109 protein-coding genes (1 of these 109 cut by a window edge) are annotated in these 115,343 nt (G+C 46.1%); 75 read left to right on the forward strand and 34 right to left on the reverse strand.

The features are described 5' to 3' along the window. The 5 genes from QL234_RS01805 to QL234_RS01825 form a co-directional block, all read left to right on the forward strand. Positions 1-730, forward strand: partial view of a methyl-accepting chemotaxis protein gene (locus QL234_RS01805; RefSeq protein ID WP_281556154.1) — the 3' portion only. It extends 1,607 nt beyond the left edge of the window; only the last 730 of its 2,337 coding nucleotides appear in the window; its start codon lies off the left edge, out of view; it ends in the stop codon at positions 728-730. A gap of 11 nt (positions 731-741) precedes the next feature. Further along, positions 742-1,314 (forward strand): chemotaxis protein CheW, encoded by a 573-nt coding sequence (locus QL234_RS01810; RefSeq protein ID WP_281556155.1) that lies wholly within the window; start codon positions 742-744, stop codon positions 1,312-1,314. Further along, positions 1,307-2,128, forward strand: coding sequence for a CheR family methyltransferase (locus tag QL234_RS01815; RefSeq protein WP_281556156.1), 822 nt, complete (start codon positions 1,307-1,309; stop codon positions 2,126-2,128). Before QL234_RS01810 ends, QL234_RS01815 begins: the two co-directional genes overlap by 8 nt. Then, positions 2,128-2,640, forward strand: coding sequence for a chemotaxis protein CheD (locus QL234_RS01820; RefSeq protein ID WP_281556157.1), 513 nt, complete (start codon positions 2,128-2,130; stop codon positions 2,638-2,640). Before QL234_RS01815 ends, QL234_RS01820 begins: the two co-directional genes overlap by 1 nt. Before the next feature lie 132 nt (positions 2,641-2,772). Continuing rightward, positions 2,773-3,855, forward strand: coding sequence for a chemotaxis response regulator protein-glutamate methylesterase (locus tag QL234_RS01825; RefSeq protein WP_281556158.1), 1,083 nt, complete (start codon positions 2,773-2,775; stop codon positions 3,853-3,855). Positions 3,856-3,876: 21 nt separating this feature from the next. Here QL234_RS01825 and QL234_RS01830 read toward each other — a convergent pair whose 3' ends face one another. Together QL234_RS01830 and QL234_RS01835 are read right to left on the reverse strand one after the other, a co-directional pair. Next, positions 3,877-5,595 (reverse strand): methyl-accepting chemotaxis protein, encoded by a 1,719-nt coding sequence (locus QL234_RS01830; RefSeq protein WP_281556159.1) that lies wholly within the window; start codon positions 5,593-5,595, stop codon positions 3,877-3,879. A gap of 20 nt (positions 5,596-5,615) precedes the next feature. Next, positions 5,616-6,350: a DUF3365 domain-containing protein gene (locus QL234_RS01835; protein WP_281556160.1), complete on the reverse strand. Its 735-nt coding sequence runs from the start codon at positions 6,348-6,350 to the stop codon at positions 5,616-5,618. A 315-nt stretch (positions 6,351-6,665) separates the two neighbouring features. Here QL234_RS01835 and QL234_RS01840 point away from each other — a divergent pair, with 315 nt between their 5' ends. Beyond that, entirely contained in the window at positions 6,666-8,042 is a 1,377-nt protein-coding gene (locus QL234_RS01840) for a DEAD/DEAH box helicase (protein ID WP_281556161.1), read from the forward strand. A 108-nt stretch (positions 8,043-8,150) separates the two neighbouring features. On the opposite strand, the gene cobA is transcribed toward QL234_RS01840, so the two are convergent. From cobA to QL234_RS01855, 3 genes are all read right to left on the reverse strand, one after another. Then, the gene (gene cobA, locus QL234_RS01845) at positions 8,151-8,948 is read right to left on the reverse strand and encodes a uroporphyrinogen-III C-methyltransferase (protein ID WP_281556162.1); all 798 of its coding nucleotides are present in this window, start codon (positions 8,946-8,948) and stop codon (positions 8,151-8,153) included. Positions 8,949-9,212: 264 nt separating this feature from the next. Further along, a complete protein-coding gene (locus QL234_RS01850) occupies positions 9,213-12,260 on the reverse strand; it encodes an efflux RND transporter permease subunit (RefSeq protein ID WP_281556163.1) in 3,048 nt (1,015 codons plus the stop codon). A gap of 11 nt (positions 12,261-12,271) precedes the next feature. Next, the gene (locus QL234_RS01855) at positions 12,272-13,345 is read right to left on the reverse strand and encodes an efflux RND transporter periplasmic adaptor subunit (RefSeq protein WP_281556164.1); all 1,074 of its coding nucleotides are present in this window, start codon (positions 13,343-13,345) and stop codon (positions 12,272-12,274) included. 365 nt (positions 13,346-13,710) lie between these two features. Between QL234_RS01855 and bfr (QL234_RS01860) the strand changes: the two genes are divergently transcribed. Beyond that, entirely contained in the window at positions 13,711-14,193 is a 483-nt protein-coding gene (bfr, locus tag QL234_RS01860) for a bacterioferritin (RefSeq protein WP_281556165.1), read from the forward strand. Positions 14,194-14,202: 9 nt separating this feature from the next. Then, entirely contained in the window at positions 14,203-14,676 is a 474-nt protein-coding gene (bfr, locus tag QL234_RS01865) for a bacterioferritin (protein ID WP_281556166.1), read from the forward strand. 101 nt (positions 14,677-14,777) lie between these two features. On the opposite strand, the gene QL234_RS01870 is transcribed toward bfr (QL234_RS01865), so the two are convergent. The 4 genes from QL234_RS01870 to QL234_RS01885 all read right to left on the reverse strand — a co-directional run bounded on the left by QL234_RS01870 (position 14,778) and on the right by QL234_RS01885 (position 19,055). Next, a complete protein-coding gene (locus QL234_RS01870) occupies positions 14,778-14,972 on the reverse strand; it encodes a (2Fe-2S)-binding protein (RefSeq protein WP_281556167.1) in 195 nt (64 codons plus the stop codon). A gap of 104 nt (positions 14,973-15,076) precedes the next feature. Next, positions 15,077-16,324, reverse strand: coding sequence for an NAD-binding protein (locus QL234_RS01875; protein WP_281556168.1), 1,248 nt, complete (start codon positions 16,322-16,324; stop codon positions 15,077-15,079). Positions 16,325-16,413: 89 nt separating this feature from the next. Then, positions 16,414-17,361, reverse strand: a complete 948-nt coding sequence (locus QL234_RS01880; RefSeq protein ID WP_281556169.1) for a hypothetical protein — start codon at positions 17,359-17,361, stop codon at positions 16,414-16,416. 155 nt (positions 17,362-17,516) lie between these two features. Next, complete coding sequence (locus tag QL234_RS01885; RefSeq protein WP_281556170.1) at positions 17,517-19,055, reverse strand: PAS domain-containing methyl-accepting chemotaxis protein; 1,539 nt, start codon at positions 19,053-19,055, stop codon at positions 17,517-17,519. Positions 19,056-19,328: 273 nt separating this feature from the next. Here QL234_RS01885 and QL234_RS01890 point away from each other — a divergent pair, with 273 nt between their 5' ends. Further along, a complete protein-coding gene (locus tag QL234_RS01890; protein WP_281556171.1) occupies positions 19,329-20,786 on the forward strand; it encodes an NAD-dependent succinate-semialdehyde dehydrogenase in 1,458 nt (485 codons plus the stop codon). A 231-nt stretch (positions 20,787-21,017) separates the two neighbouring features. Continuing rightward, positions 21,018-21,830, forward strand: a complete 813-nt coding sequence (locus QL234_RS01895) for a hypothetical protein (RefSeq protein ID WP_281556172.1) — start codon at positions 21,018-21,020, stop codon at positions 21,828-21,830. A 150-nt stretch (positions 21,831-21,980) separates the two neighbouring features. Here the strand turns inward: QL234_RS01895 and QL234_RS01900 are convergent, their stop codons facing one another. Further along, positions 21,981-22,400 carry a hypothetical protein gene (locus QL234_RS01900; RefSeq protein ID WP_281556173.1) on the reverse strand — a complete coding sequence of 140 codons (420 nt, stop codon included), beginning with the start codon at positions 22,398-22,400 and terminating at the stop codon, positions 21,981-21,983. 83 nt (positions 22,401-22,483) lie between these two features. Between QL234_RS01900 and norR the strand changes: the two genes are divergently transcribed. Then, complete coding sequence (norR, locus tag QL234_RS01905; RefSeq protein WP_281556174.1) at positions 22,484-24,097, forward strand: nitric oxide reductase transcriptional regulator NorR; 1,614 nt, start codon at positions 22,484-22,486, stop codon at positions 24,095-24,097. A gap of 158 nt (positions 24,098-24,255) precedes the next feature. Here norR and QL234_RS01910 read toward each other — a convergent pair whose 3' ends face one another. Then, positions 24,256-24,474: an EF-hand domain-containing protein gene (locus QL234_RS01910; protein ID WP_044833633.1), complete on the reverse strand. Its 219-nt coding sequence runs from the start codon at positions 24,472-24,474 to the stop codon at positions 24,256-24,258. Positions 24,475-24,876: 402 nt separating this feature from the next. Here QL234_RS01910 and QL234_RS01915 point away from each other — a divergent pair, with 402 nt between their 5' ends. The 25 genes from QL234_RS01915 (at position 24,877) to QL234_RS02035 (ending at position 46,947) form a co-directional block, all read left to right on the forward strand. Next, on the forward strand, positions 24,877-25,671 hold the full coding sequence (locus tag QL234_RS01915) for a sugar-binding protein (protein WP_281556175.1): 795 nt from the start codon (positions 24,877-24,879) through the stop codon (positions 25,669-25,671). A 138-nt stretch (positions 25,672-25,809) separates the two neighbouring features. Then, positions 25,810-27,246 carry an alpha/beta hydrolase gene (locus QL234_RS01920; protein ID WP_281556176.1) on the forward strand — a complete coding sequence of 479 codons (1,437 nt, stop codon included), beginning with the start codon at positions 25,810-25,812 and terminating at the stop codon, positions 27,244-27,246. A gap of 33 nt (positions 27,247-27,279) precedes the next feature. Beyond that, the gene (locus tag QL234_RS01925) at positions 27,280-28,014 is read left to right on the forward strand and encodes an ATP-binding cassette domain-containing protein (RefSeq protein WP_281556177.1); all 735 of its coding nucleotides are present in this window, start codon (positions 27,280-27,282) and stop codon (positions 28,012-28,014) included. Then, positions 28,011-29,174, forward strand: coding sequence for an ABC transporter permease (locus QL234_RS01930; protein WP_281556178.1), 1,164 nt, complete (start codon positions 28,011-28,013; stop codon positions 29,172-29,174). The genes QL234_RS01925 and QL234_RS01930 overlap by 4 nt, the downstream gene beginning before the upstream one ends. Before the next feature lie 66 nt (positions 29,175-29,240). Further along, positions 29,241-29,828 carry a sigma-70 family RNA polymerase sigma factor gene (locus tag QL234_RS01935; protein ID WP_281556179.1) on the forward strand — a complete coding sequence of 196 codons (588 nt, stop codon included), beginning with the start codon at positions 29,241-29,243 and terminating at the stop codon, positions 29,826-29,828. A gap of 2 nt (positions 29,829-29,830) precedes the next feature. Next, positions 29,831-30,427 carry a hypothetical protein gene (locus tag QL234_RS01940; RefSeq protein WP_281556180.1) on the forward strand — a complete coding sequence of 199 codons (597 nt, stop codon included), beginning with the start codon at positions 29,831-29,833 and terminating at the stop codon, positions 30,425-30,427. Positions 30,428-30,762: 335 nt separating this feature from the next. Beyond that, a complete protein-coding gene (gene glyA / locus QL234_RS01945) occupies positions 30,763-32,019 on the forward strand; it encodes a serine hydroxymethyltransferase (RefSeq protein ID WP_281556181.1) in 1,257 nt (418 codons plus the stop codon). A gap of 251 nt (positions 32,020-32,270) precedes the next feature. Then, positions 32,271-32,723, forward strand: a complete 453-nt coding sequence (nrdR, locus tag QL234_RS01950; RefSeq protein WP_044833639.1) for a transcriptional regulator NrdR — start codon at positions 32,271-32,273, stop codon at positions 32,721-32,723. A 144-nt stretch (positions 32,724-32,867) separates the two neighbouring features. Continuing rightward, the gene (gene ribD, locus QL234_RS01955) at positions 32,868-33,992 is read left to right on the forward strand and encodes a bifunctional diaminohydroxyphosphoribosylaminopyrimidine deaminase/5-amino-6-(5-phosphoribosylamino)uracil reductase RibD (RefSeq protein WP_281556943.1); all 1,125 of its coding nucleotides are present in this window, start codon (positions 32,868-32,870) and stop codon (positions 33,990-33,992) included. Continuing rightward, positions 33,977-34,651: a riboflavin synthase gene (locus QL234_RS01960; RefSeq protein WP_044833640.1), complete on the forward strand. Its 675-nt coding sequence runs from the start codon at positions 33,977-33,979 to the stop codon at positions 34,649-34,651. Before ribD ends, QL234_RS01960 begins: the two co-directional genes overlap by 16 nt. 88 nt (positions 34,652-34,739) lie before the next feature. Then, complete coding sequence (gene ribBA, locus QL234_RS01965; protein ID WP_044833641.1) at positions 34,740-35,849, forward strand: bifunctional 3,4-dihydroxy-2-butanone-4-phosphate synthase/GTP cyclohydrolase II; 1,110 nt, start codon at positions 34,740-34,742, stop codon at positions 35,847-35,849. 155 nt (positions 35,850-36,004) lie between these two features. Continuing rightward, positions 36,005-36,667: a hypothetical protein gene (locus QL234_RS01970; protein WP_281556182.1), complete on the forward strand. Its 663-nt coding sequence runs from the start codon at positions 36,005-36,007 to the stop codon at positions 36,665-36,667. Between the two features lie 389 nt (positions 36,668-37,056). Beyond that, positions 37,057-37,395 (forward strand): SymE family type I addiction module toxin, encoded by a 339-nt coding sequence (locus QL234_RS01975; protein WP_281556183.1) that lies wholly within the window; start codon positions 37,057-37,059, stop codon positions 37,393-37,395. A 397-nt stretch (positions 37,396-37,792) separates the two neighbouring features. Next, a complete protein-coding gene (locus tag QL234_RS01980; protein ID WP_281556184.1) occupies positions 37,793-37,993 on the forward strand; it encodes a hypothetical protein in 201 nt (66 codons plus the stop codon). A 371-nt stretch (positions 37,994-38,364) separates the two neighbouring features. Then, positions 38,365-39,078 carry an FRG domain-containing protein gene (locus QL234_RS01985; RefSeq protein WP_281556185.1) on the forward strand — a complete coding sequence of 238 codons (714 nt, stop codon included), beginning with the start codon at positions 38,365-38,367 and terminating at the stop codon, positions 39,076-39,078. An 87-nt stretch (positions 39,079-39,165) separates the two neighbouring features. Beyond that, entirely contained in the window at positions 39,166-39,522 is a 357-nt protein-coding gene (locus QL234_RS01990; protein ID WP_281556186.1) for a hypothetical protein, read from the forward strand. 77 nt (positions 39,523-39,599) lie between these two features. Continuing rightward, the gene (locus QL234_RS01995; RefSeq protein WP_281556187.1) at positions 39,600-40,175 is read left to right on the forward strand and encodes a hypothetical protein; all 576 of its coding nucleotides are present in this window, start codon (positions 39,600-39,602) and stop codon (positions 40,173-40,175) included. A gap of 142 nt (positions 40,176-40,317) precedes the next feature. Further along, on the forward strand, positions 40,318-40,761 hold the full coding sequence (locus tag QL234_RS02000) for an SRPBCC domain-containing protein (RefSeq protein ID WP_281556188.1): 444 nt from the start codon (positions 40,318-40,320) through the stop codon (positions 40,759-40,761). Between the two features lie 257 nt (positions 40,762-41,018). After that, positions 41,019-42,545, forward strand: coding sequence for a hemopexin repeat-containing protein (locus tag QL234_RS02005; protein WP_281556189.1), 1,527 nt, complete (start codon positions 41,019-41,021; stop codon positions 42,543-42,545). Between the two features lie 13 nt (positions 42,546-42,558). Then, positions 42,559-43,044: a DUF697 domain-containing protein gene (locus QL234_RS02010; protein ID WP_281556190.1), complete on the forward strand. Its 486-nt coding sequence runs from the start codon at positions 42,559-42,561 to the stop codon at positions 43,042-43,044. 499 nt (positions 43,045-43,543) lie between these two features. Beyond that, positions 43,544-43,852 carry a hypothetical protein gene (locus QL234_RS02015; protein ID WP_281556191.1) on the forward strand — a complete coding sequence of 103 codons (309 nt, stop codon included), beginning with the start codon at positions 43,544-43,546 and terminating at the stop codon, positions 43,850-43,852. Positions 43,853-44,048: 196 nt separating this feature from the next. Continuing rightward, positions 44,049-44,432 carry a nuclear transport factor 2 family protein gene (locus QL234_RS02020; RefSeq protein WP_281556944.1) on the forward strand — a complete coding sequence of 128 codons (384 nt, stop codon included), beginning with the start codon at positions 44,049-44,051 and terminating at the stop codon, positions 44,430-44,432. Between the two features lie 18 nt (positions 44,433-44,450). After that, the gene (locus tag QL234_RS02025; RefSeq protein WP_281556192.1) at positions 44,451-44,717 is read left to right on the forward strand and encodes a hypothetical protein; all 267 of its coding nucleotides are present in this window, start codon (positions 44,451-44,453) and stop codon (positions 44,715-44,717) included. Between the two features lie 92 nt (positions 44,718-44,809). Continuing rightward, positions 44,810-45,967, forward strand: a complete 1,158-nt coding sequence (locus QL234_RS02030) for a helix-turn-helix transcriptional regulator (protein WP_281556193.1) — start codon at positions 44,810-44,812, stop codon at positions 45,965-45,967. Positions 45,968-46,053: 86 nt separating this feature from the next. Then, entirely contained in the window at positions 46,054-46,947 is an 894-nt protein-coding gene (locus tag QL234_RS02035; protein WP_281556194.1) for a DUF2306 domain-containing protein, read from the forward strand. Between the two features lie 386 nt (positions 46,948-47,333). Here the strand turns inward: QL234_RS02035 and QL234_RS02040 are convergent, their stop codons facing one another. Then, the gene (locus QL234_RS02040; RefSeq protein WP_281556195.1) at positions 47,334-48,491 is read right to left on the reverse strand and encodes an MBL fold metallo-hydrolase; all 1,158 of its coding nucleotides are present in this window, start codon (positions 48,489-48,491) and stop codon (positions 47,334-47,336) included. 245 nt (positions 48,492-48,736) lie between these two features. Between QL234_RS02040 and QL234_RS02045 the strand changes: the two genes are divergently transcribed. Then, positions 48,737-48,967: a hypothetical protein gene (locus QL234_RS02045; protein WP_281556196.1), complete on the forward strand. Its 231-nt coding sequence runs from the start codon at positions 48,737-48,739 to the stop codon at positions 48,965-48,967. 169 nt (positions 48,968-49,136) lie between these two features. On the opposite strand, the gene dxs is transcribed toward QL234_RS02045, so the two are convergent. Genes dxs through QL234_RS02060 form a run of 3 tightly spaced genes read right to left on the reverse strand, consistent with a single transcriptional unit; the run spans position 49,137 to position 52,165 of the window. Beyond that, entirely contained in the window at positions 49,137-50,999 is a 1,863-nt protein-coding gene (dxs, locus tag QL234_RS02050; RefSeq protein ID WP_281556197.1) for a 1-deoxy-D-xylulose-5-phosphate synthase, read from the reverse strand. 18 nt (positions 51,000-51,017) lie between these two features. Then, the gene (gene ispA / locus QL234_RS02055; protein WP_281556198.1) at positions 51,018-51,917 is read right to left on the reverse strand and encodes a (2E,6E)-farnesyl diphosphate synthase; all 900 of its coding nucleotides are present in this window, start codon (positions 51,915-51,917) and stop codon (positions 51,018-51,020) included. Continuing rightward, positions 51,914-52,165 (reverse strand): exodeoxyribonuclease VII small subunit, encoded by a 252-nt coding sequence (locus QL234_RS02060; RefSeq protein WP_044835877.1) that lies wholly within the window; start codon positions 52,163-52,165, stop codon positions 51,914-51,916. Before QL234_RS02060 ends, ispA begins: the two co-directional genes overlap by 4 nt. 226 nt (positions 52,166-52,391) lie before the next feature. Between QL234_RS02060 and pomA the strand changes: the two genes are divergently transcribed. The 3 genes from pomA to thiI all read left to right on the forward strand — a co-directional run bounded on the left by pomA (position 52,392) and on the right by thiI (position 55,763). Beyond that, entirely contained in the window at positions 52,392-53,156 is a 765-nt protein-coding gene (gene pomA / locus QL234_RS02065) for a flagellar motor protein PomA (RefSeq protein WP_281556199.1), read from the forward strand. A 27-nt stretch (positions 53,157-53,183) separates the two neighbouring features. After that, positions 53,184-54,146 (forward strand): flagellar motor protein MotB, encoded by a 963-nt coding sequence (locus QL234_RS02070; protein ID WP_281556200.1) that lies wholly within the window; start codon positions 53,184-53,186, stop codon positions 54,144-54,146. A 162-nt stretch (positions 54,147-54,308) separates the two neighbouring features. Further along, on the forward strand, positions 54,309-55,763 hold the full coding sequence (gene thiI, locus QL234_RS02075; RefSeq protein ID WP_281556201.1) for a tRNA uracil 4-sulfurtransferase ThiI: 1,455 nt from the start codon (positions 54,309-54,311) through the stop codon (positions 55,761-55,763). 97 nt (positions 55,764-55,860) lie between these two features. Here thiI and QL234_RS02080 read toward each other — a convergent pair whose 3' ends face one another. Together QL234_RS02080 and QL234_RS02085 are read right to left on the reverse strand one after the other, a co-directional pair. Further along, positions 55,861-56,766, reverse strand: a complete 906-nt coding sequence (locus QL234_RS02080; RefSeq protein WP_281556202.1) for a 2-dehydropantoate 2-reductase — start codon at positions 56,764-56,766, stop codon at positions 55,861-55,863. Next, on the reverse strand, positions 56,763-57,050 hold the full coding sequence (locus QL234_RS02085) for a VanZ family protein (protein WP_281556203.1): 288 nt from the start codon (positions 57,048-57,050) through the stop codon (positions 56,763-56,765). The genes QL234_RS02080 and QL234_RS02085 overlap by 4 nt, the downstream gene beginning before the upstream one ends. A gap of 285 nt (positions 57,051-57,335) precedes the next feature. Here QL234_RS02085 and QL234_RS02090 point away from each other — a divergent pair, with 285 nt between their 5' ends. From QL234_RS02090 to QL234_RS02105, 4 genes are all read left to right on the forward strand, one after another. Continuing rightward, positions 57,336-57,818 carry a YajQ family cyclic di-GMP-binding protein gene (locus QL234_RS02090; RefSeq protein ID WP_044835871.1) on the forward strand — a complete coding sequence of 161 codons (483 nt, stop codon included), beginning with the start codon at positions 57,336-57,338 and terminating at the stop codon, positions 57,816-57,818. Positions 57,819-58,179: 361 nt separating this feature from the next. Next, positions 58,180-59,115, forward strand: a complete 936-nt coding sequence (locus tag QL234_RS02095) for a PEP-CTERM sorting domain-containing protein (RefSeq protein WP_281556204.1) — start codon at positions 58,180-58,182, stop codon at positions 59,113-59,115. A gap of 266 nt (positions 59,116-59,381) precedes the next feature. Next, positions 59,382-60,263 carry a PEP-CTERM sorting domain-containing protein gene (locus QL234_RS02100; protein ID WP_281556205.1) on the forward strand — a complete coding sequence of 294 codons (882 nt, stop codon included), beginning with the start codon at positions 59,382-59,384 and terminating at the stop codon, positions 60,261-60,263. Between the two features lie 309 nt (positions 60,264-60,572). Then, positions 60,573-61,919: a sodium-dependent transporter gene (locus QL234_RS02105; protein ID WP_281556206.1), complete on the forward strand. Its 1,347-nt coding sequence runs from the start codon at positions 60,573-60,575 to the stop codon at positions 61,917-61,919. A 106-nt stretch (positions 61,920-62,025) separates the two neighbouring features. Here the strand turns inward: QL234_RS02105 and trxA are convergent, their stop codons facing one another. Beyond that, entirely contained in the window at positions 62,026-62,361 is a 336-nt protein-coding gene (trxA, locus tag QL234_RS02110; RefSeq protein ID WP_281556207.1) for a thioredoxin, read from the reverse strand. Between the two features lie 138 nt (positions 62,362-62,499). Here trxA and QL234_RS02115 point away from each other — a divergent pair, with 138 nt between their 5' ends. Continuing rightward, positions 62,500-63,384: a LysR family transcriptional regulator gene (locus QL234_RS02115; protein ID WP_281556208.1), complete on the forward strand. Its 885-nt coding sequence runs from the start codon at positions 62,500-62,502 to the stop codon at positions 63,382-63,384. Between the two features lie 21 nt (positions 63,385-63,405). On the opposite strand, the gene QL234_RS02120 is transcribed toward QL234_RS02115, so the two are convergent. Both QL234_RS02120 and QL234_RS02125 read right to left on the reverse strand, forming a co-directional pair. Continuing rightward, positions 63,406-64,095: a TIGR01621 family pseudouridine synthase gene (locus QL234_RS02120; RefSeq protein WP_281556209.1), complete on the reverse strand. Its 690-nt coding sequence runs from the start codon at positions 64,093-64,095 to the stop codon at positions 63,406-63,408. A gap of 1 nt (position 64,096) precedes the next feature. After that, entirely contained in the window at positions 64,097-65,455 is a 1,359-nt protein-coding gene (locus QL234_RS02125; RefSeq protein WP_281556210.1) for a Na+/H+ antiporter NhaC family protein, read from the reverse strand. 365 nt (positions 65,456-65,820) lie between these two features. Here QL234_RS02125 and gshA point away from each other — a divergent pair, with 365 nt between their 5' ends. Together gshA and QL234_RS02135 are read left to right on the forward strand one after the other, a co-directional pair. Next, positions 65,821-67,386, forward strand: coding sequence for a glutamate--cysteine ligase (gene gshA, locus QL234_RS02130; RefSeq protein ID WP_281556211.1), 1,566 nt, complete (start codon positions 65,821-65,823; stop codon positions 67,384-67,386). An 830-nt stretch (positions 67,387-68,216) separates the two neighbouring features. Next, positions 68,217-68,837: a lipoprotein gene (locus QL234_RS02135; RefSeq protein ID WP_044835863.1), complete on the forward strand. Its 621-nt coding sequence runs from the start codon at positions 68,217-68,219 to the stop codon at positions 68,835-68,837. A 675-nt stretch (positions 68,838-69,512) separates the two neighbouring features. On the opposite strand, the gene QL234_RS02140 is transcribed toward QL234_RS02135, so the two are convergent. The 3 genes from QL234_RS02140 to QL234_RS02150 all read right to left on the reverse strand — a co-directional run bounded on the left by QL234_RS02140 (position 69,513) and on the right by QL234_RS02150 (position 73,108). Then, the gene (locus tag QL234_RS02140) at positions 69,513-70,796 is read right to left on the reverse strand and encodes a CNNM domain-containing protein (protein ID WP_281556212.1); all 1,284 of its coding nucleotides are present in this window, start codon (positions 70,794-70,796) and stop codon (positions 69,513-69,515) included. 74 nt (positions 70,797-70,870) lie between these two features. Beyond that, positions 70,871-71,671, reverse strand: coding sequence for a cytochrome c biogenesis protein CcsA (gene ccsA, locus QL234_RS02145; protein WP_281556213.1), 801 nt, complete (start codon positions 71,669-71,671; stop codon positions 70,871-70,873). Between the two features lie 156 nt (positions 71,672-71,827). Beyond that, positions 71,828-73,108: an SO_0444 family Cu/Zn efflux transporter gene (locus QL234_RS02150; RefSeq protein ID WP_281556214.1), complete on the reverse strand. Its 1,281-nt coding sequence runs from the start codon at positions 73,106-73,108 to the stop codon at positions 71,828-71,830. Positions 73,109-73,341: 233 nt separating this feature from the next. On the opposite strand from QL234_RS02150, the gene ffh reads away from it, so the two are divergent. The 9 genes from ffh (at position 73,342) to acs (ending at position 82,446) form a co-directional block, all read left to right on the forward strand. Continuing rightward, a complete protein-coding gene (gene ffh / locus QL234_RS02155) occupies positions 73,342-74,721 on the forward strand; it encodes a signal recognition particle protein (protein ID WP_044835861.1) in 1,380 nt (459 codons plus the stop codon). A gap of 114 nt (positions 74,722-74,835) precedes the next feature. Next, the gene (locus QL234_RS02160) at positions 74,836-75,651 is read left to right on the forward strand and encodes a transporter substrate-binding domain-containing protein (protein ID WP_281556215.1); all 816 of its coding nucleotides are present in this window, start codon (positions 74,836-74,838) and stop codon (positions 75,649-75,651) included. Positions 75,652-75,786: 135 nt separating this feature from the next. Then, a complete protein-coding gene (locus QL234_RS02165; protein ID WP_281556216.1) occupies positions 75,787-76,614 on the forward strand; it encodes an ABC transporter substrate-binding protein in 828 nt (275 codons plus the stop codon). 199 nt (positions 76,615-76,813) lie between these two features. Further along, positions 76,814-77,062, forward strand: coding sequence for a 30S ribosomal protein S16 (gene rpsP / locus QL234_RS02170; RefSeq protein ID WP_118960885.1), 249 nt, complete (start codon positions 76,814-76,816; stop codon positions 77,060-77,062). A gap of 35 nt (positions 77,063-77,097) precedes the next feature. Then, positions 77,098-77,619 (forward strand): ribosome maturation factor RimM, encoded by a 522-nt coding sequence (gene rimM, locus QL234_RS02175; RefSeq protein ID WP_281556217.1) that lies wholly within the window; start codon positions 77,098-77,100, stop codon positions 77,617-77,619. 3 nt (positions 77,620-77,622) lie between these two features. Beyond that, positions 77,623-78,429, forward strand: coding sequence for a tRNA (guanosine(37)-N1)-methyltransferase TrmD (gene trmD, locus QL234_RS02180; protein WP_281556218.1), 807 nt, complete (start codon positions 77,623-77,625; stop codon positions 78,427-78,429). A 12-nt stretch (positions 78,430-78,441) separates the two neighbouring features. Next, positions 78,442-78,795, forward strand: coding sequence for a 50S ribosomal protein L19 (rplS, locus tag QL234_RS02185; RefSeq protein WP_044835856.1), 354 nt, complete (start codon positions 78,442-78,444; stop codon positions 78,793-78,795). Between the two features lie 745 nt (positions 78,796-79,540). Further along, the gene (locus QL234_RS02190) at positions 79,541-80,164 is read left to right on the forward strand and encodes a hypothetical protein (RefSeq protein ID WP_281556219.1); all 624 of its coding nucleotides are present in this window, start codon (positions 79,541-79,543) and stop codon (positions 80,162-80,164) included. A 341-nt stretch (positions 80,165-80,505) separates the two neighbouring features. After that, on the forward strand, positions 80,506-82,446 hold the full coding sequence (gene acs, locus QL234_RS02195; protein WP_281556220.1) for an acetate--CoA ligase: 1,941 nt from the start codon (positions 80,506-80,508) through the stop codon (positions 82,444-82,446). Positions 82,447-82,612: 166 nt separating this feature from the next. Here acs and QL234_RS02200 read toward each other — a convergent pair whose 3' ends face one another. Next, positions 82,613-83,425 (reverse strand): ABC transporter permease, encoded by an 813-nt coding sequence (locus QL234_RS02200; protein ID WP_281556221.1) that lies wholly within the window; start codon positions 83,423-83,425, stop codon positions 82,613-82,615. 705 nt (positions 83,426-84,130) lie between these two features. On the opposite strand from QL234_RS02200, the gene QL234_RS02205 reads away from it, so the two are divergent. Continuing rightward, on the forward strand, positions 84,131-84,970 hold the full coding sequence (locus QL234_RS02205; RefSeq protein WP_281556222.1) for a hypothetical protein: 840 nt from the start codon (positions 84,131-84,133) through the stop codon (positions 84,968-84,970). Between the two features lie 88 nt (positions 84,971-85,058). Here the strand turns inward: QL234_RS02205 and QL234_RS02210 are convergent, their stop codons facing one another. Then, a complete protein-coding gene (locus tag QL234_RS02210) occupies positions 85,059-86,495 on the reverse strand; it encodes a GGDEF domain-containing protein (RefSeq protein WP_281556223.1) in 1,437 nt (478 codons plus the stop codon). Between the two features lie 406 nt (positions 86,496-86,901). Between QL234_RS02210 and QL234_RS02215 the strand changes: the two genes are divergently transcribed. From QL234_RS02215 to QL234_RS02240, 6 genes are all read left to right on the forward strand, one after another. Continuing rightward, positions 86,902-87,987 carry a 3-deoxy-7-phosphoheptulonate synthase gene (locus QL234_RS02215; protein ID WP_281556224.1) on the forward strand — a complete coding sequence of 362 codons (1,086 nt, stop codon included), beginning with the start codon at positions 86,902-86,904 and terminating at the stop codon, positions 87,985-87,987. Between the two features lie 42 nt (positions 87,988-88,029). After that, complete coding sequence (gene tyrA / locus QL234_RS02220) at positions 88,030-89,163, forward strand: bifunctional chorismate mutase/prephenate dehydrogenase (RefSeq protein WP_281556225.1); 1,134 nt, start codon at positions 88,030-88,032, stop codon at positions 89,161-89,163. A gap of 77 nt (positions 89,164-89,240) precedes the next feature. After that, positions 89,241-89,711: a thioredoxin family protein gene (locus QL234_RS02225; RefSeq protein WP_281556226.1), complete on the forward strand. Its 471-nt coding sequence runs from the start codon at positions 89,241-89,243 to the stop codon at positions 89,709-89,711. A gap of 472 nt (positions 89,712-90,183) precedes the next feature. Further along, positions 90,184-92,778 carry a PEP/pyruvate-binding domain-containing protein gene (locus tag QL234_RS02230; RefSeq protein ID WP_281556227.1) on the forward strand — a complete coding sequence of 865 codons (2,595 nt, stop codon included), beginning with the start codon at positions 90,184-90,186 and terminating at the stop codon, positions 92,776-92,778. Between the two features lie 226 nt (positions 92,779-93,004). Continuing rightward, the gene (locus QL234_RS02235; protein ID WP_281556228.1) at positions 93,005-93,556 is read left to right on the forward strand and encodes a phosphoglycerate mutase family protein; all 552 of its coding nucleotides are present in this window, start codon (positions 93,005-93,007) and stop codon (positions 93,554-93,556) included. Between the two features lie 195 nt (positions 93,557-93,751). Continuing rightward, the gene (locus tag QL234_RS02240) at positions 93,752-94,309 is read left to right on the forward strand and encodes a hypothetical protein (RefSeq protein WP_281556229.1); all 558 of its coding nucleotides are present in this window, start codon (positions 93,752-93,754) and stop codon (positions 94,307-94,309) included. A 70-nt stretch (positions 94,310-94,379) separates the two neighbouring features. On the opposite strand, the gene QL234_RS02245 is transcribed toward QL234_RS02240, so the two are convergent. From QL234_RS02245 to QL234_RS02255, 3 genes are all read right to left on the reverse strand, one after another. Beyond that, positions 94,380-95,900: a methyl-accepting chemotaxis protein gene (locus tag QL234_RS02245; RefSeq protein WP_281556230.1), complete on the reverse strand. Its 1,521-nt coding sequence runs from the start codon at positions 95,898-95,900 to the stop codon at positions 94,380-94,382. A gap of 216 nt (positions 95,901-96,116) precedes the next feature. Continuing rightward, a complete protein-coding gene (locus QL234_RS02250) occupies positions 96,117-96,731 on the reverse strand; it encodes a hypothetical protein (protein WP_281556231.1) in 615 nt (204 codons plus the stop codon). Positions 96,732-96,943: 212 nt separating this feature from the next. Continuing rightward, the gene (locus QL234_RS02255; protein ID WP_281556232.1) at positions 96,944-97,405 is read right to left on the reverse strand and encodes a hypothetical protein; all 462 of its coding nucleotides are present in this window, start codon (positions 97,403-97,405) and stop codon (positions 96,944-96,946) included. Between the two features lie 391 nt (positions 97,406-97,796). On the opposite strand from QL234_RS02255, the gene QL234_RS02260 reads away from it, so the two are divergent. The 9 genes from QL234_RS02260 to QL234_RS02300 all read left to right on the forward strand — a co-directional run bounded on the left by QL234_RS02260 (position 97,797) and on the right by QL234_RS02300 (position 109,528). Beyond that, positions 97,797-98,519, forward strand: coding sequence for a transporter substrate-binding domain-containing protein (locus QL234_RS02260; RefSeq protein WP_281556233.1), 723 nt, complete (start codon positions 97,797-97,799; stop codon positions 98,517-98,519). Positions 98,520-98,944: 425 nt separating this feature from the next. Continuing rightward, on the forward strand, positions 98,945-100,984 hold the full coding sequence (locus QL234_RS02265; RefSeq protein WP_281556234.1) for a hypothetical protein: 2,040 nt from the start codon (positions 98,945-98,947) through the stop codon (positions 100,982-100,984). A 132-nt stretch (positions 100,985-101,116) separates the two neighbouring features. Beyond that, the gene (locus tag QL234_RS02270) at positions 101,117-102,061 is read left to right on the forward strand and encodes a hypothetical protein (RefSeq protein WP_281556235.1); all 945 of its coding nucleotides are present in this window, start codon (positions 101,117-101,119) and stop codon (positions 102,059-102,061) included. A gap of 89 nt (positions 102,062-102,150) precedes the next feature. After that, on the forward strand, positions 102,151-103,221 hold the full coding sequence (locus QL234_RS02275; protein ID WP_281556236.1) for a Fic family protein: 1,071 nt from the start codon (positions 102,151-102,153) through the stop codon (positions 103,219-103,221). A 1-nt stretch (position 103,222) separates the two neighbouring features. After that, positions 103,223-107,515 carry an RHS repeat-associated core domain-containing protein gene (locus tag QL234_RS02280; protein ID WP_281556237.1) on the forward strand — a complete coding sequence of 1,431 codons (4,293 nt, stop codon included), beginning with the start codon at positions 103,223-103,225 and terminating at the stop codon, positions 107,513-107,515. 29 nt (positions 107,516-107,544) lie between these two features. Continuing rightward, a complete protein-coding gene (locus QL234_RS02285; RefSeq protein WP_281556238.1) occupies positions 107,545-107,871 on the forward strand; it encodes a hypothetical protein in 327 nt (108 codons plus the stop codon). A 248-nt stretch (positions 107,872-108,119) separates the two neighbouring features. Continuing rightward, positions 108,120-108,506, forward strand: a complete 387-nt coding sequence (locus QL234_RS02290; RefSeq protein WP_281556239.1) for a Mobile element protein — start codon at positions 108,120-108,122, stop codon at positions 108,504-108,506. Positions 108,507-108,593: 87 nt separating this feature from the next. Next, a complete protein-coding gene (locus QL234_RS02295) occupies positions 108,594-109,058 on the forward strand; it encodes a hypothetical protein (protein WP_281556240.1) in 465 nt (154 codons plus the stop codon). Positions 109,059-109,243: 185 nt separating this feature from the next. Then, entirely contained in the window at positions 109,244-109,528 is a 285-nt protein-coding gene (locus QL234_RS02300; protein WP_281556241.1) for a SymE family type I addiction module toxin, read from the forward strand. A gap of 235 nt (positions 109,529-109,763) precedes the next feature. Here the strand turns inward: QL234_RS02300 and QL234_RS02305 are convergent, their stop codons facing one another. Then, a complete protein-coding gene (locus tag QL234_RS02305; RefSeq protein ID WP_044832230.1) occupies positions 109,764-110,108 on the reverse strand; it encodes a YajD family HNH nuclease in 345 nt (114 codons plus the stop codon). A 99-nt stretch (positions 110,109-110,207) separates the two neighbouring features. Then, positions 110,208-110,345: a hypothetical protein gene (locus QL234_RS02310; RefSeq protein WP_281556242.1), complete on the reverse strand. Its 138-nt coding sequence runs from the start codon at positions 110,343-110,345 to the stop codon at positions 110,208-110,210. A 250-nt stretch (positions 110,346-110,595) separates the two neighbouring features. On the opposite strand from QL234_RS02310, the gene QL234_RS02315 reads away from it, so the two are divergent. Beyond that, positions 110,596-111,354: a transporter substrate-binding domain-containing protein gene (locus tag QL234_RS02315; RefSeq protein ID WP_281556243.1), complete on the forward strand. Its 759-nt coding sequence runs from the start codon at positions 110,596-110,598 to the stop codon at positions 111,352-111,354. A 78-nt stretch (positions 111,355-111,432) separates the two neighbouring features. Here the strand turns inward: QL234_RS02315 and QL234_RS02320 are convergent, their stop codons facing one another. Beyond that, positions 111,433-112,281 carry a PEP-CTERM sorting domain-containing protein gene (locus tag QL234_RS02320; RefSeq protein ID WP_281556244.1) on the reverse strand — a complete coding sequence of 283 codons (849 nt, stop codon included), beginning with the start codon at positions 112,279-112,281 and terminating at the stop codon, positions 111,433-111,435. A 163-nt stretch (positions 112,282-112,444) separates the two neighbouring features. After that, entirely contained in the window at positions 112,445-112,984 is a 540-nt protein-coding gene (locus QL234_RS02325; protein ID WP_281556245.1) for a class I SAM-dependent methyltransferase, read from the reverse strand. Positions 112,985-113,114: 130 nt separating this feature from the next. Between QL234_RS02325 and QL234_RS02330 the strand changes: the two genes are divergently transcribed. Together QL234_RS02330 and QL234_RS02335 are read left to right on the forward strand one after the other, a co-directional pair. Further along, entirely contained in the window at positions 113,115-113,438 is a 324-nt protein-coding gene (locus tag QL234_RS02330; RefSeq protein WP_281556246.1) for a DUF2956 domain-containing protein, read from the forward strand. Between the two features lie 166 nt (positions 113,439-113,604). Next, entirely contained in the window at positions 113,605-113,784 is a 180-nt protein-coding gene (locus QL234_RS02335; protein ID WP_274053288.1) for a hypothetical protein, read from the forward strand. Positions 113,785-113,899: 115 nt separating this feature from the next. Here the strand turns inward: QL234_RS02335 and QL234_RS02340 are convergent, their stop codons facing one another. Next, complete coding sequence (locus QL234_RS02340; protein WP_281556247.1) at positions 113,900-114,616, reverse strand: SGNH/GDSL hydrolase family protein; 717 nt, start codon at positions 114,614-114,616, stop codon at positions 113,900-113,902. Between the two features lie 238 nt (positions 114,617-114,854). Next, entirely contained in the window at positions 114,855-115,319 is a 465-nt protein-coding gene (locus tag QL234_RS02345; protein ID WP_281556248.1) for a hypothetical protein, read from the reverse strand. Positions 115,320-115,343: the final 24 nt, after the last annotated feature.

Here is a 115,343-nt window from a genome sequence, read left to right on the forward strand (position 1 = left end):
TGCCGCCCTGGAGCAGATGACGGCATCAATCGCTCAGAATGCGGAAAGCTCTAAAATTACCGATAATATCGCTTCCAAGGCTGCTACCGACGCCCGCGGGGGCGGCAAGGCGGTGGAGCAAACTGTGTCTGCCATGAAAGAAATTGTTGAGAAAATCAGTATTATTGATGATATTGCTTATAAGACCAATTTATTATCGTTAAATGCCGCCATTGAAGCGGCACGTGCCGGGGAGCATGGTAAAGGTTTTGCGGTGGTTGCCGCTGAGGTCAGTAAACTGGCGGAGCGCAGTCAGATTGCCGCCAAAGAAATCGGCGAGCTGGCGAAAAAAAGTACCGCGACGGCGGAAGGTGCGGGAGAGCTGCTCGATGCCATAGTACCGGGCATAGAACAAACCGCCGATCTGGTGCAGGAAATTGCCAATGCTTCTGACGAACAGGCTGGCGGAGTCAGTCAGATCAGTGAAGCCATGAACCTGGTGGATCAAACCACGCAAAAAAATGCCGCTGCCGCCGAAGAGCTGGCCGCGACCTCGGAAGAAATGAGTAATCGTATTATCCAGGTTAGCCGCTTGGCCTCCTATTTCAAAGTCAGTGAACAGGGACAATCTCCTGCTCCGTCCGTATCTGCTGAAAATGTGTTTAGTCCAGTATCGGGGGATATCGGCAAAGAGGTGTCAAAAGCCCCTCAGGCGAACATCAATAAGCAAGACTTTGAACCCTTTGAATAAGGAGTAAACCTATGTCTGAGCATGAAAGTCATCAAGGAGAAGAAGCTGTGGTCAGTTGCGATCAGTTTCTTACTTTTACCCTGGGAGATGATGAATATGGACTGGATATACTCTCCATCAAAGAAATCATTGAATATGTTGACTTGACCAAGATCCCCCTGATGCCTGACTTTATTCGCGGCGTGCTTAATTTGCGTGGTTTGGTGGTGCCTATTATTGATTTGCTGGCCAGGTTCGGCCATGAACCGGCACAAATTACCCGGCGTTCCTGTTTTGTTATTGTGGAACTGGAAACCGAGGAGGGGCCGCTGGAAGTTGGTATGCTGGTAGACGGGGTTAATGATGTGGTAGAGATCAGCGGTGATAATATCGAGCCGCCGCCTTCATTTGGCAATCAGATCCGGGCCGACTTTATTTTTGGTATGGGAAAAATAGCCGGGCATTTCATTGTATTACTGCAAATAGGTAAAGTATTGTCTATTGATGAGCTTTCGATGCTGAGTGAGATAAACGAGAGCGTTGATCAAGCCTGTAAAGCCAGTCTGAGTGAGCAGGTACAGCAGCAAGACAGTGAAAATGAGTAACATGCTTGATACCAATAAGCTCACCTTAAGCGAACATGTCTTTAATCAATTTAAAAGCCTGATGTTTAAAGAGTCCGGGGTGACGCTTAGCGATGAAAAGCAAGTCATGGTGAAAGCAAGGTTAGCGAAACGTTTGCGTCAATTGCAGCTGAGTAGCTTTGAACAATATTTAAAATTGGTGAAATCCCCGGATAACCGCCAGGAAATACAGCATTTAATTGATGCCCTTACCACCAATGAGACCAGTTTTTTCAGGGAAGCGCAGCACTTTGAATTTTTAGACCACCAGCTGACATCCTTTTCTGTTACTGTGCCGCTTAGGATCTGGAGTGCCGCCTGCTCTACCGGTGAAGAAGCGTATAGCCTGGCGATGACGGTTGCCGAAAACCGCTGCCATCCTGACTGGCAAATACTGGCGAGTGATATCAATACCCAGGTTTTGGCCAGCGCCGGGCTGGGCATGTATGACATGAGCCGGGCTTCCTCCATTCCCCGCAACTATCTGATCAAATATTGCCTTAAAGGCGTACGCAGCCAGGCCGGGCAATTATTGCTCAGTGAGCAGTTAAAACAGCATATACGTTTTATTTTATTGAATTTAGACGGTGAACTGCCGGAAATCGGCCAGTTCCATTTTATTTTTCTGCGTAATGTTTTGATTTATTTCAACGAAACCAAGAGAAAACAAATTATTGACAAAATTGTCGCTAAGTTAAGGCCGGGAGGGTATTTGTTTATCGGGCATTCGGAAAGCCTCAGGGGGATCACCGACCTTTTACGGCCGGTACAGGCAACCATTTATCAAAAATGTTAATGATGCTTTACTTCGGTAATAAAGTGGTGCTCTTACCCGGTGATTTTTATTTTGGCGCACCGGATGAATATCAATATATACAAACCTTGCTTGGCAGTTGCGTTGCCTTAACTTTTTGGCATCCGGTAAAAAAAAACGGCGGTATGTGTCATTTTGTTATTCCAACGGATGTGAACCGGGAGCAGCAGGGAAAGGGGGCTTTGTTAAACGGACGTTATGGCGATCAGGCGATTAAGTTGTTTCAGCAGCATATTGCCTATGAGCAAGGTGACATACAGGAATACCGCCTGGGATTATACGGAGGCATGCAGGCGATAAAGGTGACTGAGGAAAGGGGCATGCAACAAATTGGGAAAATGAACCTGGATTTTGCCCTGGCGCAGATACGGGCGAATAACTGGTTGATTGCCCACAGCTATACCGCAGGTAAGGGAGCTTTAAAAATTCGGATGGATTTGGCGGATGGCCGGGTAGAGGTTGCGACGGTGGCACAACCAGAGGACCCGGCATAAAGCCGGTATAGTTCAAGGGGAGCAAAAGCTGGCAAATGGGTTAGCTGCCTGGCCGGAGCCTGGGCTTCCGGGAAAAATAAAGTGCCTGTTGATATTAGCGGAAAAGGTGATTAGGGGTTATATGAGGTCAAAGTGTCGAAAATTAAGGTACTAATCGTTGATGATTCGGCCACGGTGAGAACTGTGATTGCCAATATTTTGTCTCAGGACCCTGACATCGAAATCCTGGGGGCGGCAGCGAATCCTATTTTTGCCCAGCGTAAAATGGAAAAAAGCTGGCCCGATGTGATTATTCTCGATCTTGAAATGCCGGAAATGGATGGTTTAACGTTTTTAAAACACATCATGTCTACCCGGCCTACCCCGGTGATTATTTGCTCGGCCCATGTGGAGTCAGGCGCCCGGGATGCTATCAAGGCCTTGTCTTTAGGTGCGGTGGAAGTGATCACTAAACCGGCGCTGGGAATCCAATCTTTTTTAACCGAAAATGCCCGGGGTTTTATCCGTTCGGTGAAAGCGGCCGCCTGTGCCAATACCAGCAAGTTAACCGCCAGTGTTGCCGTGGCCGGTGAGCAGGCGGCGGTCAAAAAACAGAGCGTCGGGGCCATTTTACCTTTAGCTAAACCATCGACAAAAGATATCGCCGGTTCCGGTATTAAACTGGTTGCCATTGGCAGTTCAACCGGCGGCACCATAGCTATTGAAAATATACTCAGTCAGCTAAACGATAATATCCCGGCAATACTGATTGTCCAGCATATGCCGGGGAAATTTACCCAGGCCTTTGCCAACCGGTTAAACAATATCTGCCGGCTGACGATCAAAGAAGCGCAAGACGGAGACAGGCTTAATAGCGGTTGTGTTTATATCTCTCCCGGTGACAGGCATATGTTATTAAAATATAAAGATAATCAGTATTATATTCAGTTAAAGGACGGTCCTTTGGTCAGCCGCCACAAGCCGTCTGTGGATGTGTTATTTCGCTCGGTTGCTTCTTGTGCCGGGAAAAATGCCCTGGGGATCATCCTCACGGGCATGGGCAATGACGGCGCACAAGGCATGCTGGAAATGCGCAGGGCCGGGGCCTCGACTCTGGCACAGGATGAAGGTAGCAGTATTATTTTTGGCATGCCAAAAGTCGCGTTGAAAAATGGCGGTGCGATGCGCGCCGTGAGCCTAGCGGATATTCCCGGTGTGATAAGTCAGTTTAAATAATCGGCGTCTCCAACTTCGGCCTTAGACCTTAAACTGGCTTACCAGCTGTTCCAGCTGCCGGGATAATTGCAGTAAGTTTTCCCCGCATTTTACCGTGGCTTTTACCGCTTCCGTGGTGGTGGTGGAGGTATCGCTGATATCCACGACATTCTGGTTGATCTCATCGGCGACTATGCGTTGCTGCTCTGCGGAGGTGGCGATGATGTTGTTTAAATCGTTGATCTCTCCGACCTGGTGGGCGATTTGCTGCAAGGAGCTTTCGGCATTTTCTGCCTGGTTGGCGACACTTTTTACCTCTTCATTGCCTTTACCCATTAAGTTCACTGCCTGGGCGGTACGGGCCTGAAGGCTGGAGATCATAGTATCTATTTCTTCCGTCGATTCCTGGGTTCTTTGCGCCAGGGTCCTGACTTCATCGGCGACCACTGCAAATCCCCGTCCTGCTTCACCGGCCCGGGCGGCCTCAATGGCGGCGTTTAATGCCAGCAGGTTGGTTTGCTCGGAAATACCGCGGATCACGTCTAATACCCCGCCGATTTCCTTGCTGTATTTTTCCACCAGGGTGATGGAGTCGTTGGTATCATTAAACAGCGTGGCTAACCCTTGGGTGGCGGCCACTGAGCTTTGTACCACTTCACGGCTTTCTTCGGCGGTGAGTTTGGCTGAGGCGGTGGACTTGCTGGCGGTTTCGGTATGTCCGGCCACTTCCTGCACCGTAGTCGCCATCTGGTTGATCGCTGCGGCAACCTGGTCGGTGGCTCTTTCCTGGGAGACCACGCCTTCCTGGGTTTCCTGCATTAAATCAACCAGGTAGTTGGTGGCATTTTCCATTTCATCACAGGCGGTTTTCACCTGCAAAATGATATCGGAAAACTGGGTCATCATTTCATTAAACGAACTGCCGGTGACCCCTATTTCATCCATGCTGACGATTTTAAACCTTTCCCTGAGATCTGAATTCAGCTGGATCCGCTCTACCGTGGTACGTAATCTCTGGATGGGATTACAGATCTCCCGCCTCAGTACGATACTAAAGGCGATACTGAGCAGGGTCGATAATATCAGGATCACTATGGTGATGTCCCACATGCTGGTATTTTCCGAGACTATGATATCGGAGGCCAGTTTGACCTTGTTGGCGGAATCGGCAACGGACTGCCCCGCCAGGGTGACTTGCTGGTTGGCTCTACTTAAAGTTTCATCAACATTGGCGGTAAACTCCCGGACCAGGTAATCGACTTCCGAGGCGATAAGACGGGCGTCAGCCGTTAATGAATTACCCCGTACCCGGTTTTCATCAACATAGGCATCAACGGCGTCGAGCATGGTTTGATAAAATAGCTCGGATTTTTCTTTGATTGTCTGGCTAAGGTTTTGGTCTATGCCTGCGAGTTTTTCTAACTGGTTGTTGAGTTTTTGCTGGGAGAGCTCGGCATTTTCTTCCGCTTCATTTAGCCAGCTGACGGTCAGATCTAGCAGCCATACCCGCATATCGGTAAAATGGCGGTCTACGGCAAGAATGACCATTTGTTCATTGACTGCCTGGCGCTGGTTTTGCAGTTGATTGCCCTGGTTGGTGACCGCCGTTATTTGCTGGCTCACTAATCCCTGTTGCTCTTCTATGATGCCCGAAGTTGAATTGACAGTGATCAGGATATAGACAAAAGCTATGGTCACTAAAGCCGAAAAACCGCCACTGGAAAGATTGAGTTTAGTGGCGATAGTCATGTACTTAAACATTTGAGCTCTCCGTTAATCCGTTAATGAAATATGGTCAGACTAATGGCTCCGCCCAATTCATTTAATACCCCGCCTTCTTTTTTGCCGCCGGTGATATCCCGCTCCCCTTTAGGGGTGCCGTGACAGCCCAGGCAGGAAGGCCCGTAATATTCGGGTAAAATAAAACGGAAAGCACTTTTTCCTTTTACCTTAGTATCTTCAAAAAAGGACTTGCCTTTTTCATAATCCGGACTTTTAAAAATGGTTTCTACAACATTATGCTCCCATTTATCCGGGCGGTTGGCCCGGTTTCTGACGTATTTTTTCGGGGCGGTGAGCTTGATGTTCATTTTACCTTTCATGTCCAGACTAAACGTTGTGGCGACCTGGCGGGCAAAGATGGCGGGCAAGAAGCCTTTTAAGCCGGTGCCTTTTTCATTGATCAGATCCTGATTGTCATCCATCACTTTTTTCACGGCATTAAGCATTGCCGCCTGTGCCTGGGTCATTTTGGCTTTAGTGATGGTTTTTCCGGTCGCCTTTTGATAATTTTCCAGGGTTTTATCTGCTACTACCTCTCCGGATAAACCTTTATCACCGATGGCGGCATTGTTGATATGACCCTGATTATCGGAGATCACCTTTCTGGCAGCCCGATATAGTGTGGTCAGTTCTTCACTTATTTCGACATTGGTGGCGGCATATAGCGGCCCGGGGGTAACAAAGATTAGCAGGGGTAGACATAGCAGGATCCTGGCAATAAGGGCATTCATCATCTCTCTCCATAAGATAAGTTAAAGAGTAAAAGCTATTATAAAATGAGTGGTTTTTGTTACTTAGGCATCCGAATTTTTCTGTACTCATAAATGTGGTAAACAATGCACTTTCTGTCAAATTTTGCATGAAAAAATAAATGGCTTGTGCCTGTCTTTTAAAACGCAGGCGGCTAATATTAATGCCAGATGTATCAGTGCTGGATGGTGAGAAAAATACCCTGCTTGCTTCCATTGCCCTGACCGGTTAAATCCGGTATGCTGCACCGCCGCTGATCCGGCACTAATAACAGAGCCAACGCAACAAGAGACATATCTATGAGTTTTTCCTCACTGGGCTTATCAGACCCTATCCTTAAAGCAGTCACGGAACAAGGTTATGAGACGCCGTCTCCGATACAGCAACAGGCGATCCCTGCGGTTATCCAGGGCAAGGATGTTATGGCCGCAGCACAAACCGGTACCGGCAAAACGGCGGGGTTCACCTTGCCTTTGCTGCAAAGATTAGCTCAAGGGCAGCAAGTTAAGGCCAATAATGTCCGTGCCCTGGTGTTAACCCCGACCCGGGAGTTGGCGGCCCAGGTCAGTGACAGCATCAGTACTTATGGCAAATACCTGCCGCTGCGCTCAACCGTGGTTTTTGGCGGGGTGAAAATCAACCCGCAAATGATGCGCCTGCGCCAGGGGGTTGATATCCTGGTGGCCACCCCGGGGCGCTTACTGGATTTGTATAACCAAAATGCCGTCCGTTTCAGCCAGCTTGAAGTGTTGATTTTAGACGAAGCCGACCGCATGCTGGATATGGGCTTTATCCGCGATATTAAAAAAATACTGGCCCTGTTACCCAAACAAAGACAGAACCTGCTGTTTTCTGCGACTTTTTCCGATGAAATTCGTGAGCTGGCCAAGGGGTTGGTGCATAGCCCGGTAGAAATTTCCGTTACCCCGCGCAATACCACGGCAGAAAAAATTACCCAGTGGATCTCTGCGGTAGATAAAAAGCGCAAGCCGGCCCTGCTGACCCATTTAATTAAAGAAAATCAATGGCAACAGGTACTGGTATTTACCAAAACCAAACACGGCGCCAATAAGTTAACCCGACATTTGGAAGCCGAAGGCATTAAGGCGGCGGCGATCCATGGTAACAAGAGCCAGGGCGCGAGAACAAAGGCCTTGGCGGCTTTTAAGGATAAGAGTATTGAGGTGCTGGTAGCAACAGATATTGCCGCCCGTGGCATAGATATCGATTTACTGCCCCAGGTGGTTAATTTTGAGTTACCCAATGTGCCTGAAGATTATGTTCACCGCATTGGCCGCACCGGGCGGGCGGGCGGCAGCGGGCAGGCGGTTTCCCTGGTGTGCGCCGACGAGCATAAGTTATTATGCGATATCGAACGTTTGATCCAGCAAATCATTCCCCGTAAGGAAATTGACGGTTATGTGCCGGTTAATGAACTGCCGGAGTCCCGGCCGCTGCGTCCCAATAAACCGAAAAAGCCGAAAAAACCGAAAAAACCTAAGGTTGAACATAAAGACGGGCAAAGATCCGGTGAAAATGCCCGGGGGCATAAACCTGCAGGCAGGCATGGCGATAAAAACTCTGCGAATCGCAGGTCTTCCACTAACCGGAACAGGCGCCCGGCAAATAGTGGCAATGGCAATAAGTCGGGTGGTAACCAGCGCAAACCGGCTTAACGGCTGATAAACAGGCGTTAAGCGCAGGCAGTGCCGGTCCGGCGGGGATGGCTATACCAGCTTGTCTGGCTGTTGCTGCCTGATGTCGCTGATTAAGGCAAGTTTGCTTTAACTTGCCGATAAATAACCTAAATTTTTCAGGTAATCTTCATTAAAAGTATCAACAACATCCCCGATCACGATTAAGGTCGGGGGCTTGATGTTATGGGCGGCAACCAGCTTGCTCAATTGGCTGAGCTGCCCCCGGATCACTTGTTGATCCGCCTGGGTGCCTTTTCTGATCAGGGCGGCTGGGGTTGATGGCACCCGGCCGGCATCAATCAGCTTATCGGCAATAATATCCAGGCTTTTTACTCCCATATAAAATACCAGGGTTTGTTTGGCATCATTAAGGATCTGCCAGGGCAGGTCGAGTTCGCCGCTTTGTTGTAAATGCCCGGTAATAAAGGTACAGCTTTGGGCAACCTGGCGATGGGTGAGGGGAATGCCGACATAGCTGGTACAGGCTGAAGCCGCCGTGAGCCCGGGAACGACATGAACCGCGACCTGGTGTTCAAGCAGGTATAGGGCTTCTTCGCCGCCACGGCCAAAGACAAAGGGATCGCCTCCTTTGAGGCGGACAACTTTTTTCCCCCGGCGGGCATGTTGCACCAGCAAATCATTGATGCCTTCCTGCGGTACCCTGTGGTCCGCCTGCTTTTTACCGACATAGACCTTCTCGCATTGGCGGGGCAGCAGGGCCATAATCGCTTCGCTGACCAGGCGATCATAAATAACCACTTCCGCCTGCTGGATAAAACGGTAAGCCTGCAGGGTAAGCAGATCCGGATCTCCCGGACCAGCGCCCACTAAGGCAACTTCACCGGCTAAAAAGGGCTGTTTATCGGGATTTAAGCTGTTGATCATGAGTGCTCCAGCGCAGGTCATGCATTTTTAAGGGGGAAAAATGCTACTTCAGCGGCTATTTTAGCGTGTTTTATGTATAACATACTAGTTCACTATTTTGATTTGTTATTCTAAATGGTTATATGTGGTGATGGCTATAGTGCGTTAGCTGCTATTGGGCGAAAGTCCGCTCTGGCGGATGAACAGGGGAAGTAAATCGTTTTTTACCGGCGAGCCGTGCAGTTTCTTAATCCGGCTTATTGCCAGGCGGCAGGGAGGCTGTAGCTATGCTAGCGGCCGGCTATGCCTGCCCAATTGCAATAAACTGGGCAAAAACAGCAGGGTAAACAGGGTACTGATACTCATACCGCCGACGATAACGGCGGCAATACCGCGATAAAGCTCTGCGCCGGCGCCGGGGATCAATAATAACGGCAGCATGCCGCAAATACTGGTTAAGGTACTCATTAATATCGGGCGCAGCCGCAAACGCACCGCCTGCTCTACCGCCTTGCGGCGGCTCAGGCCCTCTTCTTCGCCGCTGCGGGTCTGATAGACCAGTAAAATGGCATTATTGACCACCAGGCCCAGCAAGATCACGAAACCTATCATGGTTAATAAATCCAGTGGCTGAAAGATCACCAGATTCGTTAGCTGTAACAACCCCAGGCCGCCGACGGTGGCCAGCGGTATGGTCAGCACCACTAGCAAGCTGTCTTTGAAGGATTTAAATAATGCGGACATTAACAAATAAAGAATAAGTAATGCCAGGAGAAAACTCTGGCTCATATTCGCCAGGGCCTCGGTGAGGGCTTCGGCGCTGCCGCGAAAAGCGATAGCGCCATTGTTACTCAGGCGGGCCAGTATTGTCGGCTCTGCCCGGCTTTTGAGTTTGGCAATGGTTTCTTCCAGGCTTAAATTAGCCGGGGGGGTAACCTGCAGGGTAATGGTGCGCTTGCGGTCGATACGGCGGATAGAGCTCGGGCCGGCGGTACGCTCGAGTTCAACCAGTTCCGCCACAGGTTGTATGCCTGCCTCTGGTGTAAATAAAGGGAGCGCGGCCAATTCTTCCGGTGTTTGCCATTGCTCTGCGCGTAAAAAGACATTTAAGCGTTTTTGACCGTTAAAAAAGTCCCCGACATACAGGCCTGTGCCCAGGGCACGTGAAATTGCCGATACCTGTTGTCGGGTCCAGCCGGCTTCTGCCACCCTGCGTTCATCGGGGATCAGGCGAAGTTCAGGCTCCGCCAGGGTTAACCCCGGCACCGGCCTGATTTGCGCCCCGGGTAAAGTTTCATTAATAACGCGATAACCAATACGTGCCGCCTGTAATAATTCATCCACCTGGTTGCCCTGAATATCGATATCTATGCGCCGGCCACCGCCGAGATTGCGAAATAACTGGGCTTGCGTGGCAAAAGCCAGGGTATCGGGAAAACCGGCGAGCAATTCGCTATTGACGATTTGTACGATTTTCTGAATGTCGTCGGCATTTTCCCCACGCCCGCCCATAAAGCCGAAGCTGCCGAAAAAACCCATCCAGGTATGGGCAATTTTTGGCTGCTTCTCTCCTTTAAGGTAGGGCATCAGCCTCTGGTTTACTTTATCGCTAAGCTCGATACGGGCTGCCGGGTAACTCAGACCCGGCGGTGGCATGATAAAGGCCTGAAACTGGTTTTGGTTGCCTTTGGGCAGGTAATCAACTTTCGGGAAGATCAGGTAGCTGCCGGCGACGGAAAAAAGTAATAACCCGAAAATCCAGCCATAACGCCTGGCCGGGGTGGCGGTGAGTAACATTATGCTCTGGGTGATATGATGCCACCAGTGACTATGGGGATCTGATGTTGATACCCGGGTCAGTAATTTTCGTGCGGCGCTCGGTAAAACCGTGACGGCAATTATCAGGGAAGCAGAGATAGCCACGGCTATGGTAATGGCCAGATCGGCAAACAGCTGGCCCGAGACTTCCTCGAGAAAGGCGATTGGCAGGAAAATGGCTATTGTGGTTGCAGTGGAGGCAAGCAAGGCGCCCCAGACCTGGCTAGCCCCTTGCAATGAGGCTTTTTCAGGGGGCAGTCCCTGCTCCCGTAAACGCACGATATTTTCCAGCACCACGATGGCGGCATCGAGGACCATGCCGACGGCAAAAGCCAGCCCCGCCATGGAAATAATATTCAGGCTGCGGCCGCTGGCATACATGACGATAACCGTAATGATGATGGAGATGGGAATTGCGACAGCGACGATCAAGGTGGCGCGAAATTTACGCAAAAACCACCACAGGACGCTGATGGCGAGCAGGATCCCCAGCAGCAGGTTATTCTGTACTAAGGTCATAGAGCGGCCGATATAGATACTTTCATCATACATCTGAATAAGTTCCAGGCCTGCTTGTTTCAGGGGCCCCCGGTTGAGCTCCGTTTTTGCCGCTTTAAGGCCATGCATGACTTTAATGACATTAACCCCTTGTTCCACCTGGGCATTCATGGCTATTGCCGGTTCGCCGTTCAGGGTCAATATCCCGGTCCTGTCGGCGAAAGTCATCTCAACCCTGGCGACATCCCTGAGCAGCACCGGGCGGCCGTCACGCCATTCCAGTACCATTTCTTCCAGCTGTTTAATGCCGTACTTTCCGGAAAACCTCAGGGTGTATTTTCGCCTGCCGACGTCATTAAAGCCGCCTGAGCTGTCGGTATTACCGGCTAACTTTTGTGCCAGCTCTGGTATGTTTAACCCTAAAGCCGCTGTTTTATAGGGATTAAAAGAGATTCTTAATTCGCTGGACAGGCCGCCGAAGGCATTGGTTTGCGAAATGCCGGCAACCCGCTCCAGTCGTGTCTGGATCACTTCTTCGACATAATCCTGGTAAAAAGAGATATCCCGGTTATTGCCGGGCAGGGGCTTGAGGGCAAACCAGGCAATAGCGGTAAAAGTACTGCTGCCGCCGACGGCAATGATAGGCTCATCGGCATCCGGGGGATAGCTGGGGACCTGGTTTAAGGCATTCATCACATCGATTAATGCCCGCTCCAGGTTGACGCCGGTACGATAGCGCAAGGTGATACTGCCCCGGCCCTGGCCGGAGTCGGATTCAAGGGAAACCAGGCTTTGCAGGCCTTTTAATACATCTTCCTGGCGCTCGATGATCTCTGCTTCCATTTCTTCCGGCGCGGCGCTGCGCCAGTTGGTGGAGATGGTGATCATGGGCTGGCTGATATCCGGGGTCAGCTGTACCGGCAGCTTGAACAGGCTGATCCCGCCGAATAAGGCGGCGAGCAGGATGCCGACCACGACTGCGGTGGGATTTTTCAGGGAGAGGGCGGTTAGTTTCATGACACTAAGTCCTACTGTCCCGAAATTAACTCTTGATTGTTTTGCTTTATTTGTACTGCCTGTCCGGGTTTGAGGCGTTCGGCCCCGCGGATCACTATATTATCTCCTTCCTTGACATCTCCTGTCACTTGCACCAAATTACCGGCCCCGATGCCGACCTCTATCGGGATTTGTTCTGCCTGGTTTTCCCGGTTGATCCTGAAGATGCTCGCCCCCTCGCGCCTGAGCACCAGGGCATCCCGGGGCACGGCAAGTACCGCTTTGCTCTCGCCATAGGCAATGGCGACTTTTATATCCAGGCCAATCGGCCAGTCAAAGCCGGACATATCCAGGCGGACTTCCATTAAGTGGGAACGCTGATCTGCTACCGGGATCAGGTTTTTTATGCCGGCTATGCCCCTGCCGAGCGGCGATTCAACGGCCAGATCTTCGGCTTTTTGTAAATAACGGTAGGCGGTGAGGGGAGCAAATACCGAGGCTTCGATGTTTTCGGTTTCAACCAGGCGGATAATGGCGGTGCCATCTTTGACATATTCCCCCAGGTTGCTGAGCCGCTCTACTACTAAACCGTTAAAGGGGGCTTTTAAGCGGGTAAATGCCAGGTTTTGTTGGGTTTGGGCGAGCTTGGACTCGGCAATGGTCAGTTCACCCCGGGCAATGTCTCGCTGGGAAATATTTTCGTCCAGATCTGTGATCGCCGACAGGTTAATTTTTGCCAGGGTTTGCTTGCGTTTGACTTCCGATTGTAAAAAGGCCAGTTTGGCTTTGGCATTTTCTATGATGGCAAAATCCTGCTGCTGTTGAATGAGCAATTGGCTATCGTCTATCTTGGCCAAAATATCCCCTTTCCGTACCCGAGTGCCGGGCTGGGCCAGGGTCACCAGGCGGCCGGAGACTTCGGCGGCTATTTGTGAATTGTTCGGGCTGACAACAGTACCGGATACCCAGGAAACCGGAGATAAAGAAGTTATTTTTGCCGGTACGACATTGACGCTGGCGGGAGGAAATCCCTGAGGGGATGCCGCTAATGGCATAAGCAGCATAGCAGCAAAAGCGAGTGTGTTTACATACGAGGTTTTTCCCATATCTGCTTCCGCCAGCCTTATGCCATAAACCCTGAGCGTGATTGCTTTCCCGTAAACTTTTTATGCCAGAACCTTTATTGATAAAAATAATTGACGGTAGCTGCTGTCGCGGGCTTGTGATTTATTGATATTTACAGCCAAGGAAAGCTCTTGTTGAAGAACTGACAACTGCAAGCTGCTGGTTATATTAAACTTGTTTTTGCTTCTTTATCGATTTTATTTCCTCTGCCTTTATCATAATGAGACACATTCGTAAAAACTTCAAATTTAAGGACTTTTTTCTTGATTACTGCCTTCCCTTGCCTGAAAAATACCGGGTTATCATCTAGGATTACTAGTGACGTAAACTGAACAGGAGATAACAAATGAAAGGTAATGATAAAGTAATCGCCAGCCTCAACGGTTTATTGCATAACGAACTGGCTGCCATCGATCAGTATTTCACCCATTCAAGAATGTACGATGATTGGGGGCTAAAAAGGTTGTACCACCAGTTGGATCATGAAATGCAGGAGGAGATCACCCATGCGGATGCCCTAATCAAACGGATTTTATTTTTAGAAGGTACGCCTAACTTAAAGGATCGCCGGGATTTGCTGATCGGCAATGATGTGCCCAGCATGCTGAAAAATGATCTGGTGCTGGAAATGGAAGTCGTGGCGGCATTAAAAGCCAGCATTGAACTATGCGAGCAGGAAAGTGACTTTCAAAGCCGGGAAATGTTAGAGAAACTGCTCGAGGATACCGAAGAAGATCATGTCTATTGGCTGGAAAAACAGCTGGGGTTAATCGATAAAGTCGGATTGCAGAATTACATTCAATCCCAAATGTCAGGCGAAAGTGAATAAGGCGAAATTATGAAAGGTGATAGCAAGGCAATAGCCTTATTGAATAAAGCGTTAGGTATTAAATTGGTAGCGATTAACCAATACTTTCTTCATGCCCGTATGTATAAAAACTGGGGTATAGATGAATTGAATGAGGCGGATTACGATCAATCTATTTTAAAAATGAAACATGCCGATAAACTTATCGAGCGGATTTTATTTTTGGAAGGTTTACCTAATTTACAGGATCTGGGGCGGTTATTTATCGGTGAGAATACCCCGGAAATGTTAAAGTCTAATCTTGAGCTGGAGCATAACTGCCGGGAAATTCTTCAGGAATTGATCCGTGAATGTGAGTTGATGAAGGATTATATCAGCCGGGATTTAGGGGAAGATCTGCTTGAAGATGTCGAAGAGCAAATTGACTGGCTTGAAAGTCAAGAGTACCTGATTGCTCATGCCGGGCTGGAAAATTATATCCAGTCAAAAATGGGAGATGATTAACGATTTGTTTTAATTTTTCACCTAAAAACGGCTGAATAAAAGGCGCCGGAATTAAGACTGTTGGCTGCCAAGCATAACAACCGGGCATTTGCTTAAGCGTGTCAGGCTACGTCTGCCTGCGCTTCTGCTATTTGCATCAGTTTAGTGTTGAGGATCTTTTTCGTGCACTGGCAGCACTTTCCGCATTGTGAGCCGACTTTAAGCTCAGCAGTAAGCTCTTTCATGGTATGTGCACCATCGTCTATGGTCTCTGCTATTTTACTGTCGGTTACACCGTGACAAATACATACGTACATAAATTTTCTTTGTCAGTTTAATTAATCTTGAACACATCATAATCTAAGTGAGAATGATTATCAACTTTGTTAACCTGATTTAAAACAAAGTTTTTGTTTCTTTATTACTCACGGGTCCAGCTGTCGGGGATATTTTCTTTGACCAGCTGGGTGATACTGACATTGGTAATATTATGCTCCTTGCCCACTTCTTGTGCGAATTCAGAGGGTTGATGGCTTCGGGCAATGATCAGTGCCTTGGGATACTTGCCCCTGAGCCATAAGGCGGTACGCAAATTATCTTCTGCCGATCCCGTGCCTAAAATAATGACCGGCTCCACCTGGGTTAAATCGACTTGAGTACTGAGCTTTTGCCAGACTTCCGGATGGGAGATATTGCCTTCAAAGACTTCGCGCCGTTCAAAATTAGACAGGTGTAACTGTTCATCCACCACCAGCACCCGACGGTTGGCATCGACATCGATAATGGCCAAAGTATCAATTTCCTGTTTCGCATGTTGCTGCAACTCTTCCAATACGGTCTGGCCGAATAAGCCGAACCCGGCAAGCACCACCACATCTTTGGGTTTGGTTTGCTGGAAGTGCTGGATTAATTTGTGTTTGACCAGGCCGGCGGCGGCAAGCTGGTAGGAGTTAAAATTGATGCATTGCTGGGCGACATGGGAATTGGCCATGGAACGCATAAAGCGGATACTGGAGCAGTGAATAACGATTTTTTGTGCCAGTTTGGGCTCGAGCTTGAGAATTTTATTGGCTGTTTCATAGCTTTGAAAGTTATCTGCCCCCAGCAGCAAGACCCTGGCGGCCTGGTTTAAGCGCAGGCGTTTGAGAAAAAAGCTGTGGTTGATATCGCCTAAAATCACTTTAGCATTAAATTGCTGGCGCAGTTCATCCCTTCTCAGGGGCTCCATGGCACTGTCTATGATCAGCACAGGGACTTTAGGGGAGTGTTCGCGCAGGGCTTTGAGGTAACTGATAGTCAGATCATCTGAGCCGATAATCACCAGATGATTTTTAATACGTTTAAGGCGCCACCTGTGGGGCTCCAGGGTTTTGATCAGGGCCTCAATCAAGGTCGAAGCGGTTAAGATCGGTGCGCCGAAATAGCCTACCCAAAGCAGAAAACGGCCGACCACATGTCCCCCTTGAGGTAAGCCGACATCCAGTCCTCCCATCACAAAAAAGCCCAGGCTGTAATAAGCCTTGGTCAGTATATCGGCATCCACCGCACCGGGGCGCTCGCTCAAGGAAACCCCGAGATGTAAACCCACTAAAGGACACAGGAAAAAAAACAGTGCCGCCGGCCAGCGCCAGCCGATAGTTAACGGGGAAAAACCTGTGAAATGCTGCAAAAATTCACTCCAGTAATATTAATAACCACTTGCCGCCAGTTTTTGAAAAAGCAGGGAAGCAGCAGAATAAAGGGGATTTACCGCAGCTGTTAATCCTGCAGCCTGATATCCGGGCTTGGTGTTGGCGTCGCTTGCTGAATTTGCTTGTTGGTGCCGTATACCTGGTTGTAATAGCGGGCCATATCCTGCCTGGCGGATTCACTGACCCAGTTGATATGGCTGTTAAAATAATCATCTCCCCGGCTGATTTTTTCAATGATTTTATCTATTTTATTTACCAGAATAAGCCCCTGTGGTGTTTTTGAGCAAAGAATATATCCGAGCACATAGGGTGGGGACTCTGCGATGGCGAAACTGGTGATTAAGGGGTTTTTGCCGCCATCCGGGCGGTAGCGGTCGAAGATGCTCGGATATTCAAAAATAAAGTCTACCCGATCGGCAAACAACATATCTATGATACCACTTGCCATGTCTTCACCGGCGCGGCTCCAAAAGTGTTTCTTCCAGGCAGGAGCTGAGATTAAATTATCCAGTTGCCCGGTATAAGACCTGCCGTTGACGACCCCGAATTTGGCCGCTTTGATTTGTGTTAATATCTGCTCCACCGATATTGCCTGGCGCTCATCCAGCAGCTCTTTTATTTCATTGAAGTAAATGGAGTTCTTTTTCAGATAAAGGCGCAAGCCGGGATAAATGGACTGGGGATATTTGCTGGCGTAGCTGAAATTGAGCCTTTGCTCGGAAACGGTTTTATTGCCGGTACAGGCATGGTTTTTACTCTTAAGCAGGTTAAAAGCGCTGTTGGTGTTGGCGTAGAGCACCCGGGTTTGGTATTCCTCCAGGCCGTCTAATATCATGGTCATGGTTTCCCCCATGATATCCATGTTTTGTGAGTGTTTCTCTGTCGGGTTAAAAAAACTGGAATGGGTCAGCCAAAGCAGCTCCTGGGCACCGGCATTAAAGCTGACACCGGAAAATAGCGCGAGCACCAGCGAGCAGAAAATACCTTTTGGCATTAATGAAGTGAAAAAAGACATAAAAAATGGTTATCCCGGATCACGGCTTTAATCGGCCTGGCATGCCAGGGCACAGCTAAAATACTTATCGGCGGATAAGTTTATCATTATCCTGCCCTAACTAAAAAGTTATAAAAAGCAGGATAATGACATCAAGATCATAACAGCGCAAGACGCTATTTAAAGGTGGTACTTAAGGCATCTATTTCTGCGGCGCTATGATGAACCCCTAAGCCATGCTCATTGACTTGTTGTGCCCTCTGGGTGTTCTCGCGTGAGATATCGTCAATGGTATGGATACTTTGGGTGATCTGGGCGGCAACCAGGTTTTGTTGCTCGGTGGCGGTGGCAATTTGTGCGGTAATATCGCCAACACCATTCATCATTTCGGTGATATCCGCCATGGTTTGCTTGATTTGGGTAGATTCCTGGCTACATTCCTCGGCATTGTCTTTGCTGCTCAGCATGGCGACACTCCACTGTTTTAAAGTGCTCTGCAGCTCAACCACGGAATCCTGAATTTGTACCGCGGCATCCTGGGTTCTGCTGGCTAAGGTTCTGACTTCATCGGCGACCACAGCAAAACCGCGTCCCTGCTCCCCGGCTCGGGCAGCTTCAATGGCGGCATTAAGGGCCAGCAGGTTGGTTTGATCGGCAATCCCCTGGATTTCCGCCATCAGGGTGGAAATTTTATCTGCGTCCGCCACTAAGCCATTGGCGCTTACCGAGGCATTGCCAACCTCAGAGCTTAACGTGGAAATTTTATCCTGGCTGGCATTGATCACTGCAATGGCCTGCTGACATTCCGTTTGTACTTCCTGGACCTTGTCATGGGCATAAGTGGTATTTTTACTGACATCTTCGATAGTGGCGCTCATTTCTGTGATAGCGGTGGCCAGCTGCTCCAAATGATTATTCTCATCAAGCAAACCTTCGAGGGACTTGGAGGAGTTTTGGGTTAATGTGGTTGATAAATCGAATATTTTCTTTCCGGTATCATGGCTGCGTCCTAAGATGGTCCTGACCTTGGCCTGCATTAATTTCAGGGAGTAATCGGCAATGCCGCTGGCCCCTTTCCCCGAATAGATATAGCGGGACGGGCTGTCAAAAGAATCTTGTAATTCTTTGATATATTTGGGCAGTCGAAACAGCTCATCAAAGTAGATGGCAAACAGGCCGGCAATCAATACCAGTTGCAGTAATGCTGTGGTTGTATTTTCCCCATATAACCAGGTCAGTAAAAAGGTGAATAAAAACAACAGAATTGCCAAGGTTCTTTTTAAAGAAAAATTGGCGCCAAAATCAGAAACCTGTTTGCCCTGATTGATTTGGCTATAAAGTTCTTGCGCCTTATTTTTTTGCTCTTGCGTCGGGCAACAGCGTACCGACTGATAACCTATGATTTTATTATTTTCATATAAAGGCGTGACATAGGCATCAACCCAGTAATAGCTGCCGTTTTTACAACGGTTTTTTACCATGCCGCGCCAGGAATCTCCGCGCTTGAGTTTTTGCCATAAATCATAAAAGGCGGCCTTGGGCATATCCGGGTGGCGTACTATATTATGGTCCTGGCCGAGCAATTCCTGATAGCTGTAGCCGGCAACCCGGCAGAAGCTTTCATTGGCGTAGGTGATTTTTCCTTGGGTATCTGTGGTAGAAACGAGCTGTTCGGATTCTGGAAAGGTGACTTCACTGTCAACGGATTGATTCATAATGTGTTAAATAGCAAAGAGCGGAATAATAAAGATAGCGCATTTTTACTATTTTTGATTTAAATACAAGAAGTTTAAATTAATTATGCAGCCTTATTGATTTAGATCAAGGTTTTTATTTTTAGTTGTGGCATGGGGATGAGCAATTAGTAAATACCACTTAGTTTTTTTGTTAATTTCATCAAATATGCGGAGTATTTAATATAATAGTCCTTTTTCTGTATTTCACTGTATGATAAGCGATTATTTTAAAATGAATAACATGGAGGGTCTATGGAGCTGTTAAAGGATACTGCCTTATTTAAGCAGGCTTCTTTTGTAAATGGTGCCTGGTTAAGTGCAGAAAGTTTTTTTTCCGTGACCAACCCGGCAACCGGTAAGGTGATCGCTGAGATCGCGGATGCAGGAGTTGTTGAAGCCGAACTGGCGATACAGGCGGCAAAAAATGCTTTTAATACCTGGTCGTCGTTATCGGCGAATGAAAGGGGAAGTATCCTGCGTCGCTGGTTTGAGCTGATTATCCTGCACCAGGAAGATTTGGCGCGGCTCCTGACCCTGGAGCAGGGGAAACCCCTGGCCGAAGCGAAAGGAGAGATAAGTTACGGCGCCTCCTTTATTGACTGGTTTGCCGAGGAAGGTAAGCGGGCTTACGGGGATGTTATTCCGATGCCGTCCGCCGATAAGCGCCTGGTGACCATTAAGCAGGCGGTGGGCGTGGTGGCTGCTATTACGCCGTGGAACTTTCCCCATGCCATGATTGCCCGTAAGGCGGCTGCAGCGTTGGCAGCCGGCTGTACCTTTGTGGTTCGGCCCGCCAGCCAGACCCCGTTATCGGCACTGGCCATGGCTGAACTGGCCCAAAGAGCGGGGGTACCTGACGGGGTTTTTAATGTCGTAGTGGGAACTGCTGCCCGGGCGATCGGCAAGGTACTGACCGAGCACCCGGATGTGGCCAAATTTACCTTTACCGGCTCGACCGCGGTGGGGAAAGCGCTTATCAGTCAATGTGCGGGTACGGTCAAAAAAGTCTCAATGGAATTAGGGGGCAATGCGCCTTTTATCATCTTTGATGATGCCGATCTCGATGCCGCAGTGCAGGGAGCGATTGTCTCCAAATACCGTAATGCCGGGCAAACTTGTGTCTGTGCTAACCGTATTTTTGTCCAGGAAAAAGTTGCCCGGGCTTTTACCGATAAGTTCGTTAAAGCGGTGGCTGCGCTTAAAGTCGGGGATGGCCTGGCGCAGGATACACAAATAGGTCCTTTGATTTCCCCGCAAGCAGTGACTGACGTTGATAGCCTGGTAAATAGCAGTTTGCAAGGGGGAGCTGAACTCTTGCTTGGCGGAGAGCGCCACGCGGCAGGAGAGTATTTTTATCAGCCAACGGTTGTTGCTAAGGTGACCCAGGACATGCCATTGGCACAAGAAGAGATTTTTGGCCCTGTCTCGCCTGTGATCACCTTTAAAGACGAAGCCGAGGTACTGGCTATGGCTAACGATACCGACTACGGGCTGGCGGCTTATTTTTATGCCCGGGATATCGGCCGTATCTGGCGTGTGGCAGAAGGGCTGGAATTTGGCATGGTGGGGATCAACGAAGGTATCATCTCTAATGCGGCGGCGCCTTTTGGCGGCATTAAGCAATCGGGCAACGGCCGGGAAGGTTCGCGTTATGGCCTGGAAGATTATATGGAAATAAAATATTTATGTTTTGGCGGGCTGGATAAATAACTGTTGCAGTTTAGGTATTGATTGTTGCTAATGCTTTTGTGCTGACGAGTGATGTTTGTATAAGCAAATCACAGTAACAAGACAACGGACGTTCAGATGTTAACCCTATGAAGAGTGAATTTAGGGGGGTAAAGCAGTGCAGGGGAATAAAGGGTATAACCTCCCTGTGAAGCTGGTTGATTTTTGCCTATGCTAATGAGTACACACGAGCAAGTAAGGAGTCAGCCTCCTTTGTTACGCATCACTTTATTTCTGTTAGCTTTTGTTTTCACTGCTTTTTCTTCGTTGGCGCAGAAGCATATTATTGCCGGCGCCGAGCTTACCTCTTTATTTGAGAAAAATGGCGTTGAAGATGTCGATGGCAGTATCAATCATGGCGTTTATTACGACATTATTAATCTGCTCTTGCGCGCTACCGGGCTGGATAAAGACTACCAGCTGATGGTTTTCCCCATGGCAAGGGCGAAAAGGGGTTTTGTTAATGAGAAGTTTGCCTGCTATAGCCCGGGGATCGAAACTTTTGATAACCCGCAAAACGAATTATCCGGGTTAAGAATTTTAAGCGGTGAACCGATAAACCAGGCCATTGTCCGTGTGGTTTCCCGTTTTAATGAGCCACTTGTTGATAGCGTTAATGATATTGATGAAAAGGATGCCCTTAGCCTGGTCAGGGGGGTACCGATCAGCGGTAAAATGGAAGTGATGCTAAACCGGGCCGGGAAAGTGTACGAGGTGGCCACCGAGTATGAAAATATCATGATGCTTAAATTGAACCGGGTGTCCAGAATTATACTTTTTTATCCCGATGCCATAGATGCCTATGAAAAACTTAATTTAAAACAGCACTACCCTTACCAACTGGCATTTACCCCGCTGATTCTCAATGACAATATTATTTGTCATCAAGAACATGAACAAGCTTTTCGCTTGATGGAAGCTGAGTTGAAGACGTTAAAGTCGTCAGGCAAGCTGAAGGCGATGATGGGGAACAAGTATATGATTGGCTCTGAATATGTTCAGCTGGAGCCAGGCCAGGAATACTAGGTGCCGCAATCATGTGGTGCCGGGGACTGTTGCCAGACCGTAAAGTGTTCAAATGACATTATGGTAACCATGCAAAATGTCATGTCGGGCAAATCAGTTTTGTGTTTGCCCGGCGGCGAGCATGAGCATAAAGGGGGTGACAGGCATCATTTACTCTTTAACCTTTGTCGCCAGCAAGGTGAGCCAGACTAATAAACAGACTTTAGTCAGTTCGGCGCCCAGATAAAGCCAGTGATGGTTGCCGCCCAGATGTATGCCCTGTTCAATATAAATGGCGGCCTGGTGGTTTAGCTGGGGCAGCAGGTAGTATGACTGGTAACTGAATAATACCAGCAGGGACAGGGAGAGTATCCATAAGTCCCTGGTTTTGCAGTACAGGACTGTGATTAACAGCGCCAGCATCAACAGCCACTGGAAGGTATCAAAGGCGTTAAATACGGTGCGGCCAACATCCAGGCCGATCCGCAGATCCACCAGGGAAGCATTGAATTTAACCTTGGCTTCCATGGTGATGGCGCAAATGGCGCCAAGCCAGAAGCAGCTGAGTAAAGCAAGAAGTCTTTTTGACATTAAAACGGTTCCGATTTAAGCTAGATATTCCCTATACAGCAAGTAGCAGGCCATCGCGGTCAGACGCTGATCAGAAGTATTCTATGAGCAAAAAATTATCCCTGGAAATTAACACCGAACGCTTATGTATGGATCTGCTTGCGGTGCTGGAGCTGGAAGACAGCCTCAACGCCCTGGCCAAGGTCATCGCCAAATATTTTCATGCCGATGCGGTGTCTATTTTGGAATTTAATGAGCCGTTATTGCACCCGGTGGCCTTATACGGGTTTTCCAAAGATACTTATGGCCGGCGTTTTGATCTCGCCAATAACCCGAGACTGATGAAAATTGTCAGTGATGAACAGCCGACGATTTTTGCCGACGATATCGGTTTGCCGGATCCTTTTGACGGTTTGATCCTGGATAAACAGGAGCGCCTGGAAGTACATTCCTGCAGCGGTTTGCCTATCCGGCAAAATGGCAACCTGCGCGGTATTATTACCCTGGACTCCCTGGACTTGCAGGTGTTTAACCGCTTCCCGTCAGAAAATTTCCAGACGGCGGCGTTGCTTGCCACAAAAATCGTGTTAACGGCGATCGATAATCAAAACCTGAAAGAGCAGCTTTCCAAGAAAACCATTTTAAATCAGACCCTGATTGAAGCCTCCATCGGGGTGAAAACCGAGCTGGTGGGCAAGTCGGAGCAAATTGAGCATTTACGACGGGAGATCAATATTGTTGCCCCTTCGGATCTGTCGGTGTTGGTGACCGGGGAAACCGGGGTCGGTAAGGAGATCGTCGCCAAGTCTATCCATGGCCAGTCCAAGCGCTTTGATAAACCGCTGATTTATGTCAACTGTGCGGCTTTGCCCGAGTCTATCGCCGAGTCTGAACTGTTCGGCCATGTCAAAGGCGCCTTTACCGGCGCCACCACTAACCGCAGCGGCAAGTTTGAGCTGGCCAACGGCGGCACCTTGTTTTTAGATGAGGTCGGCGAGTTGCCGCTGGCGATACAGGCCAAGATATTGCGCGCTATCCAATATGGTGATGTCCAGCGTGTCGGCAGCGACCGCCATGTTAATGTTGATGTCCGCCTGGTGGCGGCCACTAACCGTAATTTAATGGATGAAGTCAAAGAGGGCAATTTCCGTGAAGACTTGTACCACAGGTTAAGTGTCTACCCGATACATATTCCGCCGCTGAGAGATCGTTTGACGGATATTGAATTGCTGGTGGGCTTTTTTATGGAAAAAAACCGCATCAAGTTGGGCCTGCAAAGTGTGCGTCTGGATAAACAGGTGTTGCCTGAACTGCTCAGTTATAACTGGCCAGGCAATGTCCGTGAGCTTGAGCATGTGATGAGCCGGGCCATGCTCAGGGCCGCTTCAGCCCGACATGGCAAAATAGTTACCTTATTACCCGATGATATCGACAGCTCGGTCAGATCAAGTGGCGCAGTGAAAGCACCTGCTGCCATGACGATGGCAACGCTTAGCGAAGATAACCAGGAGGTGGGTAATGAAACGCCGGCTGTTTTGTCTGCCCCTGAGGCGCCTGAATTAAATCAAAGCCTCAATACCATGATGGATAACTACCAGCGGACGTTATTGCAGCAAGCCTTAAAACAGTCCGGCGGTAAATGGAACAAAGCGGCGGAACTGTTGGCCATAGATAAGGGAAATATTCACCGTCTGGGAAAACGCCTGGGGTTAAAATAGCGCACTCGCTTCGGGATGAACCTGGTATAAGTAAGTTTGGTAATAGCCGACAGGGCGGCAAAAGAAATGGTCAAATAACTGCTTGCGGCTAATTCATAACATTAGCCGTAACCCAAATCACGGCAGGCGGGCGCCGTGAAGTTTTGCAGCCGGCAAACTTATAGTGCCAGCTCTATTACCATTTCTTTTAATTCTTCTTTTGAGATCGAATTACTATGGTTGGTATCGAAGCGGTTGAAAATGGTTTCACACATGCGAATACCTTTGTCTTGCAATAAGACATCGATTAATTCAACAAACTCGCTGCGGTTGATCACACCATCTTTATCTTCATCGAATACTTCAAATAATTCGTCTACCCACTGATTAAGTTCCATTAGACTTCCTTTGATGCCAGGTAAAAACTATACCTAAACTTTATCTGTTATTTTGATGATTTGGAATGACTATTTTCGATAATTCTTTCGTTAATTGATATTTTTCAGCTTATTGCTGAATATTAGCGCAAATTGATTTGTTTTGCTCCGGGCTAAGTGTCGGGAAATCCTTCTGCGGCGTGATAACCGTTTAAATTTCTTCGTTATAAAAGTGCTCTGACCTTCTTTATTTATTCCGGGATGATAATCATTAGTTTTACGAGTGAATATGCAAGCAAGCATCAAGATAAAGAGAGTATCGCTGTAAGCGCTTTCATTTTGTGTGTTGTTTTTATAAGATGGTTTGTATATAAAAAGCACTCTATGGTGCCTTGAAGTTAAATGACTGGAGTGGAAAAAGTTATGGCGAGAAGTATTATGCCAGATTGGCGGCAAGTTAAATCTTTTGGTATTGGCGGTTTATTGCTGGCTATTGGCTTAGCCGCGAATAGCTCAGCTTTTGCCCTGGAAAAAACTGCAGGAACTAGGGCTGCTGACGGTTTTCAGGCGTTATTTACCCCGGAAAAGCCGGAAATAGACGGCAACTTAAATGAAGCGCTCTGGCAACAAGCCACCTGGTACCCGATAGATTTTTTGATGCTGGGAAAAACACCCGACAGCCGTGATTTTCAAGGCAGCTTTGCCCTGGCCTGGGATAAAAACCGCCTTTATCTGAGCGCGAAAATTACCGACGATGTCCTGATCGACCAATATGCCGATCCCCTGGTGTCTTATTGGGATGACGATACCCTGGAAATTTTTATCGACGAAGACTTTTCCGGCGGGGATCATCAATATAACCACAATGCCTTTGCCTATCATGTCGCCCTGGACAACCAGGTGGTGGACATCGGTAGCAACCGTCAAGCCCGGCTTTATAATGACCATATCACCAGTCGCTGGCGCCGGCAGGGAGAGCAGATTATCTGGGAAGCAGAGATCGCCATTTACAGCGATAGCTATCGGGATGATAAAGGGGATAACCTGCCGGTGAAGCTGAAAAAGAATAAGCAACTGGGCTTTATGCTGGCCTATTGTGACAATGACGGCAGCATTGAGCGTGAACATTTTATCGGCTCACACCCGATCTCCGGGCAGGATAAAAACCTCGGCTGGAAAACCGCCGATGTCTTTGCGCCCTTGTTATTGGTGCGCTAACGAAGGATTAAAGCAATCAGTTTTGGGCTAAGTAAAGCTGCCGGATAAACTTTTGGTAAAATAAAATTTAATTTTTTGTAATAAATATCGATTTAAACAGACTAGTGTCTACAGGTATTAAAAACAAAGGATAAATAAATGTTTTACAGAGGTTTATTTGCAACGCTTTTTTTCGGGCTTTGCTGTTGTGCGGTGGCCAGTGCTGCCCCGCTTGAGCTTAAAGATTGCCACCTCGACGGCATCAAGGAAAAAGTCAAATGCGGCCAACTGCAGGTGCCGGAAAATTATGCCGAGCCCGAAGGCAAAAGCATCAGTCTTAATTTTGCCGTCTTGCCTGCGATAGATCAGAGCCAGCAAAAAACACCGCTGATGTTTCTGGCGGGTGGTCCGGGACAGGCGGCGGTTGAATTGGCTGCAGGTTTAAGAAAGGTCTTTAACGAGAGCCGCAAAACCCGGGATTTGATTTTGGTGGACCAGCGCGGTACCGGCGAGTCGAAACCTTTCCAGTGTGATTTGGATGAACAAAGCAATATTTACCAATTGTTGCCGGAAGAGTTTTCCGCCAAGGATGTCAGGGAATGCCTGTCGGGATTTGACGGCGAGCTGAGCCAATACAGCTCAGAAAATGCCATCCGTGATTTTGAGGCGCTGCGTAAGGCGTTAGGTTATCAGCAGCTAAACCTTTACGGCGGCTCCTACGGCACCCGGGCGGCGCTGGTGTATATGCGCTTATTCCCCGAAGCTATCCGCAGTGTGGTCCTCGACAGTGTCGGCCCGGTAGAAGTGCCTATCGGTTTGTTTGGTCAAAGCACGGCCCATTCTTTTGATTTGTTGCTGGCTAACTGTCACCAGGATAAAAGCTGCCGGCAGGCGTACCCTGATCTGAAAGCCGAATTTCACCAGGTGTTAGCAGCGCTGGAGCAAAAACCTGTCTCGGTGACTATTCCCCATCCCCGGCTGGGAGAGGCAACCACTTTTGTTATCAGTAAAAGCAAGTTTATCAGCACGCTAACGCACCAGCTCTATAGTACCGACAGCCGGGCATTTGTGCCTTTAGTGATCCATCAGGCGGCCAAAGGCAATTATTTACCTTTAGCCGGGCTTATCGCCCCAAGTGATGGTAAGCAGGCACTATACCTGGGCTTGCATCTTAATATTATCTGTAATGAAGACTTCCCGAAGATCACATCTGAGGCATTAACGGCTGATGCCGATAATAACTTCGGCGGCGATATTACTCATCATGCGATGTTAACGGCGTGCCCGTTATGGCCGCAATATCGGCCAGAACAAGCATTCTACCAGCCGGTCACCGCCGATATTCCGACCTTAATTTTATCCGGTGAGCTTGATCCGGTAACACCGCCAAGCAATGGTGAATTTTCAGATCAAACCCTGGCCAACAGCCATCATATCGTGGTTAAGCACACCGGGCATACCGTGGCCATGTCCACCTGTGCCTCCGATATTATCAATGAATTTATGAATGTATTAACCCCGGCGAAACTTGATGAATCCTGTCTTGAGGATATCCCGGGCGAGTCTTTTATGACCGGTTTGAACGGCAGCTTTTAAGGGCTTTCTGGTAAAGAATTTTTAGGAAAAAAAATGATCGAAGTAAATAATTTGCATAAGAATTTCGGGCAAGTCAAAGCCCTGGACGGTTTATCTTTTAGTGCCCGGGACGGAGAAATTACCGGTATTTTAGGCCCGAACGGCGCCGGAAAAACTACCTGTTTGCGCACCCTTTACGGCTTATTAAAAGCCGATCAGGGCAGCGCGAAAATAGACGATATCGATGTCAGCCAGCAGCCGCTGTTGGCGCGCGGGCGTTTAGGCATCTTCCCGGATAAGTTTGGTCTTTATGAGCGTTTAACTGCTTATGAGCAAATTGACTATTTTGCCAGTATCCATGGTTTGCAGGGACAGGCAAAAAAACAGGCGATTGAAGAAGTGATCGCCGATCTGGATATGCAGGATCTGGCCTACCGCAAAACCGCGGGTTTCTCCCAGGGGCAAAGGATGAAAGTCACTCTGGCCCAAGCCCTGGTGCATAAGCCGAAAAACTTTGTCCTGGATGAACCCACCCGGGGACTGGATGTGATGAGTACCCGGATCTTACGCAATTACCTGGCCCGCTTTAAGGCCAAGGGGCATTGTATTTTATTTTCTTCCCATGTGATGCAGGAAGTCGCCGCCTTGTGCGATCGGGTGATCATCGTTGCCAACGGCAAACTTGCCGCCGTCGGCACCCCGGATGAACTATGTACCCTGGCGGATAAAACCAATTTGGAAGAAGCGTTTGTGAAAATTATCGGCAGTGACGAGGGCATAGCGGCATGATCCAGTTTAATGCATTATTGAAAAAAGAGCTTAAAGAAGCCTTTCGGGATAAGCGGGCGCTGATGTATGCCCTGATGATGGCTTTTATGGCGCCGGTGATGATTTATGCGGTGTCGAATTCTATGATCAAAGATCTGACCGATACCCCGGCGATCTATGTCAATATTCAGGGAGGGGAAGCGGCGCCGAAGTTAATGGCTTTGCTTGAGGATGAAAAAATCCTGCCGTTGGCCGAGGTAACTGCTGATGAGAAACGTCTGTGGCAAGAGCGCAATATTGAATTGATATTACCGGAAAGTTTTGCCGAAGATATGCGCGAAGGCAGAATGGTTGATGTGATTTTACGTGCCGATTATCAGGATAAATCGCTGTTTTCACCCTTAAGACGTATCAAAGAAGTGATCCGCAGCTACTCTGCCACTATCGGCAGCCAGCGTTTGTTAGTGCGGGGCATCGATGTTCGCTTGATGCAGCCGGTAAAACTGCAGGAGCAGGATACCGCCGAGCCGACCAGTGGTCCTATGCTGATTATTCTGAGTTTGGGCATGTATTTAATGATGGCGGCCTTTGTTTCCGGTTTGTCTGTGGCGATAGACTCCAGCGCCGGCGAGCGTGAGCGCAATGTCCTGGAAATGCTGTTATGCCAGCCGGTGGACACCATGAAAATTGTGTTGGCAAAACTGTCCTGTGCCAGCTTTATTGCCGTGATCGGCGTCATTTTAACCCTGGTATTAACTTACTTTGCCATAGGTTTTGTTGATTTAAGCAAGATAGGGGCAACCTTCAATCTCGATTTTATCAGCGTCAGTGCTTTATTATTGCTGCTGTTGCCGTTATGCTTTTTCGCCTCGGCGCTGCAGTTGTTTTTCGCCTTCGGGGCGAAAAGCTTTAAAGAAGCCCAGTCTACCGTGACTATGGTGGTGATGCTGCCGGCGTTTGTGCCTTTTGTTTTATCCTTTATTAACAACAAGCCTCAGTGGCTGGACTGGGCGCCGATTTCGGGGCAATCCATGCTGATTGAAGATATCTTCAAAGGCTTGCCGGTTAACTGGTCTCAGGTGGGCTTTACCACTTTAGTGACCGTGGTGCTCACGGTTGTGCTGGTAAAAGTGATGGCAGAAAAACTTAAGTCAGAGAAAGTCGTCCTTGCATTAAGTTAACAGAGTTCAGGTAATGTTAAAGAAATGCAGCTAATAGAGAATAATAAAAACAGGCGTAGTTATTAGATGTTTACTTCTTTAAAACTCAGGTCCAAATCACCGGCGGCAGTTGCTGCCGGTGATTCAAAAACCAGAGAAGGCCAGGGTGTCAGTCAGGCCTTATTCAAACAATGGATGGCGGAGCATGAAAAAATGCTGCGCCACCTTATTTGCGGTTTTGAAGCCAAACCTGCGTTGCAGGAAGAGTTGTTTCAGGATATCGCCCTCAATATCTGGCAGGCGATGCCTAAGTTTCGACAAGATGCCGGTGTGAAAACCTTTGTCGCCCGTATTGCCCACAACATTTTGGTGACCCATGTCGCCAAATCGGTGCGCACGGTGAAAACCGAGCAGGGCGAGCAAGCTTATCATCAGCAGGCAGCAACCGATGTCACCCCTTATCAGGCGTTAGATCAAAAACAGCGCCAGCAGCGCTTGTCTTGTGCCATCCGGCAATTAAAGCTGGAGCAAAGGCAAGTGATCACTTTGGCGCTTGAAGGCATGAGTTACCAGGAAATGGCCGATATTCTCTGCCTTTCCGTCAATCTGGTCGGGGTGCGCCTGCAACGCGCCAAAACCGCGTTAAATCAATTACTAAAAGTACAGGAGGGCTGAAGATGACACAGCAATCTCCCTTAAACGAACAATCTCCCCTAGACGATAGCTGGCTGGCAATTAGTCAGGACTGGCAAGAGCAGCCCTATGAAAAAGCCAACCTCGATACCCTGCTCAGGAAAACTCGGCGGCGTACCTGGTGGGCCAAGGTCTCTCTGGTGGCAAATATTCTGGCGACTGCCGGGATGTTGCTGGCCTTGCTGGTCGGCTTATACCGGGGGGACAGGGAAATGCCGCACCTGGTCGCTTTGGCTGTGCTGTTTGTCGCTTCCGTGGTGTATGTCTATATAGAAGTTAAAATTCGTCGAACCGCCTGGCAGCTGAACGATGCCGGTCCGGATCATGCCCTTAAGGCGGCGATCAGCGGCGGCGAATCTTCCCTGCAATATGCCCGCTTGATGAAATGGAGTAGTTATTTTTTGGTGATCCCGCTGAACTGGTATGGCTATGCCATGATGGAGTACAGGGAAAATATCACCTGGAAAACCTTCGTCTTTATCAATGGCATGTTGCTGGTGATGTATGTCGGCACCCATATCTATCAGAAAAAGCGCGAGCGGGAGCTAAGCTCGCTCCGTCAGTTTTCTGAAAATAATTAAAGCTCCTCTGTTATTTTTGAAATAAAATTCAGGTATTTTATATATATCTGAATTTTATTTGTTGTTTTCTGGTTTTTAGTTATTTATAGTGTTTAGCCATCAGCGTCAGAACTGTGCTCGTTTTCTGTGTCATTTTTTCTGATGGCGGCGCTAAAAACTTTTACCGAATAAAACATTGCCAATAGTGCTAAAACTAAGCGTTTTAATCATGTACAACCCGGCCCGGTTCAGGCAGAATATGCCGCATTTCTACACCGGGTTTAAAACCTCTGGTTTGAAGGGGCGTGATCTAAACCTGCTGCTGTAGCTACCGGCTTACTAATTGAGGAGAAAACATGCTTACTCGTGATATGAATATTGCTGATTTTGATGCTGAACTTCATCAGGCGATAACCGATGAGGTTGTACGTCAGGAAGAACACATAGAGTTAATTGCTTCTGAAAATTACTGTAGTCCCCGTGTGCTTGAAGCACAAGGCTCTCAGCTGACCAACAAATACGCCGAAGGTTACCCGGGCAAGCGTTACTACGGTGGTTGTGAGTATGTCGATAAAGCCGAGCACTTAGCGATTGAGCGTGCTAAAGAACTCTTTGGCGCCACTTATGCCAATGTTCAGCCTCACGCCGGTTCCCAGGCCAATGCCGCAGTATTTCAGGCGCTGGTAACACCGGGCGCTAAAGTCTTAGGTATGAGCCTGGCCCATGGCGGTCACTTAACGCACGGCTCTCACGTGAATTTCTCCGGTAAGCTATATGACGCCATTCAATACGGTTTAGACCCTGAAACCGGCGAAATCGATTACGCCGAAGTTGAGCGTTTAGCCTTAGAGCACAAGCCGGAAATGATCATCGGCGGTTTCTCTGCCTATTCCGGTATCGTTGACTGGGCCCGCATGCGTGAAATCGCTGATAAAATCGGTGCTTACTTCATGGTTGATATGGCTCACGTTGCCGGTTTAGTGGCGGCTGGTTTATATCCGAACCCGGTTCCTCATGCCCATGTTGTGACAACCACTACCCATAAGACCTTAGCCGGTCCTCGCGGCGGTTTGATCATTTCAGGTTGTGATGACGAAGACATCTATAAAAAGCTTAACAGTGCTGTATTCCCTGGTGGCCAGGGCGGTCCTTTGATGCACGTGATTGCTGCTAAAGCGGTTGCCTTTAAAGAAGCGTTAGCGCCTGAATTTAAAGAGTACCAGCAAAAGGTATTGGATAATGCCAAAGCCATGGTGGCGGTATTACAGGAGCGTGGTTACAAGGTTGTTTCTAACGGTACAGAAAACCACTTATTGCTACTTGATCTGATCGACAAAGACATCACAGGTAAAGATGCCGATGCCGCTTTAGGCCGTGCCCATATCACGGTAAACAAAAACTCGGTACCTAACGATCCGCGTTCACCGTTTGTGACTTCTGGTTTACGTTTAGGTACGCCGGCGATTACCCGTCGTGGTTTCGGCATTGAAGAAACCAAAGCGCTGACCGGCTGGATTTGCGATATCTTAGACGATATCAGCAACGAAGACACTATTAACCGCGTGAAAGAGCAGGTTAAAGAGATTTGTGCCAAGTACCCTGTTTATGCATAACTTAGCTATAAGTAACTAACGCGCAAGCAAGTACAATGGATACCTGAGTAAAGGCCGCATCATCATGCGGCCTTTTCTTTATCGCTTTTGCTTTCTCGTAAACTGGGCTGGTTTTATGAATCTGTGCCCCCATATAGTGATAGTGTTCACGGCTCTTGATATAATAGCCGGGATTAATAACCGGGTTTGTGAGAATTGGGATACAAACTTAAAAAATGAACCTTATCCCAATGAGTTTTTGGAGTATATAAATGCATTGTCCATTCTGTTCGGCAAATGATACCAAGGTGATCGATTCCCGCCTGGTTTCCGATGGTCACCAGGTGCGCAGGCGCCGGGAATGCCTGGCTTGCCATGAAAGATTTACCACCTTTGAATCAGCAGAACTGGTGATGCCGCGTATTATCAAACGCGACGGCTCCCGCGAACCCTTTAATGAAGATAAACTGCGCAACGGTCTGTTAAGATCGTTGGAGAAAAGACCGGTCAGCGTCGAGCAGATGGAGCTGGCGATCAATAAACTTAAATCCCAGCTGCGGGCGACCGGCGAACGTGAACTGTCCAGTGAAATGCTTGGCAATATTATTATGGAGCAGCTTAAGCAACTGGATAAGGTGGCTTATGTGCGTTTTGCTTCCGTGTACCGCTCTTTTGAAGATATCCGCGAATTCGGTGAAGAAATTGCGAAATTAGGTGATGAGTAACTCATGTCTGCCTCCACGTTAAAAAAGGCCGGATTAAAAGCTGAAACTACCGGGAAACCCAGGCCGCTAGCGGCAAAGCAGGTTAAAGCCGTGAGTCCGATTGATAATGCCGGGGATAGCTTTTCCGCGGATGATTATACCTATATGCAACGGGCTATTACTCTGGCGAAAAAAGGTCATTACACCACCTCACCCAACCCCAGGGTCGGTTGTGTCATTGTTAAAGACCGGAAAATAGTCGGTGAAGGCTATCATATTAAAGCCGGTACCGGCCACGCCGAAGTGCATGCCCTGGCTATGGCCAAAGAGCAGGCCAAAGGCGCCATCGCTTATGTGACCTTAGAGCCGTGCAGTCATTTTGGCCGCACCCCTCCCTGCGCCCAGGCTTTAATCAACTCTGGTGTTGAACAGGTAGTGGTTGCCATGGTCGATCCCAATCCCCAGGTATCTGGCAGCGGTATCAGTTTGCTGGAACAGGCGGGCATAAAAACCAAAGTGGGTTTGCTGACAGAGCAGGCGCAGGCGTTGAATCCGGGATTTATCAAAATGATGTCTACCGGTTTGCCCTATGTCAGGTGTAAGCTGGCATCGAGTTTAGACGGCAAAACCGCCATGGCCAACGGTGAAAGTAAATGGATCACCTCTCCCCAGGCCCGCTCTGATGTGCAGCGCTTAAGGGCGCAAAGCTGCGCCATTATCACCGGCGCCGATTCGGTATTGATGGATCAGGCGAAAATGACGGTGCGCTGGCAAGAGCTGGGGCAGCTAAAAGAAAATTATCCGCAAAATGACATCCGCCAGCCGCTGCGGGTGATCATCGACTCGCAAAACCGCATCACACCTGACTTGCCCTTATTTGATACCCCAAGTGAAGTGCTGCTGGTACGCGCTGCTATCGAAAATAACCATCAATGGCCTTCTTTTGTGCAGCAGATACAGTTACCATTAGCCGCCACGGTTTCGGGCAGCGAAAAAATAGATCTGAAACATTTGTTGCACGCCCTGGCGCAGCGCGGCCTGAACGATGTCTTACTCGAATCCGGCGCCCGCCTTGCCGGTGCTTTTATCGAGCAGGACTTGGTAGACGAGCTGGTATTGTATCAGGCGCCTAAATTAATGGGCGGCGATGGCAAAAGCCTGGTGGCCATGCCTGGGATAGAAAATTTATCTGCGGCCAAGACATTAGCGATTAAAGACATAGCTATGGTGGGACCGGATATCCGCATCACCGCCAAATTAGAAGAGAATAAAACATGTTTACCGGAATAATTGAAGCGACCGGCCGACTGTCGGCAATAAACGTCAATAGCCAGGGCGCCCGTGTGGTTGTACAAAGCGGCGATTTGGATATGAGCGATGTCCGCCTGGGCGATTCAATTGCCACCAATGGCGTGTGTTTAACGGTTGTTGCCTTTGACAGCAGCAGCTTTAGCGCCGATGTTTCAACCGAAACCCTAAAACGTACCGGTTTTGTTGATTACAAAGTAGGCACTGAAGTGAACCTGGAAAAAGCCATGCTCGCCAGCACCCGTTTTGGCGGCCATATGGTGTCTGGGCATGTTGATGCCCTGAGCCAGGTAATATCGATAGAGCACAAGGGCAACAGCATAGATTACTGGCTGGCGATGCCGGCGGACTTAGCTCCTTATATTGCCGAGAAAGGCTCGGTAACCATTGATGGCGTCAGCCTGACGGTAAACGGCTTAACGGCGGACAGTTTCCGCATTACCATAGTGCCCCATACCCAGCAGGAAACCATTATCAAATCTTATCAGGCCGGCACCCGGGTGAACCTGGAAGTAGACTTGATCGCCCGTTACCTTGAACGTTTATTGCTGGCCAGAAGCGGTGAATTAACCCCTGAAGCGACAAGCAAACCGTCCGGGGTGACCGAAGAATTACTAAAAAAATCCGGGTTTCTTTCTTAACCAGGAAAGCAATACCGGGAAAATAGAATATAGCAAAACAACAACAAGCACTTAAATTATCTTATAGCTTAAAAATTAAGAGGTTGGCATGCAATTAAATACCCCGCAGGAGATTATCGACGATATTGCTCAGGGTAAAATGGTTATTTTAATGGATGATGAAGATCGCGAAAATGAAGGCGATTTCATCATGGCCGCAGAAAAAGTCACCCCGGAAGCCATTAACTTTATGGCAACCCATGGCCGTGGTTTGATTTGCATGCCGATGACACTGGAAAAATGCCGCAAGTTGAAATTGCCCCTGATGGTAGACAACAACAACGCCCAGTTCAGCACCAACTTTACCGTGTCGATTGAAGCGGCGGAAGGGGTGACCACAGGAATTTCTGCCTCAGACCGGGCGAAAACGGTACTGGCGGCCGCGGCTAAAGATGCCGATCATATGTCGATAGTGCAGCCGGGGCATATCTTCCCGCTGATGGCACAAGACGGCGGCGTACTTAACCGCGCCGGTCATACCGAAGCAGGTGTTGATCTGGCTCGTATGGCAGGGCTTGAGCCAAGTGCGGTAATTGTTGAGATCTTAAATGAAGACGGCACCATGGCCCGTCGTCCCGATCTGGAACTGATTGCCCAGAAACACGGTTTAAAAATGGGCACCATTGCCGATTTGATCGAACACCGTAATGCCACCGAAACCACAATAGAAAAAGTTTCAACCTGTAAATTGCCAACGGCTTACGGTGACTTTGACTTGACCGTTTTTCAGGACACCATAGACGGCCAGGCCCATTTTGCCCTGACCAAAGGAGAAATTAAGGCGGATGAGCCGACCTTGGTACGTGTTCACCTGGAAAATACCTTCCGCGATTTGCTCTTTAGCCAGCGCGAAAGCGTTGCCAAGTGGCCTATCGCTCATGCCATGGAAAAAATTGGTAAAGAGGGCGGGGTGCTGGTGCTGTTAGGCAAGCATGAATCGCCGCTGGAGCTGATTGCCCAGACCCAGAAATATGCCAAGCAGGATGCCGGAGAGGTGGTTAAAGAAGTACAGCGCCATGTTGGCTCCCGTAATGTCGGGGTTGGCTCGCAAATTCTCTCTAGCTTAGGGGTCAGTAAAATGCGCCTGCTGAGCTCGCAAACCAAATATCACTCCCTGTCTGGTTTTGGCCTGGAAGTGGTGGAATATATTCCGGAATAAACTTATCTGTCACGCATAGTTTATTCGATATTACGTCGTTTATACGCTCTTAAAGAAGAGTCTGTAAACGACGTTTTTATTTCTTTGCTGCAAACCTCTTGCTGATTACATTTTACTTTTACCTTCCTTTTGACCCTCAGATAATGGAAAAATTAATGAAACAGATCCTATCTATATTGGTAATACTTGTGCTTTCCGGCTGTGTTTCTACCGCTGAAAAGATGGAGAGCATAGTTGAAAATATTCCGGAACAAGAACGAGCCTATGTTTTAGGTAAATTTAGTATTCAATGCAGGCCGTCGGGGAATGACTGTGACCAGGTCTTCAATTCATTGTCTTTATTTTATCGGGACACTAAGGGGAAGGACTTCCCCGGCACACTAAACTCAACATCCGGTGCTATGTTTGGCAAAGACACCACCTTTGATTTTATCAGCCCTGAAAATCAGGAAAAGGGCTTTTATTTTTGTCAGGCTGTACCGGCAAGTGAATACGCTTTTTATACTTACCGCTATTATAACTTTGCCAATGGTGGAAGTGGTTATTCGTTAAATAAAGAAGGTTTTTTTGATTTGCCTTTTACTGCAAACTCAAAACAGCTAACGCTGCTCGGCGAACTTAAATTAACAACCAATAAGGGAGAAAACTTATTCGGGATGGATATTTACGGGCCGGGGCAAGTCATAATGAAAAAAATCTCGGATAAGGAAATTGCATTGGCTGTTAAAAAGTGCCCTTCATCTGTAAGGGATTTCAAGCTGATTGTTACTGATTTTAAAGCTAATGATCACCCACTTATTACCAGGCATACCGATTAAGCGGCATATATTGCCACAATTTACCTGGATACAGCGCTATTAGCTGCCGGATTGTAAATAAAGCGTCGTTAATATACTCTCATGCCGGGAGTTTGTTGCGGCGTTTTTCTTTTTCTGCGCTTAAAACTTACCTTTGAAAATCTGTTCTTTTTGTGGGCAACAACACCATAAATCCTGCCTTAATTTAATGGCAAAAAAGTCTGTTCTACTGTCGATTTAACCAGCTTTTTAAGCTTTAATTAAAGGTGCAACCCACCCCAAAAGGAGGTCGCCTATCTCAGTATTTCTCATGTCTTTATGGTTATAAACCAGCTGTAATTTAAGTCGCAACCCCTGAGTGCAAGCACACCCAGAGGTCGCTAACCACAACGAACTTAGCGGAGTACGTCATGGCTGAATATCATCATACGTCAGAGTTTTGCCTGGCAAAAGTAAAATATCCCATTTATCGACAACTTACCGTGCTGGAAACTGTTTGTGAAACGGCAGTGAAAGTACGCGGTATCGGTATTAACTATCAACCTGTTAATCTTGAACCTTGCCTTGTGCTTCGGGGAAAGTGGCTACGGGTGGCTGGTTTTCAAGTGGGGCAAAAGGTACAGCTTGTGGTCAACCCGGGGGAGGTGTTCATCACCCCTAAACATATCACTTCTGAACAAGTCATTGCTAAGCAAACTGACTTGACACCGTCTGATGAAAGGGATGAAGCAGGACAGGCGAAAGGCTAGTTTTTAAGGCAATTAAAAGCTTTGAAACAAGGGGATTAAGCTACTGTCTCTAAAGCAGATGCAGTAGCTTTTTTATGTTTTCACGATATGCCCGGGGTGTCAAAAATAGTGATGACATATTATCGTTTTATCTTTAAAGAGGGGTTGTCTTTTTATACCGGCTGTTCGGGAGTTCAAAAAACTTTGTTTGACGTCATTGCTGGATATTGTCATGAATATAAAGTTTATTGGCAGAACATTTCCATTCTAAGTTTACTTGATGTTTGTTTGATTATTGTTTGTTTTTTGTTTAAAGTATGTTGTTTTAATGTTTAGGGTTACTGTATGATATTTGAACTTGCCTATATTGGTGCAAGTCATTATTAGAACTTAAACTACTGAATAAAAGGAACTTTATATGAGCTTAAAAGTAAAAGCATTCTTAACCGTATCTTTAATTTCTCTTTTAAATATTTCTCTGCCTGCGTCTGCTGAAACTATTAGCTGTACATTCGATGACGGCAGTGGCCACTTTGAGGCGGTTACTGATGACTATGATCAAGGAACTCGACTAGCAGAACTTTGTATAGGTCTTGGGGGAACTCCAACCTTTAGCTAGTGTATTTATTAAGCTGCTACAGTTATTGCAATCTTATTTTGTTGCGAGATAAATTCAGGTAGCTGCTCTGTCATCAGCAGGTTCATGGCTTTTAATGCATGTATTCCCTGCTGTATGGCTGTTTTAATGTCGCAGTGTACACGGCGGACACCTGTAAACTTCCTTCACCGTCAGAAGTACCCCTATATTTTTTGATTCATCTTAATCATGCAAAGTGAATGCAAGATACCCCAAAATTAAATAATTGATTTTTACCTGAGCTTAATAAGTTCTTGGTTGTCCAATGTTATCGAGGAAAATAATAGCTAGCCGCTATGCGTCTAAAAAGCTATTATTCACCTATTATCAAAGTGTTAGGTGTTTAGACGTAAATGGATATTCACGAGAATAAAATAGAAAGTGTTTCTCAGTACATTGCAATGATGGAGAGAGGTCCTTCAGAATTTTATAGAGGGCAATCCCAAGATTGGCCTTTACTTCCTTCCCTATCTCGAATTTCGCATGGTCATATCCCTGATTTATCAGTTTTGGAACTTGATATTTTAAGGGAATTCAAAAGGCTTTCGCTGCCATATTTTGAAAATGTACCTAAAGGAAATGCGGAATGGGTGATACATGCACAACATTATGGATTACCAACCAGGTTATTAGACTGGACATCAAACCCTTTAAAGGCCTTATACTTTGCCGTGGAGAACTTAGATGAAGATAATGATGGTGTCGTATGGAGTATTGATCCATTTAACATTGAGTACGAAATAAATGAGCCTAACTTGAGTACATCGCAGCATTATTTTTTTCGCCCCTCGCATTTGAATTTAAGAATAACTTCGCAAGAGAGTTATTTCTTAGTATTTCCTCTAGAAGAGGGAGAAACTATGTTAAAGCCTTTAAATGAGTTGTTTTTGGAGCAATCTCAGAGGGGAGAATATGGGATGGTTGAAAAAATGACTATACCCAAGGAGCTAAAATCTGATTTCAAAGCAACTCTCGATGGCCTGGGTATAAATAAGTTGAGCATATATCCTGGTTTAGAGGGGGTTGTTGAGTCTGTGAAAGACTATTTCGCAATTAAAAATGCCTGACAAAACCATCAACGAACGCACACTTTGTGTGCTGGACCTCACTACGCTCGGCCCATTATGGCAGCGTTATACATCAAGGAGAGGATAGTGAATAAATCTGAAATTAAGGAGTTTTTGAATGATTTAAACCAACAATTTGAAGCTGCGTTTAAGTTATTTGATGAACCTATGGAAGGCTTGTCACCGAAGGAGAATCTAAAATTAATTTCAGATAAATATTCTATTTTGAAAGAACAAGTTGGAACATACAACCTTAAACTTCAAAAACTTCACCGTAATCAGAAGCTAAGTAATGATGAAGTTCACTTTTTATTGCCAGCTATCAATACTATAGCACTGCACTGTACTGCCAGAAAAGGGGCTATGGATAAAGTTGCGTTGAGCTCTTCACTCTATGATGCCCAAGATTATTGCACTTACTACATAGGTGAAATTGATGTATAACAAGCACAATCACGCGGAGCAATTTTCCGCTATAGCTCCAAGCTGCCCGGTGTTGCGGGCGTTATATGTAATGCTTAATGAATGAGAAGGATTCTATGTTTCATAAAATGATTATAGCCATCGCATTATTCGGTAGTGCTCAGGCTCTATCTCAGCCGACATCTCCGCAATATCTTCAATTAAAAGACCGCTTGGATCGCCCTAGTGATGGTTACTGTTTAGATGTGGTAGGCAGTGGAAAACATATCCGACTGGATATGCCGCTTACTGCACACAATTGCAAAGGGCCTCAAGTGTACGCAGACGAAGTTGTCCAACACAGAAGTGATCAAAGCTTGTATTTCCCTGCCTATGATGGCTGTGTCACGGCTATGGGAATAAACGATAAGGCTTTATCCGGTAGCGCACTGATGCTTAAGCCTTGTGGTGTCGAACAACCGTTTTTGAATGCAAAGAAATTTCAAAAATTTGAATTTAATACTAAGGGACAAGTTAAGCTTGTTGGCAGTCAACTTTGTTTAGTGTCAGGAGCTGAATCACACACAACATATAGCCTTGCTCATAGGTGGAGAAGTCTATTTTTACTACCTTGTGCAGAGGCTAAAATTGAACATAGTGTCTGGAGTCTTGTGCCTGCTGGGTATAACAAGTAATACATATGCTCACTATAGATGGAGCATATAACAAGGCGCTGTAATCGACTGCCAAAAGTGGCTGAGCGCGGGGTTAGGGGGCAGAGTTACCCATATTTAGTGGACACCTTCTCTATAGGGTTAAGTTTGGAGGGGAAATATCGTGGCAAAAGTTAAACACCAGGTAGGCATCGACGGCACTATCGAGCAGGTTTTTTCAACGCTAACAACGAATGAAGGCTTTGCTGGTTGGTGGGCATCTTCTGCAACAATTAGCCCAGAGATTGGCGGGAAGATAGCTTTAACATTCGACAACTTAACGACCTTGTACTTCGAATATCAAGATATTCTAGAAAATGAAAAAGTAGCCATTCTCTGTACAGGCGGGACTGGTGCCTGGCAAGATTCTGAACTTCTATTTGAATTGGTTCAAGCCAGCGATCAAGTATATCTGACATTAACACATACGAATGAAGCATCTAGTGAAGATGAATTTTTGTACTTTAGTACAAAGTGGACTTGCTACTTACTTAGCCTTAGAGACTTTGTGGAAACAGGCAGAGGCAGGCCCTATCCCAATGATATTAAGATCCATGTCGGGGATTAGCGCGCAGAATAACAAGAGAACATAGCTGAATACCCATAAACTGGTGATAGCAAAAACTTGCTAGCTTGAATGAGTTTATGAATGTTCAAGTCTGGCGTCTATGAAGGCACTTTTGTTGCTGATAATACGCTTTTGGTGAATAGGTTTACAGCCTGATTTTTCTCCAATATAAAGCAGTAGCTGCAGCCAGATCGAACTTGCTTTTTTCGATACTTGAACCACACTTGTGCGATAAATGTGCATAGATGAGAATAATAATGAGTCAAACTGCTCCTGTAACGGTTCCCATTCCAGGACTTGATGTTGTTGGCCGTGGTATTTTCCTTAAATCCCGCCAGCCTTATGAGTTGAAAAAGCGCCTGTTTAGCTATCAACAGCAAACCGAGTATTATGCCTGCGAAACCGGGCAAAGTTATTTATTGCCGCACGGGTATCATGTTAACGATTCACCGCCTATGCCCAGCGGGATAGCGTTAAACCGGGTGGTGATAGAAGAGTCGATGGAGCGGCTGGATAAAAAACTCAATGTCGACAGTCAAGTCAGCTGCTCATACACTGTCTTTAGTGTGGATGCCAGTGCAGGGCATAACTCTATGATGCAATGTAATGATAATGCTTATTATGCCAGCCGCACCTCTTTTATCCCCTTTTGGACCCTGTATGTGGGGGACAGCAAAGATCTGCCTGGGGATGTGTTTGATCTTGAGGTTCCGGTGCCGTTTAAACATGAGCACCGCCGGCAATACGAGCAGTTTTTTAACCGCTTCGGCAGCCATTATGTTAAACGGGCATGGGTTGGTGGCCGGGCCAATTTAACCTTCAGCGTGCTCAAGTCAACCAATATCAGTGAGCAGCAAATACGTTCAGGCATTAAGGCCAGTTTTGGCGGTATGGGCAGTACGGGGCACAACAGCGAAATGATGGCTGATAAGGAAAATTTGCTCAATAATTCAGAATGTTCGGTGTCGGGTAAAGGCGGTGATACCATCAAGCTGGCCGAGCTTAATACCCTTGATGAAAGTGTTTACAACCAGTGGATGTCCACCGTTAAAGACAACCCCCAAGCCATTGAGTTGGAGGTGGCGGGTATTTGGACATTGCTGGCAGACCAGGCCCAAGCCACGGCACTCCAGGCGGCCTACCAGGAAGCCACTGCCTTTGCAGCGATATCATCAATGTTCTGTATCGACAACGAGGTTTATTTCATCCGTGACCGTGATTACTTTACTTATAACTGCCAAAGCCGCAAAAGCCATAAGCCCCGACCGCTTGAGCAAAATTGGCCGCAATTGGGTCAGATGGGTTTTCATCGAATCAATGCTGCGCTAAGCAGCGACTATGTTGGTTTTAAACAACAAAGCCGGTTCACCAACAAGGTCTTTTTATTCTATCGCAGCCATTATGTTACCTTAAACCTGGCGGACAATAGTTTTAGTGAGCCGCTTGATATCAAACGCGGCTGGCCCGGGGTGCCTTTTGAGCACATAGATGCGGCACTGCATTTTGAACCGGATTACGTCTATTTTTTCAATGGTCAGCATTATGTGCGTTTTAATATCAATGAAAATAAGGTGGATGACGATTACCCGGCGCTTATTAGTGAACGTTGGGTTGGGGTAAACTTTGATTATATTGATGCTGCGATCTACTGGGGGAATGGCAAAGTGTACTTTTTCCGTGAAGACCAGTATATCCGGTATGACGTGGTTAACTACTGCGCTGATCCCGGTTATCCCAAGTTTATTTTGGGCAATTATGTCGAAGACTGGCAACTTTTTGTTTAACAGGAACCAAGCAATGTCACAACAGTCTCAACAAGCACAGCAAATTGTCAACGGTTACACCAAAGGCGCGGCTGCAGTAGGGTTAGTGCCGGTGCCGGTTGCCGATGCCCTGCTGATCTCTGGCATACAATTAAAAATGCTGCAACAAATTGCCCACCTCTACGGCGAAAAGCTGGCTGACAGCAAACGCAAAGCGGTGTTTGGCTCTATATTGGCAGCCTTAGCGCCCTTAACCTTACGCAATCAACTGGTGAGTTGGTTAAAAGTGGTGCCTGTCGCCGGTCAAGTGGTTGGCCTGTTGGGGATGTCTACCTTTTCAGCGGCATCTACCTGGGCAATTGGCCGGGTATTTATTCAACATTATGAAGCGGGGGGAACCTTACTGGATTTTGACCCGGATAAAATGAAAAATCATTATCTTGAGCAATTTGAACTGGGCCAAAAGGTGGCTAAAAGCCAAACCACCCATTCAGCTGATTATGTGGGGGTAAAACCTTAGCGTGCCGGTGAGCTTTTGGCTGAATCATCTCGCTTTGTGGTCCATACGGATAAAAATGGATTGATGGACAACAACAGCAAGCCAATATATTTCACTAAAGTTTAATCCTTACTTATCGCTGCTCACTGTTTATCGGTGGTGCTATTCTTTGTCTTAATTTCACTGATTTTTATTATGTTTTACCCAAATAGGGCAATTCAGTCATAAATTAATTTTTTATCGTTGTTTTTTATAAACTGTGTGATATTTTTCGTGGCATGAAAACCTTTGGCTCCACAAGTCTGGCGCCGATAAAACCTGCAAATTAAGGCGTTAGCCATATAAAAGGGGTATGCAGTTGCTTCAAGCCGTATTTATAAGTTTAGTTTTATTCTTGATATCCAAATCAGCACTTTCATGTGAAAACCAAGAACCATGCAAAATGAATTCGATGGAGATTTTTTTACCTGACTCTAAGAGATATCCGGCACCAAATGTGCGATTAGAAAGGTTTAATTTCATGTCTGAATCAGGAGACGTCAATACTAAAGTCGCGCTTGAAGAGCTTAATAGCATACAGGAGTCATTAGATAAAATAAGCGCGCGGATATTTAAAACAAGTGAGACAAGTTTTGAAGTATTGGCTCAATTTAAACTGACATCAGAGTCTGTTGTAGAGTTCAGAATGCAAACTACCGCAGGTGAAAGAGAAAATGAACTTCTAACTTCATTTTATGATGCTGCCTCAAAGCTAACTGAGTACAAATCAATAAAAGATGAAGTTTATGTTGTTTTCCATTATACAATATCCCCCTCGGTTAATAAGTAAGGCTAAGTGGCATCACTCATCAAAATGAGTCGCTATGCGGCAAACTTTCTGGCGTGCTAAGCGTTATGTGTCACGGTGAATCAGGAGAATATTTATCAACTCTATAGTAAAAATAGTTGCAGTAGCTTGTATAGCAACTTGGTTAACTGGCTGTAGTAATGAAAATATAGAACTAACAGAAGCAAGTAAAAATAAAATAACACAAGAGGTTCAAGAATCATTCGACCTGCTGGTTAATGCTGCAAATGCTTTGGACACTGAGAAATACTTCAGTTACATCGATTCGGATAAGTTTGTAGGCCTGGGGGCTGATGGCTCAAACTGGAATTCTGTTGAAGAATTGAGAGCCATGATAGTTCCGGGCTTTAACATGGTGAAAGAAATAAAATCATTGGAATTTACCAATGTTAAGATTTCAGTCATTGATAAAAATACAGCTGTTTTGGTAAATGAGTATCAGCAAAGTATGATACTTGCCAATGGCGAATTAGCTGAAGGTGCCGGAGGCGGTACTCAGGTTTGGTCTAAAGCAAGCGGAAACTGGTTGCTTGTTAGCATTTCTGCAAGTGCAAAGCGCTAAATAAACAAATCATTGAATATGGAAAAAGCTAAAGAGTATTGCAAATTTTCGGCTAAATTTGCTTGGTTTTTTACCAAAGTCATTGTTATTTTAATTACTATCGGTGCATTTACAAAAGCTGGCTCCGCTACTGCGGATGTGGCAACAGAAGTCTTGCTAGAGCGGGCTTTGGTTTTTTATTCAATATTAATTCCCGGTACATATATAGTTTTCTTTTTCATCGGCTTAGTTAAATTTCACTTGGAATACGATTTTAAAAATAAAACCTGGGATGATGGCTTTTAAGTTAGTTAAGGTTTACGTCACTTCAATCGGTTAGTATAACATGATGAAGGTAATGTCAGTGAAGGCGCTGGATACGGTAAGAGGTTTTATTAATGGGTGTTGATGTAGTCCCAACAGTTATTTATTCCAGCATGATGGGTATGACAGTTTTTGCCTTGGTTGATGTGGCGAGCAGGCCCAGGCAGAGGCAGTCTGTCTACCTTGGCGGATTACTGGCTCTGCTACTGGTTCACATTCTCGGTGAATTGTTTATCTATTCCGGCGCCTATCAATATGCGCCTGCTTTAGCCGGGGCACAGTTTCCAATTCGCATGTTGCTAGGACCCGCATTGTACTTTTATGCCTTCGCAACTATGTCTTGCGAGAAAACCTTGCCGAAGAAAGCTTATCTCCTTGCCCTGCTTGGCCCTGTCATTGTTATTTTAGGCATGCTGCCCTTCATTTTTGGCATCAGTGCCGAAGAAAAGCTGGCACTGGCCGACCCTGCCACCCGGGATGCGGGCTTGTTTCAAATAGCGCTGTTTACCTGTTTATTTTCCTTGTTGGCTTTTATTTTTGTTACCGGCGCGTATTTGGCTGCCACGTTCAGGCTGCAAAGCCAGCATCGTTTGCAATTAATGGAGCGGTTTTCCTCCATTGAAAAGCGCTCCATGGACTGGTTGAAAGTGATCTTGGTGCTTTGGGGTTGTGTCTGGCTTTTGTTTGCCCTGGAGTATGCTATTGGCTTTTTAGGCTGGCGCTGGTTTGGAGCAGGCAGTGTTTTACCGGTATTAGAAGCCTTGGTTTTAATGATCTTTGCACATTTTGCCCTTAAACAGCCGGTGCTTGAGGAGGCTGACAAAGGAGAGCCACAAACCAGGCAGGTGCGAACCACGACCTTAGCGTTGACTCAAATGGAGCAGATAGCCGACAAGCTAAAAACTGTGATGAGTAAAGAGGCGCTTTTTCTGGAGGATGAATTATCGCTAAAACGACTTTCAGAGGCCGTTTCGGTTAGCGAAAACTATATTTCAGAAACCTTATCTCAATTTTTAAATACTAACTTTTTCCAATTTGTGAACAGCTATCGGATTGAGCAGGCAAAGTCTTTGCTCGTTAGCACAGACAAAACCGTCTCTACTATTGTCTTTGAAGTAGGCTTTAATTCCAAATCTACTTTTAATGCTGCGTTTAAAAAAGCAGCAGGTGTAACCCCCTCGGCTTACAGAAAACAAGAAAAATTGTTAGTTATTGAAAAAACAGTGAATTAAAGTGTACGAATAGGCCCATTCGGACGACACAAACGGGTCAATTCCTCAAACTTAAGCGGTATTTCCGTAGGTATGAGGATTTGATAATGGAAAAAACATCAGTCGCTGTTGCTGACTTGGCAGTAACAAAATATGACCAAACAAAACCACAGTCACAAACAACTTCATCTGCTAAGTTCGCTGACCGATCATTAAAATATTCGGCGACGTTCTGGTTTGTCTCGGTTATGGCCGGTCAGTGGTTTTTCTTTTATTACATCATGGCATTTTATGGCTTTTCTGTGATTAACGATAATATGGAGATCTGGAATCGCTGGGAAGCCATGGGGTCTAAGCCTTATCATGCCGGTGACTTTGCCGGTAATTTCGCTTTTGCAGCACATGCCATTGGTGCCGGTATTGTGGCATTTGGCGGAGCACTGCAATTAATACCACAGGTACGTAGTTATTTTCCGAAATTCCATAAAATAAATGGTTATGTTTACCTGAGCACCGTATTTTGTCTGGCAATCTCAGGCTTTTATTTAGTGTGGGTCAGAGATCCCGAGCCGATCACTCTTTCGGGCATAGGCACCAGTATCAACGGTCTTCTGATCTTTGCTTTTGCTTATCTTGCCTTGCGCCGTGCTGTAAACAGAGACATCGTCAGCCACAAAAAATGGGCGTTACGGTTATTTCTGGTATCAAATGCGCAATGGACTTTAAGAGTTGGTGTATTCAGCTATCTGGTAACGGGATCTATGCTTGGGCTTAAGCCCAGTTTCAGTGATGTGTTTTTTCCGATGTGGACCTTTGGTTGTTTTGTTCTGCCGCTTGCTACGCTGCAGTTATATTTTTATGCCAAAGAAAAAGGGGGAAACAGGGTTAAATATATAACGAGCGGTGCTTTGTGTGTACTGACGGTGCTGATGTTGATAGGAGCAGTGGGTTTTACACCTTTTCTACTGACAGTGATGTCTGGGGGAGAGATTGCTTTGTAATTTTAGTTCACGGTAAATAGCTCATCAATTGATAGTACGGTGAGTACGCCGTGCTATTTTATATGAGAAGCGTTTGTGAGTTTTGCTTTGATATTTACTTTATTATTTTTTAAATGCTTTATTAGGCGGCATACTCTCCTTTTTTAATATTTAGCACATGAGCAAATAAGTTGATTTAATAGGGGAACCGGTTTAGTTGACCATCATCACAATAATACCTTACACGCTGCCTTGCTACTTTATCGGTTGCCAAGGCAGCTATAAGGATAATCTAATGCAATACCTAATGACGCTTATCGAGATTACATCAGATAAAATGCATCGAAATATTGGTAAAATACACGCCAAGATGAACGAACTAAACTTGGCTATTTTTCACCAAACTATTAATTGAGCTGGTTAATTTTGTTGACCTTCGAGCTTAGCCGTAATGGTTGAGCAGAGCTCAGCAGTTGATGATAATTTAAACTCTCACCCATTTTTAGTGCTTTAACAACAAAGTTTGGCTGTGATTGTCTAATGGCCAAGTCTAATCGCCTTAATGGTTCGTGAACATGCTCACAGCCTAAGGTCCAGGTGCCATAACCCCAAGGGACGAAAACTTTACACCCTAAATCATTCGCGGCTTGCAGAGCATCTTCCGGTGACATGTGTACAGCTCGCATGCTAGCATGATAAGCAACGATAGGCATCAAACACACATCCATCGCACCCACTTTTTTGCGTATGTCTTTAAATACATCGCTATAACCTGTGTCTCCGGCAAAATATACCTTGTATTGGCCGTCGTCTATCATCCAGCCGCCCCATAAACTTTTTTTGCTATCAAATATTCCCCTTGCCGAGGTATGGTTCGCAGGTAAAAAATGGACTTTTGTGTTGTTATGCTGGCTTTGGGTATACCAGTCCATTTCTGTAATTGGCCCTGATGAGTAATCGACGTCACTACCGCTGTCTAGTGGTAAATACAATTGAGTATTTGGGTTAAAATTATTTAGCGTTTTGCTGTTCAGGTGATCAAAGTGGTCATGAGATATGAGCACCCCTGAGACAAAGGGTAATTGCTTAGCTTTAATTGGCGCTTCTCCCAGACGAATCCAGGAAGGACTAAGTTGTTGTCCTAACCAGCCAGCCATGCCATCAAACTCATCAAATACAGGGTCAGTGACAAAAGCGTCGTGATTCATCTGTTGGATCAAAAAGCTTGCATGGCCGAGCCAGGTTATTTGCCCGCGCTTATGCTCATTAATATTGATCTCTTGATGTACTAAATCATTGTATGAATAACCATGGGCTTTATCGTATTTATGTGCAGGTACCGGATCTAAAAACGAGGCTTCATGTGATTTCTTTTCTTCCGGCTTAAGCAGATCTAATTCATCATTAATATGATGTGGCCCTTCACCGACGAAGTGACTGTCAAATAAGTTTTGGTATTTACCTTCATTCCCTACTCGCTCTGGGTTTTCCACACGAGTAATTTGTGCACCACAGCCAGTTAACAAAATGATTGAGATGAGTTGCGAACATAGGTTAAGTTTCATTAAAAATATACTCCAATAGTTTTTTAAAGAAATTAACAAGGACAAAGTAATTAAGTCTTATTGAAAACTTATTTTCATAGCGATAGAAAATGGATAGGATTATTGGTGTTAAAAAACAAATGGTTATGTTGTGGTGGTGTTGGGCCTCATAAATTAACGAAAGCAAAAAATTGACCGCGTTCAGTCTGGTTTATTTGGATGTTCAAGCCGGATTATAAGCTAGACCAACATGAAGGATAGTATTGATGACCAAGTATGATATTAAAAGCTCTATTCAAAAGCACAGTGTTAAACCCGTTATTGCTATAGCTGTATTGCTGATCTTTATAAAAGTGTTAAATACCTATGTCTTTGCAAATGACCCACTTTCACCGGTTCTGTTAATCATAGCTAGTTTATGGGCCAGCATTCATATCTTTAAAAATGTGCTTTGTGATTTGTTTGTGGCAAAAGAGAATACAGTTAACGGCAGCTAGCTTATAACAAGGCAAAATACCGGATGCATTAGCTGCTCTGGTATTTGCAGCGCTACACTAACGCTATAAGCCAATATCACTTATTTTTATCACTCCAGATCAAAAACGCCGAGACTGCTTTAAGACAATCCCGGCGTTTTCAGTTAATAAAGTTAACGTATAAAAAAGTTTAATTTAAGAAGGCATTAACCTTGTCAATGATGCCTTCGCAGTCCAGGCCTAGCTCTTCATGAATTTCTGCCTGGGTGCCGTGTTTGACAAAGATATCCGGCAGACCGATATTCAGCACTTTTACGGCTAAGCCCTGACTTAGGATATATTCGTTTACGCCAGAGCCTGCGCCACCGGCAATCACGTTGTCTTCTAATGTCACTAGAGTGTGGTGGCTTTGTGCCAGTTCGGTGATTAAGGCTTCGTCTAAAGGTTTAACGAAACGCATATCCACTAAGGTGGCATTAAGGGCTTTAGCGGCTTTCTCCGCTTCACCAAGCAGGGTACCAAAACTTAACAGGGCAATTTTCTCACCTGACTGGATCACCCGTCCTTTACCGACTTCAATGATTTCATCCATGCCTGGCAAGGTTTCGCCGGTACCTGTGCCTCTGGGGTAGCGCACGGCTGCCGGTTTATCGAGTTTATGGCCGGTAGTGAGCATTAACTGACATTCGCGTTCGTTGGCAGGCGCCATAATCACCATGTTGGGGATACAGCGCAGGAAGCTTAAATCAAAGGCGCCCTGGTGGGTAGGACCGTCGGCGCCGACAATACCGGCCCGGTCGATGGCAAACAGCACCGGCAGGTTCTGGATGGCAACATCGTGAATCAGTTGATCATAGCCGCGCTGTAAAAAGCTTGAGTAAATGGCGACAATGGCATTTTGTCCGCCGATGGCTAAACCTGCGGCATAGGTGACTGCGTGCTGCTCGGCGATAGCGACATCATAATATTGATCCGGGAAACGCTGGCTGAATTCCACCATGCCCGAACCTTCACGCATGGCCGGGGTAATTGCTGCCAGCTTAGGATCGAGCTCTGCGGTTTTGCATAACCAGTCGCCGAAAACCTGCGAATAAGTTGGCAGGCTGGGTTTGCTTGCCGGTAAGCTGGTATCGTCCGGGTTGAATTTAGGTACCGCATGGTATTTGATCGGATCCTGCTCGGCGGCGTGGTAACCTTTACCCTTGGTGGTGGCAATATGTAAGATCTGCGGCCCCTTGAGGTTGCGCATATTGCGGATGGTATCCACCAGGCCGTTGACATCATGGCCGTCGATGGGGCCTATGTAGTTGAAACCAAGCTCTTCGAAGAAGGTGCTGGGTACTACCATGCCTTTTAAATGTTCTTCGGCGCGACTTGCCAGTTCCTTGATCGGCGGAATGTTTTTCAGGATACGTTTACTGCCTTCGCGCAAGCCGGTGTAGAGGCTGCCGGAAAGCATTTTTGCCAGGTGATTGTTTAACGCGCCGACATTCTCTGAAATCGACATTTCATTATCGTTGAGGATCACCAGCATATCTTTGTGGATATCGCCGCCGTGGTTCAGCGCTTCAAAGGCCATACCTGCGGTCATGGCGCCGTCACCGATCACCGCGACGACTTTACGGCCTATGCCTTCTTTTTCGGCGGCCACGGCTAAACCTAAGGCGGCTGAAATAGAGGTGCTGGAGTGGCCGACACTAAGTACGTCATATTCACTCTCTTCCCGCCAGGGGAAAGGGTGCAAACCGTCTTTTTGCCTAATGGTGTGCAACTGATCGCGGCGGCCGGTCAGAATTTTATGGGGGTAGGCCTGGTGGCCGACATCCCAGATCAGGTGATCTAACGGGGTATCGTAAACATAATGCAAGGCAACCGTTAACTCTATGGTACCCAGGCCTGAGGCGAAGTGGCCGCTGCTTTTACTGACCGAATTAAGCAGGTAGCTGCGCAATTCGTTGCTGACGGCGGTTAACTGGTCTTGGCTGAGCTGACGCAGTTGCGCGGGCGCATCGATTTGTGACAATAAAGGATAGTCGGCTAGGTTTGTAGTCATAGTGTAATAGATCGGTTGTTAATTCGTGCGTTTTACGATAAAAGTCGCAAATTCAGATAAATTCTGCGTATTGTAGGGCAAAGTGGCCAAAGCTTGAAGTGCTTGTTGATATAAGTGGTCAGCTTTTTCCTGCGCCCCTTGTAAACCCAGCAGTGCCGGGTAGGTACTTTTGTTGGCTGCAAGGTCGGATCCCGCCGGTTTGCCCAGCTCTTCCGCCGAGGAGGTGATGTCGATAATGTCATCACGTACCTGATAGGCCAGGCCAACGTGCTTGGCATAATCGGCCAATGCCTGCTTTTCTTCATCGGTGATACTGGGCGCGCAATTGGCGGCCATTAATACCGAGGCCTGTAACAGGGCGCCGGTTTTTAATTTATGGATTTGCTCCAGTTGCGCCAAGTCGGCGCTTTTGCCCGTGGCCGCCAGATCCAATGCCTGGCCGCCGCACATGCCCTGGTAGCCGCTGGCGTTGACCAGCTGGCGGATCAGGGTCAGGCGCATCGGCTCAACCGCTTGGGAAAAATCATGATTGGCCAGAATATCAAAGGCCAAAGTTTGCAAGCTGTCACCGGCCAGAATGGCGGTGGCTTCATCAAAAGCCTTGTGGCAGGTGGGTTGGCCGCGGCGTAAATCGTCGTCGTCCATGGCGGGCAGGTCGTCGTGTACCAGGGAATAGGCATGGATGCATTCCAGGGCGCTGGCGATACCGTCGATGTCCTCTTCGCTGGCGCCTAAGGCTTCGCCGGTAATATAAGCGAGATAAGGGCGCATGCGTTTGCCCCCCAGCAACAGGCTATAGCGCATGGCTTCGAGCAATTTCTCATCATTTACGGCCAAGTCGGCCAGTTTTTGCGATAAAAAGTTGTTAATGCGGGTTTGGTAATGCGCTAGACGGGCGAGTTTCTCTGGTGTGTTCACGAATTTTCCTGGTCTTGGAGCACAAACGGCTCTAATTGCTGCTCACCGTTTTTTTCCAGTAAGATTTTTATTTTTTGCTCTGCATCCTGCAGTTTTACCTGACTTTGCCGGCTTAAGCCCAGGCCGCGTTCAAACAGGGCCATGGAGGCTTCTAAACTCTGGTCTCCCTGCTCAAGACTTTGTACGATATTTTCTAATTCTGTCAGTGATTCTTCGAAGCTTAAATTCTCGATTTTTTTCTTGGCCATCGTCTTGTTTTAAGTCAGTTCGGATTTCTAGCGGCAAAGGTACCTCAGCTGGGCCTTGGGGTCAATCTAAGCGGGTAAAATAACCCCACTCCCGGGAGAAAAACTTTCGATTAAGTGTCTGACAAAATAGGCGATAACACGGGGATTACTATTAGCGTATAACGTATAGTTAAGGTATTATCATGGACATATGCCCAATAAATAAGTGCTTGATTAGGAGGCTTTTGTGGATTTAGCAACGCTACTTGGAATTTTAGGTGCCATAGGCTTTATTGTGATGGCTATGATATTAGGTGGCGATATCGGTATGTTTGTTGACACCCAGTCAATTCTTATTGTTTTTTGTGGTTCCTTCTTTATCGTCTTGTCAAATTACAACCTGGGACAGTTTTTTACTATCGGTAAGATTGCTGCCAAGGCCTTTTTATTTAAGCTGGAAAAGCCGGACGAGCTGATTGAAAAGTCGGTGGAAATGGCTGATGCGGCGCGCAAAGGGGGCTTTCTGGCGCTGGAAGAAGCCGAAATTTCCAATTCTTTTATGCAAAAGGGCGTTGATATGCTGGTAGACGGCCACGACGCCGATGTGGTGCGCGGCACCTTGCAAAAAGATATCAGCCTGACCAGTGAGCGCCATGAAACCGGTATCGGCATGATGCAGTCACTGGCTGACATTGCCCCGGCCATGGGTATGATAGGTACTCTTATCGGCCTGGTGGCCATGCTCTCCAATATGGATGACCCTAAAGCGATAGGACCGGCGATGGCGGTGGCGCTGTTAACTACTTTGTACGGCGCTTTTTTGGCGAACGTTATTGCCCTGCCCATTGCCAATAAATTAAAACTGCGCCTGGCGGAAGAAAAAATGAACCAGCAGCTGATCCTCGATGCCGTATTGGGCATACAAGACGGTCAGAACCCGCGGGTGATTGAAGGTTTGCTGAAAAACTACCTGGCGGAAGGTAAACGTACCATAAGTACCACCGACGAGTAGTCTGGCAGAATTAAGCGGGAATAAATTATGAGTGATGAAGAAGAGTGCAAATGCCCGCCCCCCGGCTTGCCGGCCTGGATGGGGACGTTTGCCGATTTGATGTCGCTGCTGATGTGCTTTTTTGTACTGCTGTTGTCTTTTTCCGAAATGGATGTACTGAAATTTAAGCAAATTGCCGGTTCGATGAAATTTGCTTTCGGGGTACAAAATAAAATCGAGGTAAAAGATATTCCTAAAGGCACCAGTATTATTGCCCAGGAGTTTCGCCCCGGTAAGCCCGAACCGACGCCGATTGAAGTGATCCAGCAGCAAACCATGGAAATGACCCAGCAGATGCTGGAATTCCAGGCGGGTGATGAAACCTCTGCCGGTGGCCGTCAGGAGCAGCGCGGCACCGAACGTGGCGGTCAGTCGCAAAGTACCGCCGATGAGCTCTCGGCCCAGGCGCGGCAGTTAGCCAAAGAAGAGCTGGAGCAGGCCTCGCAAGAGCAGGCCTCGCAAGAGCAGGTTAACGAGCTGGTGAAAAAAATTGCCGAGCAGTTAGAGCAGCAAATTCAGGACGGCGCCATTGAGCTTGAATCTTTGGGCCAGCAGGTGGTGATCCGCATCCGGGAAAATGGCTCCTTTCCTTCCGGTTCGGCGTTTTTACAGCCTAAGTTTAAACCGATCATCCAGGAAATAGGCGCTTTGCTGAATACAATTCCCGGTGAAATTTCGGTGTCCGGTAATACCGATAATCAGGGGGTGAGTTCTGAACTGTTCAGCTCCAACTGGGATCTTTCCAGCAAACGTGCGGTGGCGATAGCCCATGAGTTGATCAAGGTACCTGGGTTTGATGCCACCCGTTTACTGGTGGTGGGCCATGCCGATACCCGGCCGCTGGTGCCCAATACCAATGCCCTGAACCGGCGTCGTAACCGCCGGGTGGAAATTGCTATTAACCAGGGTAAGGCCAAAGAAACCGATCCCGTGTCCTTGTATAAGGAGTAGTTAATAAGTAAGTTCTTACTTAAGCTTTACGGCTTGTCTTTTGGCAAGCCGTTTGTTTCGCTGACTGTTTGTCTATATCTTCTTTAAAGCCTCTGCCTGGTTTTCACACCGCCGTTAGATAGTGTATAATGCGCGCCACTTTGAATACATGTGGTTTTGTTGATGAAATTTATTGTTAAGTTACAAGCTGAAATTACCATTAAAAGTCGCCCTGTGCGCAAGCGTTTTAGTAAAATATTAGAGTCGAACGTTAAGAATGTACTGCGTCGTGTTGACGAGCAGGTAACGACACGCTTGAACTGGGACAATATTGAAGTTAACAGTAAAAATGAATCGCCTGAAAACCGCCAGTTGTTGGTTGATACCCTAAAATGTATCCCGGGGATCCCTACCTTTATCGAAGTGCAAAAAAGCACCTTTACCGATGTGCATGATATTTTTGAACAAACTTTAAAAGTGCATGCCAAAACCATTGAAAACAAGAGTTTTTGTGTACGGGTTAAGCGCAGCGGCAACCATGACTTCAACTCGTTAAAAGTTGAACAATATGTTGGCGGCGGTTTAAACCAGAAGGTTGACAGTGCCAGTGTTAAATTAAAAAATCCTGATGTCACCATACGCCTGGAAATTAAAAACAATGACCTGTTTATTGTTACCGAAACCCATAAGGGCATGGGCGGCTTCCCTATTGCCACCCAGGAAGATGTCTTATCCCTGATGTCCGGCGGTTTTGACTCGGGTGTAGCCAGCTACCAGATGATTAAAAAAGGCGCCCGTACCCATTTTTGTTTCTTCAATCTGGGGGGCTCGGCCCATGAAGTTGGTGTGAAGCAGGTCAGTTATTACTTGTGGAACAAGTTTGGCGCCTCTCACCGTATTAAGTTTTTTGCTGTAGATTTTGAGCCTGTGGTAGCCGAGATCCTGGAAAAAGTGGAAAACGGCCAGATGGGCGTAGTGCTTAAGCGTATGATGATGCGTGCTGCCAGTAAAATTGCCGAGCAAAAGGGCATTATGTCGCTGGTTACCGGTGAAAGCCTAGGGCAGGTGTCCAGCCAGACCCTGACCAACTTAAATGTGATTGACCGGGTAACCGATACCCTGATCTTAAGGCCGCTGGCGGCTTATGATAAGCAGGAAATTATCGATATTGCCCGTAATATTGGTACTGAAGATTTCGCTAAAACCATTCCCGAGTATTGCGGCGTGATCTCGAAAAAGCCGACAGTAAAAGCGGTTTTATCAAAAGTAGAAGCAGAAGAAGACAATTTTGACTTTGATATTCTAGATAAAGTTGTCGAAGAAACCCGGGTATTTGATATCCGTGATATCGGCCAGGAAACTGAAGCGGAAATTCAGGCGGTGGACATGGTGGCTGATATTGATGCCGGTGCTATCGTCCTTGATATCCGTAGCCCGGAAGAGGAAGAGGAAAAGCCGCTGGAGCTTGATAACGTTGAAGTTAAACACCTGCCTTTCTATAAGCTGGCAACTCAGTTCGGCGATTTAGATCAAAGCAAGCAATACCTGCTTTACTGCGATCACGGGGTGATGAGTAAGTTACAGGCCCTGTACCTGATAGATAACGGCTTTGGCAACGTTAAGGTTTACCGGCCGTAAGCTGAGTTTTTTGTATCAAGCCCCGCAACAGCGGGGCTTTTTATTTACTGGAGCTTATGTATGCCGTGGTTTATGGGCGTTCGGGAAGCGCGGTTTTTTACAACGTCGAAACCTGCTGCCATAAACGGGTATTTTCCGGGGTTGCAATGTGCTGTTCTTCCCCGAGTCGATGAATATAACCGCTGATATAATCAATTTCGGTTTTTTTACCACCGAGCACATCGCAACGCATTGAAGAAATATTATTGCTGGTTGCCTGTGCCACGCCTGTTACTACTTGCTCTAATTCCCTGAGATCTAGCTCAACCCCCTGGCTTTTTGCTACTTGGGTAACTTCAGTTAATATCGCGGTTATTTGCGTCGTAAACTTATCTGCCAGTATTTGGCCATTTTTCAACTGGTGCAGGGCGGTTAACGGGTTAATGACACTATTAACCGCCAGTTTGCGCCACTGTTTTTCTACAATATTGTTTGTCCATTCTACCCGGGGCAGGGCAAGGTTTAACAAATTTGTTAGCTCTGTTTGTTGTTTTACGGTCAGCTGGCCTGATACTAAACCTATATCGCTGAAGCCATGTCCAGTATGGCGGATATGCTTGGGTTTGACACGCAAGCAGCCATGGGTGGTTAACAGGGTTAATATTGCGTGCTTATCAATTATCTGTTCCGGCAGTTCAGCTAAGGTGCCCATGCCGTTATGGCTTAAAATGATGCTGCTACCGGTATTTAGATTAGGAAGTACCGGTACCAGTGCCTGCTTGACCTGATAGGATTTTACACAGACCAGTAAGTGATCACATCCGCTCAGGGCCGTTTTATCGGCAGTTATCAGCGGTCTTTGTTCACTTAAGCCTGAAAGTTCGGTGAAGGTAAATGTCTGGCTGGCGGTTGGGACTGTAGAGGAAGGGAATATTTTGACATTAACTTTATCACCGCCCAAGCGCTGTAGGGCGCGATACCAGAGCAGGCCTATTGCCCCCTGCCCGAGGATAACGATATTCATATTGCCGTTCTTCTTTGATAAAGGAAAATACACCATTTAAGCAGTGCAAAGGCCAATACTCCGATGGCATCGGCATAAAAGTCCCTGAATTCGGCGTTACGAAAGCCGAGGTAATATTGCCCGAGTTCGCTCAGGGCACCATAAAAGATTAAACAGGAGCAGCTGACAAACAGGGAGATTTTGATCACATAATGCAGCAGGACGCCGAGCAGGAAAAAGCTGATAAAGTGCCCTGTGGTATCAAGTCGGGTGTGTTTATAAAGCAGGTTACCGGCCTCGGTCAAAAAAATGACTCCTGTCAGGCTACAGATAACGAATAAAAACAAATACAGCTGTTGACGAACACTCACAAAGACAGGTTTCCATTAATAACGAAGGCGATAAAAAAAGCTATGATATCATGATGGCAATTAAGTTCGCTAACCCAGATGTTACTAAAGTTAACTTTGCGCCAGATCTAAACTATCCAGACCCGCGCCGCACAGCGCTAGCCCTTGACTATTTGCTTTGTTATCATTGCCTTCATATATTTATCCATTAATTTATTTAGACATTTTTGAGAGCAAGTTATGCCATCGTTAGATATCGTCTCTGAGATCAATTTAGAAGAAGTTCGCAACGCCACCGAAAACTCGGTACGTGAATTAAGCACCCGTTTTGACTTTCGCGGCGTTGAAGCCAGCATAGAATGGGATTCGCCGGTCATTACCTTAAAAGCCGAGCAGGATTTCCAGGTTAACCAATTACAGGATATCGTCCGTGGCAACCTGGCCAAGCGCCAGATTGACGCTAAAGCGATGACGGTTTCCGAGCCGGTGCATTCAGGTAAAACTTTCAGCCGTAAGGTGACTTTTAAAGAAGGCATTGAACAGCCGGTAGCGAAAAAAGTAGTTAAGCTGATTAAAGATAGCAAACTTAAAGTACAGGCTGCTATCCAGGGCGATCAGGTGCGGGTGACCGGTAAGAAGCGTGATGACTTGCAAGCGGTCATGCAGCTGGTGCGTGAAGCGGATATGGAGCAATCTTTTCAGTTTAAGAACTTTAAAGATTAATTATTGTTTGTGACTCTTTATCTTGAAGATAAGTACAGGGTTTTGCTCTGAGCAAGTATCAATAAGAAATGATGGCTGCCTCCGTTGCGGCCATTATCATATTCAACATTTTTCAATACATCATTCCTTGGTTTTCAAGAGACTTTTCATCTGACTTTTTGTTCATTGGCAAAGGCATTTTCATTACTTAAACTTTTTGTTGTTCTTAAATAAACAAACTTTTCATTTTTTATACAAAATCTGTCGGAATTTTTTACACTTGATAATGGGGGGAAGCCACAGATATTGTAAACTGGTACTGGCTTGATTTTTGCTTTGTGGCGATAACTTAAAATTTTCGTTGTATGGGACTAAAAAACCAATGAAAAAAATACTTGCCGGGATGTTATCCGTATTACTTACCACAAATGTAAATGCTGCCTTAATTTCATTTGAGATCTATGACTCCGAACTCTATGATAATTTGGGGTGGGCAGCTCATTTTGATGGAACTGAAAAAGGGTTAGTTGCTCAATCTAACGATATAGTCGAACTTTCACTTGCTGTTAATAATATTGGTTCTTTTCGCACACGTAACTTTGTTCATGATGAAATATCAGGAAGTCAGGGGCAGATAATCGGTTATTCTGATGTTGATGTTGCTTGGGCTGCTATTAATCCTTTTTTATTGGATCACCCATATTTGGCTGAGATGGCAGAACTAAACAGCAAGTATATTAAAGAAGCTACAGACAGTACAACGGAATACTTTTCTGAAGCGGCGACGCTGAGTGCGTTTCATCGCTTCGTTAGTTTTTTTGAAGAGCAAAGTGCAGATCCTAATTATTTTGGAGATGTTGGCAATGTTGAGATATCAGCTAACTCTCATAATGAAAGATATTGGCTCAATAATGAAAATGGAACTATCGCCGGTCAGGCCATGATGACCAGGTACGACATTATACTTGACGGTGATACAGAGTTGCCATTTACTAGTTTTGATGACCAAGATGAGCTTTTTAGTGCCATTGAAGATGCGATAACAAAAGGTAGCGAGTTTACTATAAGCCAACATATCAACCTGATTAGTTTCGAATTAACTGATCCGTTTGGTGACCCTTTGTGCACAGATGGAATCTTCAATTATTGTGAAGAAGTTGAAGGAGTTAAAATACTAAAGGAAGAGAGTTTGACGTACAAAGGTAAGGCAAGGGCAACTGCTATTGATTATGTCGATGTTCCAGAGCCTACTACGAATATATTGCTGGCAATAGGGCTTATAGGTTTAGTGCGTTTAAAACAGCGTACTGAGGCTTAATTTGTTTTTGTAAAAAAGAGTATCTTTTGATTTAGATGGCTGTGAACTGGCGTCCATTCTCTCTCATACCTTCATACTTGATTTTCAGTTGATGAGCTAGCTGGCCATAATTTTTATATCCTCTTGCTTATTTTTTTATATCAAAAGTGTCAGTTATTTTTACATCTCTCTTAGCTGGTTTAACCTCAGATCAGCTAAGGGTTGTGGCTTGATTGTTGCCTATGGCCGGCACTTGATGAGGTTTTTCTTAAACAGGATCAAACCCAATGAATAAATTACTTATCGGAATTATATCCATTCTATTTAGTAGCAATGTCACAGCGGCTTTCATTTCTTTGGATGTCGAGCAATCAGAGCTGTATAAAGTGACTCTTCAAAGGCATGATTTGATAGCATCTAATAGTGAACAATATGACATTGCTATTAATTTTGAATTTTCCGGTAGTTCCTCTCCAGGGAGTATCGAGTCATTTGATCTCGATGGCAGCCAAGGGCAAGTCATCGGGCAGGCTCAAATGACAAATCAATATCACTTTATGTCTCTTTTTAATTATGAGCATGTTTATCAGGAAAATTTAACCTCATTTAAAGCTCAATTTGATGCGACAGATTTAGAGCCTACCCTTGAATATTCATATTCTTTTTTACAGGCACTAAATTTTCAATATGATTATTTTGATGAGCACAGTGCTGATTCTTTTTATGGCATGCATACAGACATAATGGACATTGCTCTGCATACATCAAACTATCAATATAAAACGAAAGAGGAAGATGGCCTTATTTCCGGACAGCGGATGATAGAGTTTTATAATATTTCATTTTCAGAAGAAGCAGAGCTGGATTTTGTCAACTTTGATGAAGTAGAGGAATTGTATCTTGCTTTTGAACAAGCCATGGTAAATGGCCTTGAGATTCGCCTGACTCACTCTGTTTCAATAATATCTTTTGAACAGACGGATTCATCTGTAAATCCTCTTGATTGCATTTACTGTGAAGGGGTTAGTGTAACAAAAGATGAATCTTTGCAATTTTCTACATTGGGGCGCATAAGTGCAACTAATTTTGCCGATGTTCCTGAACCATCAGCGAATATCTTGTTGCTTTTGGGCTTAATGGGGTTAGTGCGCTTGAAAAAGCGTGTTTAAGTAATTAAGTGGCTTGAATAGTCAAAACCTTTAAGCGCGATGTACTCTTTGCCGGGATATCGCGTTTATAGAGCATCATTCCTTCTTTGGTAAGGCTTTGAGTAATCAGCTTTGTTTTAGTCGGTGATTATTACAAATGAATAGACATCAATAAAAGCCAGTGTAATCTTTATAGTAAGTTATTCTTTACAGCTCCTATTACCTTTAAAAACCACTAAAAATAAGAAAAATCTCGTATAAGCCTATTTTTTTACCGTCACATTAAGTAAATTAACCCCGCTTTTAAATAATAATAAAGATGAAAATGTCATGAGTGTGTCTAGAGGCGGGTTCAGCTCGCGTATTGGTTTTATTATGGCGGCGGCAGGCTCTGCCGTAGGTTTAGGAAATATCTGGGGCTTTCCCACCCAAACAGCAGGAAATGGAGGTGCTGCTTTTGTTTTAGTTTATCTGGTGCTGGCGTTCTGTCTGGCCTATCCCGCTTTTATGGCGGAGTTATTAATTGGCCGTTACGGACAGGCAAATGCGGTGACTTCCCTGCAAAAAATGTCTAAACGTCCCTGGCAGAAACACTTTGCCTTTGTCGTTGGTTTTGGCGGTATTATCTGTGCCTCCCTGATTTTAAGTTTTTACGGCATTATTGCTGGCTGGATGATGTCTTATGCGGTAGAGCCTGTGTTTACCGTTGTTGGTCTAAGCTCGGTTGCCGAGTGGGTGATCAGCCAAGATCTTGTTCGTAACCTGCTCTTTACCGTGCTCTTTATGTTTATGACCGTTTATATTATCCGCCGCGGGGTCGAGCAGGGGATAGAGAAGTGGTCGAAACGCCTGATGCCTATGATGCTGGCGCTGTTGGTGTTATTGATCATTTATGTGGTTAACCAAGAAGGTGCCAGTGAAGGTCTGCAGGCCTACCTTAATCCGGATATTTCCCGGGTGTTGGAGCCCGACTTACTGGTCAGTGCTTTAGGGCAGGCGTTTTTCTCCCTGTCGCTGGGTACCAGTGTGATGGTGATCTACGGCTCGTATATTTCTAAAAAAGAGAACCTGGTGACCTTAGGGGCGCAGGTAACCTTAATTGATGTCAGCATCGCTTTCTTAGCCGGTTTGTTGATTATCCCTGCCATGTACGTGGCCCAGGCGCAGGGCGTGGCGATTTTTGCAGAAGACGGTAGTTTGATCTCAGGTTCCAGCCTGGTCTTTACCGTATTGCCGACCCTGTTTGATTCTATGGGACAAATGGGCTTGTTTATCGGTTTTGCCTTTTTTGTCCTGATGAGCATTGCGGCGCTGACTTCTTCAATTTCTATGCTTGAAGGGCCGGTATCTTATGCGGTAGAGCGTCATAATATGGCCCGGGAAAAAGCAACCACTTTCATCGGTCTGGTGATTTTACTGATCAGTATTGTTATCGTGGTCAACATTTCTTTTATGCTGGATCTGGTGGCTATGATCGCCACGCAATACGGTCAGCCTATTATTGCCATGTTGTGTTGTGTTTTTGTCGGTTGGATTTGGCAGCGTAATGAGTTGTTAAACGAAATTAAACTGGGCAATGAAACCGTTGAAAACAGCTTGTTCTGGAAGATTTGGCCTGTGTATACCAAGTTTGTTTGTCCTGTGGCGATTGCTATGGTGTTTATCCACTCGCTGTAAGGTGGATAACTTAGTAAAAAGTTAAGCAAAAACTAAAAAATAGCCGCTGTTAACTTTAACGTTAACAGCGGCTTCATTTTATTTATGGTCTTGTAGTCATTACCTTTTATTCACCGACAAAGGTACGAACCTGGGATACCGAGGCGGCACCTACCTGGGTATTAACCACTTCACCGTTTTCAATCAATAATAAAGTCGGGATGCCGCGGATACCAAATTTGGCCATTAATTCCTGGGCATTGTCGGCATCTACCTTAACCACCTTTAACTGAGGCTGTTCTTCGGCTATTTGCTCGACTACCGGGGCGATCATTTTGCAGGGTTGGCACCAGGGGGCATAAAAATCGACCAGCACTTTACCGCCGTGCTGATTCACTTCCTGTTCAAAGCTCTCTGCGGTAACTTCTTTTACAATATGCTCTTTTACTGCTGCTGTTGTCATCTTCTTTTACTCACTTCTGTTGTCTGTTGATGGCGGCCAGTGTAAACAAGTTGTGCTTTTTTGATTAGTGGGGTTTAATGAAAAAGATTGTTCTATTTTTAGGACAAAATATAAAAGCGAACGATACAGGATGGAAACATGCAGCAGGCAAGCCTGGATGATTATTTATACTTTGCCACTTTGGTTGAATCCGGTTCTTTTACCAAGGCGGCGGCTGAACTGGGCATGCCTAAATCTAAGCTCAGCCGTCATATTGCCCAGCTGGAACAACAACTTGGCAGTCAGCTGCTGGTGCGCAGCACCCGCCGCCAGGCCCTGACAGAAGCGGGGCAGGTGTTATACCGCTTGTGTAAGCCCCATACCGAAGAATTATCCAAGGTGGAAGAAGAGCTGGGGGCGTTGATCAGTCAGCCTAAAGGAAAACTCAACCTGTTATTGCCGTTGGAATTCTTTAATCAGGTGATGAGCGCTTTATTGGCAGAGTTTGCGGTGTTATATCCGCAGATCAGTATTTTTTGTCACCAGTATTCAGGGGCAATGCCGCAAACGGATTTGAAATATGATTTGATTTTTGCCCTGCATGAAGATGAGCTGCCGGCATCCGATTGGGTCGCCAGGACCTTGCTCAGTTTTCCACAATCTATTTACGCCTCCAGCGATTATGATGCCAGCCATTTGTCAGCGCCGGAAGATTTGCAAAATGAGATGGCTATTCTGGCAGCTGCCAGCCAGCCCTGGTTGTTTCGGGGGCAGGATACCACGCAAAGTGTGCCGGTACATGGCCGGATAGTGCTGGCCAGCCCTGAAATGCAACTGGGGGCAGCCATGCGTAATTTAGGCCTGGCAAAACTGCCGGATTATGTGGTGCAGCTCGCGGGGGAAAAACAGAGCCTGCAGCGCATTTCCCTTAGCAAGCAACCCGTGGCCCAGCAGTTGACGGTAATGTACCAAAGCCGCAGCATCCCGGCGAAAACCCGGGCTTTTCTTGATTATTTTCAGAGTAAGATAGGTTGCTTGTCTTAGCCTTTACCTGAAACACGGTTGCTAAAGCTTAGGCCAGCTCAGTAACCAGGGAGGGCCGATATCGAGCAGCTTATTGCTGAAATCGGCCTGCACAAATTCCTGGCCGCTACTGGGGGGACAAATGAAACTGAATTCCTCGTTATTCAAGCTAAAACGCAGGGCGTAGGCATGCAAATAGCCGCGATCGCTGTTGGGCTGTGGGTAATAATGGCTATCGCCCAAAATCGGGGCGCTGATACTGCTCAGTGCCACCCGTATCTGGTGGGTTTTGCCGGAATGAGGTTTGACAACATATAAACGTTTACCGCCTCCCAGGGCATAAGAGAAAAACTGGCTGATAGCCGGGTTCTCTGTGGTGCGCAGCAGCTTCCAGCTACCGCGGCGGCTTTTTGCCATATCGCCTTTGATCAAGCCCTGTTTCTTATTGGGTTTTTTATCGCTCAGTGCCAGGTAATACTTTTCCACCTGATGGGCGGCAAACATTTGCTGGAAAGCCTGCGCACTGCTCAGGCTCTTGGCAAAGATCACTAAACCCGAAGTCATCTTATCCAATCGGTGTACCGGATAGAGCTCACTTTGCTTAAGCTGTGCCTTAACCAGGTTAAACAGTCCCTGGCCTAAATTGTCTTCGTCATGGAAGTTAACCCCGGCGGCTTTATCCACCACTAAAAAGTCGGGGTAGTCGGCAACTAAGGTAAATTCATGACTCATGTCAGAAGCTCAGGCCGACTAAGGTATAAAGTATCAGGGTGGCAGCTCCTGCTGCCAGGGCATAGGGGAGCTGGGTTTTTACATGCTCGAAATGATCACAGCCGCTGGCAATGGAAGCGACGACTGTGGTATCAGAAATCGGCGAGGCGTGATCGCCGAAGATGCCGCCCCCTAAAACCGCTGCCACCAGAAAATGCACCGGCAAACCGGTTTGTGCAGCCACAGGTACCGCAATCGGGATCAATATCGCAAAAGTTGCCCAGGAGGTGCCGGTAGCAAAGGCCATAATAGCGGCGGCGATAAAAATGATCGGCGCCATTAAAAACAGCGGCACTTCGACATGCATCAGCTGGCTGACATAAATGCCGGTACCCAGGGCCTTTATGGCATCGCCAAAGGCAAAAGACAACACCAGAATAGCCACAGGCAATAGCATGTAGCGTATCCCTTCAATTGAGATTTTAATAACTTCTTTCATGGTCAACAGATGGTAAAGCTTGATCAGGGCAATGAGTAACACCAGGGCGCTGATAATGGCCCAGAAAACGGAGAAAGAGCCTGAGCCGCGGCGGATATCGCCATCGCCGGTAACCCACAGCAAGGCCAGGGTGATGCCGAGTAAAGCAATAAACGGCAACCACATTACCCGTGCCGGGGCGACCCGGGAGCTAAATTCCGGCTGGGTTAAGCCGTTGCCCACGGCGGCACTTTTCATCGGGCCGTAGACTTTACCGGAAAATGCGGTGTAATAAGCCAGCGCTACGGCGATAATGGCATAAAAATTAAAGCCTATGGTGCCGATCAATATGCCCACGGGATCTTCGAAAGAATAGCCGTCCAATAAGCCCAGCACGTAGGCACCCCAACCGTTTACCAGGATCAGTATGCTGATGGGGGCACAGGTGGAGTCGAGTAAATAGGCCAGGCGTGCCCGACTCATTTTGTGTTGGTCAAACAGTTGTTGGCTGGCCATGCCGCCGGTAAACATGCTTAAATTGGTATCGGTAAAGATGCTGGTGCCGATGATGGTGGGCAGCAGGCTTGCCTGGCGGGAATTTCTCACCAGTTTCAGGGCCGAGAGATGGTTGATGAAACCGTTGACGGCGCCTGAGGCATTCATGAGTTTTACCAGGGCGCCGATCAGCAGGCTGAAAGTGATGATATAAACATTGCCCAGGGAGGAAAAAACCGCTGCAAGCCCTTCAACACTGCCGACAACGCCGGTTACCGGCTGCCACTTGGCCACCATTATCTGGCAAAGCACCAAAGCGCACAGTAAAGCCAGCAGGGCACTCTTGCGCCAGATGGCGATAGCAATGGCAACAACCGGCGGTAGTAAACTTAAGACACTATCTTGCATTGTTTTTCTTCTTATTAAATGGACCAGCGAACTAAGTTGTTTTTCACACTCGGTTATTTCTGCCGGGTTATTGATTTGACTAGGGATTTTCACCCGTCTTCAGCCTTTATTTGCATTATTCTCTCATTGAACGCAAGAAATGGCTATCAAGAATGTTGATGGCGAGGGATAATAGCAGGGCAGTTGTCTGTATTTACGAAGATATTTGTAATTATTTTATCGTCTCCACGGTCAGGTACTGCTTAGGATAGCAATGTTTTGTTACTTTACTTAGGTTAAATAAATGTCGGCTATCATTGAAAAGCTTAACGCTATCCCTTAAATAGGGGATATCTTTTGCAAAACTATTTGCTCCGGGAGTGATTTTGTCATCTTTTAACGATTATATTGTGGCCTTTAATCAGGAGGCTTATTTACCGTCTCTAACCGGCATTGGCCGGGGGATTGAGCGGGAAGCGCTAAGGGTGCTGCCTGAAGGTAAATTATCTGAAAAGCCACATGCTTATGATATCGGCTCGGCACTGACACACCCGAATATCACCACGGATTATTCGGAAACCTTACTGGAATTTATTACCCCGGTAAGTTTTGAGCCGGAAACGGCGATTGCACAATTGCAGGATATCCAAAAGTTCACCTTAAAGCAGATTGACGGTGAGTTGCTATGGCCCTTGAGCATGCCCTGTTTTGTTAATGACGCCGATAAAATTCCGCTGGCGCAATACGGCACGTCTAATATCGGCCGGATGAAAAACACTTACCGCCAGGGCCTGAAAAACCGCTATGGCAGCATGATGCAGGTGATCGCCGGGATACATTTTAATTTTTCATTTTCCAGGGATTTCTGGAAAAACCTGCAAAAAATCGACAATAACAGCGATAACTTGGATGATTTTATCTCAGACCGCTATTTTGCCCTGATCCGCAACTATAAGCGTTTTTGCTGGTTGATCCCCTATTTATACGGCAGCTCTCCGGTGATCTGCTCTTCGTTTTTACAGAACAAACCCCAACAGCTGCCTTTTAAAAAATCCGGCAGCGGTTATTTATATTTAGAGCATGCCACTTCGTTGCGCATGAGTGACTTGGGTTATACCAACAGCGCCCAGTCGGCTTTGCATATTTGTTATAATAGCCTGGACGGTTATGTGGCCGGGGTGCAGGAAGCTATCGGCCTGAGTTCAGATGAATTTTCAGAAATCGGCGTCAAGGTCAACGGTGAATACCGCCAACTTAACGGCAATATCCTGCAGATTGAAAATGAGCTTTATGCCCCAATCCGCCCCAAGCGGGTGGCTAAATCCGGTGAAAAGCCGTCTGAAGCACTGCAGCGCCGGGGCGTGGAATACATAGAAGTCAGGGCGCTGGATATCAATCCTTTTGTCGATACCGGTATCAGTCTTGAGCAGGTTTATTTTTTAGATATCTTCCTCACCTATTGCGCCTTGCTGCCTAATCCGGGATTAGATGCCGCGACCCAAAAGGTTTTTGAAGGCAATATGGATGAAGTGGTGCTGCGCGGACGTGATCCGGCCTTGTTGTTACATGACGGCGAGCAGGAAAAATCCCTGGTGCAGTGGGGCAATGAAATCTTTAAGGATTTAACGCAAGTGGCTTGCTTGCTGGATAAGGCCAACAACAGTAACAGTTATCAGCAGTCGGTTACCGAGGAGCTGGCGAAAATTAACAACCCAGATCTGACCCCTTCGGCCCGTTTAGTTGATTTAGTGGTTAACCAGGGGAAAAGCCTGACCAAGTTTGCCCTGTCATCTGCCGCCAGCTACCGGGAGTCGCAGCTGGAGAACGGCTATCAGTTTTATAATGAGAGCGGTTTTGTTGCCAGCGTCGCTAAATCGCATCAGGATCAGGCGGAAATCGAAGCCAGTGACGTGTTAAGTTACGATGACTTTCTAAAAGATTATTTCGCCTGATAACGGACAGATAGTAGATGTGAATAAATACTTTGCATTTAATATCTTCGCTTTGCCAACCAATATCATTTAAGCCGGGCCGGGGCCAGGGAGATTGTGATTTCGCAATTGCTTTGTCCATGGTCGCGGCTTTTGTCTTTATATCCCATAAGCCGGGTTTTCGGCACTTATTGAGCCGGAAGATAAAAATCGGGCAAAAAAAAGCGCGTTATAAAAACGCGCGCTTTGTTTATCAAACATAAATCACTAAGGGAAATAGAAGTCTCTCAATCTTCATACCGTTAGTAAGAGTCGGTGAAAACCGATAAGTTCATTTCTATTTCACTTTTTTATTTTTTCTGCACCGGGTGAAAAAGTATCAGGCAAAAAAAAGCGCGTTATAAAAACGCGCACTCTGTTTATAAAACATAAATCACTAAGGGAAATAGAAGTCTCTCAATCTTCATACCTTAATAAGAGTCGGTGAATACCGATAAGTTCATTCCCGGTAAAACTTTTTTCATTTTATTTTTTCCTGCCGCCGGGGAAAAAACTATCAGGCAAAAAAAAAGCGCGTTATAAAAACGCGCGTCATATGTAATAAACATAAATCACTAAGGGAAATAAAAGTCTCTCGTAAGGTAGGAGTAACCCCGGGGAATAAAGTTCATTTTAAATTGCCAACCGGGGGGAATTTCTTTTATGTATGGCGAGAATTACCTGCAATCATGTGAAAGTTGCGCTTTGAGCATTGACCTTGCAAATGCTTACCGCAAGTTAATTGATTTTCCACCTGTATTTTTATTTTTAATCTGGCATCATGCGGGTATATCAAACGAGGGTGACTATTTATGGGTGTTTCAAAATCAGCAATACTTGCTGCTGTCCTGACTGTTAGCTTGGCGGGTTGCGCAACTGCTCCACCAAAAAATCCCGAAAATCTTTGTGAGATATTCAGGGAGCACAGGGACTGGTATTTTGCCGCTAAAGAAGTAAGGGAAAGGTGGGGAGTGCCGATACATGTGCCTATGAGTATGATGTATCAGGAAAGCTCGTTTAAGGCGGATGCTTTGCCTCCCAGGGACTACCTGCTTGGCTTTATTCCCTGGGGAAGGGTGAGCAGCGCTTACGGTTATTCACAGGCGAAAACCATGACCTGGGATGACTATGTCCGTGAAACCGATAACTCGGGCGCCGACCGGGATGATTTTGACGATGCCATCGACTTTATGGGCTGGTTTATTTTTAAAACCCAGAAGCTGAACAAGGTATCCAAATGGGATGCTTATGGCCAATATTTGAATTATCACGAAGGCTGGGGCGGCTATAAGCGTAAAAGCTACAAGAAGAAGGGCTGGCTGGTTAAGGTGGCGAGAAAAGTTGATAACCGGGCCAAACGTTACAGCAGTCAGTTAAAGAGCTGTGAAGCCGATCTGGATAAGAGCTGGTTATGGCGTTTGCTGTTCGGTTAATACCCGGTTGAACGGCTTATTTTAAGAACCCCGCCAGGCGAAAGCGCTTTGCGGGGTTTTTTGTTATCGGCGCCGCTATTGCCATGTCTTGCCAGCAGGCGGCCTTTTATCCTGATGCTGGCGTTAATTAATACGATCTGCGATCGTTTATTGTCCGAACAGGATCTTAGACGGGAAATAATCGCGGAAAACAGTCCTTATTCAGAGAAAGTTTCTTGATTTTTTACTGTTTTTATATGCGAAAAGTGAACAAAGATCCTGCAAATTCTAAAGAATAGATCTAGGTAAAAAGCAAGGTTTTTATGGAAAAAAATAGCTTATTTTCCGGAGTAAAACTTTGCCTGATTTCAAGAAAAATATTATTTTTTTTTGTTAAAAACATATTGCAAATTCCAAAGCCTCTATTTGATTGGTCTGGCATTTGTTATCCACAGAATTTGTGGAAAGTTAATTTTTGATGTCTATGTTGTGGATAACTATGTTGGTAAGTTTTGTTTGTGCTTTTATTATCCACAAAATGCTTTTCAGTGCTTGAGACTTTGTCCGGGATTTATGAAGGAGATTTGATATTTCGAATCATAGAAATGGAAAATAAACAGTGTGATATTATTAGTTTACACTGTTTATTAACCGTGGCTTATTTGAGAATTTTATCGGGTTAAAGACCGGGGATTATTACTCGTCGGTTTTGTCTTCAATATAATATTCCGGCATGATGCGCACGGATTTGATCATATTGTCGCTGACATCGACGATCTCCACCGGGTAGCCGGCGATCCTGACGCTGAGTTTTGCCTGGGGGATATCTTCCAAATATTCGATAATCAAGCCGTTGAGGGTTTTAGGGCCGTCAGTGGGTAACTTCCACGACATCGCCTTATTAATGTCCCGGATGTTGGCACTGCCGTCGACCAGATAACTGCCGTCCGGCTGCAGATGCACCTCATCACTGGCGGTAGGCGTCATGGTGGTGGTGAAATCACCGACGATCTCTTCCAGGATATCCTCTAATGTGACTAAACCCTGGATATCTCCGTATTCATCCACTACTAAGCCCAGACGCTCTTTTGCATGCTGAAACTTTAGTAGCTGGACATTTAACGGTGTGCCTTCGGGAATAAAATAAAGTTCGCGCACTGCGCGCAGCAGGGTGGCTTTGGTAAACTGGTTTTTTGACAGCAGTTTGAGCGCATCCCTGACATGCACATAACCAACGACATCGTCAATGTTGTCACGGTAAAGCAATACCCGGGTATGGTTTGACTGGGTTAATTGCTTTTGGATCCTTTTCCAGTCGTCATTGACATCGATACCGATCAGTTCGTTACGGGGGATCATAATGTCTTCTACATGGACTTTTTCCAGATCTAAGATACTGACCAGCATATCCTGGTTACGCTCCGGGATCAGGGCGCCGGACTCGTTGACCACAGTACGCAGCTCTTCCGTACTCAGACTGTGCTGTTCCCTTTGCTCTGAACTGATCCCTAACAACATCAAGAAACCGTTGGTGATCGAGTTGACGACAATAACCAAAGGATAAAGCAACTTAAGTAATAAAGTAAGGAACAGTGAGCTGGGAAAGGCGATCTTTTCAGGATATAGGGCCGCAAGCGTTTTTGGTGTTACTTCTGCAAATATAAGGATCACCAGGGTTAAGATTACGGTGGCAGCCAAGACCCCGACATCCCCCAGCAAGCGTAAGCCGATAATGGTAGCGATAGCAGAAGCGGCTATATTAACCAGGTTATTGCCGATTAATATTAACCCGATCAAACGATCGGGACGAGCCAAGAGGTTACTGACCCGCTTGGCGCCTTTGTGATTTTGTTTTTCAAGATGCCTTAACCGGTAACGGTTCAGGGCCATCATGCCGGTTTCTGAGCTCGAAAAATACGCTGAAAATACGATCAATAAGCCAAGAATGGCAAAGAGTATTTCTGTAGATATGTTGTCCAAAAAGGGGTTCCTAGGTTGTTACACAATAGTTTTAGCCTAATTCACTAAAACTATTGTACTTTATACCTTAAAAATTATGACAAGAGAAACTCTTTCACGAATCGGCTGCCAAAATATGACAATGTCAGTAAAGATGTCGCACAAATGGTTAAGATCAGCACCTTGTGTCCGCGCCAGCCGCGTTTAAAGTGACCGAACAGGGTGATCGTATAGATTGCCAGGGCTACTAAAGAAAGTACGGTTTTATGCAGTTTGTCTTTGGCCAGGAAATTCTCGAGAAAAATAAAGCCGCTCACTTCGCTGATAAATAAGCACATGGTGCCTATGGCTAAAATAAGAAAAAGCTGGTTTTCCACCTGCATCAGCGGCGGCAACTGGTTGACGGCGGCTAAATTCTTGCTTTTAAGTTTAAAATTAATATAAGCCACCTGGAAGGCGTATAAGGTGGCAATGACCAGCACGCAATAGGCTATGAGGGCCAGAGTGATATGGCTGATCAGTAAGGCTTTCTCCGCCGTTAACGGTATTTCACCGCCGCCGGGCATAAGCACCAGCAACAATTGCCAGATACCGGCAAAGCCGTAAATCACCGGCAGCAGCAAATTGACTTTAAAGCGGGTGGCCACCACAGAAATGCTCATGGTGATAATGAGCGATACCAGGGAGATCACATAAGGCAGGCTGAAGTTAACCTCGCCGTTGAGGAACATCTGCTGGCTGATCCCCAGAGTGTGGGCAATAATCGCGAAACAGCCGATCAGGAGCACCAGCAGTTGATTAGGTCCCTCGGGATGAAACAACCGGGTGATAATGGCCAGCGATGCCCCAAGATAAGCGACAAATGCGATAATAGAATAAGTTGCAAACAAATCCACAAAGTGCTCCCACACAATATAGTTATCAAAAAAATGAATAAACGGGCTACCAAATAAGATAACGATCCGCGGTGATTTTATCAGTTTGTTGCCAAAGCACCATGATCATAAACAAAAAGTTACCAACAAAATGTTAGCAAGTGTTTTTTTATGTTTTTATAGCCACTTTCTTCTTAACGGTTTTATTGCCAGCAGCGCCAGTAAAATAGCGCAGCTGAGGCTAAACCAGTAAGGCAGCAGCTCATGGCTGTGCTGCATTTGTTGGTTAATATCGATATTAAACTTCAACAGTCCCCAATCGAGCAGATAACCAAAAGCCAGGGCGCATAAGCCGATCCCGCCGAGATAACGTATCAGTACCCCTGAGCCCATTTCGTTTTTAATCACCCCTAAGGTTGAAATGTTCGTTGCCGGCCCGGCCATCATAAAGACCAGTGCGGTGCCGGGGGAAATGCCCGCGAGAATAAAGCCTGCGGCAATCGGGGTTGAAGCTGTCGCGCAAATATACATAGGGATAGAGATGGCGATCATGATCAACATGGCTTGCAGTCCGCTGCCGTAACTGGTTAACAGTGACGGCGGCAACAAGGTTCTGACCAGGGTGGCGAAAACCAGGCCGATAAAGAGCCAGATGATGATGTCATCAACTAACTGAGTGGCGGCGTATTTGATGCCCTGCAAGGTTTTGCGGGAAAAAGTTTCCTTATCCGCTGTTTTATCTGTTGTAGAAGAGCAGCATTTTGTGGCTGTTGTCGCTTCGGGAACTTGTGGGGGGCAACAGCTGCTATTGGCGCTGGCAGATGTCTGGGAAGGTGAAGCACAACACTTGCTTGCTGTCTCTTTTGGCGCAGGAATACTGCAACAACTGCCGCTGGCAGCAGTGGCCATCTCGGCGGCCGGGGAAGCACAGCAGCTGCTTGCCTTTGCCATCTTGATATCAGCTTCACCAGTTGTGGATGAACAGCATGTGTTTTGTGTGCTGGCATTGGTTTTAGCGTCATGTTTTGTTGCTGGTAATATTTTCCCGGCGGATTTATCGGTGGCCACCAGCAATCCTGTGATGATGGCGGAAGCTATCGCCGTTACCGGCCGGTAAATCGCAAATACCGGTCCTAAAATGGCGTAAGAGACAGATACCGAGTCGACCCCGGTTTCCGGTGTCGCGACTAAAAAGGAAGCGGTGGCGGGATCGGAGGCGCCGCCGCGTTTTAATTCGGTGGCTACCGGGATCACGCCACACGAGCACAGGGGTAAAGGTGCGCCAACCAGGGCGGCCTTAACGATGCCTGATTTACCTTTGCCCAGGTGCTTATTGAGCAATTGCTTGGGCAACCAGGCTTTCATTAACCCTGCGATGAGCAGGCCAAGCAATAACCAGGGACTGGCCTCTGCTGCTAAATCAATGAAATTATTCAATAAGGCTGTGAGCTGTTCCACCGGGCCTTCCTTGTGTCTGATAAAATAAACTGGCGCTAGAATACCATAAAAAAACACCGGGCAGATATCCCTATCTTATGCTCTGGCAGGAGTTTTTAATGATGCTGACAACCGTTTGCGGTAAATTTTCCGCTTATTTTACCATTTATTCGGTCTTTGCCGGAATTTTATGCTTTCTCTTCTTTATGCTGCGGTTATAATGTGCCGATAAAGTTTGGCTTTTAGAGTAATCCATGTTTGAGAATCTTTCCGATCGTTTAACGAAAACGTTAAAAAATATCAGCGGCCGTGGCCGGTTAACAGAAGACAATATTAAAGACACGCTGCGTGAAGTACGTATGGCCCTGCTTGAAGCGGATGTAGCCCTGCCGGTTATCCGTGAGTTTGTCAGTAAAGTGAAAGAGCGTGCGGTTGGTCAGGAAGTTACAAAAAGCCTGAGCCCGGGACAGGTTTTTGTCAAAATCGTCCGCGGTGAACTCGAAGCGGCCATGGGTGAAGTCAACGAAGCCCTGGACTTAAAGGCGGCGCCGCCGGCAGTGATCATGATGGCGGGTTTACAAGGGGCGGGTAAAACCACCTCGGTTGCTAAGCTGGCAAAATTCCTGACCGAACGTGAAAAGAAAAAAGTCTTGGTGGTCAGTGCCGATGTTTATCGCCCGGCGGCGATCAAACAGCTGGAAACCCTGGCGCAGGAAATCAAGGTTGAATTTTTCCCCAGTGATATCAAACAAAAACCTGTGGCCATCGCCGAAGCGGCCATCAACCATGCCAAGTTAAACTTTTTTGACGTTTTGATCGTCGATACCGCCGGTCGCTTGCATGTCGACGAAGATATGATGGCAGAAATCCAGCAGCTGCACGGTGCCATCAACCCGGTAGAAACCCTGTTTACCGTTGATGCCATGACAGGTCAGGATGCTGCCAATACCGCCAAAGCCTTTAACGATGCTTTGCCTTTAACCGGGATTATCCTCACCAAAACCGACGGTGATGCCCGTGGCGGTGCGGCGCTGTCGATTCGCCATATCACCGGCAAGCCGATCAAATTTATGGGGGTGGGTGAAAAAACCGATGCCCTGGAGCCTTTCCATCCGGACCGTATCGCTTCCCGTATTCTCGGCATGGGGGATGTGTTATCCCTGATCGAAGAAGTTGAGCAGAAAGTCGATAAGAAAAAGGCGGAAAAACTGGCCCGTAAGGTGAAAACCGGTAAAGGTTTTGATCTGGAAGACTTCCGGGAGCAGCTCCAGCAAATGAAAAATATGGGCGGCATGATGGGGCTGATGGACAAATTACCCGGCATGGGCAATATGTCTGAGCAAATTAAAGGACAGATGGACGATAAGGTTACGGTACGTATGGAAGCCATCATCAACTCCATGACCCCGGCAGAGCGTGCCCGTCCGGAAATCATCAAAGGTTCGCGTAAGCGCCGGATAGCCAACGGTTCAGGCACCCAGATCCAGGATGTGAACAAATTAATCAAGCAATTCACGCAAATGCAGAAAATGATGAAGAAGATGTCGGGTAAAGGCGGCATGCAGAAAATGATGCGCAGCATGAAGGGCATGATGCCGCCGGGCGGCATGGGCGGTATGCTCGGCCGTAAGTAACTCTTGCTTATCAGGATAAAAACTCAATCTAAAAAGGTAGCTAAGGCTGCCTTTTTTGTTATTGGCACTATGATTAGTTTGGGCTGCAAAATACCTTCAGGTTCATAGGATTATATGGTTATTTTAAACTCTGTAAAAATGCTTATCGTACTGGTGCTGTTATCCGCTTTTAGCCAGTTTGCCCATAGTTTTAGTTCACCCGAGGTGATAGAAATTAAGGTGGGTACTATTCCCCGGCCACCTTTTATGGCGACTAACGATATGAGCGGGGCGGCAGCAGAAGTTTTGGCGGCAATGAACCGGGTGCAAAATCAATTTGAATTTATTCTGGTTTCTGTGCCGACCAAACGCCGTATTCAGTCGCTCACCGATGGTTGGGTGGATGTCTTTATGTGGGATAATCCCGCCTGGGGCTGGAAGAAAGACAGCCTGTTGCTGAGTTTGCCGCTGGTTGCAAACAAAGATATTTTCCTGGCATTAAAACAGGAGCAACGAGACCAGACGTTTTTTGCCGATTTAACCGACAAGCGCCTGGTGGCTGTTCATGGCTATTATTATCGTTTTGCCGATTTCATCACCGACGAATCCCGGTTGAGCAAAATGTTCGATATTTCTTTGGTGAGCAATGAAGAGCTTACCATTAAGATGCTACTGGCTAAAAGAGCCGACATCGCTGTGGTCAGCACCATTACCTTAAATTGGTTTCTGCTGCGTTATCCTCAATACCGGGATAAAGTTATCATTTCTGAACGCATTGATAGCAGTCATGAGCGATTTTTCCTGGTGCCTAAAAGTGCGCCGATCCAGGCAAGGGAAATTGATGAAATTTTGGCTGCAGCCGATCAGCAAGGTTTATTGTCGGTTATTTATCAGCGTTACGGACTGGAAAAAGCCGACTTTGCCGGATTAAAGCGGAAGGTTGTGCCTTAACCGCTGCCGGTTGGCTGGTGATAAGAAAAGTGCCAACAGCCTTATCCCTGCGCTTTAGATAAATTTTACTAAAAGGGCGGTTTTGGCTGCCTTTGCTATTTCTCAGGCTATTATTAATTTTATGCGGAGAAATATATGCTATTTTTTCAGATAAAAGGCCGCGCCATTAAGTCAGCATTATTGCTGGTGCTGCTTTGTGGCTTTTACCATCAGGTCTATGGCGCATCCCTGCCGGCAGCAATTGAAATAAAAGTCGGCTCCAGTGCCCGTCCGCCATTTCTTTTCGGAGAAGGTCTCTCGGGCGCCGCACCGGAAGTGATTGCGGCGATGAACAGCGTACAGAATCAATTTGAGTTCGTCCTGGTGCCGGTACCGATCAAGCGACGCACCCAATCCCTGGCTGATGGCTGGGTCGATGTGGTGATGTGGGATAATCCCGCCTGGGGGTGGCAGGAAGATGATCTGTCTTTAACTATGGCGCTGGTTGCTTCAAAAGATATCTTTCTCGCGCTAAAGAAAAAAAACAGAGATCAGGGCTTTTTTGCTAACTTTACCGATAAGAACCTGGTTGCAGTTCATGGCTATCATTATAAATTTGCCAATTATGTCACTGAGCTGTCCCAGCTGAACAAGCGCTTTAATATTACTTTAGTGCGCTCGGAAGAAGTCACCATTAATATGGTGTTGGCAAACCGGGCGGAAATTGCCGTGGTCAGCACCATAGCACTGAACTGGTTTTTACTGCGCCATCCTGAATTTAAGGATAAGTTTATTGTCTCCGAGCGCTATGATACCGCTTATGAGCGTTTTTTCCTGGTGCCGAAAACGTCTCCTATTCAGCCGGGGGAGATTAATAAAATTCTGGCAAAAGCCGATCAACGCGGGTTGTTGGCAGAAATCTATCGCCGTTATGGCCTGGTAAAGCCTGATTTTGCCGGATTATACTTACAGTCAGTGCGTTGAATGCGCTCTTTATTCAATGTATTGATTTTTATGCTTTTTTGACCTGGTGAGTGGCTCGGTAAAGCACTAATTCTGTTCACATTTTGTATATCTCTTGCAATCTTGGCGGGAAAGCGTAAAATACGCGAGCTTTTCTGTCACTTGGTGTCAGAAAGTGTCTGGAAATTCGTTTTAACACTTAATATATATAGAGGACGATATGGTTACCATTCGTTTAGCTCGTGGTGGCGCTAAGAAGCGTCCATTCTATCAGGTTGTTGTTGCAGATAGCCGTAACTCTCGCGATGGTCGTTTCATCGAGAAAGTAGGTTTCTTCAACCCAACAGCACAAGGTCAAGCGGAAAAATTACGTTTAGACCTGGACCGCATCAACCACTGGGTTGGTCAAGGTGCTGGTGTATCTGATCGTGTGGCCAAGCTGGTTAAAGACGCTCAAGCAGCTGCTTAATTAGTTGGTAAGTTGTAGGAATTGTTGTGAGTAGTATGAAAGATAAAATCACGCTGGGTAAATTAGGTGCCGTTTACGGGATCAAGGGCTGGTTGAAGATTCATTCATTCACGGATGATCCCGAAGCTATTTTAGACTATATGCCTTGGTCTTTAAAATTAGGCGATAAAGTACAAGCAGTAGAAGTTACTGATTGGCGTAAACATAACAATGGTCTTATTGCCAAGATTGCCAACTATGATGACAGAGATCAGGCGCAAACCCTGGTCGGCTCGGAAATATTGGCTAATCCTGAAGCCTTGCCGGAATTGCCCGAAGGGGAATTTTACTGGCGGGATTTGATCGGCATGACAGTTGTTACTACCCAAGGTTACGACCTGGGGACGGTTTCTGACATGATGGAAACCGGCGCAAATGACGTACTGGTTGTAAAAGCTAACCGCAACGACGCCTTTGGCAAAAAAGAAAGGTTAATTCCTTACTTGTTTGAGCAAGTGGTGGTATCGGTTAGTGTTGAAAATAAACAAATTAGTGTTGACTGGGACCCAGGTTTCTAACTCGTGAGCAGCAGCAACGGCTCTGACAAGAGCAAGTGGATTGGGGTGATTAGCCTTTTTCCCGAAATGTTTGATGCAATCACTGAGTATGGGGTGACTGGCCGAGCGATCCGTAATGGTCTGATTGAGTTCCACAAGTGGAACCCGAGAGACTTTACCCATGATCGACATCGCACCGTAGATGATCGTCCTTATGGCGGTGGTCCGGGTATGTTGATGATGGTGCAACCGTTACGTGATGCCATTAATGCAGCAAAAGATGCGGCATTAGCCAATGGCGGCAAGGCAAAAGTGATTTATTTGTCACCTCAGGGACGTAAATTGGACCAGGCCGGTGTGCGTGAGTTATCGCAACATGATCATCTGGTATTTATTGCCGGACGATATGAAGGCATAGACGAACGGATCATTGAATCAGATGTTGATGAAGAATGGTCTGTTGGTGATTACGTATTAAGTGGCGGTGAATTACCTGCCATGAACGTGATCGATGCCGTAGCACGTTTTGTGCCCGGTGTATTGGGACATGAGTTGTCAGCCGAGCAGGATTCATTTTCTGACGGTTTACTCGATTGTCCGCATTATACCCGGCCGGAAGTACTGGAAACCTCTGATGAAGAGGCGAAGTCGGTACCGAAAGTGTTGCTAAGTGGTAATCATGAACATATCAGGCTTTGGCGCCAGCAGAAATCCCTGGAAAGAACATGGACCAGAAGACCCGAACTATTAACTGACCTAGCTCTGACTGCGGAGCAGGAGAAAATGCTTGAGAAAATCAAGCAAGCTGCTGCTGATGACAGTGAACTCTAGGAAGAAGGTATTATGAGTAAGATTATTGATCAGCTCGAACAAGAGCAAATGAAAACTGACGTTCCAGCGTACGCCCCAGGCGACACTGTCGTTGTTCAAGTTAAAGTTACCGAAGGTGACAAATCACGTCTTCAGGCATTTGAAGGTGTTGTGATTGCTGTTAAAAACCGTGGCCTACATTCTGCTTTCACCGTTCGTAAAATTTCTAACGGTGTTGGTGTTGAGCGTGTATTCCAGACACATAGCCCTCTAGTTGACTCAATTGAAGTCAAACGTCGCGGTGATGTTCGTCAAGCTAAGCTTTACTATCTTCGTGAGCGTTCAGGTCGTTCTGCACGTATCAAAGAGAAGTTGGCTAAGAAGTAATCATAGATTATTCATTAGTTTGAATAAAAAGCCATGTGGGCAACCACATGGCTTTTTTTATGTGCAGGAGGAAAGATCAACTCACTGGTTCCAGGCGTAAGTTAAGAACCTGCATTTCCTATGGCAACTTTGCGGTTACAGGATGTAACAAGGTAAAGATGTTCATGCCGCTATACTGCTCATGCTTTTCCCCATAGCTTGTTGTGACTCCTCATATTACCTTGAGTCATTCTCCTTACAGCTGATTTTCATTTATCCGTTTCAGGTGAGAAGTTTTGCGCTTATAGGCAGTAATCAAGAATCGCACACCTAACCGAAATTATATGATTTTGTCCGGTAAAGCCGCTGAGATCAACACTTCCACCAGTTTGCTCCTGTGGTGGACCTATACAGGGAATGTTAAAGCCTTACCGGGCAAATGCCGTCAGGCTGGTGTTCGGCACCCGGGAGTGCGGCATTAATATTTACCGTCCAGGGAAAAAATTAAATTTTACCGCGTATACTTAACGAAGATGTCAATATCAGCAGGAGGAATATACACAGCTATGCCCCGTTACTGTTAGCGGTGAAAAGTGGTGATAGCCAAAGCGCTAAATACCTGCTTGGAGTTGGTGCAATGCCAACAGCAAAAATGCTCATGGACAAAATGCATTTTCAATGGCGAAGTTCAAGCCTGAAATTTTGAAATTATTAACAAACCCCTAGCTTGTGGTGTTTGTTGGCGAATAATTTACGGGAGTAGTCCATGAAAAAGTTTATTTATATCAGTTACCTGTCGGTTGCTTGCTTCTTGAGTTTTTTCTTCCTTAATGAGCCGGTTTCTCATCTTGCTCTTGTTGGCAATGATCCTCTACAGTCACCAAAATTTGCTTCGGTAGTGAGCTCAAATGCCAGCTGGTGGCAAAAAAACGACGGGGCACTGCCGGTGAAAAAGCACTTGAAAGTGACTGTAAGCCACCATGAAAAGCTCAGTGATTTTCTTGAGCTTTCTCCATCAAGTGAGTGGCAGCCTGTGCCTGCTGCCAATGGTGTGGCAATTGCCAGTTACCGCCTTAACAGTGGTAAAAACAATTATCAGCTGGCGATTATCCGTATGAAAAAAGGTATGCCGCTGTCGGCGATTATGAACATCTGGCAACAAAAAGCCGGCTTACCGGCAACGGATAACTTTAAGGCGGTTAGAACCATCAAATCTCAGAATAATCAGCTTTTTGACTTGTACCAGCTCAGCGGCAGCAAACAGTCTATCGCCCTGGCGGTGCATGCTGGGGAAAAATATACCTTCTTTCGCTTATCCGGAACTGAACAAATTGATGAACCGGTACTTACCAAGTTTACCGATTTGATTGCATCGTCTTCGATTATTTGAGGTTGAAGTAAGAAGCAGCGGCTGTATGCGAGGGAAATAAATAATACGCCGCTGTATCTTTGCTTGTGTCAGAGAAGAAGTAACTGTTATGTTTAAAGCTAGGCTTCAGGGGAGCTGAAGGCGAGGCGGAAAATAGCGACAAAATAAACCTGCTGCCCGTTTGAATTTCTCTTGTCGGTGAGTAATGATAAATATCAGCCAGTTTCCTTTGTTTAAAAAAACTTCGTGGTTTCTTAAATTCATTAAGGGTAAACTGATTAACTCATTGTTATATGCCGCAATATGCAAAGAATAATAAACAAAGTAATTATAACTAGAATCCATTACATCAGAGAGTAGCTATGAAGGAATTACAATCTCGCTATCCAGTATCCCAACGCGCAAAGGCAAACACCCATATTGATGCCGCCACTTATGAAACCATGTACCGCCAGTCCATTGAGCAGCCTGATGTGTTCTGGGCGCAGCAGGCGGAAAAGTTTATCGACTGGTATCAGCCCTGGGAGCAGGTCAGCAGCGTTAACTTTAAAGAATCACAGGTCAGCTGGTTTGCCGGCGGCAAATTGAACGTCAGCTACAATTGCATTGACCGCCATTTAGCTAATAAAGCAAATGACATCGCTGTCATTTTTGAAGGAGATGAGCCCGGCGATGACGCTAAGGTGACCTATCAAGAGCTGCATGATCATGTCTGCCGCTTTGCTAATTTGTTAAAGCAGCGGGGAGTGAAAAAAGGCGACCGGGTTTGTATTTATATGCCAATGATCCCCGAAGTGGGCTACGCCATGCTCGCCTGTGCCCGTATCGGCGCGGTACATTCTGTGGTATTCGGCGGCTTTTCTACTGAGTCGATTAAAGCCCGGGTACTCGATGCAGATTGCCGGGTGGTGATCACCGCAGATGAAAGTGTCCGCGGAGGCAAGCGTATTCCCCTTAAAGCCAATGTCGATGAGGCGCTCAAAGACTGTCCTGATGTCCATTCTGTGATAGTGGTTGAACGTACCGGGGCCGATGTTCACTGGAACTCCGAGCTTGATGTCAAATACGCTGAGGAGGTTGCTGACTTGCCTGCGGTTTGTGAACCGGAGCAAATGGATGCCGAAGACCCGTTATTTGTACTTTATACTTCTGGTTCAACCGGCAAACCTAAAGGAGTTTTGCATACCTGCGGCGGTTATCTGCTTTATGCGGCCATGACCCATAAATATGTCTTTGATTACCAGGACGGTGAAATCTACTGGTGTACGGCGGATGCCGGCTGGGTTACCGGGCATTCTTATATTTTTTACGGCCCCCTGGCCAACGGTGCCACCACCCTGGTATTTGAAGGTGTGCCTACCTACCCCGATGCCGGGCGTTTTTGGCAGGTGTGTGAAAAGCACAAGGTTAATATCTTCTATACCGCACCGACCGCACTGAGGGCGTTAATGGGCTTGGGAGATGCCCTGGTGGAGCAGGCAGACTTATCTTCAATCCGCTTGCTGGGCACGGTAGGCGAGCCGATTAACCCCGAAGCCTGGCATTGGTATTATGAAATTGTCGGTAAAGAAAATTGCCCTATCGTCGATACCTGGTGGCAAACCGAAACCGGCGGTATTTTGCTGACTTCCTTGCCCGGCGCCGTGGATATGAAACCGGGCGCGACAGGCAAGCCATTTTTTGGCGTTGAGCCGGCGATATTTGATAAAGAAGGCAATGAACTTGAAGGGGAAGCCGAAGGTTTGCTGATGATGAAAGGCAGCTGGCCGGGGCAAATGCGCACGGTTTACGGCGATCACCAGAGGTTTTATGATACCTATTTAAGCCAGTATCCGGGCAATTACTTTACCGGTGACGGCGCCAAACGCGATGCCGACGGCTTTTACTGGATCACCGGGCGGGTGGATGATGTCCTCAATGTTTCCGGGCACAGGTTGGGTACCGCGGAAATCGAAAGCGCCCTGGTATTGCACCCGGCAGTGGCCGAAGCGGCGGTGGTGGGCTACCCCCATGATATTAAAGGGCAGGGCATTTATGCCTATGTGACCTTAATGGGGTCGGCCAGTGAATCTGATGCCCTGCAGGGGGAATTGACGGAATTTGTCGCCAAAGAACTCGGCCGTTTTGCCAAGCCTGACTATATTCAATGGGCGCCGGGCTTGCCCAAGACTCGCTCGGGGAAAATTATGCGCCGCATCCTGCGTAAAATCGCCGAAAATGAAATGGAAAGCCTTGGAGATACTTCGACCCTGGCAGATCCGAGCGTGGTGGATCACCTGGTCACTAACCGTATTGTTAAGTGATAAAGGCTTACGGCGAATATTCCATTAATAATGGCTGAGAACCCAAAAGACCGGCAAATATGCCGGTCTTTTTATGTGCAGGAAGTATGGTATTGCGCGGTGACAGTAAGTCAAAGAGCGCTTATATACAGGGGAGGCGATGACAGGAGAGCAGAGAATGTAAATATCAAGGTTTCTGTTTTTTCATTTTCGGGGCTTTAAACTTGATCTTAACAAAACCGGTCGGTGCTATGCCGGTACGGATCCCCAGATAAAGACTGGTTGTCACCGAGATGCTCAGCATCACAAAAATTGCTGCTAAGATCACCAGCTGGTATTTAATGGCCGTGATCGGATCGACACCTCCCAAAATTTGCCCCGTCATCATACCGGGTAGGGTCACTAAGCCTGTGGTGGCCATAGAAGCCAGGATGGGCGCAAAGGCCTGTTGCATTGCCAACTGGACAAAAGGCAGGCTTGCCTGGGGGGGCCTGGCCCCTAATGCCAGCGCTCCCTCATATTCATCATTTTTATCCTTAAAGGCAGTAAACAACCTTTGCAGGGCGACAATATTGCCGCTGAGACTGTTGCCCAGCAGCATACCCGCCAGTGGTATCAGATATTGGGCGTTATAAACAGGTACAGGTTGCAGCAAGGCCAGCAACAGCAAAAGCAGCAAGGGCACTAATCCCAGCAATAAGCCGCAGAGTACCGGCAGGTAGAGGTATTTTGCCTCCAGTGCGGTACTGGAAATGATGGCGCTGGTGCCAACCAGCAACATTACCATCAGCCACATCAGGTTCAGCAGCGGATTATTGAGTTCAAATAAAAACTGCAGGTATAGGCCCACCAGCACCAGTTGTAAACTCATACGCACGACCGCCAGGGTCATTTCCCGGGTGAGCCCCAGGGAAAACCTGAAGTTAACCGCTAAAGGGACCAGCAGCACTAACATAAAAATGGCCAGTTGCCACCAGTTGATATCAAGACTTGATTGCATACTCAGTCATCAGGCTCTGGGCGTATTCATTTGACAGATATTTTTATTTTACCCTGTTTTAAGGCCGGTTAGCTTTATTTGGATAAAAATAATTGATTTTTTAATGGTTTATTAGCTTATACCTGGGCCTGAACGGTGAGCCCGATGATAATAGTTGTCCAAGCCCGGTTTGTTCTTGGTTTTTGTTCATCAAGGTGCTGGGTTGCCCGGGGGGATAAATAACAGTTTGGTTATGCTCACTATAAAGCGAATAAATAATCATCTGGGGGCGTTTGAGGTTTGTTGCTTTTTTGAATAAAGGCAAGCCAATATGGTTTTACTTTTTGCGGTTTTCAGGCATTGGACCATTTTTCTGAGCGCTCAAAAAATACAGTGCTTATTTGCGATAAACGCACCGTAGCTTCTTGTCCGTTAATTGTGATTGTTTTTGTCAGTTATCGGGGTCTTTTATCCGGTGATTTATCCATGAAGCCTTGAGTTAAATAGCCGGGCTTAATTGCTTTGCTTTTTGGCCATTAGTTGGCTGTACTGAGCTACTTAGCGGGTAACACGCTTATTTTTAATGGATTATTTAGAGGTAACAATGTAAGGGGCCGGAGGTGTCAGTTAAGCCCTGACAGTCAAGGTGGTTGTTTTTTTGTGCCTGTGTACTAGGTTAGGGGTATGAATAAACAGGATGTTACTTTAACGACCAGGAAGGTTTTTATGGATACCATTGCATCATTTTTTCAGGGGCTGAGCCAACTATCCATGATGGAAAGCGTCATGGTGATCTTACCTTTGATCGGTACTTTTATTGCCGGTCTCGCACTCACTTTTATGAGTAAGCACTTATACGCCCGGGCGGCTTTTGCTTTACTGACTTTAGGGGTTTTATTTGCTGCCCCCTTTAGCGCCAATCTGCAAGTCGGTACTTTAGTGCAAACAGAGCAAACCCGCCAGGATGCCCTTAAATATCAGGATTCTCTTGAACGGCACTTTAATTTGCTGACCGGGGATGCAAAATCCAAACATGAAACCGTTAACTCCCAACTGATGGCAAAATTTAACCGTCTCGATATCCGGCAAAAAGAGGTCGTTGACTTGCTTGCCGAGGTGGTAGCAGATGCCAATAAACGCCTGGTAAGCCAGATGGAGCAACAAACCCATAAGATCGATGACCTTATCAGCGATAGTGAAGGTTATTTATCGGATAAAGTCAGCTCGGCCAGTGTTGATGTTATCGGGCATATGGTTCCCCAGCAAGGGCTCCCGGACGAGGTTATCCGGGAGAACAAGGAAATGGCGGCTTTGCTCAGTAAGCAAACAAGGGTATTGAACCAGTCGATTGCTAGCTTAAGCGGTATGTTTAAAGCTGAACTTAGCAAGGAAATGGCAAGGCAGGATGAGCATTATCAGCAGGTCAGTCGCGATTTGATCCGGGTTTCAACACAAATACAGCAAATTAACCGTATGCTGGCTGCCTCCCAGGCACCACAGGCGATATCCCGGGTGAAAGACAAGTCTGGTTCGATTGATATGATGGGCGGTCAGTCAGGTCAGTGAAGGGAACAAGCAGCATTATCCCGGTAGCGGGATTATGCTGTAGCCGTTAAGCGCCTATGTACTAAGTTGCAGTGTATATCTTAGCGGCTTACATCTTAAAGTTGGTTTTTTCTACCTGGTGAAACTGGTAACTGTTGCCACCATAGTTTTTGACTTTATACATGGCCATATCGGCATGCGGCATTAAGGTTTCATAGCTGTCGCCGTCTTCCGGAAAGGTGCTGATACCGATACTGGCAGAAATCGACAGTTGCTGGTTGGAGAGGTTTATCGGCTGTTGAATGCAGCGAAGGACTTTTTCGGCGACAACCGCGGCATTATTCCGTTTGGCTATGCTGGGCAGTAAAATGATAAATTCATCTCCCCCGAAGCGGCAGGTTAAATCTTCCTTGCGCAGCGTGTTTTGGATGGTGGCGGAAACCTGTTGCAGTAACGTGTCTCCCATGGCATGGCCATAGGTATCGTTAATGGGTTTGAAATTATCTAAGTCGATAAAGAGTAATGCCAGGCCGTGGCGGCGCCGTCTGGCCTGGGTCAGTGCATGTTTAACCGAGTCGGTGAAGTGGCTGCGGTTTGGCAGGTTAGTGAGCAGATCATAGTTGGCCTGATGGTAGAGTTCTTCTTCACTGTGTTTGCGTTCGGTTATATCCTGGGTAATGCCGATAATATGATGGACTTGATCTTTATTTTCTTCTATCGGAATAAAGCAGGAGGAAAAAACCCTGAGCTCGCCGTTGCATCTTAACTGAAATTCAAATTCAGAAGAGTAACCGTTAAATGCCCTTAACATTAAATATTCGATGCGCGGTTTATCGTCATCGGTCACCAGGGATAAATAACGGCAGCCAAGGATCTGGCTGACATCGTTCAGGCGCAACATTTTTAAACCGGTATCATTCATGGCGGTTAAGCGGCCATCCTGATCTATTTCATGAATACAAACCGGGGCATTGTGAAGGAAGGTTTGATAAATATCCTGCTCCGGGAATAATAATTGCGATACTTTTTTTCTGTGTGCCAGGCTGGTGACGGAAATGAGCATCCGGGTATGGTCGGTGACATGTTCCGGAATAATGGCTTTCATGACCACTTTAAATTGATGGCCGTTGCGGTGGCTGGCGGTGGCTTCGGTTTCAAAATAATGGCGCTGCTCCAGCAAGGCAACCACCAGCTTCTTCAATACCTCCAATTGATCTTTATTATGTTTATTGGCGATCTGTTTTAAGAAAGTGCCTTTGTCCTTGCCACCATACAAGGCCAGGGTTGGCATATTGACGTCAACGACCTTTAGTTGCCTGGCAAGGGTCAGCAATTCAAAGATATGATGGGCAAAATAGTGATTATAATCGCGAATATCCTGGGCGCTGTACTTTTCCAATTTGCCCGGCAGGGTACCCAGGTCCACCAGCCATAATGAAATATTGCTCTGCTGGAAAGCGGTGCGGTACCAGTCAGCAATTTTACGTTGCTCTATGGTGAGATAGTCTTTTTCGGGGATAGGTAAATGTGAACCGGCTTTCATCATCACAGACCCAAAAACAAGCGAATGGCTATTGCTAGCCCGTTAATGTCAACACTAATAATAGCAAAATAAGCGGCTTTGCTCGTTAAATTTGCATATAGGGCTTATTTGTACATGTACCCTTAACTATAGTTCATTAAAGGATATCCTTTGTTAATCCCGGCTATTGGCGACTAAAGGGCAATTTTTCAGCAAAAAGCCTATACCGGACAAGATAAAGGGTGTACTATATATCTTACAATTTGTGTAACGCTATCTTTACAAGGTTTGATGTTTTGTTTTTTGGTATAAAAAACACGAAAATTAATCACGTATTTTTTCGATATTATCACTGAATCTCTATTGGCCCGGAATTACTGCTTAGCCTTTCACTTTATTCTATTTAATCTATTTTTTACCGGAAGTTACCATGGCTGAATCTACCCATATAACCCATTTAAATGACGTGCATGTCAATGCTGAAGATGTCTTAATTACGCCTGAGGCGTTAAGAGCAGAGTTGCCGCTTGATAATGAAGGGCGCGAGTATGTCATGGCTGCACGAGAAGTTATTTCTAACATCATTCATAAACGCGACCCCCGGCTGCTGGTGATCAGCGGCCCGTGTTCGGTACATGATGTTGAAGCGGCAAAAGAATATGCCCGCCATTTAAAGGCCCTGCATGACAAGTATCAGGATTCTTTGTATATCGTGATGCGGGTATATTTCGAAAAGCCAAGAACCACGGTTGGCTGGAAAGGCTTGATCAATGATCCCCATATGGATGGCTCTTTCGATGTTGAAAGCGGTTTGAGAAAAGCGCGTGAATTATTAATCTACCTCACTAAATTAGGGCTGCCGCTGGCAACCGAAGCCTTAGATCCCATCAGTCCGCAATACCTGGCTGAATTGTTCAGCTGGTCGGCAATTGGTGCCCGGACCACGGAATCCCAGACCCACAGGGAAATGGCCAGTGGTTTGTCTATGCCGATCGGCTTTAAAAACGGCACCAACGGCAGTTTAGATGTGGCGATTAATGCCTTGCAGTCAGCAGCTTCTTCCCACCGCTTTATGGGAATTAACCGCCAGGGACAGGTAGCCTTGATCAAAACTTCCGGCAACCCGGACGGCCATGTGATTTTACGTGGCGGAAAACAGCCTAACTATGACTCGGTTAATGTTGCCATTTGCGAACAGGAATTATCTTCCCATGGCCTGGAGCTGGGGATCGTGGTTGACTGCAGCCACGGCAATTCCAATAAAGACTACCGCCGTCAGCCTTTAGTGGCCGATAATGTGTTCAACCAGATCCTCGAAGGCAATAAATCGATAATCGGGCTGATGCTCGAAAGTAACCTTAAAGCCGGTAACCAAAGTGCAAACTTACCCAGGGAACAGCTGGAATACGGGGTTTCGGTAACCGATGCCTGTATCGACCTTAAAGAAACAGAAAAGCTTATGGTACTGGCCGAGACTAAGTTGGCGGAAGTGCTCAAAGCACGGATCAAGGCTTAATATTATTTTAATAAGGCTATTAGCAAGGTTATTGCATTAACAATGGAAAATTTTCAAGAACAACTGAAGACGTTACGTGACGATATCGATGATATCGACAGCCAGATTGTCGCTCTGCTGGTTAAGCGCCGTGGTATCACCACTAAAGTTGGCCAGCTGAAAAGTCAGGTGGGCATGCCCATCTATGCCCCGGATCGGGAAGCTAGTTTATTAGAAGAGCGCCGTAATCAGGCGCAAGATCAGGGGCTGTGCCCGGATCTGATTGAAGACGTATTACGCCGCTTGATGCGGGACTCTTATAACAGCCAGGATGCCAGCGGCTATAAATGCGTGAACCCGGACTGTAAAAAGGTGGTGGTGATCGGCGGTAAAGGGCAGTTAGGCAGTATTTTTGTCGATCTCTTTACCCGCTCAGAATACCAGGTGACGGTGATGGAACAGGAAGACTGGGGGCGCAGCGAAGAAATTTTTGCCGGTGCCGGCGTGGTTCTGGTTGCTGTGCCTATCCGTTTGACCACTACAGTGATCCAGCAGCTGGGGGCCTTACCTGAGTCCTGCATTTTAGCGGATGTGACCAGTGTCAAAGAATCGCCGCTTTATGAAATGTTAAAAGTGCACAGCGGACCTGTGGTCGGGCTACATCCTATGTTCGGCCCGGATGTTACTGCCCTGGTAAAGCAAACCATTATCAGCTGTGAAGGGCGAGCCCCGGAGCAATATCAGTGGTTGCTGGATCAATTTGCCGTTTGGGGCGCGAAAATTTATCCGGTATCCGCCAGTGCCCATGATCAGGCGATGTCTATGGTACAGGTGATGCGACACTTTTCTACCATAGCCTACGGTTATCATTTAATGACTGAAGGCTCGGATATTGCCCAGTTGGTGGAAATGAGCTCACCTATCTACCGCCTGGAGCTGATCATGGTTGGCCGCTTGTTCGCCCAGGACCCTGTGCTTTACAGCGATATCATTTTTGCCAACCCGGATAATGTTTCCATGATGAAGCGGTTTGCCTACCGTTTCCTGGAGTTGCTTGAAGACATAGAAATGGGGGATAAAGATGCCTTTGTCACTATGTTTAACCAGGTGGCGGATTGGTTTGGCGATTATGCACAAGTCTTTTTACAGGAAAGTAAATCTATGTTATTAAAGGCTAACGAATTAAAAAAAGACTAGGCAGGCGGCGTTATCAAAACGGATAGCAAAGCAAGTAGCCCGGTCAAGCACCGGGTTATTTACACAGGAAGTCCGCTATGAAAACTTTTCGCGCCATTATCTCATCGGCATTATTACTTTTTACCCTGACGGCTTGTGCCCATGACGACAAGGTTGCTGTCGGGATTATCAGTACCGATGAACTATTGGCTCAATATGCTGACTTTAGTCAGGTATTTCAGCAGGTTGATTTGACAGAGCAAGAACTGGCACAGGTCAGGAGCTGGCCGGATAAACTTCAGATAACCACTTATTTTGGTACCTGGTGCCATGACAGTCAGCGTGAAGTCCCGAAAATGCTGAAAATTCTGGCGCTGCGTCCGGAGCTTAGTTCGCAACTGATCGCTTTAGATCTCAACAAGTCGGAACCACAGGGCAAGGCCAGCGATGCCGGTATCGCTTTTACCCCGACTTTTGTCATTACCCTTGACGGTCAGGAGCTTGGCCGTATTGTCGAGCGCCCCGAAACCAGCCTGGTGGCAGATATCAGCGCTTTTATCGCCGGTTAACTGTGCTGTTATAAGCGCCTATACGGTGAAAATTTTCCGGAATCAAAGCCATGTTTTTGTGCCAGCTTTTAGCCGTGGCCTTATCGGTGCGCTTTTTGGCGGCAGCGGAAAGTTCCTGGCGGATAAGAGTTTACCCTCAAGTTTATGCTAACTAATCACAACTGAGATCATCACGCATTGCCCGTTCCTTGCTTTAAGACAAATTAAACAGGAACGGGTTTTTTGGCTCAGGAAAATTGAAAAAATCCGATCAAAAACAATTTTTATTGATTAATTGTTAACTTTTGTTGAACTTTTTATTTACTTTTTTACAATACGGCTTCCGGTTAAGGTGGGTAAATTAACGGTTTGTTTAGTTTTAATGTTACTGAACCAGTAATGATTGCTGCACACCTTAACCAGCTGTATTTAACTCATTTAATTAAATGTTTTAACAGTCGTAGTGAATTTAGCCAAGCAAAAGGAATTAATTATGAGGTCACGACTTCACCTGGCATTACCCTTACTTTGTGCGGGTATGATGTCAGCAGCACAAGGGAGTAATCTAACTTCCCTTGATAAGCTTTCACAAAATATCACTTCCCAAAAACAGGATACGATATCCACCACAGTCAATGACAGCGAGAGCGGAGCGGATTATTTCCTAACCCTGGCATCGCGCACTGATTTTGAAGCCCTGGCGGCGCGTAGCGATCAGCCCGGGGCACAAAGTATCCGCGAAGTGAAATATCTGATCATGGATGTCAATACCGACAATCCTAAGTTGTATTTTTTCAATACCGAGCGCTACCCCTATCATTATGCCTTTGCCTCCGAGGGCTTAGGTTATAGCGGCACTTTGTCGGAATTTAATTCAACCACCTATTTCCATGATGATCGGGCGCATCTGGCGGGATCGATTCTCGCTCATGATCATTACAGCTCAGAAGCCGGGGTTGATGGCCTGTACACGGTGCAATTCTGGCCGGTGGATCCGGTAACTCCTGAGTTAACGGATAAAGCCTATAAGATGATCGCCGAGCAAATGACCTTTGCCCGGGATCAGATCCGCTATTATCCCGCCAGCGATGTCCAGCTGGACATCTATGACAATAACCTGGCCTTTTTTGAATCGGCCGAGGTACCGGTGATCAAAAGCGAACAGCTGTTTGCTAATATTGATTTTTCTATCCTCAACCAGGGCCAAGGTTATGGCCGCTTGCGTGTGATTAATCCCGGGGATCCGGTACCTTCTGTCAGTGACGTGGTGATTTATACCTATATCCCCAATGACCTGGCCCATGTTGCCGGGATCATCACCGACTCCCCGCAAACGCCTTTGTCTCATATCAACCTTAAAGCCAAGCAAAACAATACCCCGAATGCCTATATGCGCGATGCGGTCAACGACCCTCAAGTAGCACCGTTAATTGGCGAGCTGGTGAAATATGAAGTGACCGGGGACGGTATAGTGTTAACCGCCGCGACCCAGGATGAGGTAGACACCTGGCTAGAATCGGTGCGCCCGGATCCGCAAACGCCGTTATCTGATCTGACGGTAACCGAACCGGCTTTATTAAGTGAGCTTGGCAACGGCGACTGGGTCCGCTTTGGCGCAAAAGCAGCGAATGTTGCCGAGCTGGCCAACGCCCTGAAGGACCTGGAAAGTGAATACGGCCATCAAATGGTGCCTCGCGGTTATGCGGTGCCGTTTTCCATGTATAACGAGTATATGAGCCTGCCCCGCTGTCAGGAGCTGGAAGAAGACGACTTTGGCAACCTGGTGCCCGACGGTAAGTATCGCGCCCTGTGTGATGAAGACCGTGCCACTACGGTGAGAAACACCGACAGCAGTGCCTTATCGGTTTCCCTGCTTGATCAGGCAGAGCCAATTACCCTGGCCGCCGGCAGTCAGGATATGGAGCTGGTGCTGGATAATGCCAATGGCCTGGTATTGTTTATGCGCGATGTCACCAATGACCGTTGGTTGCTTAACCCCCTGCCGTTTACGGATGCGGTCTTAAGTGCTTCCGGCAGCAGCGAATATCGTGAGCTGGCAGTTAATTATCTGCGGGAAAATGATAAGAAAACCGTTACTTTTTCCGGCAATACCGATTTCGAACTGGAAATTTTTGTCCTGGCCTTATGGCAGGTAGAAGCTAATCTTGCCATTACGCAAACCAAGGATTTACCAGAAGATTATTTTGTTGAGCGCTCTTATTATCAGCAAATTGCAGACATCATGGCAGATGAAAACTTCCAGGCGAGCCCGGATGTACGCGATGCCAAGTTAGATGACTTCCGCAAAGAAGTTAAAAAAGGTGAAGTGACGGCGCAAATGCATGAAAAGCTTGAAGCTATGCGTTTATTCTGGGATCCACAGGGAGCCCCGTTCAGCAAAAATATCCGCCTGCGTTCCAGTACCAATAATGAAGATTTGGCTGGCTTTAACGGCGCCGGTTTATACGAGTCCAATACCCATAAACCCGATGAAGGGGATATTGCCGATTCGGTGAAAAAGGTTTGGGCCAGTTTATGGACCCACAGGGCGTTTGAAGAGCGTCGTTTCTACCGTATCGACCACTTTAAAACCTACATGGGAGTACTGGTACACGAGAGTTACGGCGATGAGCAGGCCAACGGCGTTGCCGTGACCAAAAATATCTATGATGCCAACTGGGAAGGGTATTACGTCAATGTCCAGTACGGTGAGATTTCGGTTACCAACCCTGAGCCTATTATTACCTCCGAAGGGGAAGTGAGCTCGGTACCGGATGAGTTTTTACTGGCGCACCTGTTAGCCGGCGACGATCCTTATAATCCGGATCACTGGTGGTGGGCGCAGCAATATATCCGCCACTCCAATGTCGAAACCGTGTACGACCAGCCGGTGATGACAGAAAATGTACTTACCGAAGCAGAAACGGTGCAGTTAAGACGTGCGATGCAGGCGATACAGGGTCATTTCAAGCCTGTTTATGACGGGGATCGCAGTTTTGCCATGGATATCGAATTTAAGATCACCGCCACCGATGACGGTTCCCGCGGTCATTTGGAAGTCAAACAGGCAAGACCTTGGATTGATTAGCCTTTCTTCAAGGAAGAGTTGAAGGAAAGTGTAATAGTTTGTTGAATTGCCGCTAAGTGATTTGCAGGCAATTGGCTTTCTTGATAACTTTCTGACTATTGAAAAGGGGTTCTGACTCAGTGCAGGACCCCTTTATTTATAAAGAGCTATTAAGCGTTGTAAAAACATTAATTCTTGTCATGGCGGTGCACGTCCGGGCGGGAAAAATATCAAAAGGACCATATTGATGAAGACATTCAAGCAAAGCCTGTTAACGGCTTGTTTATTTCTCGGCGCAGCACAAACGGCGATGGCGTCTTGCCTGCCGGAGAAAATTTATCTGACCCGGCATGCGGAAAAACTGATCGAGAAAGGCAACCGGGATCCCGATTTGTCGGCTAAAGGCCAGGCCCGCGCCAAGCGCATTGCCGAGATGTTCGAAAATATTAAGGTGGACCACCTGCTGGCGACGCCTTATAAGCGCACGCAGCAAACCCTGATGCCGTTAGGCAAGGCGAAAAAGTTGGAGATCACCGAATATGATCCGCGCAAGGGCCGGGAGTTTGTCGAGCAGCTAAAAAATGATTACTGCAAACAAACCCTGGTGGTTTCCGGGCACTCCAATACCGTGCCCAATATGTTGCAGGCGCTTGGCATTATGTTTGAAGTAAAAGTCGGCGGTTATACCTTTAAGCACCAGCCGAGCATTATTTTATCGGAAGAGGAATTTGGCCAGTTGTTTGCCGTGAGCTTTAATCAGGGCAAACCTGTGCTGGAAGTATTAAGCAGCAATGGTTAGTAGCTGTTTTTAAAGGACTAACAGAGTAAGGTTATGAATAACCTTACTTGTGACTATGTTTGTTTTCGGGTTATATTGGCAGTTAGTGGTTGCCGGTGCTTTCATTAAGTGACTGACAGGCCGTGATACCTTGAGCTGTGGGATAACGGCGAGTCCGGTACCAATAAAAATAATTTTGGCGAAGGAGTGTATGTTATGGCAAGACAATTACATGGAACCGTGGCTGAATACAGCCATGAAACTGAATGTACCTGGGTGACGGCAACGAATCTCGGTACCTTATCTTCGGGCTCTTTTGGCTCTTGTGCGGGCTTAGTGTTATGGGAGCCTAAACACTCCACAGGCATGGTGGCGCACTTTTCCGGCTCGATGCGCCCGGCGCAGGTGCGTGAGGATACCCTTGAAATCATGAGAACCATTTGCCCGATAGGTCCCGGTTATTTTAAAGCCTGGGTTTTTGGCGGGGTATCTCTTCAGTCTAAAAGTGAACATGGGGCAATGACCATGGCCCATACCAAAAAGATGATAGATGCCATCAAGGGAGCATTAAATGATAACCCCTGGTTTGATGTTAACGATAATTACCCGAAAACAGATAAATTCGAAATGATGATGACGCAGGAAATGCAGCTCCATAAAAAGGTCTATGTCGGCCATTCGGGAGTTTCTCTTGACGTCCAAACCGGCCAGGTGAGCTGGGAAGATTCTGTTCAGAAAAAACGAAGAGGCAGTCTTGTGTCGATGCGCGGCTAGCTTTCTTTTAGTCTTAATTTGTAGGTATAAAAGGGGATAAATAAATATCCCCTTCAGGGTTTACTTTCACTTACTTGTTCGGCACAAAGGTATTGGCCAGGTTGGCTATCTCATCCACACTGCTTTGCAGCGCCGACATTTGCTCCGTTACTACATCCGTCTGGGCCCAGGTTTTATCTGTGGAGGCGTGGATCTCCTCGATATGGGTATTGATTTCAACCGAAACCTGGGACTGCTGCTCGGCAGCGGTGGCTATCTGGGTCGCCAGTTGGGAAATGTTTTCGACTTTTTCCACCACCAGTTCTATTTTTTGGTTGGACAGCTCGGCGGTTTCCACACAGTGCTCGGCTTCTTCCTTGTTCTTGTTCATCAGCTCTACCCATTGCGCTATGATGTCCAGCATAGCGGTTAACCGCTGGTGTATTTCTTTGGCGGAGTCCTGGGTGCGGGATGACAAACTTCTGACTTCGTCGGCAACCACGGCAAAACCGCGGCCATGTTCGCCGGCACGCGCCGCTTCGATGGCGGCATTAAGCGCCAGTAAATTGGTTTGATCGGCGATAGACTGGATATCATCCATCAGTGCGCCGACATTATTGGCTGACTCGGTTAAGGTATCGGCAGAGGCGGAAGCATTCTCGACCTCTTTGGCCAAGTGTTTAATTTTATCCGTGGTGTTATTGATGCCGTCCTGGGCTTCCTGACACTGGTTAAAGGTATTGTCGAGATCGGCGGCTGCGGTCACGGTATTGCCGGCAATCTCATTGGTGGAGGCCTGCATCTGGTTCATGGCAACGCCCAGGTGCTGGATTTCCGCCTTTTGCTGTTCCAGGTTTTCCCGGGTGAGTTCTACCCCGTTGATAACATTGCTCATCACCTGTTTGATCGGTTTGGCGGTATCTAGCATACGCTCTAAAATCGCCTTTAATTTTGCTTTGATCATCGAGAAGTTAAAATCAAAAACGCTGGCGGTGCCCCGGCCGAAGTAGATTTTTCGCGAGATGGAATCATACATATTCTGCATGTTCTGGGCGCGTTTTGCGGTGGGGATAATGTCGTGCCAAAAAATGACAATCGGCGCCATGGCACTGAAAGCGGCGATAAAAGCGGTTAACCAGCCGATTTGGGTGACGATATAAAGCTGTGCCAGCAGGGTCAGCAGTACTAAAAAGCTGAACTTGTGGTTTTTTGTCAGCTCGAAGGTTGCCCAAAACTGTTCTTTGTTGATGCCTTTATAAATTTTCGCGGTCTTTTTGATCAAGCGCTCGTTGGCCTGGTGACTAACCGACTGGTAGCCGGTGATCTGCCCCCCTTCGTACTGTGGGGTAATAAAGGTGTCGAGCCAGAGATCGTCACCTTGTTTACTTTGTACTCTTAGCACCCCCCGCCAGGAAAAACCGCGGGCCAGGGTAGATTTTAAATCATCCAATACCTGTTTCGGCATACGGGGATGGGTCATGCTGTGGCTGTCCATTTCCAGTAATTCATCCTGAGAATAACCACTGAGGCGACAATAATCTTCATTGGCATACCGGTATTTATTATTGGTGTCGGTCACAGATATCAGCTGTTGGTTACTTGTTTTCGGCATAGTTCATTTCATATCGCTGGAGGAAAAAATCTATAACATTATATTTTATAGGGTTATGTGATGTCTTGATCTTGTTCTAATAATGGTCAGACAAAATGATAATAAATGAAAACCGGTAGCTGACCAAGACAAAACTCGCTTAAATTGTCATCAGTTCAAGCCTTTAGTGGTTTTTCACTTTAGGGCTTTGTTTGCTTTCCCTGTCTTGGCCGGGCATTAAAAGCGATAGGCGATACCGAACGATATGGCACTGTCGAGCCATAAGGCGCCGTCAAAACTGGCGATACAGGTATCTGACTTACAAAGAATATCATCATCTTCATCGGTTAAACTGGCATAGAGACGCAATTCGGTTACCAGGGCTAAGTTTTTGGATATTTCATAACGGGTGCCGATGGCCGTAGTAATGGAAGGGTAGAGGCTGCTGCCGTTGTCGGCATCGAAATAAGCGCCGCCGACGCCTAAGGAAACGCTGGTGCTGTAACTTTGCTGTTTAAACTGGGCAACGCCGCTGAAATGGGCGTAGATAATATCTATGCTGTATTTTTGCTGATCGATATCACTGGTAAAGTCATGATTGACGGCATTAATGAGCACTTGCCCCTGCCCCTGGTTGCTGGCCTGCCAGGCGATGGCAAAACCCAGGTGGGGATCGTCGGATACGGAAAGCTCTGTGGAGCCGTCACTGCCGTGGATATCTGTGCTGTACATCTGGCCGATATAAGGAGTGATCTCAAAACCATTAGCCATAGCGGTGTTGAGCGGCAGCAAAGTACACATAAGCATGGTTATGCTATAAATCATGCCATAAAAAGAGAAGCTGGAGTTCATTGCCGATCACCCTGATTTATTATTAGTATGGTTATTAAGATTACTACCGATATTTAACAATACAAGTGATAAAGGCGGGATAGGAAGAATTGTCTTTAAATTGTGCTTTTAATTTGCTTAACCTGACTTAGTTAGCGGCAAAAAAAAGCTCCCGTTTTAGAGGAGCCTTAAAGTATGAATGAAAGAGAGATTGCTATAGCTTTGTTTCTGGTTTACAGCTGACCGGCGATCAACTGCGGCTGATAAAACTTGTGTCCCAGGGTTTGTCTAAATACCCGGGTATAACGTTTTACTTGAGTGTTTTGCGCCAGGTACTGGGCCGGAACCCGGGTGACTGTTGCGCTATAACCATAATTGCTGGCAAGACGGGTTCTTAACTGACCGGGTGTGCGTCTTTTATAGGTGTGGCCTAAGGTTCTGACATAAGTTGACTTGCCTTCATAGGCAGGGGCGAAAGTATCTGTGGCGTTGGCCCAGCCTGGCTGTCTTCTGGGTAATGGCGTTAACTGGATCACGCCGGGAATTCTTTCTACGCTTGGTTCAGCGGTTTTTGCTACTGCAAAAGTGATGGCATTTGCCGATGTAGTTTGTGCCCACTGAGGTGCTTTAGCATAACTTAAATGACTCAGGCTGGTTAAGGCTATTAATAACAGCAATGAAGTTAAGTTTTTCATAATCAATATCTCTTTCGTTATGCCAGCAATGAAGGCTAAAGCTTGTTAATTTTCGGGTTGCCAAACTTTTGACTTAAACCCTGTTTGATACTGATTGTGCATAAGTGATGCCAATAGTTTTCCTGGTTGATAAGCTTAATTTAAACAATGAGTTATACAGCTGGTTTATTGGCGCTTCGGTAGTTTTTCCCTCTGGCGAAGGGGATGGAAACCGGGAGGTTTTATTAAAAAATACTTGTTTGTATGAAGCTAAAAGAGGGTTTTTTAAACTTTCATTTAATATGGTAAGCTCAAAGCAGATTTATGTAGTTAAAGGGATGTTTTTATCTGTCTGTGTCGCAATAAAGGTATGAAAAAATTCATATACGGAATTAAAAAAGCAGTATTTTTTTTGTTATTGCTCCCCGGGCTGGTACAGGCAGATACCATTTATCTCGCGTCTTTGTCCTGGCCTCCCTATGCAGGAGAGCAGTTAAAGCAGCAGGGAGCATCGGTTGCTGTTGCCCGTGCCGCTTTTAAAGTCATGGGACATGAACTGGTGGTGGACTTTTACCCCTGGAGCCGGGCGGTAAAGCTCGCATCATATGCAAATTCTAAATATGCCGGTTATTTCCCTGAATATCGTTATACGACCAAGTTGTTTGAGTTTTCCGAGGCTATGGGCCAAGGGCCCTTAGGTTTAATGGAAAAAAGCCGGGCTCCTCTTAACTGGTCAACAGTAGAGGACTTGAAACAATATCAGCTCGGGGTGGTACAGGATTACGTTAATACCACAGAGGTAGACTTGTTGATAGCCAAGGGGGTTTTAGCAGTACAGCCGGCGGTCTCAGATGAACTTAATTTCAAAAAAGTTAATGCCGGTCGCGTCGACGGTGCAATTATTGACGTTAATGTATTTCATTATTTACTCAGGCAGCAAGAGCAAAGTAAAACCCTTGAACAGCGACTGCAAATGAATAAAAAACTTCTGGCACATAGAAAGTTATATGTGGCTTTTAATAAACATGGCCGCTCTCTCCGATGGTTAAGTATTTATAACCAGGGATTGGCTAAGATAGATGTGGAAAAAATCATGAATGGTTATTTTCAGTCGGTGAAAATTAAGGCTAATTAAAGTCCGGTGATTGCTGTCAATTATCTGTTACCAGGTGTTGTTATATTCAAATTGGCGCTAATTAAACATGCTTGCTTAATTGTTGTGAGCATCATTTCTTTTTGACTGTGGCGGCAGCAGGAGCAGCACTCGTCTAAATCTACTGTCAGCTTTGTAAAAAAATTGTTTAATTAATGTGCCTGTTACGCTACTATGCGCCGTTGAAAATTGCTATGGGTTGATAACAGATTATTTTTCATCTGCTTAACAAGAAAAACTCTTAGTTCAAATCATTTATTGTAAATCGTTGTTTGTTAAATGAGCAAAACTGCTACTTAGTTTGATATAGATTTATTCACTCCTGCATAAGGGGATAAATCGGCGTCTTTAACCCCTCGATTTGTTGTCAATCCATCACAATATTTTGTCTGTTTTAAAGGGAATCTATGAATTCTGGTTTTGCTTGCTTTATCAGGTTTGCTGTTAGTCTTTTACTTTTAAATAGCTTTGTTGCCCATGCCGCAGTGGGAACTCCCAGCATAAGTGCGCCAACCCGCAGTACAAGCGGCAGTTATAGCGTGAGCTGGAGTGCCGGCTCGGGCGATAAGCCAACACGTTATGAACTTATCGGTGAAGGGGTTTCCGGCACCCTTTATAGCGGTTCGGCAACTTATTCCCGTCGCGGTCCGTTAGCAGACGGCACTTATTATTATCGGGTGCGTGCCTGTAATGCTTCTGGTTGTAGTGGTTATTCTTCCGTAGATTCGACCCGGGTGATATTGCCTAAACCTCCCGGCACCCCTAGTATCAGCGCACCGACCAGCAGCAGTACCGGCAGTTACAGTGTTAGCTGGAGTGCCGGCTCTGGTGAAAAACCAACGAGTTATCAACTTATCGGTGAAGGTGTTTCCGGCACGCTTTATAGCGGCTCGTCCACCTACTCCCGCCGGGGACCTTTACCGGACGGCACTTATTATTACCGGGTGAAAGCATGTAATTCAGCGGGTTGTAGTGGTTATTCATCAGTAGATTCGACCCGGGTAACCCTGCCTAAACCTCCGGGAACCCCTACTATCAGTGCGCCTACCCTGAGTACGACCGGCAGTTATACCGTAAGCTGGCAGGCCGGAAGCGGCGCCACGCCGACACGTTATGAAGTGGCGGGAGAAAATATTTCCGGGCATTTTTATACCGGTACGGCAACTTCTTCAGCACGTGGCCCTTTGCCTATGGCAACTTATTATTATAAGGTCCGGGCCTGTAATGCTGCCGGTTGTAGCGGATATTCAGCCGTAGACTCTACCCGGGTTGCCTTTCCCAAGCCCGGAGTGCCGAGCATAGTGAACACTCCCGGCTCAACCAATAACGGCTACTTTACCCTTAACTGGCAAGCGGGCAGCGGTGAAACCCCAACCCGTTTTGAAGTGGCTGGCGAATATATCTCAGGTGATTTTTATTCAGGTCCGGCAACATCTTCTTATCGCGGGCCATTGGCAGACGGCTCATATTATTACAAGGTCAGGGCTTGCAGTGCCGGTGGCTGTAGTGATTACTCGTCTCCCGTGCATCAGGTTGTTGTGAAAAATACTCCGAAAAAGCCTCAGCCGCCGCAGGCTGTGCTTAACGGTACCACGATTAACCTGAGCTGGCAGCAAGAGGCCCATGCCGATAATTATAAGGTGGAAGTGAAGTTTAATGATCGTGACTGGCAGGCTGCGGATATCGGCGACTCTGCCACTTTGTTGTCCCATGCATTTACCGATATGAATCCGGGGACCCGGTTATTTCGGATTGTTGCCTGCAACGGGACTTTATGTTCAACCCCTTCGAGCGAATCAAACCGGATCAAGATATTTGAAATTCCCGGCATCCCCAGCATAGCGGATACCCCGACTATCACTCATGACGGATATTTCACCCTTAACTGGCAACCGGGCACGGGAGGCGATGCTGCTACCCGTTATGAAGTGGCCGGGGAGTATATCTCTGGCAATTTCTATTCAGGTTTAGAGACGTCTTCTCGCCGGGGACCGTTAGCCGACGGTAGTTATTATTATAAAGTCAGAGCCTGTAATGAAGGGGGTTGTAGCGAGTACTCATCTCCCGTTACTCAGGTAAAGGTATTGCATTCCCCCGGCGTGCCTGCAGCGCCGCTTGCTGAACTCGATGGCAGTAATCTTCGGCTTAGCTGGCAGCAGGTTGACCATGCCGATAACTATAAAGTGGAAGTGAAGTTTAATGATCGTGACTGGCAGTTGGTAGAGATAGGCAGTTCGGCTGCGGATCTTTCAAACCCTACTATGTCGCACCTATTTACTGATGTTAACCCGGGAACGCGATTGTTTAGGGTAACTGCCTGTAACGGGGCTTTGTGTTCATTGCCATCCCCTGAGTCGAACCGCACAAAAATTGATGAGCAGGGCAATAATATCGAGAAAGTGGTGACGGAATTGCTCGGTACACCTGTTGTTTCGGGGGGGAATTGATGCCTGTTCATTTTTACGAAGTTAATGGAAAGATAATTTTAGAGAAGCCGCTACAAAACTGGCGGCAAGATAATAAAGAATTTACAGCTAAAGCGTCGCTGGTATATAGCGGCTTCGAGGACTTTTTCAAGTATGAAAAATAAAATTAAAAACACCTGGTTAAGTCCGGGGATCGGATTGTTATTAGCTGTTACTGGTGCTCCAGTATTAGCTGCGGGTAAACTTATAACATTAGAGGTGAATAACGATGTTGCCACTTTTGCTATTGATGAACCCAAAAAACAGGCACCACTGGGGTGTGTAACAGGTGATGCCGCAGCATGGGCTGTTTCTACGACTGCTAAGGATGGAATATATCCATTATTATCCATAGCGCAGCAAATGGAACAACCTATTGAAGTAACCCAAGGTAGTGAGTGCTTATCTGGCGTAGAAAAACCGGAAATGGTTAATATCCTTTATCAAGCGGCCGGAGAAAACAAGCCGGTGGTTTCTTCAGGGCTTAAGTTTATTGCTCGTAGCCAAGTGATAGTAGCAGAAGGCGTAATGGCATCGGTTAAGTTTAGTCTTAAAGATAGTTCTGGCGGAGTTATTGTTAAAGGTGCAAGTCAGTCAGAAGGGTATTATCTTGCTGATTTTGAACAATTAACTGTCGGAGATTATAGTCTGACCACCATTGTTACCACGGGTGATAATGGTGAAGTGGCTGAAGATACCGTTGATTTTCATGTTATCGGCTATGCCGACCGGGCTTATCAGGATAGTGATGGCAATTTATATCTCCGTTTGCCTGAAAGTTATGGCAGTAAGTTACTGAAACTGAGTTTGGTAAACGGCTCTTGGGCAATTAGTGAAATTACTCAAGACGAATGGAGTTTATTAGCACTGTCAATAAGTGCTTTTTCTTTCGAGACGGGTGAGTTTTCTATGGATGAATTTGATGATGTTCGTTTGCTCAACACCGCCACTTCAGATGAAACCTTAATTGAATACGGGGCAACTCTTGCTTTAGGAGATGCGGAAATTATCTATATTTATGATGACTTTGGCCGCTTAAAGCAAGTGATCACCAAATAGTAAAAATAAACCGGGGATAACCGCTTGCTCTACTGGCTGAGATCCCTATAAGTAATTTTTATTGTCTCGTTTGCATAGGCTAACCAACTATGAGTCAAAAACTAGAAACTGACACTAATAAAGATATACCTGACAGGCAATCGCTTATTTGCCTGTCAGAGCCTTTTGTTATTCCCTGGTTAAAACCGCAACAACAGGGTATCCAGCTTAATGCATTCAGTTTACAGCATTTTCTTTACCGCTATCTTTGTGGTGGTGAGTCTATGCGTTCATTTAGGAAGCTCTCTCGTAAACAACTGGCGTTAGTGACTTCTGGAGCTAATTACTTTAATGCGGATGTGCTTAGCTTAAATAAGGAAATAACTCAATTTAGTAAAGCAGTTGATATTTTTTCAAAGAATTCCTTTTCTATTGAGACTCTGAAGCAAGCCCATTCTTGCTTTTCTGTTAAGAATGCCGGTTGTTTTAGAACAACAGCTGGCTGGATAGGAAAAAGTGCTGATGAATCTGATTATATGCTTCCGGTACAGCCGGATGAAATGGTCAAATATCTTGATAACTTAGCTCAGTGTTTGCAATTAGAGCATATTGAAAGTTATCAAAAAGCCGTGATTGCTTATGTGCAGCTATTAAAGATACACCCCTTTGCCGATGTTAACGGCAGGACTGCTCGGGCGTTAATGTTCAGCTTACTTAAACGTGATGCTATTCCGCCGGTGTTTTTTAGATATTTAAGCTCAAGAGACTGCTATCTCCATAGCGCCAATACGCTAGGCCTGAATGACTTGTCACAGCCTGAACATAGCTTTTGGCAGCAGGCTTACCTGTTGGGGGGGGCAATAGAAGAAGAAGTTTGCTCATTAGTGGAAAAAGTACAAAGTTCTTTGGTATCAGCCACAGCTTTGACCGGTATTAATGCCGATAGCCAGGCACTGCTTAACTACTTGTGGCAACAACCTCTTGTTACCGAAAAAGTCATCTCAGCAAAATTAAATATGACAACTGCCTCGGCCACCAGTGCCATCAAACAATTAATCAATTGCCGGGTATTAATCCCAAGACAAATCAGCAGCATCAGTACAGAAGTTGTTTTTGAATGTCATGCCGTGATGAAACTCTATCAGGCGATTGAAAGTAAATTATTTAAGGTAAAAAAATAAAATGAAGTTTAGTAAATTAAAAACCGCATTGTTTTGCGGCTTAATGACAGGGCAGGTGACTTACCAGCCGGTAGATGAACCGTTTCTTGATGATGAAGAAACGTCTGCTGTATCAGCTGGTTGGGGCTGGGGGATCGTTACTGTTTCTGCTAATTCCTTTACCTGTCCTGAAGGTGCTGATGAAAGTGCTTGCCATGCCGCAGAAGAGAGGTGGATTGCGACACAAAGGGCAGAAGAAGAAAATAGCACTGAGCTCATTACAGTTGTAGGACAGAGAATAAATGGCCCTGATTTTTCTGAATATAATGAATTCACTCGGTCAGCATTAGGGGTACTTCTTGCTAGTTTGTCTTATGATCTATACGGTGAACCTGAAGAAAGTGACAACCATGAAAGTGATCAAAAATTATGTGGCAACCCAGTTGATTATCGCACTGGGTTAAAGGTTGAAACATTTACCGATTATATGGCTGCCGGGTTTAACCCTTTGGGAGTAAAAAGAACTTATAGCACTGAAAATTCAAGATGGCACACCGAGCCACAATTCGTATTCGGAAAAGATTGGAAGTCGTCATATGATTTAGCGATGAAAGTCTCCTCTCATAGTACCACGCTTGGGCAGCCTGCAATTTTCCTTTATAGAAGCGATGCAGATGATATTACGCTTGTATCTGGCGATGGAGTTAATTATTACGATACCAGGGATGATTTGAGAGAAACCGTCTTAGTTGTCCAGGGTAATAAATATATATATGAAAATGCTATAGGTAATAGAGAAACTTATTTGGAAGATGGGCGGTTAATTCAGCTCGAATATAAAGATGGCACCACCCATACTTACCATTATCCAGATGATTCCCGACAGTTTGATAAAGTATCCCATAGCTCAGGTCGTTATCTTAGTTTTTATTGGGCTGAGGGACGTGTTTCACGGGTGCTTGATCAAGCTTTAAATGAATATAGCTATAGTTATAATGAAGATGGTCGGTTAAGTAAGGTAACTTATCCTGATGGCGATAGTGTAAGTTATCATTACACTGTTTCAGAACCTAATGGTATTACTAATATTGTTTTATCTGGAGTTAGTTATAACGACAAGCAATATTCCTGGTTTGAATATAATCACCCTAACTATGCAAAATATGTCACCAGCTCAAAGCATGCAAATGATATTGATAAGTATACTTTTGAATATGTAAGGTGGAATTCAGACCGGAGAATAATCCAAACGACTATCACGAATCCTTTAGGTCATAAATCCGTACATGATTTTGATGAAGAATATGGCGGGGAAGAGTTAGTCACGAACCTGGCAAGTGCTAACTGCCCTGCGATGACAACGACAAAAACCTTTGATCGTTATGGTTATATTAAGAAGGAAGTAGATGTTAATGGTAATATCACCCTTTTTGATTACGATAATGAAGGGACTTTAAACGGAAAAACAATTGCATCTGGTACCCCGGAAGAGTATACACTCACTTATGAATGGGATGCCGACTCAGGTCAAATCCTTAAAGAAACTGGCCCAAATACGGTTAAAACCTATCAGTATAACGATCGAAATATGACAACCCTCATGACCTTGGCGTCAAATGGTAATGATGGGCAGCCGATTAAAACGATCACTCAGCTGAAATATGATTATGAATTTCATGATAATGGGTTGCCTAAAAAAATAACCACTACTAATGCTAAAGGTGAAATCACCCTAAGAAACTATAACTCTTTTGGTGATTTAACCTCGCAAACCGACGGTTACGGCGGCACGGTTACTTTTGAAAATTATGATGCCCATGGCCGGGTTGGAAAGGTTACTACGGTAGAAGGTCTGGTGAAAACGTATACTTATACGTTAAGAGGCCAAGTTGCATCTATGAAGGAGCATGCTGTTGATGCTGGTATTACCCGTTCTTTTAGCTATGAATATAATGTTAAGGGACAAATAACCAAAGAAACTATGCCTGATGGTAGTTATACCACCTATACCTATGACGATGCTTATCGCCTAATCAAAAAAAGCCAGAGTAATGGCTATGGGGCCAGCTACACTTTAGATAACATGGGTAATATCTTGTCTGAAAGCTTGATAGAACCGATGACACAAGCTGAAATCGAGGCTGTTGCCGATAGCGGAGAAGCTGCTACGACAAAAGTGGTGTTAACCACTACCAATACTTATGATGAATTAGGTCGTAAATTAACGGCAGCTGTTGATAATATTAAATACGGCTATAGCTATGATAACTTAGGCAATATTGTCAAGCAGACTACGCCAACAGGTGAGTATTCATATACTTATGATGCTTTAAGTAGGCCTCTAGAAACGACTGATGCAGTAAATTCTGAGATGACTAAAGTTTATAACGCTTTTGGTTTGTCTAGTGTTACAGGCAGTAGCAATCAGGTAACTGACTTTTCGCTTGATGCTTTTGGTAATAAGTTATCTGAAAACAGTCCGGATAGAGGTCTTACCGAATATACCTATGATATGGATACGTTAAGTATCAGTACTGAAACCACTGCAAATGGTGCAGTCATTACTTATACCGATAGTTTATCGGCAAACACGTTAATCAGAACAAAGCAGGTAGGCAATAGAAAGCAAGAAATACACACCTCTGCGCAAGGTTTGATTAAATATTTTAGTGATGATAGCGGTGAAACGAATATTAGTTATAACTCATTGCTAATGCCGACACGACAGGTGAGTAAGATTTTATCGGAAGGCACAGAAACAAGTTATACCACTCACTGGGAATATGATTCTTTTGGCCGCATAAAAGGGCTTACTTACAGTGACGGTAGTTCATTAAGTTATAGTTACGATGCTCATGGTCAACCTAGTGCTATTACCGCAACTATTAATGCTGTGGAAATACCTGTTCTTAGCGAGTTGAGTGTAAATGTTTGGGGTGCAGTTAATAGTTTCAAGTATGGCAATGGCATTAACCGTACTCTGACATATAACAGTAATGGTCTGGTGCACACCATTGACTCAACTGGGGTGCAAAGTTTAACTTACACAGATACTTATGACCTTGGGCAAATCAATAAAATCACAAATAATATTGATGGCAGGATATCAACAAGCAATATGTCATATATCAATGGGCGACTAGGCTTTTATCAAAACGGCTCAGAAAGCAAACAAATTAGTCATGATGGTTCTGGTAACCGGAAAACGTTAAAAACGATATCGAGCGAGAACCTTCCCGAAATTACTTACAATTATGAAACTGGCAGTAACCGTTTAATCAGTGAAGTGAGTAGTGGTGAGACCTTAACTTATAGTTATGATAATGCAGGTAATGTGGTTAAACGTGCTAGTACAAATAATCAGTCAGCGGCAAAAATGATAAAATATAATGCAAGCTATGAATATAATGCCATAGGGCAGCGGGTGATTAAGCGCGTAGGCAATGAAGATAGCATGACAGAAACGCATTTTATTTATGATCTTCAAGGTAAGTTATTATCAGAAGGGCATAATAAACATTACATTTATAATGGTAATGATATCGTTGCTTTAATCCAGGATGGACAGTTGTATTATGTTCATAATGACCATCTTGGCCGGCCGGAAGTAATTACTGATAGTAATAAAGAAATAGTATGGTTGGCAGATCTGGCACCTTTTGATAGCAGGGTAGTACACAGTCAGATTGGAGAGTTTAATATTGGTTTCCCGGGGCAGTATTATGATAGTGAAAAGGATTCTTGGTATAACATGTTTCGGGATTATGATGCTAAGACGGGAAGGTATCTACAGTCGGATCCTTTGGGGTTGGGAGGTGGAATAAATACTTATGCCTATGTGGGGGGGAATCCTGTAAATGCATATGACCCGTTTGGCTTGGAAATTCAGTTTGCTATTGGTGTAGGGTACGGCAGTCACTATGCTCTCGCTGGTGTTGAACAAACATTCACGATAGGTGTTTCACTCGATTGGAATCCAGGTAACTGGCAGGTCTTTGCGCAGCAGACAAATGCTGCAGGTATTGGTCCTGGGTTTTATATTGGAGCTGATTTCATTGGTGCTGGTAGCGTTAGTGATGGTCCTTTAACTCCCGGTTATTCAAATGATACTATGGCAACGTTTGCGCTTGATGGTGGAGAGGTACTGGCATGCGGGGTGGCAGTTGATTTTGACACAAATGGAGTTGGCGGTCTGGGAGGAATGGTAAAAGGTGGCCCGGGAGTCGGTGCTCGAGCGCTTTTTGGAGTTAGGCAAATTAATACATGGGCATCTCCGACTTTCAAAGATTACTTACGAGAGGTTATTTTTAACTAACTTTTTATATATTTGATAGGAATAGAGTTTTGAGTAATTTTTTTAATATTAAATTTATTTTATATATTACAGGGCTTGTTTGTTATTTTTTTACTTATTATAACTACATCAATGAAATGGGAGCTTATACATATACTTTAATTGTTTTTTTCTTATCATTGCCTGTTATGTATTCAGGTCTTATTAAAGCAGAAATGAAGGTTGATGGTATTTGGGTTTTAAAAAAAGTAGGAGTTTTTTTGTTTGCTTTTTTAATTGTATTTAGTAAGCAAAGAGAAGACATTATTAGGGCAATATTAGATTCAATTTTAATTGCATTTTTCTTTTTGGCTTTTTTGAAATTAAAAAAAATATAGGTAAAAGTAATAGTTAAAACAAAACAAAAAGGGACCCCTCTAAATTGGATTAACTGAAAATCGCGGTCTAGGCTTTAATTTAAGAGTTTATTTACTCGGAGGTTAAAGGCTAGACCCGTGCCCGTAAACATCAAGTTTGTTTAGAAGAAACGCCTTACTATCACTGCATTTGCCGCTGTGTTCGTAGGGCGTTTTTGTGTGGGGAGGATAACAGTACCGGGCAGAATTTTGACCATCGAAAGCAATGGTTGGTAGATAAAATAACCCAGTTGGCCTCAGTCTTTGCTATTGATATTTGCGCCTACGCCATCATGGGTAATCACTATTATTTGGTGCTCAGGGTAAATAAACACCAAGCTCAGCAGTGGGATAGTCGAGAAGTGGCGTTACGCTGGATGCAGCTGTTTAAAGGGCACCCGCTGGTAGACCGATATTTGTCAGATGTTAAAACTACTCAGGCGGAAAAAGATAAGGCGCTTGAGCTGATTGAAAAATGGCGTAATCGTTTATTTGAACTGGGCTGGTTTATGCGTTGTTTAAATGAACATGTCGCGGTGCAGGCGAATAAGGAAGATAACTGCAAAGGCCGCTTCTATTCGTTACCATCCCTGGAACTCCCCCTTCGGGCCAGCTAAAGCTGTTCTAATTTTTTCCTGAAAAATTAGTGGGAAGGATGTTTTAAGTCCCAGGCTCTGCTTGATGATACCGCTTTGCTGGCCTGTATGGCCTATGTTGATTTGAATCCTGTACGGGCGGCGATAGCACAGACCCCGGAGGAGTCGGATTTCACCAGTATTCAGCAGCGGATAAAAGCGCTGGCTGGTGCAAAAAAAGCTCAACAGTTACAGCCCGCTAAAATATTACCCTTTACCGGTTATAAACCCCATGGCAAACCGGGTTCGGGTTTGCCATTTAAATTATTCGATTATTTAAATCTGGTGGAATATACCGGGCGCTGTGTCAGAGAAGATAAACGCGGTTTTATCCCGCCAGATATCAAGCCCTTATTTACCCGTTTAAACATTAATGAACAAGACTGGCTGGACGTCGTTAAAGATTTTAACCGCCACTTCATTAGCGCCGCCGGTAGCCCTGAAAAACTAAGCCGGTGGGCGGAGAAAACCGGTAGAAAATGGTGCGCTACCCATCAATCGCTACATCTCTATAGCAACCTTTATACTGAATAGCTATATAGGCTGATAACGCATCCAGTGTTGTTGATTTATCCAGCATTTTAGTCTATGAATTAACAGGTGATCTCTTACCAAAGGAGGTACTTAAAAGCCGTTATGAATTGAAAATCAGGCGCTATCCCCGAGTGCTGGAACACCCGGAGACAGCTAACCAAAACGAACTTATACAGGAGTCCGTCATGGCTGAATATAATCATACGCCAGAGCATTGTTTTGCAAAAGTAAAATATCCTGCCTATCGGCAGCTTACCGTACTGGAAACCACCTGCGAGTCGTCATTGAAAACCCGCGGTATAGGCATTAATTATGTGCCGGTTAACCTTGAGCCTTGCATTGTGCTCAGGGGAAAATGGCTGGGACAAGCCGGGTTTGCTATTGGGCAAAAGGTGAGTGTCGTGATTAATCAGGATGAAATTACCCTCTGTCCTCAACAGGCTGATATCGGCCGGTCACGCGAGAAATAACCTAACGTAAGGCATCAGAGCCAAGCCACTGCAGTTGAGCTAAGTCGTAGTGGCTTTCTTTGCGGGGTTGAGTTCAGAAGGAATAGTTCTTCTGCTGAACCTGGGCAGATAAACGTGGCTTTGCTAAGCCTGTTTCCCTTACTGAAAGTAGCGGATTAAGCAAGGGTTATGACAACCGCTATCTTAGCGCTACGTATAGATAGCGGTTGCGCTTCACTTTAATACCTGAATCGTCTTATTTCTTCAGCATAGATTTTAAATCGGCAAAAGGATTAAACGTTGCCGCTTCGTGGTTATTTTCTCCTGCGACCACTTCGGTTTTGTACTGGGCATGATCGGTATATTTGGCGTGTTCGTTGTCGTGACAATAAATACACAATAATTCCCAGTTACTGCCATCGTTGGGGTTATTGGTATGATCATGGTCGATATGGTGAACGGTTAACTCTTTGAGGTTGGAATATACGAATTCACGGGCACAACGGCCGCAAACCCAAGGGTACAATTTAAGTGCCCTGTCCCGGTATCCCTGCTCTTTGCGTTTGTAATCCGGGCTGGTGCCAAACTTATCTGATGACATGGTAGTTGCTTATGCTATGGTTGATTGCCCCATTGTAGAGGCAAGTGTATTTGATGGCAAATACTTGCCCCGGCCTCTGCTTTTATTGGCTTTCCTTTGCTAGCCTTTACCGGGATCTGTCCTGGTAAATTCTTCTATACACTCGCCGGCACTTGATTGCTGGTATTGCTCCAGTAATTGGTTAAACTCCTTCATTTCTTCTATGCTGGCATCTTGCTGATAAATCCTTTCTGACAACAGTTTGATCCGGCTAATCTCATCAGAAACCATAATAAATACCCAAGTTATTATTTTGATATAACTGAGTTAAGTATTGTGGAATATTTTCATAAGGCCAAAAGTTATGTGATTTTCCCGGCCTTTATCAACGCTATTTTTATTTTATATGAATCTAAGGCATGATAATGGGGTATAGTGCTGCTCTATAACAGCTGCCGGGTGCAGTTAGCCGTTGAACTTACCCGATGAGGTTAATCGTGGGAAATTTATGAAAAGTTGTCTTATCTTCCCTGTAAAATCAGGCGTATTCCTGTTGTTGTTCTGCTTTTTTTCTTTACACGCACAAAATTTGCGTTTCGTCGCCGAAGAATTGCCGCCGTTTCATTTTACCAATGAGCATAACCGGCCTGATGGTGCTCTGGTTGAACTTACCCGGGCACTGTTATCTCAGGCTGGCTTGAAAGGGGATATTGAGCTGGTGCCGTTTGCCCGCGCCTATAAGGTCACTAAAAATACAGAGAATACCTTTTTACTGTCCTTGCTGAAAACCCCGGTCAGGGAGGAAAGCTTCAAATGGGTAGGGCAAAGTTATAAAACCCGGGCTTTTCTGGTAGGACTGAAAAGCCGTGGGGATATTAAGCTCAATACCCTTGATAATGCCAAAGCCTATAATGTCGGCACCATACGGGGCTATTATTCAGAAACTTTTCTTAAACAGGCGGGGTTTAAGGAAAAGCAAAACCTGTCATTAAGTGTCAAATACGAGCATATGTGGCAGATGTTGTTTAAGGGGCGTATTGATTTGGTACTGACCAACTTTATTGCCCTGGAGCAGGAAATTGCCAGTATAGGTTTAAATGCCGGGGATATCGGTCAATATATCCAGGTAAAGGACTTCCCCGATGAACTCTATTTTGCCACCGGGCTGAAAACCCGGAATGAACTGGTGGAGCAGTTAAGGGCGGCGCTAATAACCCTTAAAAGTAATGGCCGCTACCAGAAAATCCTGGAGAAATGGCAATTGTAAGCCGTAAGACTCCGGCTGCCCTGAATTGTTATCAGTCGCTCACCGGAGTTTTTATCTTAGTGTATTGTTAAACCGGGGTTAGCTTAAGCTGTTTTTTCTGTGGCCAAAAGAGAGCAGGCTAAGTGCTAGCCCCAGCATGCCCAAACTTGTCGGTTCAGGCACATCAACCGGGGTGCTGGCGGCAGAGGCGGCAACCAATTTGCTATCATCTTCAAAGTTTAAGCTCAGGGTATTCCAGGCGTCGGCATAGCCGTTTCTGGACTTGGCTTTCATTGAGGCTACCACAAAGAAGTTTTCTCCCGGTTGCAGATCAAAGCTCAGGCTGTCGAGGTTGTTAACATCGATGCCGCTGTTGATATATAAAGTGGTTTTGTCTTTTTCCATATCAGAGGCCAGCTCATAATACAGGGTGGCTATATCTGTGCTCCACTCCAGCGAGTCACCGATGAAAATTGCAACATCAGCTCTTAGGCTGTTATTGCTGTAACCGTCGTTGTTATTGCTCCCGACCGAGCCGTGTAAATTTATATCCAGATCTATAGTGGTGGCTTCGGTGCCTGTGTAGGTATAGCGCTGCATGGCAAAGGCTTCTGCGTTGCCGCCTTTTTGCTCATCGGAAGAGGCCTGAACTTTGAGTGCCGGCAGGTACGAACTGCCGTCAAGTGCGGCATAGGCCTGGGAGTAGCCATAACTGATTTCGCTGGCATAAGCGCTGTCATTTGATAGTCCGCCATCATGGGTATTAATAATATCGCCGCCGTTGGCTGTGGTGCAAGCGCTGGAGCAGTTACTGGCGGTGTAGCCGCCGGCGTAGGCGCCGTAATCAGTTATCAGGCTGGCCTGGGCGGTAAATGAGATAGCACCGGATAAGATTAGGATTGCAGAGGCTTTTTTGATAAAAGGTAATGATTTGATTTGATTGGTCATTTTTTCTAGTCCATTGTTGAAAAATTAAAATCGCCGCGTTTGAGCAATAAACGGGCCTAAAAAACAAATCAGATATAAAACAGGCGTTTAAATTTCTTGTTTGATCCAGATCAAATGGCAAAAAATGATACCTGTAAAATTAATGGACACTAAGTTGTTGATTTTATAAGCGATAAAGATAAACCGGTGAGCGGTAAAAATCATTCAATTGCAGGGTTGTTGTTGGCGTCAGCGTCGGGCAGGCAAAATTATTGCTGATGATATAGTGTAAATGGTGTTGCTCGGCTGCCAGTTTGCCGGCTATCGCCTTCATCGCGCCGGGATATAAATAACACACCAGTACCGAGGCCGAGTTCAGCTTTGCCGTTAAAAAGTCCGCCCGCTTCAGGGTTAAGTTGTCCAGTCTGAAGATAAGTTTCAGCGCATATGCCGTCAGGTACGGGACCCAAGATAATTCATAGCCGGTAATTTTCCGGTCGGGAAAGGTTTTTGCGGCGGCAACCACAAAATGCCCCCAGCCACTGCCAAAGTCGACAATTTCACCTTTGCCGGTGTCTTTGCACAGTTCAAGCATCGCTTCTCGGGCTTTCCCTGAGCTGGGCATGGGAGAGATCCCTACGGCAAGCGTGCTGTAGATAATGGACAAGGCCATCAGGATAAAAAAGCTCAGCAGTAAAATTTCAAACAGCGACATAACAGGCATTAAAACGTTTTTCCTTAGGATATCAGATGCTCGGGGGATTTAATAATGTGTATAATATCCGCCAACAAACGGGCCTGTTGATTTTTGTTTAACCATCAAGCCAAACCAGATCAGGAAAAGGAAAAAAGCCATGGCTCCAAAAGCCTCTGCCGAAGTGCAACAGGAAGCGATGCGTATCGCCAAAGCGACACAGAAACCCGGGCAAACCAAAGAGCAGACCAAACTTATCAGCCAGGGGATCGAGAAAGGCATTGCCGAGTATAAAAAGCAGCAAAAAGCCAAAGGCAGGGCCCGGGATAAACAAAAAAAGCAGGAAATAAAGGCGAAGCACAAAGCGGCGGCCGATCAGGCGGCGCAGGTGACTGTTGAAGATAAAGCGGTAACTCCGGTATTGCCCTGGCTGTTATTGGGGCTTAGCTGGGCCGGTTTTGCCGGTTATTTATTGCTTGGTTAAATCCCGGCCGGCTATGGTTTTAAGCCAAAGTGCCGAGCTTTAATGATATTACTGGCAATATCTTACGAAAAATAGCGATTTTTTCTTGCTTATCCTGGACTAAGGCATATAAATGCCGGGATATGGTCTAGACTGGGTTATAGGCACTCAGGCAAGGACGCATGAAATGAAGAAAATTTCCGAGGCACTGGTTAAAACCTGGTTATTCCTGCTCAAAACCGACGACCCCGAATTAAAAAAATCCAAATATTACGCCAATAAACGCATACTGAGAACCTTTGGTAGCGTTGAGGTGGCTGAGATCTACCTGGAACAATTACGCGAAGAAGAAATCGACATTGTTTAGCTGAGCCGGTGCCGCGCCCAGGTTTTCCCGGGCGAGAGCTGGCTCGGGCTTGCTGTTACCCGGGAGTGCTTGCTCCCGGTTATTGCTGTCAAGAGGATAAGGCGGCCGTTATGGCTTAGCCTATATCTGCGGCTTGTTGCTGTATTAGTTTAGCGGCCTGTTGTCCCCACCAGGCATAATACTTCTCTCCCGGGTGAAAGCCGTCTTCGGCAATCAACTCCGGGTTTATCTCCACCCGGGCTTTTAATAAAAAGCAATCTTTTTGCCTGGCCAGCCATTGGCTGAGTTTATCGTTAAGGCGTTTGGCCCGGGCGCCGAGATACCAGCGCAGCGGTTGCGGCAGGGCCGGAAACAGGTGCATAGGGGGCACGGCGGAAAAAATTATCGATTTTGCCGAAAACTTTTCTTTGAGCAGCGCCACTAATGTTCTGTGGGCCTGCTGGCAACGTCTCATTGAGGTATTGGCGGTGACATCATTGACCCCGAGAGAAATCATAACGACATCGAATTCTTTTGCCGGCAGCTCGGTTAAGGTGGAGATGGTAGAGTCGGTTGAAGCGCCGCTGGTGGCGATTAACTGCCAGTGGGTATTAAATTCCGGGGTCAGGTGCTGTAATATTTGCCCGGTTAATGCCTGAGACTGGGTGGCCACCCCGACACCGGCGGCAGCAGAATCTCCTAAGATCATCAAGCGTAATTTTTTCTTGCCATCACCGACAGTGCCGGTGCGTTCACCTTCTGCTTCCGGCAGCTCCAGGGTGTTCTTTCTGACAAAGTAGCCCTGGGTAAAAAGCAGCGGCGCCATGGCAAAAGAGATGATTTTATATGCCATGTATACACTCCCTGTTGTTATTCTTTAAAGATGTTTATTGATTATAGAGCCCAATGATCAGAGTTGTTAAAGCGATAGCGATTAAAGGCAGTGACTTAGTCCATCTATCTTTCTTAATCTTGTATATAGAGAGTTAACTATCCTTATCTGCAGCGTTTTAGTATATCTAACTCTCTATAAAACAAAATAAAAATTTATAGATTAACTCAATTAACCGGAAAAGCTTTCTCCGGGGAGCTTATGACCAGTGCTGAATACGTTGCAGCGCCAGCTGCTGGCGTTTGCTGACATCTCCCGAGCACCAGTCAAAGTTAATTTCGGCCCAGTTTGGATCCCGGCTATCCAACCCCAGCAGCTCAAGGTAGTGATGTTCCACGACCAGATACTGGTTTTTATAGGGTAAGATAAAACCACCCTGTGCTTTTTGCTGTAAACCGGCTTCTTTATAGCTGGCGCACCAGAGGTTTAACAAGGTGGAGCACTGGGGTTTATACCAGAAGGTGCCATAATCCCGGCAAGATGAACCTTCGAGAACTTCACGGGCATGGTCCCAGTGGCGAAAACCGTATTTGCGGGCGATCACTAACTGGCTGTCTTTGAGGCGGGGAGGGCGACCATTGCTCAGGGCAGCATCAGCCTTGCCGGCGTGCGCTTTATGGTATTTTTTCGCCTGGATTTTCAGTTCTTCAATGGGTGATAACATATATCTTTCCTAAAGTATTTATTG

This window comes from Thalassomonas sp. RHCl1, from assembly GCF_947387555.1.
Lineage (GTDB): Bacteria > Pseudomonadota > Gammaproteobacteria > Enterobacterales > Alteromonadaceae > Thalassomonas.

Bases quoted from the DNA above. Each gene is read 5' to 3' on its own strand.
- QL234_RS01810 (WP_281556155.1), top strand. From the start codon at position 742: ATGTCTGAGCATGAAAGTCATCAAGGAGAAGAAGCTGTGGTCAGTTGC.
- QL234_RS01815 (WP_281556156.1), top strand. From the start codon at position 1,307: ATGAGTAACATGCTTGATACCAATAAGCTCACCTTAAGCGAACATGTC.
- QL234_RS01820 (WP_281556157.1), top strand. From the start codon at position 2,128: ATGATGCTTTACTTCGGTAATAAAGTGGTGCTCTTACCCGGTGATTTT.
- QL234_RS01830 (WP_281556159.1), bottom strand. From the start codon at position 5,595: ATGTTTAAGTACATGACTATCGCCACTAAACTCAATCTTTCCAGTGGC.
- QL234_RS01835 (WP_281556160.1), bottom strand. From the start codon at position 6,350: ATGATGAATGCCCTTATTGCCAGGATCCTGCTATGTCTACCCCTGCTA.
- QL234_RS01840 (WP_281556161.1), top strand. From the start codon at position 6,666: ATGAGTTTTTCCTCACTGGGCTTATCAGACCCTATCCTTAAAGCAGTC.
- cobA (WP_281556162.1), bottom strand. From the start codon at position 8,948: ATGATCAACAGCTTAAATCCCGATAAACAGCCCTTTTTAGCCGGTGAA.
- QL234_RS01850 (WP_281556163.1), bottom strand. From the start codon at position 12,260: ATGAAACTAACCGCCCTCTCCCTGAAAAATCCCACCGCAGTCGTGGTC.
- QL234_RS01855 (WP_281556164.1), bottom strand. From the start codon at position 13,345: ATGGGAAAAACCTCGTATGTAAACACACTCGCTTTTGCTGCTATGCTG.
- bfr (WP_281556165.1), top strand. From the start codon at position 13,711: ATGAAAGGTAATGATAAAGTAATCGCCAGCCTCAACGGTTTATTGCAT.
- bfr (WP_281556166.1), top strand. From the start codon at position 14,203: ATGAAAGGTGATAGCAAGGCAATAGCCTTATTGAATAAAGCGTTAGGT.
- QL234_RS01870 (WP_281556167.1), bottom strand. From the start codon at position 14,972: ATGTACGTATGTATTTGTCACGGTGTAACCGACAGTAAAATAGCAGAG.
- QL234_RS01880 (WP_281556169.1), bottom strand. From the start codon at position 17,361: ATGTCTTTTTTCACTTCATTAATGCCAAAAGGTATTTTCTGCTCGCTG.
- QL234_RS01885 (WP_281556170.1), bottom strand. From the start codon at position 19,055: ATGAATCAATCCGTTGACAGTGAAGTCACCTTTCCAGAATCCGAACAG.
- QL234_RS01890 (WP_281556171.1), top strand. From the start codon at position 19,329: ATGGAGCTGTTAAAGGATACTGCCTTATTTAAGCAGGCTTCTTTTGTA.
- QL234_RS01900 (WP_281556173.1), bottom strand. From the start codon at position 22,400: ATGTCAAAAAGACTTCTTGCTTTACTCAGCTGCTTCTGGCTTGGCGCC.
- norR (WP_281556174.1), top strand. From the start codon at position 22,484: ATGAGCAAAAAATTATCCCTGGAAATTAACACCGAACGCTTATGTATG.
- QL234_RS01910 (WP_044833633.1), bottom strand. From the start codon at position 24,474: ATGGAACTTAATCAGTGGGTAGACGAATTATTTGAAGTATTCGATGAA.
- QL234_RS01915 (WP_281556175.1), top strand. From the start codon at position 24,877: ATGGCGAGAAGTATTATGCCAGATTGGCGGCAAGTTAAATCTTTTGGT.
- QL234_RS01920 (WP_281556176.1), top strand. From the start codon at position 25,810: ATGTTTTACAGAGGTTTATTTGCAACGCTTTTTTTCGGGCTTTGCTGT.
- QL234_RS01925 (WP_281556177.1), top strand. From the start codon at position 27,280: ATGATCGAAGTAAATAATTTGCATAAGAATTTCGGGCAAGTCAAAGCC.
- QL234_RS01930 (WP_281556178.1), top strand. From the start codon at position 28,011: ATGATCCAGTTTAATGCATTATTGAAAAAAGAGCTTAAAGAAGCCTTT.
- QL234_RS01935 (WP_281556179.1), top strand. From the start codon at position 29,241: ATGTTTACTTCTTTAAAACTCAGGTCCAAATCACCGGCGGCAGTTGCT.
- QL234_RS01940 (WP_281556180.1), top strand. From the start codon at position 29,831: ATGACACAGCAATCTCCCTTAAACGAACAATCTCCCCTAGACGATAGC.
- glyA (WP_281556181.1), top strand. From the start codon at position 30,763: ATGCTTACTCGTGATATGAATATTGCTGATTTTGATGCTGAACTTCAT.
- nrdR (WP_044833639.1), top strand. From the start codon at position 32,271: ATGCATTGTCCATTCTGTTCGGCAAATGATACCAAGGTGATCGATTCC.
- ribD (WP_281556943.1), top strand. From the start codon at position 32,868: ATGCAACGGGCTATTACTCTGGCGAAAAAAGGTCATTACACCACCTCA.
- QL234_RS01960 (WP_044833640.1), top strand. From the start codon at position 33,977: ATGTTTACCGGAATAATTGAAGCGACCGGCCGACTGTCGGCAATAAAC.
- ribBA (WP_044833641.1), top strand. From the start codon at position 34,740: ATGCAATTAAATACCCCGCAGGAGATTATCGACGATATTGCTCAGGGT.
- QL234_RS01970 (WP_281556182.1), top strand. From the start codon at position 36,005: ATGAAACAGATCCTATCTATATTGGTAATACTTGTGCTTTCCGGCTGT.
- QL234_RS01975 (WP_281556183.1), top strand. From the start codon at position 37,057: ATGGCTGAATATCATCATACGTCAGAGTTTTGCCTGGCAAAAGTAAAA.
- QL234_RS01980 (WP_281556184.1), top strand. From the start codon at position 37,793: ATGAGCTTAAAAGTAAAAGCATTCTTAACCGTATCTTTAATTTCTCTT.
- QL234_RS01985 (WP_281556185.1), top strand. From the start codon at position 38,365: ATGGATATTCACGAGAATAAAATAGAAAGTGTTTCTCAGTACATTGCA.
- QL234_RS01995 (WP_281556187.1), top strand. From the start codon at position 39,600: ATGAATGAGAAGGATTCTATGTTTCATAAAATGATTATAGCCATCGCA.
- QL234_RS02005 (WP_281556189.1), top strand. From the start codon at position 41,019: ATGAGTCAAACTGCTCCTGTAACGGTTCCCATTCCAGGACTTGATGTT.
- QL234_RS02010 (WP_281556190.1), top strand. From the start codon at position 42,559: ATGTCACAACAGTCTCAACAAGCACAGCAAATTGTCAACGGTTACACC.
- QL234_RS02015 (WP_281556191.1), top strand. From the start codon at position 43,544: ATGTCTGAATCAGGAGACGTCAATACTAAAGTCGCGCTTGAAGAGCTT.
- QL234_RS02025 (WP_281556192.1), top strand. From the start codon at position 44,451: ATGGAAAAAGCTAAAGAGTATTGCAAATTTTCGGCTAAATTTGCTTGG.
- QL234_RS02030 (WP_281556193.1), top strand. From the start codon at position 44,810: ATGGGTGTTGATGTAGTCCCAACAGTTATTTATTCCAGCATGATGGGT.
- QL234_RS02035 (WP_281556194.1), top strand. From the start codon at position 46,054: ATGGAAAAAACATCAGTCGCTGTTGCTGACTTGGCAGTAACAAAATAT.
- QL234_RS02040 (WP_281556195.1), bottom strand. From the start codon at position 48,491: ATGAAACTTAACCTATGTTCGCAACTCATCTCAATCATTTTGTTAACT.
- QL234_RS02045 (WP_281556196.1), top strand. From the start codon at position 48,737: ATGACCAAGTATGATATTAAAAGCTCTATTCAAAAGCACAGTGTTAAA.
- dxs (WP_281556197.1), bottom strand. From the start codon at position 50,999: ATGACTACAAACCTAGCCGACTATCCTTTATTGTCACAAATCGATGCG.
- QL234_RS02060 (WP_044835877.1), bottom strand. From the start codon at position 52,165: ATGGCCAAGAAAAAAATCGAGAATTTAAGCTTCGAAGAATCACTGACA.
- QL234_RS02070 (WP_281556200.1), top strand. From the start codon at position 53,184: ATGAGTGATGAAGAAGAGTGCAAATGCCCGCCCCCCGGCTTGCCGGCC.
- thiI (WP_281556201.1), top strand. From the start codon at position 54,309: ATGAAATTTATTGTTAAGTTACAAGCTGAAATTACCATTAAAAGTCGC.
- QL234_RS02080 (WP_281556202.1), bottom strand. From the start codon at position 56,766: ATGAATATCGTTATCCTCGGGCAGGGGGCAATAGGCCTGCTCTGGTAT.
- QL234_RS02090 (WP_044835871.1), top strand. From the start codon at position 57,336: ATGCCATCGTTAGATATCGTCTCTGAGATCAATTTAGAAGAAGTTCGC.
- QL234_RS02095 (WP_281556204.1), top strand. From the start codon at position 58,180: ATGAAAAAAATACTTGCCGGGATGTTATCCGTATTACTTACCACAAAT.
- QL234_RS02100 (WP_281556205.1), top strand. From the start codon at position 59,382: ATGAATAAATTACTTATCGGAATTATATCCATTCTATTTAGTAGCAAT.
- QL234_RS02105 (WP_281556206.1), top strand. From the start codon at position 60,573: ATGAGTGTGTCTAGAGGCGGGTTCAGCTCGCGTATTGGTTTTATTATG.
- trxA (WP_281556207.1), bottom strand. From the start codon at position 62,361: ATGACAACAGCAGCAGTAAAAGAGCATATTGTAAAAGAAGTTACCGCA.
- QL234_RS02115 (WP_281556208.1), top strand. From the start codon at position 62,500: ATGCAGCAGGCAAGCCTGGATGATTATTTATACTTTGCCACTTTGGTT.
- QL234_RS02120 (WP_281556209.1), bottom strand. From the start codon at position 64,095: ATGAGTCATGAATTTACCTTAGTTGCCGACTACCCCGACTTTTTAGTG.
- QL234_RS02125 (WP_281556210.1), bottom strand. From the start codon at position 65,455: ATGCAAGATAGTGTCTTAAGTTTACTACCGCCGGTTGTTGCCATTGCT.
- QL234_RS02135 (WP_044835863.1), top strand. From the start codon at position 68,217: ATGGGTGTTTCAAAATCAGCAATACTTGCTGCTGTCCTGACTGTTAGC.
- ffh (WP_044835861.1), top strand. From the start codon at position 73,342: ATGTTTGAGAATCTTTCCGATCGTTTAACGAAAACGTTAAAAAATATC.
- QL234_RS02160 (WP_281556215.1), top strand. From the start codon at position 74,836: ATGGTTATTTTAAACTCTGTAAAAATGCTTATCGTACTGGTGCTGTTA.
- QL234_RS02165 (WP_281556216.1), top strand. From the start codon at position 75,787: ATGCTATTTTTTCAGATAAAAGGCCGCGCCATTAAGTCAGCATTATTG.
- rpsP (WP_118960885.1), top strand. From the start codon at position 76,814: ATGGTTACCATTCGTTTAGCTCGTGGTGGCGCTAAGAAGCGTCCATTC.
- rimM (WP_281556217.1), top strand. From the start codon at position 77,098: ATGAAAGATAAAATCACGCTGGGTAAATTAGGTGCCGTTTACGGGATC.
- rplS (WP_044835856.1), top strand. From the start codon at position 78,442: ATGAGTAAGATTATTGATCAGCTCGAACAAGAGCAAATGAAAACTGAC.
- QL234_RS02190 (WP_281556219.1), top strand. From the start codon at position 79,541: ATGAAAAAGTTTATTTATATCAGTTACCTGTCGGTTGCTTGCTTCTTG.
- acs (WP_281556220.1), top strand. From the start codon at position 80,506: ATGAAGGAATTACAATCTCGCTATCCAGTATCCCAACGCGCAAAGGCA.
- QL234_RS02200 (WP_281556221.1), bottom strand. From the start codon at position 83,425: ATGCAATCAAGTCTTGATATCAACTGGTGGCAACTGGCCATTTTTATG.
- QL234_RS02205 (WP_281556222.1), top strand. From the start codon at position 84,131: ATGGATACCATTGCATCATTTTTTCAGGGGCTGAGCCAACTATCCATG.
- QL234_RS02210 (WP_281556223.1), bottom strand. From the start codon at position 86,495: ATGATGAAAGCCGGTTCACATTTACCTATCCCCGAAAAAGACTATCTC.
- QL234_RS02215 (WP_281556224.1), top strand. From the start codon at position 86,902: ATGGCTGAATCTACCCATATAACCCATTTAAATGACGTGCATGTCAAT.
- tyrA (WP_281556225.1), top strand. From the start codon at position 88,030: ATGGAAAATTTTCAAGAACAACTGAAGACGTTACGTGACGATATCGAT.
- QL234_RS02225 (WP_281556226.1), top strand. From the start codon at position 89,241: ATGAAAACTTTTCGCGCCATTATCTCATCGGCATTATTACTTTTTACC.
- QL234_RS02230 (WP_281556227.1), top strand. From the start codon at position 90,184: ATGAGGTCACGACTTCACCTGGCATTACCCTTACTTTGTGCGGGTATG.
- QL234_RS02235 (WP_281556228.1), top strand. From the start codon at position 93,005: ATGAAGACATTCAAGCAAAGCCTGTTAACGGCTTGTTTATTTCTCGGC.
- QL234_RS02240 (WP_281556229.1), top strand. From the start codon at position 93,752: ATGGCAAGACAATTACATGGAACCGTGGCTGAATACAGCCATGAAACT.
- QL234_RS02245 (WP_281556230.1), bottom strand. From the start codon at position 95,900: ATGCCGAAAACAAGTAACCAACAGCTGATATCTGTGACCGACACCAAT.
- QL234_RS02250 (WP_281556231.1), bottom strand. From the start codon at position 96,731: ATGAACTCCAGCTTCTCTTTTTATGGCATGATTTATAGCATAACCATG.
- QL234_RS02255 (WP_281556232.1), bottom strand. From the start codon at position 97,405: ATGAAAAACTTAACTTCATTGCTGTTATTAATAGCCTTAACCAGCCTG.
- QL234_RS02265 (WP_281556234.1), top strand. From the start codon at position 98,945: ATGAATTCTGGTTTTGCTTGCTTTATCAGGTTTGCTGTTAGTCTTTTA.
- QL234_RS02270 (WP_281556235.1), top strand. From the start codon at position 101,117: ATGAAAAATAAAATTAAAAACACCTGGTTAAGTCCGGGGATCGGATTG.
- QL234_RS02275 (WP_281556236.1), top strand. From the start codon at position 102,151: ATGAGTCAAAAACTAGAAACTGACACTAATAAAGATATACCTGACAGG.
- QL234_RS02280 (WP_281556237.1), top strand. From the start codon at position 103,223: ATGAAGTTTAGTAAATTAAAAACCGCATTGTTTTGCGGCTTAATGACA.
- QL234_RS02295 (WP_281556240.1), top strand. From the start codon at position 108,594: ATGGCCTATGTTGATTTGAATCCTGTACGGGCGGCGATAGCACAGACC.
- QL234_RS02300 (WP_281556241.1), top strand. From the start codon at position 109,244: ATGGCTGAATATAATCATACGCCAGAGCATTGTTTTGCAAAAGTAAAA.
- QL234_RS02305 (WP_044832230.1), bottom strand. From the start codon at position 110,108: ATGTCATCAGATAAGTTTGGCACCAGCCCGGATTACAAACGCAAAGAG.
- QL234_RS02315 (WP_281556243.1), top strand. From the start codon at position 110,596: ATGAAAAGTTGTCTTATCTTCCCTGTAAAATCAGGCGTATTCCTGTTG.
- QL234_RS02320 (WP_281556244.1), bottom strand. From the start codon at position 112,281: ATGACCAATCAAATCAAATCATTACCTTTTATCAAAAAAGCCTCTGCA.
- QL234_RS02325 (WP_281556245.1), bottom strand. From the start codon at position 112,984: ATGCCTGTTATGTCGCTGTTTGAAATTTTACTGCTGAGCTTTTTTATC.
- QL234_RS02330 (WP_281556246.1), top strand. From the start codon at position 113,115: ATGGCTCCAAAAGCCTCTGCCGAAGTGCAACAGGAAGCGATGCGTATC.
- QL234_RS02335 (WP_274053288.1), top strand. From the start codon at position 113,605: ATGAAGAAAATTTCCGAGGCACTGGTTAAAACCTGGTTATTCCTGCTC.
- QL234_RS02340 (WP_281556247.1), bottom strand. From the start codon at position 114,616: ATGGCATATAAAATCATCTCTTTTGCCATGGCGCCGCTGCTTTTTACC.
- QL234_RS02345 (WP_281556248.1), bottom strand. From the start codon at position 115,319: ATGTTATCACCCATTGAAGAACTGAAAATCCAGGCGAAAAAATACCAT.